Below are 114,125 nucleotides of genomic sequence, written 5' to 3'. Positions count from 1 at the left end.
CGCCACCGTGACGGTGACGGTGGTGGCGCTGCTGCTGGCGGAACGGGACATGAAGGCCGTCATTGGTAACCAGCAGTATGCGCTGTTGTCGGGCGCGGCGGCCCACATCGACGAGCACCTGGCCGGCAAGCTGGCCATGCTGGCCGCGCTGGCCGAGTCCGTGCCCGAGGCGGCCCATCGCGACCGGCGCCTGCTGCACCAGTTCCTGGCCGAGCGGCCCACCAGCCGTGAAGCGTTCAACAGCGTCGAGGTCTACGGCGCCGACGGCGCGCTGCTCGACACCTTCGACACGGACATGCCGCTGCAGCCGTTCAACGCCAGCGGCCGGCCGTATTTCGACCGCACCGTGGCCAGCCGCCACGGCGTGATCTCGGCGCCGTTCTTCAGCCATATCGTGGGCGCGCCCACGGTGCTGGTCACGGCGCCCGTGTACGACCGCAACGGCAAGCTGGCGCTGGTGCTGGCCGGCGGCATCAACCTGCTGCGCTACGCGCCGTTCCAGTCGCTGAGCGCCCTCAAGCCGGGCAGCACGGGCTTCACCTACATCATGACGGCCCAGGGAGTGCTGCTGAGCCATCCGACCAAGGCGCGCATCCTGCAGAACATCAACGCGCGCCCGGGCCGCAACCGGGCCACGGAGATGGCGCTGGCCGGCTTCGAGGGCTGGACCGAGGCCGACAACAAGGACGGGGTGAAGGGCATCTATTCGTACAAGCGCCTGCGCCAGACGGACTGGATCGCGGCGGCCCGCTTCCCCAGCGACGAGGCGCTGGCGCCGCTGCGCCAGTTGCGCTACGAGGCGGCCGGCGCCGCGGCGCTGTTCGCCGTGCTGGCCGGGCTGCTGTCGTGGGTCGGCATCGAGCGCCTGCTGCAGCCGCTCGAGCACCTGCGGCGCAACATCGCGCGCATCAAGCATAGCCGGGCCGGCATCCAGGTGCTGCAGCTGGACCGCAAGGATGAGATCGGCGAACTCAGCGGTGCGTTCTACCGGCTCATGGCCGAGCGCGAAGTGGCCCAGCAGCGCACGCGCGACAGCGAGACCCTGATCCGCAACATCCTGGAGCGGGCGCCGGACGCCTTCGTCAGCTGCAACGGCCAGGGCACCGTCACGGAATGGAACGCCAAGGCCGAGAGCACCTTCGGCTGGACCCGCGAGGAAGCCATCGGCGCCGATATTGCCCAGCTGCTGGTGCCCGAGCGGCTGCGCCAGCACCATACGGCCGGCATGCGCGCCTTCGCCGCCACCGGTTCCGGCCCCATCGTCAACAACCGGGTGCGGGTGCCGGCCCTGCGGCGCGACGGCAGCGAAGTGCCGGTCGAACTGTCGGTGGGCGTGGTGCGCGACGGCGACAGCTACATGGCCACCGCCTTCCTGCACGACGTGTCGGCCCGCATCGCCTACGAGGAGCAGATCGCGGCCAGCGAGAAGCGGGCCCGCATCATCGCCGACAACCTGCCGGTGCTGATCGCCTACCTGGACCGGGACGGGCGCTACCAGTTCACCAACAGCCATTACCAGCGCCAGTGGGGCATCGATCCGCAGTCCATGCTGGGCAAGCGGGTGGACGAGATCTCGATCGGCACGGCCGAGCCGTGGCGCGGCGAGCTGGCGCGGGCCCTGAACGGCGAGCGTATCCACTACGAGCGCGAGATGGCCCACGGCGGGCGCATCCTGCACTTCATGGTGGACCTGGTGCCGGACGTGGCGCCGGACGGCGCGGTGGCCGGCGCCTACCTGATGGCCGCCGACATCACGGCCCGCAAGACCTCCGAGCTGCAGCAGGCCGCCAGCGAGAAGCGGGCGGCGGCGGCCAGCCGCGCCAAGAGCGAGTTCGTGGCCAACATGAGCCACGAGATCCGCACGCCGATGAACGCCGTGCTGGGCGTGGCCTATTTGCTGGGCAACACGGAACTGAGCTCGGTGCAGAAGAAATACCTGGACATGATCCTGGCCTCGGGCAAGGCGCTGCTCGGCATATTGAACGACGTGCTCGATTTCTCCAAGATCGAGGCCGGCCGCATGGAGCTGGCGCCGATGCCGTTCCAGCTCAACGACGTGCTGAACGCCATCGCCACCGTGATGACGCTGAACGCGGGCGAGAAGAACATCGAACTGGCCATCGGCGTCGATCCCGACGTGCCGCCGTCGCTGGTGGGCGACGCCATGCGGCTGCAGCAGATCCTGATCAACCTGGTGGCCAACGCCGTCAAGTTCACGGAGCAGGGCGAAGTGTCGCTGCTGGTGGAGCTGGCCGCGCGCGAGGACGACAGCGCCAGCCTGCGCTTCGTCGTGTGCGACACCGGCATCGGCATGGACGCGGCCCAGCAGAGCCGTTTGTTCTCGGCCTTCAGCCAGGCCGACGCCTCCACCACGCGCCGCTTCGGCGGCACGGGGCTGGGCCTGGCCATCTGCCGGCGCCTGGTCGAACTGATGGGCGGCGCCATCACGGTCGACAGCACGGTCGGCTGCGGCAGCCGGTTCGCCGTCACGGTGCCGCTGCAGCTGGCGCCGGAGCAGGCCGCGCCCGGCGCGACCATCGGGCCGCTCAAGCTGCTGGTGGTGGACGACAACGACACCAGCCGCGACTACCTGTGCAAGACCATCCACGCGTGGAAGTGGGCGGCCGACAGCGCCCGTTCCGGCCCGGAGGCGGTGGCCCTGCTGCGCCAGAGTCTGGACGGCGGCGCGCGGTACGACGCCGTGCTGGTGGACTGGCAGATGCCGGACATGGACGGCCTGGCCACCATGCGGGCGTTGCGCGCCGCCTTGCCCGGCGGCGCATCCGACGGCGGGCTGCCGGTGGTGATCATGGTCAGCGCGTTCGGCCGCGACAAGCTGATGGCCGACCGGCAGGCGCATGACGCCAGCGCGGTGCTGATCAAGCCGGTGACGGCGTCCAGCCTGTTCGACACGCTGCACGAGGCGCTGGCCCACCTGGGCGGCGACGCGGCGCTGGCCAGCGCGCCCGCCGCCACGGCCCAACGGCTGGCCGGCCTGCATCTGCTGCTGGTGGAGGACCATCCGCTGAACCAGATTGTGGCGCGCGGCATGCTGGAATTCGCGGGCGCCCAGGTGAGCGTGGCGGACAACGGCCAGATCGCGCTCGACATGCTGCGCGGCCGGCCCGACGGCTACGACGCGGTGCTGATGGACGTGCAGATGCCGGTGATGGACGGCTTCGAGGCCACGCGCGCGATCCGCGGCGAGCTGCGGCTCGATGTGCCGGTGCTGGCGATGACGGCCGGCGTGATGCAGTCCGAACAGGAGGAATGCATCCGGGCCGGCATGAACGACTTCATCGCCAAGCCGATCGACGTGGAGCAGATGTTCGCCGTGATCCTGCGCCAGTTGCCGCCCGCGCGGGCCGGCCTGCTGGGCGCGTCCGTCGGCGCGGGGCAGGGCGCCTGATGGGAGATCCAGCAATTCCGCACGCCATCGACCGCCCCGTCGCCGTGGCCGTGGCCGAGGCCAAGGCCACGCCGTCGCCCCACCCGCTGGACATGATCCCGTTGTTCCGGCGCTGGCCCTCGTCGCCGCTGCGCAATTTCCTCTACACGGGCGTCTGGAACGCGGGCCTGGCCCTGTGCCTGACCGGCGTGACCCTGATGTTCGGCACCGGCGGCGCCACGTTCGCCGATTACTGGTGGCCGATGCTGCTGATCTCCAACCTGATCGGCTACCTGATCCACCTTGCCACGCTGGCCGGCGACCGCCTGCTCGATGGCTGGCCACGCCGGGCGCGCGGCCTGCCGCGCCTGGCCTACCGGCTCGTGGTGGCGGGCGGCTGCGCCTTGCTCGGTTACGCGCTGGGCTTCACGCTGCTGGGCGGCGGCGATCCGCTGCACCTGCTGGTGAGCCGCCGCGCCCTGACCGAGGCGCTGCCGCTGGCCGTCCTCATCGCCCTGTTCATGCTGGTGGTGCATCTGGCGGGCGAACGGCGCATCGCCGCCGAGACGCGGGCCGCGCGCCAGCGCGAGCAGCTGGAGGCCAGCGCACGCCAGCTGGCCGAGGCCCGGCTGCGCGCCTTGCAGGCCCAGATCGAACCGCACTTCCTGTACAACACGCTGGCCAACGTGGTCAGCCTGATCGGACCGCAACCGGCCAACGCCACGCACATGCTGGAACGCTTCATCGACTATCTGCGCGCCAGCCTGGCGGCCAGCCGCGAGCAGACCGTCACGCTCGGCGCGGACGCGGACCTGATCGCGGCATATCTGGACGTGCTGGCCGTGCGCATGGGCGAACGGCTGCGCTACCGCATCGACGTGCCGGGCGAATTGCGGGCGGCCGTGATCGCGCCCATGCTGCTGCAACCGCTGGTGGAGAACGCCGTCACGCACGGGCTGGAACCGAAGCTGGACGGCGGCGAGATCGTGCTGGCGGCCTGCATGCGGGAAGGGCGCTTGTGTCTGGAAGTGCGCGACACGGGCGTGGGCCTGACCGGGGACGGGCTGGTGTCGGGCAAGCGTGGCGGTGGCGTCGGACTGGGCAATCTGCGCGAGCGTCTGCGCACTTTGTATGGCGTTGGCGCTCAGGTACAATTGTTGGAAAATCAACCTTGCGGCACGACCGTGCGCGTGCTGCTGCCATTGAACGGGAGCCTGCCATTCAACATCCCCGCGCCATAATCGCCGACGATGAAGCGCATCTGCGCGACCATTTGCAAACCCAGTTGGCCAGCGCCTGGCCGGAACTGCGCATCGTGGCCAAGGCGGCCAATGGCCTCGACGCCCTGCGCCTGATCGACGAGGAGGCGCCCGACGTGGTGTTCCTCGACATCCGCATGCCGGGCATGACGGGGCTGGACGTGGCGGCCCGGCTGGCGTCTGGCGAGCGCCCGCCGCGCATCGTGTTCGTCACGGCATACGACCAGCATGCGGTCGATGCGTTTGAGCTGTCGGCTGTCGACTACCTGCTCAAGCCGGCCAGCCAGGAACGCTTGCACAAGACCGTGGCCAAACTGAAGGCGGCGCTTGGCGCGCGGCCTGACGGGGAGGCAGCCGGCGCGGCGCCGCCTGTCTCCGGCGATGCCAGCGCCGCGGCCCTGCAGACGCTGTTGCAGCAGCTGGCCGGACAACTGGGTGCGCGAGGCGCCATCCCGGCCGCGCCGGCAGCGGCGCCCGCCGCCAGCCTGCAATGGATACGGGCCGCGCATGGCGACGAGACGCGCCTGATCCCCATCGAGGACGTGATCTACTTCCAGAGCAACGACAAATACACGAGCGTGTTCCTGGCCGAAGGCGAAAGCCTGATCCGCACGCCGCTGAGCAAGCTGCGCGAGCAACTCGACGAGCAGCAATTCTGGCAGATCCACCGCAGCGTGATCGTGGCGGCGCGCCATGTGGCCGGCACGCGGCAGGATTTTCGCGGCCGCCTGATGGTGCAGTTGAAGGGACGGCCGGAACAGCTGGTGGTCAGCCGCAATTACGTGGACCTGTTCCGGCAGATGTGATGGCGGCGCGCCGCTAATCGGGGGCGAGCAGGCTGTCGTACGGGGGCAGGTTGTCGCTTTGCCCCTGCACGACGGCGTAGTGGCGCTTCAGGTCCATCAGGGCTCGGGAGTAGGCCAGCAAGTCCTCCTCCAGATGCGATACGTCGGCATCGGCGCCCGCTTCGATCCGGGTTTCCAGTTCCCTGGTCCTGGCGGCGATGGCACGGATGGCCATGATCACGGTTTGGTCGCTGATACGCATGACGCTCTCCTGGCGGGACTATTCGGCGGTTCTCACTTCGTCAGCACCGGCTTGACGCGCGACGCCGCTTCCTTGGCCCGCGCGCGCGCCGTTTCCACGTCGTCGGCCGTGGCCAGCGCCACGCCCATGCGGCGGCGCGCGAACGACTCGGGTTTGCCGAACAGGCGGATGTCGCTGCCCGGCACCCGCAGCGCGTCGGCCACGCCTTCGAAGGCGATGGCCCTGGCTTCGTGCTGGCCATAGATCACGGCCGAGGCGCCCGGCGCGCGCAGCGCCACGTTGACGGGCAGGCCGAGGATGGCCTTGGCGTGCAGCTCGAATTCGCTTTGCACCTGGCTGGCCATGGTCACCATGCCCGTGTCGTGCGGACGGGGGCTCACTTCCGAGAACCACACCATGTCGCCCTTCACGAACAGCTCCACGCCGAACACGCCCATGCCGCCCAGGTTGCCCGTCACTTTGCCGGCGATGTCGCGCGCGCGCTCCAGCGCCACCGGGTCCATGCGGCATGGCTGCCACGATTCCACGTAATCGCCATGCACTTGCAGGTGGCCGATCGGTTCACAGAAACTGGTTTCGATCTGGCCGTCGGCGCCCAGCGAACGCACGGTCAGCAAGGTGATCTCGTAGTCGAAGTCGATGAAGCCTTCCACGATCACGCGGCCGGCGTCGACCCGGCTGCCGGCGGCCGCGTACTCCCAGGCCGCCTGCACTTCGGCCGCGCTGTCGATCTTCGACTGGCCTTTGCCGGACGAGGACATGACGGGCTTGATCACGCACGGGAAGCCGATCTGGCCGCAGGCCGCCTCCAGCTCGGCCAGACTGCTGGCGAAGCGGTACGGCGACGTGGCCAGGCCCAGCGTCTCGGCGGCCAGGCAGCGGATCCCTTCGCGGTTCATGGTCAGCTGCGCGGCGCGGGCGGTGGGGATGCACGTGATCTTGCCGGCCTGCTCCAGCGCGGCCAGCGTGTCGGTGGCGATGGCTTCGATCTCGGGCACGATCAGGTCCGGTTGTTCCTGCTCGATCAACTCGATCAGCGCCGCGCCGTCGGCCATGTTGATCACGTGGGCGCGGTGCGCCACCTGGTGGCCCGGCGCGTTCGGATAGCGATCGACGGCGATCACCTCCACGCCCAGGCGCTGCAGCGCGATGATCACTTCCTTGCCCAACTCGCCGGAGCCGAGCAGCATGACCTTGGTGGCCGATGGGGACAAGGGGGTGCCGAAAATGCGGGAAGTGGTCATGACGTGGTCCGGAATGGTTGGGTGCGGAATGATAGCAAATCTCAGAACGAATAGACCAGCGTGACCGAGGTTTGCGTGTCCGTGTTCTTCTTGTCGACCGGGACGTCGGTGTCGTTGCGCACGCTGAAGGCGGCCTTCATCTGCATGGTGCTGTTGATCTTGGTGCGCAGCGCCGATTCGGCTAGCGAGTGGATATTGGAGGTGCCCCGTTCCACGCTCAGGTTCTGGGTGAACACGGCGGCGTCGCTGACCTGCCACTTGAGCGCGGCCGCGCCGCGGATGGTGAAACCCTTTTCTTCCTCACCGCCGGCGCGCCGGCCGCTGAAGTAGCCGGGGCCGATCTCCACGTCCACCGTCTTGTCCTCGTCCGTGTACCAGCGCGAGCCGTGACCGACGCCGAAGGTGGAGAAGCTGGTGTAGGCGCCGAAGCGGTCGCCGACGTGGGAACCCAGCACGAACATCTTCTCGCCTTCTTCCAGCAGCTTGTAGGCCGCCTTGGCCGACAGCGAATAGCGTTCGGCCGACCGTTCGCGCACGGTCAGGCCGTTGGCGTCGCGGTTCTGGTCTTCCTTGAAATAGGCGCTGGCGACGTATTCGTTGCTCCAGTCTTGCAGCTCCTGCCTGGCGTCGATCTTGCTTGTGATGGAGGCGCCGACCGTGTTGCCGGACGTGGCGATGGCGCCCAGTTCGGCGGAGGTGTTCCAGGTGCGTTCGGGCGCGGTGCGGGCAAAGGCGCCGCCGTGGACGATGGCCAGGGCCAGCGCGGAGAGAGGAATAGCTTTCATGGTCGTTTCAGTCGGCCCGCAGGCGCGGCATGGCGCATGCCGCACGCTGGCGGACCTGTTGTTGATGCGGAGGAGGCGGCATTGTAACCGCACACGGTGGCGCGCGGCGCCTCGCAGACGCCATATGCGGTCCGATTAAGGCGACGTTAAGTTTTTCGTCGCATCCGCCAGGTGCGCCCACAATGCGCGCGCCACCGGGCCGTGCGCGGCGTCGCGCCTGCGCGTGGCGTAGTGCACCAGCGAGTTGGCAGGCAGGTGTTCGCTTTCCAGCGATCGCAGGCGGCCGGCCGCCAGGTCGTCGCCGACGAGATGCAGCGGCATGTGGCCCCACGCCATGCCTTGCACGATCAGCTCGCGCTTGATCGCCTGATCCGGCACGCTGCAGGTGGCGGCGCCGTCGAGCAGATGGTAGTTCGCGTCCTGCGGGCGGGAGCTGGAGTCGCGGATGACGCATTGCATTTCCCCGCGCAGCCGGCGGAGGCCCAACGCTTCGCCATCCAGTTTCTCAAGAAAGGACGGCGCCGCCACCGGCACCAGCCTGACCGTGCAGAGCGGCAGCGACTCATGGCGCGGCGAGGGCTGGTCGCGGTGATGCAGTATCAGGTCGCACTCGCCGCGCGCGAGCCGCTCCCATGGTCCGCTGATCGCCTCCGCCAACAGCGTCATGCGCGTGCCGGGACGGGCGGCGAAGAATGGCGCCAGCAGGGCCATGGTGGCCGGCAGCGGGCACAGATCGCCGATGACGATGCGCAGTTCCGGCTCCTCGCCATTGGCCAGTTGGGCCGCGCCGCGCCGCAGTTGCGCGTACTCGCGCAGGAACAGCTGGGCGCGGGGAAGGAAGCTGGCGCCTTCCGCCGTCAGCGTCACGCGGTAGCCGCCGCGATCCAGCAACGCCAGTCCCAACTGCTGCTCCAGCGCCTTCACCGCCGCGTGGACGGTGGGATGCGTGCGGTGCAGCCGTTCGGCGGCCGCCGCAAAGCTGCCTTGTTCGGCCAGCGCGACAAAGCATTGCAGTTGCAGGATGGTGGGTTCGGACATGGCGGCGGGCGGGGCAACCCGATAACAAAGTAGATGAAGTCTACAGTGTATGTCCAAATTATGTGATTTTTATTTCAATATTCTCGTCTTAAGCTGGCGGCTCGTTCAACAACATGAGGAGTGACGGCGATGAAGGCGATGGTACGAAAAGCGTATGGCGGGCCGGAGGTGCTGGTGCTGCGCGAGGTCGATGACCCGGTTGCCGGTCCCGGCGAGGTGCTGATCGAAGTGCGCGCGTTCGGGCTGAACCGGGCCGAGTTGCATATGCGGCGCGGCGAATGGGGCGATGCGGCGGTCATCAGCGGCATCGAGTGCGTGGGCGTCGTGAAGGAGGACCCGGGCGGCGTGCTGGCGCCGGGGCAGACCGTGATGGCCTGCATGGGCGGCATGGGGCGGACTGTCAACGGCAGCTACGCGCAGTATGTCGCGGTCCGCCGCGAGAATGTCGTGCCGCTCGACAGTGTGCTCGACTGGGCAGTCTTGGCCACGTTGCCGGAATCCTATGCGGTCGCCTGGACCTGCCTGCACGGCAACCTTGCGCTGTGCCCGGGTCAACGGCTGCTGGTACGTGGCGGCACATCGAGCCTGGGCGCGGCGGCCATCGACCTGGCGCTGCAATCGGGAGCGCGCGTCTCGGCGACGACGCGCCGGTCGTCCCATGCCGCGCAATTGCGGGACATGGGCGTGGAGCAGGTGATCGTGGCGGAAGGCGCGCTTGCCGGTTCCGCCTGGGATGGCGCGCCGTTCGACTCGGTGCTCGATCTCGTCGGGAACAGCGCCGTGCTCGACTCGATGCGGGCCACGCGGCCCGGCGGCAGGGTGTGTCTGGCCGGATTCCTGGGCGGAATGGCGCCGCTGGAGGGCTTCAATCCGCTCAGTCAGATGCCGAGCGGCGTGCAATTGAGCTTCTTCGGCAGCTTTGAATTCGGCGGTGCCAACTATCCGCTCAATGCGGTACCGATGCAGGCGATCGTGCGGATGGTGGAGGCGGGGCGCTTGCGCCCGCGCGCGGGGCCGGTGTTCGGACTGGAGCAACTGCCGCAGGCGCACGCGCTGATGGAGCGCAACGCGGCCTGCGGCAAGCTGGTCGTGGCGATGTGATCAGGAGCGGATGTAGGCGTAGCCTTCGGCCTGGCGGCGGACGATCTCGCCGACGCCGGCCGGCACATAGCCTATCCGAGTCTGCATGTCCTCCGGCGTCAGATGGGCGCCGCGCATGGTGTTTTGGCACACCAGCACCGACACCTTGGCGTCGATCGCCTCCTGCAGGCGGTTGCCCACTTCCGACTCGATCTTCACCATGCCGATGCCCGGGCCGAAGATGACGATTTCGATCGTCACATTGGCCGCGCCCAGATCCTGCTGCAGGTTCTTGATGTTGTTGAGGGTCTGGTTCCATTTTTTGGGATCGTCGTCGCTGACCTGGAACAGGGCCTTGAAGGCGGTCGATTTGGCTGGGGCCGGGGCTGCCGTCGCCGCGCTGGCCGCGAGCGCGCCCGCCGCAGTGGCCAGCGAGCCTACCAGCATGGTGCGGCGCGAGCTAGTTGTCTTTTTCATAGGTATCTCCGTGAATCTTGGGCCGGTTGCCACTGAGCGTGGAAGTCATGCGAGAGACTACTGCCCTTTGCGCGCCGCCGCAAGGGGAGGTGGCGGTCGCCGATACCAGCCCCGCAGTTTGAAACACCGGTGTCAGGTCTGTCATTCGGACAGTTGTGGCGCACTTTTGAGTTTTCTCAAGCTGGGACCTTTGAATTTTTCGACCAGCGAAACGGTTCTCCGTCTATCACTTGCGATCCCTGCACAGGCTGATTGAGCTCAAAAGTATTCACTCCCTGTCCAAATGACAGACCTGACACCGGTTCCGGGCCCTTTATTCTGTGCCAGGCCTGTCACTTTAGCCAGTAATCAGGCCGCGCATAGACTTCCTTCAGCATGTCGATGAAGAACCGGACCTTGGCCGGCAGGTGCCGCTGCTGGGGGTAGACGGCCATGATGTCGTACTGGGGCAGGGCGTAGTCGTCCAGCACCGTGATCAGTTCGCCCGAGGCCAGTTGCGCCTGGATTTCCCATGACGAGCGCCACGCCAGCCCCAGTCCTTCCGTCGCCCAACGGTGCAGCAGCTCGCCATCGTTGCAGTTGAGGTTACCGTCCGCCCGCACCGTGACCTGTTTGCCTTGGTCCTGGAAGTACCAACCGCGTTGCTGGCCGCCCTGCAGGTTGAAGGCCAGGCAGTTGTGGTTGGCCAGGTCGTCCAATGTGCGGGGGATGCCGTGCCGTTCGAAGTATTCCGGCGTGCCGCATACCACGCGCCGGTTGCTGGCCAGCTTGACGGCGACGAAGCTGGGGTCGATCACGCCGCCGATGCGGATGCCGACGTCATAGCCGTCTCGTACCAGATCCACCACCCGGTCCGTCAGGTTGAACGAAATCTGCACGTCCGGGTGGGCGCGCACGAAACCGGCCGCGTGGGGCGCGACGTGCTTGCGCCCGAACGCGGCGGGCGCCGACACCGTCAGGTGGCCGGTGGCGCGGTGGCGGCCCTCGGACACCATGCGGTCCGCGTGCCCCAGGTCGGCCAGCAGCTTGCGGCAATGATCGAGATACAGCGTGCCTTGCTCGGTCAGCGTCAGGTGCCGCGTGGTGCGGTGCATCAGCTTCACGCCGAGGCGCTTTTCCAGCGCGTCGATGCGGCGGCCCAGCATCACGGGCGTGATGTGCTGGCCCAGCGCGGCGCGCACCAGGCTGCCCTTTTCGGCCACTTCGACGAAGGCTTCGATTTGGGTGAGTTTGTCCATAGCCACATTATTCCACAGTTATTCGATATTTCCAGTATCGAATAAAGCGAGAGTTTGTCTTCTTATCACAGCCGCTTTTTGCCGGTAGCATCCATTCATCAGTCAATCCTTACACAGACAAGGGAGTACAGCATGGCACGCATGACGGCAGCGCAGGCAGCAGCAATCGTTTTGGAAAAAGAAGGCGTGAATCAGGTGTTCGGCGTGCCGGGTGCCGCGATCAACCCATTCTACGCGGCGTTGAAGAAGCAGGGCAGCGCGAAGCACATCCTCGCACGGCACGTGGAAGGCGCCTCGCACATGGCCGAGGGCTACACCCGCGCCAAGGCCGGCAACATCGGCGTGTGCATCGGCACCTCGGGTCCGGCCGGCACGGACATGATCACGGGCCTGTATTCGGCCCAAGCCGATTCCATACCCATCCTCTGCATTACGGGCCAGGCGCCGCGCGCCCGCCTGTACAAGGAGGATTTCCAGGCCGTCGATATCGAATCGATCGCCAAGCCCGTGACAAAGTGGGCCGTGACCGTGCGCGAACCGGCGCTGGTGCCCATGGTGTTCCAGCAGGCCTTCCACATCATGCGTTCCGGCCGCCCCGGCCCCGTGCTGATCGACCTGCCGTTCGATGTGCAGATGGCCGAGATTGAGTTCGATCCGGACACCTACCAGTCGCTGGAAGCCTACAAGCCCAAGGCCACCCGCGCCCAGATCGAGAAGGCGCTGAGCATGCTGAACGAGGCGGACTACCCGCTGATCACGGCCGGCGGCGGTGTGATCAACGCCAACGCATCGGACCTGCTGGTGCAGTTCGCCGAGCTGACCGGCATTCCTGTGATCCCCACCCTGATGGCCTGGGGCGCCATTCCCGACGACCACCGGCTCATGGTTGGCATGGTGGGCCTGCAAACCAGCCACCGCTACGGCAACGCGACCTTGCTCGCATCGGACTTCGTGTTCGGCATCGGCAACCGCTGGGCCAACCGCCACACCGGCTCGATCGAGGTCTACACCAAGGACCGCAAGTTCGTCCACATCGACATCGAACCGACCCAGATCGGCCGCGTGTTCGGCCCGGACTTCGGCATCGTGTCCGACGCCGGCGCCGCGCTCAAGCTGATGATCGAGGTGGCGACGGAGTGGAAGGCGGCCGGCAAGCTGAAGGACCGCTCCGCCTGGGTGGCCCAGTGCCAGGACCGCAAGCGCACCATGCAGCGTAAGACGCACTTTGAACAGGTGCCGGTAAAGCCGCAGCGCGTGTACGAGGAGATGAACAAGGCCTTCGGCCGCGACACCTGCTACGTCAGCACCATCGGCCTGTCGCAGATCGCCGCCGCCCAGTTCCTGCACGTGTACAACGCGCGCCACTGGATCAACTGCGGCCAGGCCGGGCCGCTGGGCTGGACCATTCCCGCCGCGCTGGGCGTGGCGGCTGCCGACCCGCAGCGCAAGGTGGTGGCCATTTCGGGCGACTACGATTTCCAGTTCATGATCGAGGAACTGGCCGTGGGCGCGCAATTCAAGCTGCCGTATCTGCACGTGGTGGTGAACAACTCCTACCTGGGCCTGATCCGCCAGTCGCAGCGCGGCTTCGACATGGATTACTGCGTGCAGCTGGCGTTCGAGAACATCAACTCGCCGGAGTTGAACGGCTACGGCGTCGATCACGTGGCTGTTGTGGAAGGCCTTGGCTGCAAGGCGATCCGCGTCACCAACGCCGACGACCTGCCGGCCGCCTTCACCCAGGCCCGCGCGTGGATGGAGGAGTTCAAGGTGCCGGTCGTGGTGGAGGTGATCCTGGAGCGCGTGACCAACATCGCCATGGGCGTGGACATCAACAACATCAACGAGTTCGAAGAGCTGGCGCTGAAAGCCTCGGATGCGCCGACCGCCATCGCGCTGCTCGACTGAACCGCCCTGTATTCGATACGAAAGGAAGCACAATGACCAAACTGGCCGCCAATCTGACCATGTTGTTTAACGAAGTCCCGTTCCTGGACCGCTTTGAGGCGGCCGCGCGGGCCGGGTTCGAAGGCGTGGAATTCCTGTTCCCGTATGCGTTCGAGGCCAACGACCTGGCCCGGCGTCTGCGGGACAACAAGCTGGAACTGGTGCTGCACAACCTCCCGGCCGGCAACTGGGAAGCCGGTGAGCGCGGCATCGCCTGCCACCCGGACCGGGTGGAGGAATTCCGCGCCGGCGTGCACACCGCCATCAGCTACGCCAAACAGCTCGGCGTGAAGCAGCTTAACTGCCTGGTCGGCATCGTCCCGGCCGGCGTGAGCCAGGAGACGGCACACCGCACGGTGGTGGCCAATCTGACGTTCGCGGCCGCCGCGCTGAAGGCGGAGGGCATCCGTCTGCTGATCGAGCCGATCAACACCTTCGACATTCCCGGCTTCTTCCTGTCGCGCACCAGCCAGGCCGCCGCCATCATCGCGGAAACGGGATCGGACAACCTGTTCATCCAGTACGACATCTACCACATGCAGCGCATGGAGGGCGAGCTGGCGAACACCATCAAGGCCAATCTGGCGCTGATCGGCCATGTGCAGCTGGCTGACAACCCCGGTCGCAATGAGCCGGGAACGGGCGAGATCAACTACCGCTTCCTGTTCGCGCATCTGACGGCGCTCGGCTACGGCGGCTGGATAGGCTGCGAATACAAGCCGCGCACCACCACCACGGAAGGACTGGGCTGGCGCGCCGCCCATGGCCTGTAACGGAACGAACCTCACATCACACTAGCAAAGGAAATCATCATGTCTCGAGTTGGATTCATTGGTCTGGGTATCATGGGCGCACCGATGGCGCAGCATCTGCTGAACGGCGGCCACAAGCTGTTCCTGCACGATATCAAGAACCCGCCGTTCGCCTTGATCGAAGGCGGCGCCACCGTCTGCACCTCGGCCGCCGAAGTGGCCATGCGGTCGGACATCATCATCATCATGGTGCCCGACACGCCGCACGTTGAGGCAGCCCTGTTCGGCGAGAAGGGCGTGGCGGAAGGTCTGCGTCCGCGCACCATCGTGGTCGACATGAGCTCGATCTCGCCCATCGAAACCAAGAAGTTCGCCAAGAAGATCAACGCGCTGGATTGCGAATACCTCGACGCGCCCGTCTCGGGTGGCGAAGTGGGCGCCAAGGCCGCCTCGCTGACCATCATGGTGGGCGGTTCGGAGCAGGCCTTCGAAACCGTCAAGCCGCTGTTTGAACTGATGGGCAAGAACATCACGCTGGTGGGCGGCAATGGCGACGGCCAGACCACCAAGGTGGCCAACCAGATCATCGTTGCGCTCAACATCCAGGCCGTGGCCGAGGCGCTGCTGTTCGCCTCCAAGGCCGGTGCCGATCCGGCCAGGGTGCGCCAGGCGCTGATGGGCGGCTTCGCCAACTCGCGCATCCTCGAAGTGCACGGCGAGCGCATGGTCAAGCGCACCTTCAACCCCGGCTTCCGCATCGAACTGCACCAGAAGGACTTGAACCTGGCGCTGCAGGGCGCGAAGACGATGGGGGTCTCGCTGCCCAATACGGCCATGGCCCAGGAGTTGATGAACGCCTGCGCCGCCAATGGCCTGAGCGGCATGGATCACTCGGCCCTGTGCCGCGCCATCGAGATCATGTCCAATCACCAGATCGCGGAAGCCTGATCGCATCCCTGATCCCGTTATCTTGCCTGCGGCGGGCCGCCACGCGCTGTGCCCGACGGCCGCCGCCCCTTCTTAGAAAGCACACCGGATGACTACCTTGAATCCACGTCAATTCCTTCTGGACCTGTATGGCAGCGCGGTGGACGCTGTGAGCGCGGCCAAATGCCTGCCCGCCTATCTGCCGGAGCCGCCCGTCAACGGTCGCACGCTGGTGATCGGCGCCGGCAAGGGTGCGGCCGCCATGGCGCGCGCCGTCGAGCAGCACTGGAAGGGCGACCTTTCGGGGCTGGTCGTGACGCGCTACGAGCACGGCGTCGATTGCCAGCGCATTGAAGTGATCGAGGCGGCCCATCCGGTGCCCGACGAGGCGGGCCGGCGCGCCGCCGGCCGCATGATGGAGATGGTGCGGGGACTGGGCGAGAACGACCTGGTGCTGTGCCTGATTTCGGGCGGCGGTTCGTCGTTGCTGGCGTTGCCCGCTCCCGGCATCACGCTGGAGCAGAAGCAGGCCGTCAACCGCGCGCTGCTCAGGAGCGGCGCCACCATCTCGGAAATGAACTGCGTACGCAAGCACCTGTCGGCCATCAAGGGCGGGCGGCTGGCGCTGGCCTGCGCGCCCGCGCGCGTGGTCACGCTGCTGATCTCGGACGTGCCGGGCGATGATCCCGGCGTGATCGCCAGCGGCCCCACCTTGCCCGACCCGACCACCTGCGCCGACGCGCTGGCTGTGCTGCGCAAGTACGGCATCGAGATTCCCGGCAGCGTGCGCGAGCACCTGGAAACGGGCGTCGGCGAAACCCCAAAGCCCGACGATCCCCGTTTCGCCCGCAATGAACACCACGTGATCGCCATCGCCCAGGATGCGCTGGAAGCGGCGGCCGATCATGCGCGCGCGGCCGGCATCACGCCCTACATCCTGTCCGACGGCATCGAGGGCGAGGCGCGCGACGTGGCCATCGTCCACGCGGCCATGGCCAAGCAGGTGGCCACGCGGGGCCAGCCATTCCAGCGCCCGTGCGTGATCATCTCCGGCGGCGAGACGACGGTGACGGTGCGCGGCTCGGGGCGCGGCGGGCGCAACGCGGAATTCCTGCTCAGCCTCGCGGTTGCGCTCGACGGCCATCCCGGCATCCACGCCGTCGCCTGCGACACGGACGGCATCGATGGTTCGGAGGACAACGCCGGCGCGCTGTATGCACCGGACTCGCTGGCGCGCGCCGCCGAAAAGGACCTGCGCGCCCGCACCCTGTTGGAGAACAACGACGGCTACGGCTTCTTCAGCGCGTTGGACGATCTGGTGGTGAGCGGCCCCACCCGCACCAACGTCAACGACTTCCGCGCCGTGCTGGTGCTGTAAGCCCGGCCGCGCCACAACGGAAGAAAACAGCTAAAACCCCGTCGTTCCCGCGAAAGCGGGAACCCATAGACCGCATGAATGGTGGCTCAGTATGGATTCCCGCGTGCGCGGGAATGACGGAATCGCAGTGCAAAAATACATAACGGAGACAACATGCGACGTCAACGCCAGGCCAAGATCGTGGCCACGCTCGGCCCAGCCACCAGTACCAAGGAAGCGATCAAGGCCCTGTTCGATGCGGGAGCGGACGTATTCCGCTTCAATTTCAGCCACGGTAGCCATGCCGACCACCAGGCCCGCTGTGACATCGTGCGGCAGATCGAGCGCGAGGCGGGACGCCCGATCGCCATCCTGGCCGACCTGCAGGGCCCCAAACTGCGCGTCGGCCAGTTCGCCACCGGCAAGGTGACGCTGGCCGAAGGCGCCGAATTCACGCTCGACCGCGACCCGGCGCCCGGCGACGGCACGCGCGTCTGCCTGCCGCACCCGGAACTGTTCGAGGTGATCGACGCCGGCCAGTCGCTGCTGCTGGACGACGGCAAGCTGCGGCTGGCGGTGCTCGGCCGCAGCGCCGACAAGCGCGCCATCCGCACCCGCGTGGTGACGGGCGGCGTGCTGTCGGACCGCAAGGGCGTGAACGTGCCCGACGTGGTGCTGCCCATCCCCGCGCTGACGGACAAGGACTTGCGCGACCTTGACTTCGCGCTGGACATGGGCGCGGACTGGGTGGCGCTGTCGTTCGTGCAGCGCCCCGAAGACCTGCACCAGGCCCGCGCCATCATCGGCAACCGCGCCGCCTTGCTGGCCAAGCTGGAAAAGCCGGCCGCGCTGGACGGGTTGGACGCCATCGTTGCCGCGTCCGACGCCGTGATGGTGGCGCGCGGCGACCTCGGGGTGGAGCTGCCGCCGGAGCGGGTGCCGGGCGTCCAGAAGCGCATCCTGCGGGCCTGCCGCCAGCACGGCAAACCGATCGTGATCGCCACGCAGATGCTGGAGTCCATGATCGCGTCGCCCGTGCCCACCCGCGCCGAGGCGTCCGACGTGGCCAGCGCCATCTACGACGGCGCCGACGCCGTGATGCTGTCGGCCGAATCGGCCAGCGGCGCCTATCCCACGGCGGCCGTCAGCATCATGGAGCGCATCATCGGCGAAGTGGAGAAGGACCCGCTGTACCGGCAGATGATCGCCGCCCAGAACCAGGCGCCGCTGCCCAACAGCGGCGACGCGATCTGCTCGGCGCTGCGCGACGTGACCGGCATCCTGGGCGCCGTGGCGACGGTGACTTACACGAGTTCCGGCCACACCAGCCTGCGGGCGGCCCGCGAGCGGCCGGCGGCGCCCATCCTCAGCATCACGCCCAACCTGTCCACGGCGCGTCGGCTGGCGCTGGTCTGGGGCGTGCACAGCACCGTCAGCCCCGACGTGCGCAATGAGGCCCGCATGGTGGCGGCGGCCTGCCAGGCCGCGCTGACCGAAGGTTTCGCCCAGCCGGGCGACCAGATCGCCATCACGGCCGGCGTGCCGTTCGGCCAGCCGGGCAGCACCAACCTGTTGCGCATCGCCCGTATCTGGCCCACCCAGGACGCGGCCGCCGCCTGATGCGGGCACCGCTAGCCGGCATCGGCCAGATCTACTTCCAGGACTCGCCGCTGTTCGGCGCATTGCTGCTCGGCTGCCTGTACCTGACGGCGCCGGTGCTGGCGGCGGGCTGCCTGCTGGGCGTGGGCGCGGCCACCGGCACCGCATGGCTGCTCGATTTTCCGCAGCCCGGGCGGGAGGCCGGCATCTACGGCTTCAATGGCGCCCTGGCCGGGGTGGGGCTGTGCGCCGGCTGGCAATGGAATGCGGCGCTGCTGTGCTGGATCATCGTGGCCGGCAGCGCGACGGCCATGCTGTTCCGCGCCATGTCGCGCCGGGGCATGACGCCGCTGACCTTCCTGTTCGTGCTCGTGATGTGGCTGGCCAGCAGCGCAGGACCGGCGCTCGGGCTGGTGCGGAGAGCGGCGGGGGCGGCGGCGGGGTGCGGCATGGCGCCGTTCGCGTATGTATTCTGCGCGATCGGGCAGGCCAGCTTCGTCGGCGTGGCGGCGCTGGGGTTGGTGATGTGGGCGGCGCTGGCGCGCGGCGGCTGGCGTCCCGGCGCGTGGAGTCTCGTCGGCGCGGCGTTGGCGTGGTGCGCCGTGTCGCTTGCGGCACTGGTGGCGCCCGCGCTGCCGTTGGCCGGCGTGGCCACCGGCGCCGGTGTCAACAGCGCGCTGACCGTGCTGGGATTGTCGGTCCATGGGCGGCACTGGCGCTGGCGTTGCGCCGGCGGCGTCGCCAGCATCGTGTTATGCGCGGCCTGCGCCATGGTGAGATTGGATTTCTACACGCTGCCGTTCGTGCTGTCCGTGTGGCTGGTGCTCGGTTTCACCCGGTTACAATGATGTCGCTTAATTAACGTTGACATGACAATATGTTCATGCCCATCCGGGCCTGAGCTACCTGATCGAAAGGATTGTTATGGGGGCGCATGAATGGCGCACGCGGGTCACCTACAGCACGGAGATCACGGGGCCGGCGGCCGCCGAATTCGGCCCTCTGGTCACGGGCGACTTCCCCGACGTGCTGCTGGCGTTGAAGCGCCGGCTGTAGCGGGGCGGCCAGCACGGCTAATTGATATGGTGCTGTTGCTCTGGCAATTTTTTCATGGCAGCATCACGATATAGTGCCGCGTTTCAGCGGCCGTCATGCCGACCCAGGCCGGAGGAGCGAACACCATGAACGCCACGGGCACCAGGACGCTGCTCGATTACGCCTATGGCCACGAGCAGGCCACGCCGGACAAGGTCTATCTGACCCAACCCACAGGCGGGGGGCAGGTGATCGACTACACATGGGCGCAATGCATGGACCAGGCGCGGCGCATGGCCGCGCATCTGCGTTCGCTGGACCTCCCGCCGGCCAGCCATATCGCCATCCTGTCGAAGAACTGCGCCCACTGCTTCATCGCGGAACTGGCGATCTGGATGGCCGGTTGCGCCACCGTGGAGATTTTCCCGACCGAGGAACCGGGCACGATACGCTTCGTGCTCGAACATAGCGATAGCCGGCTGCTGTTCGTTGGCAAGCTCGATAACTGGGACCACCAGGCGACGGGCGTGCCGGCCGCCATGCCGCGCATCGCCTTGCCGCTGGCGCCGGCCAACGCGGGCACCAGTTGGGATGCGCTGGTGGCGGCCCAGTCGCCGCTGCCCGGCAAGCCGGCGCGCGGCGGGGACGAACTGGCGATGCTGGTGTACACGTCGGGTTCCACCGGCCAGCCCAAGGGCGTGATGCATTGCTTCGCCAATGTGACCCGGGCCGCCGAGATCATGACCAGCACGGTGGCCTGCGGCCCGGAAGACCGCTACCTGTCCTACCTGCCGCTGGCGCACGTGGTCGAACGCTCGTACATCGAGTGCTGCAGCATGGTGGCGGCCTGCCATGTGTATTTCGCGGAGAGCCTGGACACCTTCGTCGAGGACATCAAGCGCGCGCGGCCCACCCTGTTCCTGTCCGTGCCACGGCTGTGGCTCAAGTTCCAGCTTGGCGTCTTCGAAAAGATCCCGCCCAAGCTGCTCGATACGCTGCTGCGCATTCCGCTGGTGGGTAAGCTGATGGGCCGCACGGTGTTGTCCGGCCTCGGTCTGGAGCATGTGCGGCTGGCCGGCAGCGGTTCCGCGCCCACGCCGCCGGAACTGATCGCGTGGTATCGCCGCCTCGGCCTGAACCTGATGGAAGGCTACGGCATGACCGAGGATTTCGCGCTGTCGCACATCTCCACGGCCGAGCATAACGCGCCCGGCTACGTCGGCATCCCGTTCGAGGGGGTGGAGGTGCGCATCAGCGACGACCACGAAGTGCTGATCAAATCACCTGGCCGCATGGTGGGCTACTACAAGCGCCCCGAGCTCGACGCGGAAAGCTTCACGGCCGATGGCTTTTTCCGCACCGGGGACCAGGGCGAGCGGCGCGACGATGGCTTGCTCAAACTGACGGGCAGGCTGAAGGAAGTGTTCAAGACGGCCAAGGGCAAATACGTGGCGCCGGCGCCGATCGAGAACCTGATCAACGCACATCCGTTGGTGGAGCAATCGATGGTCACGGGTGTCGGGCAGCCGGCGGCCTACGCGCTGGTGGTGCTGAGCGAGCAATTGCGTGGCCAGCTGGGCGACCCGGCCGAGCGCATGCGCGTGGAGCAGGAACTGCTGACGATGCTCAAGGACGTCAACGCCCAGTTGCCAAGTTACGAGCGTTTGCAGATGTTGGTGGTGGCGCGCGATCCGTGGTCCATCGAAAACGGCTGCCTCACCCCCACCATGAAGATCAAGCGCCGTCAGATCGAAACGCAGGCCTCGGAGCGCATGGCCGAGTGGTATGGCGAGCAGCGCGCCGTGGTGTGGGGCTGAGCGCCCGTCCGCGGCTGCCGGCGCTTAGGGCAGATTGCGCTTAGAGCTGGCGGCGCTTAGAGCAGGTCGATGCCGAAGCGGCGCATGACGAGTGCAAACGCGCCGAAGCAGGCGATCGTGATCGCTGCGCACGCCAGCAGCGTGGGCCAGAACCCGATGCGCGGCAGCAGGGCGGGGAATAGCAGGAACATTGGCAGCGTGGGGACGACGTACCAGAAGGTGTACCACGCGTGGTTGGCGATCTTTTGTTCCGGCTGATGCTCGACGTGCAGCCAGATCAGGGCGAGGAAGGTCACCAGCGGCAGCGCGGCCACCAGTCCGCCCAGCTTGTCGCTGCGTTTGGCGAACTCGGAAACGGCCACCACCACGGCCGATGTCACCAGATATTTAAAAATCAGCCAGGTCATCACGGTCCTCGTCAAACTTTCTTGAAGCGAGATTATAGACCCGGCTGGATCGCGTGCTGCCGGCTCAGGTCCGGTCCGACCACAGGCGGCCGGCCGTGGCCCAGTCTTCTTTTTTCAGCTCGTGGATGATGATGTCGACCGATTCAGGCGTGGCACCCAGGGTTTGCACGGTCGCCTCCGTGACGGCCTTGACGAACGCGCGCTTTTGTTCAAGCGTGCGGCCTTCGAAGACCTGGACATTAATGGTGGGCATACTCTCTCCTCGTAGATGGTTCAGCCACGGTAGCCGGGGCTGAGTTGATCGAGCTTGCGCAGCAGCGCAGGCCATTCCAGTGTGCCTTCCAGCGCGCCGTCAGCTTCCAGGTCGCGCTGGGCCTGCAGGCAGATGTCGTGCGGCGGCGCATGCAGTTGCGTGCCGCCGGCCTGGGCTTTGAGCTGCAAGCCGCACGCCTTGTCCAGTGTTTCCATCCGCACGAAGGCCTCGGCCACGGTGCGTCCGCACGCGAGCGAGCCGTGGTTACGCAACAGCAGCGCCGGATAGGCGCCCAGCCGTTCGACCAGGCGGAGCGCTTCGGAGGCTGTCAGCACCGGCCCCTCGTAGTCGTGGTAGCCCAGTTGCTGGTAGAAGCGCAGCGCATGCGACGGCAGCGGAAGCAAGCCTTCTCGCTGCGCGCCGACGGCGATGGCGTTGGCGTTATGCAGATGCATGACGCAGCCCAATTCGGGCCGCGCACCATGCACGGCCGCATGCAGCGCGAAGCCGGCGCGGTTGACGGGGTGTCCCGACAGGCCGACGACATTGCCGGCGCGGTCGACCTTGACCAGGTTGGATGCCCGCACCTCATCGAAGCGCAAGCCGAACGGGTTGATCAGGAAGTGGCCCGGCTGGTCCGGCACGGCGGCCGTGATGTGGGTGTAGACCACGTCATCCCAACCATACAGCGCGCACAGGCGGTAGCAGGCGGACAGGTCGACCCGGGTCTGCCATTCCGCCGCGCTGGTCACGCCGGCCGGCGTCAGGGCATCGCGGCCTTCTTTGGATAGTCGTTCCATGATCAGGGCTGGCGCTGGTGAACGACCTTGCCGGCCGCGTAGGTGGCGGCCACGGTGCGGTCGTCGCCCAGCAGCGCGATGGCGAACAGCAGCTCCTCGAGGCTGTCGGTACGTTCCGTGCGCCGCGCCAGCAGTGGCGTCGCCTGCGGGTCGAGCACCACGAAATCGGCTTCCGTGCCCGGCGCGAAATTGCCGATCGTGCCTTCCAGTTGCATGCTGCGCGCGCCGCCCAGCGTGGCCAGATAGAACATGCGCATCGCCTGCAGGTAGGTGCCGCCCATGCGGGCCACCTTGTACGCCTCGTTCATCGTTTGCAGCATGGAGAACGAGGTGCCGCCGCCCACGTCCGTCGCCAGCGACAGCGGTACCTGCGCCGCGTCGGCCCGCTCGAAATCGAACAGGCCGCTGCCCAGGAACAGGTTGGAGGTGGGGCAGATCGAGATGGCCGATTTGGTGTCGGCCATGCGGTTGCGGTCGGCGTCGTCCAGCCAGATGCAGTGCGCGTACATGGAGCGCGGGCGCAGCATGCCGTAGCGGTCGTACACGTCCATGTAGCTGCGGGCGTTGGGGAACAGCGATTTGACCCACGCCACTTCGTCCGTGTTCTCGGCCACGTGGGTTTGCAGGAAGGTGTCCGGATAGGCCTTGGCCAACGCGCCGGCCAGTTCCAGCTGCGCTTCCGTCGAAGTGGGGGCGAAGCGGGGCGTGATGGCGTACAGCTGGCGGCCCTTCTTATGCCAGCGCTGGATCAGTTCTTCGCTCTCGCGCGCGCCGGATTCGGCCGTGTCGCGCAGGAAGTCGGGGCAATGGCGGTCCATCAGTACCTTACCGGCGACCATGCGCAGGTTGCGCTTCTCGCTCTCGCCGAAGAAGGCGTCGACCGATTGCGGGTGCACGGTGCAGTAGACCATGGCGGTGGTGGTGCCGCAGCGGGTCAGTTCATCGAGGAAGAAGCTGGCCACGTTGGCGGCGTGCTCGGGATCGGCGAACTTGCGCTCGGTGGGGAAGGTGTATTTGTCCAGCCATGGCAGCAGGCCGGGCGCGGGCGAGGCGATCATGTCCGTCTGCGGGTAATGGACGTGGGTGTCGATGAAGCCGGGCGTGATCAGCTTGCCCCGGTAGTCGTGCACGGGCGTGCCCTCGGGCAGCAGGTGCACCAGTTGGGCGTAGTCGCCGGCCATGTGCACCTTGCCGTCGTTGACGATCAGCAGACCGTCCTCGTGCCAGTGGTGGGCGTTGGCGTGGTAGGCGGGGTCGTCGTGAAAATGCAGCAGGCTGGCGCGGTAGGCCTGAAAGGTGTGTGTGTTTGCCATGATCGTTCCGAATGTCGTTGGTGCTGTGCGTTACCTTGCCTTGGGCAGATGGTCGCTGACGGGCCTCGCGCGTGCGCGCGGGCCATCTGTCTCTGTTTGTGATGAAGCTAGCGCTGCGGCTAGTGGGATGGACAGCGATGCGGCGCTCCCGCCCCGGCGCTGCCGGAGAGTGAACGCGCCTGCGGAGCGGGCGAAATGGAAAGAATCAGGCGATGCATGTGTGGTCCTGGATTGGCGCTTCTACCGGCGCCGTGTTCGTTTGCGTTGGCGAGGCGAGTGCGGCGGCTTCCCACACCTGCATCAGCTGCGCGGCCACCGAGACGGCGATGACGGCTGGCGCCTTGTCGCGGATGCCGGGCAGGCCGATCGGGCAGGTCATGTCCGCCATGCGTTCGGCCGGGATGCCCCGCTCGCGCAGGCGTCGTTCGAATTGTACACGCTTGGTCGCCGATCCGATCAGGCCGAACCACGTGAAATCGCTGCGGCGCAGGATATGTTCGGACAGGTGCTGGTCCAGCGCGTGGCTGTGGGTCAGCACGAGGAAGCTGGCGCCGGCCGGCGCTTCGGCCACCACGGCTTCCGGCGTGTCGGTCGCCTCGATGCGGACATTGGCCGGCAGCGCGGACGGGAACATATCCTCGCGCTCGTCTATCCACACCACCTGGCACGGCAGATTCGCGAGCGCACGCACGATGGCCGCGCCCACGTGGCCGGCGCCGAACAGGTACAGGCGCGGGCGGTACGGCAGGCAGGAATCGAGCAGCCACTGGCGGCCATCGTCGTCAGGCCGCAACTTGCATTCCACGCCGGGACCGGGCAGCGGCAGCAGGGCGGGGCCGCTGCCGGTCAGGCGCTGGCCGGTCGCGTCGTACATGCTGGCCGCATCCATCGAATCGAGCGGCAGCAAACGCCAGCTATCGTGGCCCTCACCCCTGCGCCGCACCAGGTTGGCGAAATGCGCGTCCGCCTCCGGCATGATGCGCTCGAACGCCAGCTGCACGACGCCGCCGCAGCATTGGCCCAGGCTGGGGCCGAGCGGGAAACGCTCCAGCCGCCGCTGCCCCGCCAGCGCGTCGGCCGGCATCGCCAGCATGGCGCGGGCGATGTCGGTGGCGCGCATCTCCAGGTGGCCGCCGCCGATGGTGTCATAGGCGCCGTCGCGTGTGATGAGCATCTTGGCGCCCGCTTCGCGCGGCGCCGAGCCGGCCACCTGCGCCACCGTCACCAGCACGCGCGGCTCGGTCAGCGCGGCGGCGGCCTGCAGGGCGCTGGTCGGGGAGGACATATCGTGCGCCATGACGGTCAGCCTTGCGCCAGTTCCTGCACGGCGCCGATGGCGTTCAGGATCGCTTCGCTGGTCGCGGGCGCGCGCAACGGCGGGTTGAACTTGTGGTTCGCCACGCTGGAGCAGGCATCGCGGATGGCCAGGAACACCGAGAACGGCAGCAGCAGCGGCGGTTCGCCAACCGCCTTGGAGCGGTGGATGCTGTCGGTCACGTTGCGGTTCTTGAACAGGCGGATATCGAAGTTCTCCGGGCAGTCCGACACGCCGGGGATCTTGTAGGTCGAGGGCGCGTGCGTCATCAGCTTGCCGCTCGCGTTCCACCACAATTCCTCGGTGGTGAGCCAGCCCATGCCCTGCACGAAGGCGCCTTCCACCTGGCCCACGTCGAGGGCGGGGTTCAGGGACTGGCCGGCGTCGTACAGCGCGTTCACCTTCAACAGCTTCCATTCGCCGGTCAGCGTATCGACCACCACTTCCGACACCGAGGCGCCGTAGGCAAAGTACGAGAACGGATTGCCGCTCATGGTCTTCGGGTCCCAGTGCAGGCCGGGCGTGGCGTAGAAGCCGTCCGACCACAGCTGGACGCGCGCCATGTAGGCCTTCTGCACCAGTTCGGGGAAGGGGACGGCGGCGCCGTTCACGTGTATCTGACCGGCTTCGAAGCGCACGTCCTGCACCGCGCCGCCATGCAGCTTGATGGCGAATTCGGCCAGCCGCTGGCGGATCGTGTGCGCGGCATCCTGCGCGGCCTTGCCGTTCAGGTCCGCGCCGGTCGAAGCGGCCGTGGCGGAGGTGTTGGCCACCTTGCTGGTGTTGGTGGCGCTGGCACGCACCAGATCCAGTCCGATGCCCAGTTCATGCGCCACCACCTGGCATACCTTGGTGTTGATGCCCTGGCCCATCTCGGTGCCGCCATGGTTGACCAGCACCGAACCGTCCGTGTACACGTGCACCAGCGCGCCGGCCTGATTGAAATGGGTGACGTTGAACGCGATGCCGAACTTGACCGGCGTGAGCGCGAGGCCACGCTTGAGCACGGGGCTGGTGGCGTTGAAGGCATTGATCTCGTCGCGGCGCTTGCGGTAGTCGCTCTCGCTGACCAGTTGTTCGACCAGCTCGTGGATCACGTTGTCGACGATCTTCTGGCCGTACTGCGTGACGTTGCGGCCTTCCTCGTCGTTGCGGCCGTAGAAGTTGATCTTGCGGACGTCCAGCGCGTCCATGCCCAGGTTGCGCGCGATCTCGTCCACGATGTACTCGATCGCGATCGCACCCTGCGGACCGCCGAAACCACGGAAGGCCGTGTTGGACTGGGTGTTGGTCTTGCCGCACATGGCGCGGATGTCCACATCGCCCAGATAGTAGGTGTTGTCGAAGTGGCAGACGGCGCGCGTGGCCACCGGCGCCGACAGGTCAGCCGAGAAGCCGGCGCGCGACACCATCTGCACCTTGGCGGCCGTGATGCGGCCATCGTCGCCGTAGCCGATCTCGTACTCGTAGTGGAAGCAGTGGCGCTTGCCGGTGACCATCATGTCGTCGTCGCGGTCGGCGCGCAGCTTGACGGGGCGCTTGGTGCGCGCGGCCGAGATGGCGGCGCAGGCGGCCCACAGGGCGGACTGCGACTCCTTGCCGCCGAACGCGCCGCCCATGCGGCGGCATTCGACCACGATGTCATGCGAATGGCGGTGCAGGGCGTGCGCAACCACGTGCTGCATCTCGGTCGGGTGCTGGGTCGAGCAGTAGACGTGCATGCCTTCGCCTTCCTTCGGCACGGCGTAGGCGATCTGGCCCTCCAGGTAGAACTGCTCCTGGCCGCCCACCTGCAGCTCACCCTTGAGGATGTGCGTGGAGCGTTCGAACGCGGCCTGCGCATCGCCGCGCGCCAGATGCATGGGAGGCACGACGAACGATTGCGCATCGCGCGCGGCCTGCGGGGTCAGGATGGCCGGCAGTTCCTCGTATTCGATCACGGCCTTGCGGGCGGCGCGGCGCGCCTGCTCGTGGGTCTTCGCGACGACGATGAAGATCGGCTGGCCGATGTACTGCACCAGTCCCGGCGACAGGATGGGATCGTCGTGGATGATGGGGCCGCAGTCATTGGTGCCCGGGATATCCTTGTGGGTGTAGACGGCCACCACGCCGGGCATGCGGCGCACCGGCTCGAGGTCCATGGACAGAATATTGGCGTGCGCCTTGGACGACAGGCCCAGCGCGGCGTGCAGCGTGCCTTGCGCTTCGGCGATATCGTCGGTGTAAGTGGCTTCGCCCAGCACGTGCAGCACGGCCGATTCATGCTTGTGGGACTTGCCCACTTCGGCCCAGGCCATCGGCACGGGTTGGGTCAGGAAAGCTTCCGTTTTGCTGTTCATGCTGCGGCGCCTCCTTCAGCGTAGTTGAATGCGTTGATCGACTGGATGGGCATGGCGCCATCCGGGCGCGTCTCCAGCCAGAAGCGGCGCAGCAGGTTCTGGGCCGTCTTCATGCGGTAGTCGGCGCTGGCGCGCATGTCCGTCAGCGGCGTGTAGTCGCGGGCCAGGGCGGCCATCGCCAGTTGCAGGTTCTCCTCGTTCCACGGCTTGCCGTTCAGGGCCGCCTCGGCCTGCGGTGCGCGGCGCGAGGTGGCCGCCATGCCGCCGTAGGCGATGTGGGCGTCGCTGACGTTGCCGGCGTCGTCCAGCGTGATGGCGTAGGCGGCGCAGACGGCGGAGATGTCCTGGTCGTAGCGCTTGGCCAGTTTGTAGGTGCGGAACTGGACGCCCTGACGCGGCAGCGGAATGCGCACGGCTTCCACGAATTCGCCCGGTTGCCAGTCCTTCTTCATGTAATCGAGGTAGAACTTCTCCAGCAACAGCGTGCGCTGGCCCTGTGCGCTGCGCAGCACGATCTCCGCGCCGAGCGCGATCATCCACGGCGCCGAGTCGCCGATCGGCGAGCCGTTGGCGACACTGCCGCCCAGGGTGCCCGTGTTGCGGATAGGCTGGGAGGCGAAGCGCTGCCACATTTCGGTCAGCTCGTCCTTGTAGTGTTCGCAGACGGCGCCGTAGGCATCGTTCAGGTTCACCGCCGCGCCGATGTGCAGCATGCCGTCGCGCGTTTCGAGCGCGTGCAGTTCCTTGACCATGCGGACGTAGATGATGTCGCCGAGGTCGCGCATCTGCTTGGTCACCCACAGGCCCACGTCGGTGGAGCCGGCCACGATGGTGGCGTTGGGCTTTTCGGCCCGCAGCGTGGCCAGTTCGGCCAGGGTGCGGGGCGCGTGGAAGGTCTGGCCGTCGTGGCTGTAGCTGAACATGGCGTCGCGTTGGAGGGCTTGCAGCGCCGTCTTGAGCGTGGCGCGGTCGAACTGCACGGCCGGCAGCTCGCCCATGCGGCGCGCGGCGTCGATGATGGGGCGGTAGCCGGTGCAGCGGCACAGGTTACCGGACAGGGTTTCGTCGATGGTCTTGCGGCAGGGCGCTTCCGTCTGGCCTTCCTGCTTCAGGTACAGGCTCCACAGGGACATGGCGAAGCCGGGCGTGCAGAAACCGCACTGCGAGCCGTGGCATTCGACCAGCGCTTCCTGCACCGGATGCAAGGCGCCGTCGGCCTGCTGCAGGTCTTCGACCGTGAACACGGCCTTGCCGTCCAGGGTGGGGACGAACTGGATGCAGGAGTTGACCGACTGCATGGCCACTTCGCCATTGGGCTGAAGCTCGGCCACCACCACGGTGCAGGCGCCGCAATCGCCTTCGGCGCAGCCTTCCTTGGTGCCGGTGCAGTGCAGGTCTTCCCGCAGGTGCTGGAGCAGGGTACGGGTCGGTGCGCCTTGCGCGACGGTGTGGACTTCGCCGCGATAGAAAAATCGGATAGGTTCTGACATGGATGCTCCGCGCTGTTGAACTGATGCTGTTTGCACAGGTTAGCAGCCACCGGCCCCCTCACCAATATCGGGACCGCCATGGCTGCTATGTTCAATTAAGTATAGAAAACTGCGTATGTATCGCTTGATGCTGATAAAACAGTGCTGTTACGTCAGGATTTCGGCTGGAAGTTGCGCAGGAAGTCCAGGAAGATCTGGGCCGACACCTCGGCATCGTCGGCCGTCATGGTTTCCAGCGGGTTGTGGCTGATGCCGCCGTTGCCGCAACGCGTGAACAGCATGGCCACATCGGTCATGCGCGCCAGCGCCATCGCGTCGTGGCCGGCGCCCGAGGGCAGCTCGAACACTTCCACGCCGGCCCGCTCGGTGGCGGCGGCGAACTGGCGCACCAGCCACGGCGCGCACGGCGCGGCCGGCGCGGACATGATCTTGGTGACCTTGATTTCGACCTGGCGGCGGGCGCAGATGGCTTCGGCCTGGTTCAGGATGTCGGCCACGGCCGCATCGCGCGTCGCGTCGTCGGCGGCGCGGATGTCGAGCGACAGCTTGCATGCGCCGGGAATCACGTTGACGGAACCGTCGGGCACCTGCAACTGGCCCACGGTGCCCACCAGCGACGGCGCCTGGCCGGCGCGCTGCTCGACGAACAGCACGATTTCGGCGGCGGCGGCGGCGGCGTCCTTGCGCATGGTCATGGGTGTGGTGCCGGCATGGCTGGCAAGACCGGTCAGCTCGACCTGATAGCGGCAGCTGCCGGCGATGGAACTGACCACGCCCACGGGCAGATCACGGTTCAGCAGCACCGGGCCTTGTTCGATATGGACTTCCACGAAGGCCAGCACGTCCTCCGGCTTACGGCCGATGGCGGGAATCGTGCTCACGTCGTGGCCGGCCTCGGTCAGCGCCTCGCGCATGGAGATGCCCTGGGCGTCCACCTTGTCCAGCAGCGCCATGTCGAACTGGCCGATGATGGCGTTGCTGCCGAGGAAGGTGCTTTGATAGCGCACGCCTTCCTCTTCCGAGAAGCCGATGATCTCGACGTTGAACGGTAGCCGTTCGCCGCGCTCGTGCATGTACTTGACCACGGCGATGGGCAGCAGGATGCCTTCGCGGCCGTCGTACTTGCCGCCGTTGCGCACCGTGTCGTAGTGCGAGCCGGTCATCAGGGTCTTGGCGCCCGGGCGGTCTGCCAGATAGCGGCCCACCACGTTGCCGACCGGGTCGATGTGTACCTGCATGCCCGCTTCCGTCATCCACTCGGCCAGCTGGGCCGCCGTTTTGCGGTGGGCCGGCGTCATGTAGGCGCAGGTCAGGTTGTCGGGATCGTCGCTCCATGCGCCGATGATCTCGGACCAGGCCATGATGGTGGGGCCGAAGTGGAATTGCAGGTCCATCAGGTGGTTCAGGCGCATGGCGGCGATGCGGCCGATCTGGCGCAGGCATTCGGCCAGTTCATCGTCGCGCTGGGCGCGCAGGCGGCGCGTGAAGTGGGCGATGATTTCCTGGCGGGTGAGGCCGTTGCCGGTCGGGCCTTTCACGGCCAGGATGAAGGGGAAGCCGAAGCGCGCGTTGTATTCAGCGTTCAGGCGATGCAGCGTGGCCAGCTCCTCCGGGCTGCACTGGGTCAGGCCGGCCCGGGCTTGTTCGCCCGTCGATTCGGCGGTCAGCGTGCCCGCGAGGGCTGCTTTGCCGGCCAACTCGGGGTGGGCGCGCACCAGGCCCAGTTGTTCCTCGACGCTGGCCTGGCGCACCACTTGCTCCAGCGCCTGCTTGAGGGCGGTGACGGTGGCGTAGGGACGGCCGGCGGCGGCGCGCTCGGGAATCCAGGGCGAATGTTCGTACAGGCCATGCAGCAGGCGCGTGAATTCGTCGGCGCCGCATTGGTTCAGGTGTTCGAGTGTGATCGTCATTGTTGTGCAGGCGGCCCCACCGGCCTGTCTCCTCAGCTATTGGTGATCGGCGCATGGGACCTGGCGCCGTCGTCCTTGGTATATGAGGAATAGTATAGGCACGGGGACGCTCCTATATAAGCAGTTGCACATACGGGAGTTCAGCATGCGCATATGGCAAGTGTTGCCGGTGTGCCACGACGTAGCTTAATTGGGGTACGTCCCCGATTAAGTCATTTGCCGCTCAGGGCGGCGGCCGCCTGCGTGATCTGGTCGCGCAGCCATTTGTGCTCGGGCGCCTGGTGCACGCGCTCGTGCCACAGCTGGTAGAAGCGCATCGGCGGGAAGCGCAGCGGCACCGTGTAGACCTTGATCGGCAGGTTGCGCTCGTAGAAGCGCAGGTACTGGCGCCCCGTCGTCAGCACCAGGTCCGTTTGCGTGAGCATGTGCGGGATCAGGCTGAAATAGGCCGATTCCACCATCACGTTGCGCTCCAGCCCATGTTCGGCCAGGAAGCTGTCGATCACGCCATGGAAGCCGGGCAGGGTGGGCGAGGGCGCCACGTGCGGCAGGTTCAGGTAGTCGTCCACCGTCATCTCGTTGGCGTCGGTGCGCTTGGCGTACGGCGAATCGGCGCGCATGGCGCAGACGATGGGGTCTTCGAACAGGCGTGACAGGTGCAGATGCTCGGGCGGCTCCTGCCAGTTGCCGATGATGAGGTCCAGATCGCCGTCCGACAGCATGCGGATCGAGTCCACTTCCGCCCCCAGGCTCTGGATGATGATGCGGCTTTTGGGCGACTCGCGTCGCAAGCGCGCCACAACTGTCGGCAAAAATTGAATGTCGAGGTAGTCCGGCGCGCCGATGCGGAAGGTGCGGCTTTCCTCCATCGAGGCGAACGGCGTCTTCTGCAAAAACAGCTGCCCCACTTCGTCCAGGATGCGCTTGGCGGGCTTCTTCAAGCTCTCGCCGTGCTGGGTCGGCACCATGCCCCGTCCACCGCGCACCAGCAGCGGATCGCCCGTCAATTCACGCAGTTTGCGCAGCGAGGCGGAGATGGAGGGCTGCGGCTGGTCCAGCTTGAGCGCCACGCGCGAGACGTTCTTTTCGCACAGCAGCAGGTACAGGATGCGGATCAGGTGCAGGTCTAAGTGATCGGGTAATTGGGCCATGACTTTATCTGTGTATAACTTTGTTCCTATTTTTAATATACGTCGATTCCAATGTGAAAGGCCAGAATTAGTTTTATCGTTCAGGCCATACCACGCACCGCAGTGCGTGGTCTTCAAATCGGTCGCAGCGGAGCTCTCAACAGTTCGCGGCCAACAGGGACCAAGTCCCAATCGTCTGGAGCGCCCGCGGTGGCAGACGAGCTTAAATCCAATCAAGAGGAAGACATGGAACTGCTCGCATATGGCGTGGACTGGCTCAATCTATTGGTGCGCTGGCTGCACCTGATCACGGGGATCGCCTGGATAGGCGCCTCCTTCTACTTCGTCTGGCTCGACAACAGCATCCGTCCGCCCAAGCCCGGCTCCGACCTGGCCAAGAAGGGCGTGTCGGGCGAATTGTGGGCCGTGCACGGCGGCGGTTTCTACAACCCGCAGAAATACCTGGTGTCGCCGGCCGAGCTGCCGTCGGACCTGCACTGGTTCAAATGGGAAGCGTATGCCACCTGGCTGTCGGGCTTCTCGCTGCTGTTCATCGTCTACTACTTCAACGCCTCGGCCATGATGATCGACAAGTCGGTGGCCGACCTGAGCCAGGGCCAGGCGATCGCCATCGGCCTGGGCAGCCTGCTGTTCGGCTGGATCGTCTACGACGCCCTGTGCCGCTCGCCGCTGGGCAAGCGCGAAGGCTTGCTGGCCATCGTCATGTACGTGTTCATCGTCGCCATGGCCTACGTGCTGACCCACTTCCTGAGCGGCCGCGCCGCCTACATCCACGTCGGCGCCATGATCGGCACCATGATGGTCGGTAATGTGCTGATGCTGATCATCCCCGGCCAGCGCAAGCTGGTGCAGGCGATGGCGCGCGGCGAGTCGCCCGATCCCATCCACGGCAAGAAGGCCAAGCAGCGCTCCGTGCACAACAACTACTTCACGCTGCCGGTGCTGCTCATCATGATCAGCAACCACTATGCGATGACCTACAGCCACGCCTATAGCTGGGCGCTGCTGGGCGCCATCATCGCGGCCGGTGTGCTGATCCGCCACTTCTTCAACCTGCGCCACCACGGCCGCACGGCCTGGGGCTTCCCTGCCGCCGGCTGCGCCATCCTGCTGGCCGTCGCCATCGTGATCGCCCCGCACCCGGCGGCCCGTGCCGCACAGACCGCCCAAGGTGGCGTGAGCGACGACGAACATGCCGCCGCCGTGGCCGCGCCGGAGTTCGGCCGCGTGCAAGCCATCATCAACCAGCGTTGCGTGAGCTGCCACTCGGCCACGCCGACCCAGCCTGGTTTCGCCACCGCGCCGGCCGGCATCATGCTCAATACTCCGGAGTTGATCCACCAGAACGCGGCCAAGGTCAACCAGCAGGCCGTGGTGCTGAAGGCTATGCCGATCGGGAACATGACCAACATCACGCCGGAGGAACGGGCCGAAATCGGCGCCTGGTTCGCGGCCGGCGCCAACTGAGCGCACCAACACACATTAAGAGAACGAACATGACAACGACAACCATCAACGGTTTCAACCTGACGGCGGCCCAAGTGGTGGCCGTGGCGCGCGACCACAGCATCGAAGTGAACCTGGCCGCGTCCTCGCGCGCGGCCCTGAAGGAAAGCCGCGACTACATCGAATCGACCTGGATGCACGATGAGGCGCCGATGATGTACAGCTTTAACACCGGCGTGGGCATGCTCAAGGACACCCGCGTCAAGGTGCAGGACATCAATCTGTTCCAGACCCAGTTGATCAAGGCCCACGCGGCCGGCATGGGCGAGCCGTTCCCGGAGGAGGTGAGCCGCGCCACCATGCTGCTGCGCGCCAACGCCTTCGCCAGCAACTACTCGGCGCCGCGCGTGGAAGTGGTGGACCGCCTGCTGGCCTTCGTCAACGCCGGCATCCACCCCATCATGCCGCAGAAGGGTTCCGTGGGCGCCTCGGGCGACCTGGCGCCGCTGTCCTACCTGGCGGCCGCCATCTGCGGCTTCGAACAGGCCGAGGTGATGTACCGGGGCCAGCGCATGGCGGCGCCGGAGGCGATCCGCGCCTCTGGCGTGGGCCCGGTGGAATTCGAACTGAAGGCCAAGGACGCCTCGGCCCTGATCAACGGCTGCACCGTGTCGCTGGCCGTGGCCCTGCTGGCTGCCGCGGACGCGCGCAACCTGCTGTCGGACGCCTGCCTGTCACTGGGCCTGACGCTGGAGGCGATGCGGGCCGAGATGTCGGCCTTCGATCCGCGCATCCACACGGCGCGCCCGCACGCGGGCCAGATCAAGACGGCGGCCATCGTGCGCAATCTGCTCGAAGGCTCCACCCGCACCACGCACGCCGCGCGCGCCGTGCAGTTCCCGGAGGAGCAGCGCCGCACCGACATTCCCTATACGGCCCGCATCCAGGACGTGTATTCGCTGCGCTGCGCGCCGCAGGTGTACGGCCCCGTGTTCGACGCGCTCGACTACATCGACACCATCATCGACAAGGAGGTCAATTCGGCCACCGACAACCCGCTGATCTTCAGCAAGGACGAAGGCGGCTTCGAGATCATCTCGGGCGGTAACTTCCACGGCCAGTACCTGGCGCAGGCGATGGACTTGCTGGCCATGGCCGTGGCCGACCTGGGCAGCATCGTCGAGCGCCGCGTGGCGCGATTGATCGACCCCACGCTGTCGTGGGGCCTGCCGCGCAACCTGATGTCGGGCGTGCGTGGCGTGAACACCGGCTACCCCGTCGTGCAGTGCTCACTGAGTTCGCTGGTGATGGAGAACCGCACGCTGTGCATGCCCGGCAGCGTCGACTCGATCCCGGCCAAGGGCAACAGCGAAGACCACGTGTCCAATTCCACCTGGTGCGCGCGTAAGGCCGCCGTTGTGGTGTCGAACACACAGTACATCGTCGGCGTGGAGATGTTGTTGGCGGCCCAGGCGCTCACCATGACCGAGCACCTGCTGCCCGGCTTCACGCTGGGCAAAGGCACGGCGGCCGCCTACGCCTCGGTGCGAAGCCAGATCCCGGCCTGCCTCGATGGCGACCGCTGGTTCCACGACGACATCGACATGGCGCGCTCCTTCGTCACCACCGGCTCGGTGCGCAAGGCCGTCGAGGCACAGATCGGACAATTCGTATAAACCGGCAGGTCATCCAATCAGAGGAGGGCGGGAAGGGGCGGGCGCCGAACACCATGCGGCGCGCCCCCGGCTGTTATGGGAAATAGCAGATAGCAAGTATGCCGTCACCCGTACTTGGCGTGACGGCGGCTGGGATAAGGTCACACCTGACCATCGCCGATTGTTCCCTTGTTTAATCGGCATGGCAAGAGCAGTACTAAAACAGAACATGGAGACAAAAATGTTGTTACTCGAGAAATTCTTCAAACTGAAGGAAAACGGCACGGACGTGCGCACCGAACTGGTCGCCGGCCTCACCACTTTCCTGACCATGGCGTATATCATCTTCGTCAACCCCTCCATCCTCGGCGACGCCGGCATGCCCAAAGGCGCCGTGTTCGTCGCCACCTGTGTCGCCGCCGCACTGGGCTGCCTGGTCATGGGCCTGTACGCGAACTATCCGATCGCGCTGGCGCCGGGCATGGGGCTGAACGCCTACTTCGCCTATGTCGTCGTCAAAGGCATGGGCATGCCGTGGCAAATGGCGCTCGGCGCCGTGTTCATCTCGGGTTGCCTGTTCCTGTTCGTGAGCATATTTAAGCTGCGCGAGATGATCGTCAATGGGATACCGCATTCGATCCGTACCGCCATCACGGTCGGCATCGGCCTGTTCCTCGGTCTGATCTCGCTGAAAAGCGCCGGCATCGTGGTGGCCAATCCCGCCACGCTGGTGGGCGTGGGCAACCTGCATTCGGCGCCCGTGATCCTGGCCATCTTCGGCTTCTTCCTGATCGTGGCGCTCGACAAACTGCAAGTGAAGGGCGCGATCCTGATCGGCATCCTGTCCGTGACGGTGCTGAGCTTCTTCTTCGGCGGCAACCAGTTCAACGGCGTGGTCTCGGCGCCGCCCACCCTGGAACCGACGTTCTTCAAGCTCGATGTGATGGGCGCCGTCTCCGTCGGCCTGCTGAACGTGGTGCTGGTGTTCTTCCTGGTCGAACTGTTCGACGCCACCGGCACCCTGATGGGCGTGGCCAACCGCGCCGGCCTGCTGGTGAACGGCAAAATGGAACGTCTGAACAAGGCGCTGCTGGCCGACAGCTGCGCCATCGTGGCCGGCTCCATGCTGGGCACCTCGAGCACCACGGCCTACATCGAAAGCGCAGCCGGCGTGCAAGCGGGCGGCCGCACGGGCCTGACCGCCGTCGCCGTCGCCGTGCTGTTCCTGGCGGCCCTGTTCATCTCGCCGCTGGCGGGTGTGGTGCCGGCCTACGCCACCGCACCGGCCCTGCTGTATGTGGCTTGCCTGATGCTGCGCGAACTGGTCGACATCGACTGGAGCGACACCACCGAAAGCGTGCCGGCGGCCATCGCGGCGCTGACCATGCCGTTCACCTACTCGATCGCCCTGGGCGTGGCCTTCGGCTTCATCTCCTACGCGATCCTGAAGCTGCTGACGGGCCGGGTGCGCGAAGTGCGTCCCGTGATCTGGGCCATCGCCTGCGTGTTCACCTTCAAATTCGTCTACCTCGGCGCAGGCTGAGGCGGCGTCCTTCCTTTCCCCCTGCGGTGCAGCCGTGCCGGCGCCAGCGATGGCGCCGGCGGGGCGCGCCGCGTCCATCGCAACCGTAACATCATGATAAAAACGACAATGAGACAGCTGCCACAATTCATTTCCATCGCCTGCCTGTGCCTGGCCGGCACCGCCGCCCACGCCGCCACCTGGAGCGACACCTCCATCAGCTGGCGCACCGGCAACGACTACCGCGAACCGTTCAATCCCAAGGACATCAAGAAGAACATCTTCGCGCTCACCAGCGTCAGCGGCTACGCCTACGGCACCAATTTCTTCAACGTGGACCTGCTGCTATCGGACAAGAACGACCCGGCCTCGCTGACCCAGACCTCGGGCGCGCAGGAAGCGTACGTCGTGTACCGTCACACGCTGGACCTGGCCAAGGTCAGCGGCACCAGTATGAAGTTCGGCCCCGTCAGCAGCGTGGGCCTGACGGCCGGCTTCGACGTCAACACCAAGAACGACGTCGGCTACAACTCGCGCAAACGCATGCTGGTGCTGGGCCCCACGCTGATGTGGGACGTGCCGGGCCACCTGAACACCAGCCTGCTGCTGCTCAACGAAAGCAACGCCCCCAGCGGCGCGTTCCCGCCGATCTCCACCGTCACCGGCCGCTACACCTACAAGACGCACGCCATGCTGACGGCCGACTGGGGCATTCCCGTCACATCGCTGGTGTCGTTTGAAGGTTTCGCGAATTTCATCGCCGCCAAGGGCAAGGATGAAGTGGGCAACGACACGGGCGCCGAAACCAACATCGACATGCAATTGATGCTGGACGCCGGCGCCGCCATGGGACACGCCAAAAACGTGTTCAAGGTCGGTATCGAATACCAGTACTGGCGCAACAAGTTCGGCAATACCTCGGCAACCACGGGCGGCCAGGGCTACGTCGCCAGGACGCCGATGCTGCGCGCCGAGTACCACTTCTAACGCCGCAAGAACAAACCGGGGTCAGGTCATGAAATTGCGCAACTTGCGCAATTTTATGACCTGACCCCGGTTTTTTTTGGGCGCGGATTCGTTCAGGCCATCAGGCTCAGTTTGACGAACACGCACAGCAGCGTCCACACCAGGGCGCCGACGGCGTAGGCCTGGGAGCACACTTCCTGGGCTTCCATCTCATTCGAGATCTTGAGGATGGTGGTGCTGCCCTGGAACAGCAGCATCAGCGCGGCCAGCAGACCCAGCACCAGCAGCGACACCGTCAGCAGCAGGCTCGGTATGGCCAGCGCCAGCGCGGACAGCCACATCGGCACGGCGGAGATCGCGGACAGCATCAGCGTGTCGCGGAACTCCACCCGCACCTGGTGCGATTCGGCGATGGTCTTGATGGCCTGGGCCATCAGCGGCACCGTGCACAGCTCGGCCACCAGGAACAGCGCGGCGATCATCTGGAAGCGCTCCGGCGTGGCCGACATCCAATACACTTCCGGATGGTGGACGCCGGCGTATATCAGCATGGCTGGTGGAATCAGCGATAACGGCAATACCAGCGACAACAGCGTCTTCCACACGGCGGGATGCACCGTGCTCAATTTGTCCCATGCGCCGTGCGCCGAAAACGGCATCTTCAAATAGTCTAACGTGCTCATATCGCATCTCCCGGAGTTGATTTGGCTTGTGACCGGCAGGGATGGCGGATGCACCCCCGTTGAGCAAACTATATCACTTTGTGAGGTATTTGAAAGCCCTTTACTATCGTCAGATCAAGATTGGTGTCGATGGACGGCGACCGGATTGGCTGCCAGATCAAGGTTGCCTTTCATGCCAGCCGGCGCAGGGCGCGTGCCGGCACGGGCGCGGACGCGGACGCGGACGCGGCAGCCGTGGCGGCGGGGCGGCGCGCCATTTCGCCGGGCAGCTTGAAGATGCTCACCAGTTCGGCCAGCTGGCTGGCCTGATCCTGCATCGACGCGGCCGCGGCCGCCGCCTGTTCGACCAGCGCCGCGTTCTGCTGGGTGACGCCGTCGATGTCCATGATGGCCGAGTTGACTTGCTCGATGCCGGAGGTCTGCTCCTGGCTGGCGGCCATGATGTCGCCCATGATGTCGGTCACGTGCTTGACGCTGTCGACGATGGCCGTCATCGTCACGCCGGCGTCGGCCACCAGCGCGCTGCCCAATCCGACCTGGGCCACGGAATCGTTGATCAGGGCCTTGATCTCGTGCGCGGCCGACGCGCTGCGCTGCGCGAGGCTGCGCACTTCGGACGCCACCACGGCGAACCCGCGTCCCTGTTCGCCCGCGCGCGCCGCTTCCACCGCCGCGTTCAGGGCCAGGATATTGGTCTGGAACGCGATGCCGTCGATCACGCCGATGATGTCGCTGATCTTGGACGAGGCGGCGTTAATGGCCGTCATGGTCTGCACCACGCGGCCGACGACATTGCCGCCCTCCGTGGCCACCGTCGAGGCCTTGATGGCGAGGTCGTTGGCCGTGTGCGCGTTGTCCGCGTTCTGCTTGACGGTGCTGGTCAGCTCCTCGATCGAGGCGGCCGTCTCCTCCAGCGCGCCGGCCTGTTGTTCGGTGCGTTGCGACAGTTCCTGGTTGCCGCCGGCGATCTCCGCCGAGCTGGTGGCGATCTGCTCGGTGCCGTTGCGCACCTGGCTGACCAGCGCGGCCAGTTTGTCGCGCATGGTCTCGAGCGCGGACAACAAGCTGTCGCCGGCAGCGGTGCGGTGGGCGATCTGCACCGACAAGTCGCCATCGGCGATGCTGGCGGCGATGCGGCTGGCCTCGTGCGGTTCGCAGCCCAGTTCGCGCAACAGGCCGCGCACCAGCAGCCACGCGCCCACGCTGCCGAGGCCCAGCGCCGCCACGCCCATCAACAGCAGTTGCGTGCGCGCGCTGGCGTAGGCCGCGTTGGACTGGGCCGATTCCTGCGCCATGTGCTCCGATTGCAGCTTCACCAGCGTTTGCAGCGCCTGCACGAATTCCTGCTCCGACAGGCGGATGGTGGCGTTGAGCATGCTCTTCGCCTCCGTCAGGCTGCCCGCGTTCAGCAGCTGGAACAGTTCCTTCTGGTTGGCCTGGTCGGCCTGGCTGGCCTTGATGATGTCGTCCAGCGCGCGCTTGTCGGCCGGGGCGTGCAGGGTGGACTGGAAGCCGGCCAGCAGCGCCGCGTTGCGTTCGCGGATGGGGCGGATCTGGCCGGCCACCGCGTTCTCGCCCTGGTATTCGGCGGCGATGATGGCGCTGCGCAGCAGCTGGTGGATCACGGCCACGTTGTATTTGACCTCGTTGGCCTGCGTGACATTGCGGTACTGGTCCTGCAGGATGTTGTCCACCCGCTGCTGCATGCCGGCCATGGCCAGCAGCGCGGTGCCGATCATGGCCACCAGCAGCACCATGGTCAGGCCGAAGCCCAGCGTCAGTCGCAATCCTATGTTGAGCTTACCTATCGCTGCGGCGCAGCGCAGGTAGAAATTCTTGGCCATGCGTGAGTCTCCCGAGTGGAACATGCTGTGATGAAATCTACGTTTCTTGATTTCATTGTGTTCCGGCGCTCACGTTGATGGCTTGTCATTTACTGACAATCCATTATCATTTCGCGACTCTGGTCCGGTAAACTGGCGTGGTGTTGTATGGCCGCAGCGCGGGCTGGCGGGGCTGGAGGTGCCGATGGGGCTCGCATCGGCGGAGGAGGAGGCGCTGGTGCTGTGCCGCCAGCGCTTGCATGACGTGATCGGCATCCAGCCGATCCGGGAGACGCCGGCGCTGGTCGCGGTGGATGGCGCCGACCGGCCCAGGCGGCTGGCCTGAGCCGGACGCAGGCGACCGCTTACGCTTTCAGATAGGCGTACTTGAACAGGAAGACGCCCGCGATCAGCCACACGATGGGCTTGACCTTGCGCGCCTGGCCGGTGGCCAGCTTGAGCGCGGCGTAGGTGATGAAGCCAAACGCGATGCCATGCGCGATCGAGTAGGTGAACGGGATCAGCAAAGCCGTGATGGCGGCCGGCACGCTCTCGGTGCTGTCGCTCCAGTCCACGTCGGTCAGGTCGCGCAGCATCAGGCAGGCCACATACAGCAGGGCCGGCGCGGTCGCGTAGGCCGGCACCACGCCGGCCACGGGCGCGAAGAACAGGCTGGCCAGGAACAGCGCGGCCACCACCAGCGCGGTGAGGCCGGTGCGTCCGCCGGCCTGCACGCCGGCAGCGCTTTCGATGTAGGCCGTGGTGCTGGACGTGCCCAGCATGGAGCCGGCCACGATGGCGCAGCTGTCGGCCAGCAGCGCCTTGTTCAGGCGTTCCATCTTGCCACCGACCAGCAGGCCGGCGCGGCTGGCCACGCCCATCAGGGTGCCGGTGGCGTCGAACAGTTCAACCAGGAAGAACACCAGCACGACGTTGAGCAGGCCGACCGAGAACGCGCCCTGCAGGTCCAGTTTCAGCAGCGTGGGCGCGATGGCCGGCGGCATGGACACCAGGCCGTGGAAGGTGTTCCCGCCGAAGAAGAAGCTCAGCACCGTCACCGCCACGATGCCGATCAGGATGGCGCCCGTCACCTTCAGCCGGTCCAGCGTGACGATCAGCATGAAGCCGCAGATCGCCATGATGGTGGACGGCTGGTGCAGGTCGCCCACGCCCACCAGCGTGGCCGGATTGGCGACCACGATGCCGGCGCTCTTCAACGCGATCAGCGCCAGGAACAGGCCCAGGCCGACCGTGATGGCGGTGCGCAGCGAGTGCGGGATGCCGTTGACGATCTGTTCCCGTATCCCCAGCAGGCTGACCAGCACGAACAGGCAGCCGGAAATGAACACGGCGCCCAGCGCGGCCTGCCACGAGATGCCCATGCCGAGCACCACGGCGTAGGCGAAATAGGCGTTCAGGCCCATGCCCGGCGCCATCGCGATCGGGTAGTTGGCGTACAGGCCCATGATGATGGTGCCCAGCGCGGCGGCCAGGCAGGTGGCCACGAACACGGCCTGCTTGGGCACGCCCGCGTCGCCCAGGATGGACGGGTTGACGAAGATGATGTAGGCCATGGTGAGGAAGGTCGTCGCGCCGGCCACCATTTCGGTGCGCACGCTGGTACCGCTCTCTTTCAGCCTGAAAAAGCTCTGCAGGAAATTCACAATATTCTCCGTGTCTGGATAGTTCGGGGCCACGCCGGGCGGGGCGGGCGAGAGCATAGCACGTTGCGGCGGCGTCAAAAATGGCGTATTGACAAGCATCGGCCGCCATCGCGTCCGCCGCCGGGGCGAATCGCGGGCCGCGCGGCGCCCGCATTTGCTACACTTTCATCCACGCGGACGAGGCATGTGCACCGGCATGCGCCCGCAACACGCAGGCGGATCGATGATGAGGCGACAGCGGTACGAGCGGGCAGGTTGGACCGGAGAAGGGACGTGAAGGCGCGGATCTGGGGCGCGCGCGGTTCCCTGCCCGTGGCCCTGAACCACGCCCAGGTGCGCGCCAAGCTGGTGGCGGCGCTGGAGGGCGCCGTCGGGCGCGGCCTGGACACGCGGGAGAAGATCGCCGCCTACGTGGACCAGGAGTTGCCATTCGACGTGCGCGGCACCTACGGCGGCAATTCAAGCTGCGTGGAAGTGGAAGTGTGGCAGCCGGACAGCAGCCGCCAGCACGTGATACTGGACCTGGGCTCGGGCGCGCGCGCGCTGGCCGGCGCGATGCTGGCCCGTCACGGGCGCGATCATCCGCAGACCTACCACGTGTTCATGTCGCACCTGCACTGGGACCACATCATGGGCTTCCCGTTCTTCACGCCCGCCTACATCCCCGGCAACCGCATCATCATCCACGGCTGCCATGCGCAGCTGGAGCGGGCGTTCCGGCGCCAGCAGGAGCCGATCAGCTTCCCGGTCCGGCTGGAGCAGATGGCGGCCCACATCGAATTTCGTGTGATGACGCCCGGGGTTCCCGTCACCATCGACGGCCTGCGGGTGACGGCCATGCGCCAATTGCATGGCGGCGATTCCTACGGCTACCGGCTCGAACATGGTGGCCAGGCGCTGGTCTACAGCACCGATTCCGAGCACCGGCTCGACGACATGGCCCAGCGCCTGGCCTTCGTCGAATTCTTCCGCGACGCCGACCTGGTGATCTTCGACGCCATGTATTCGCTGGCCGAGGCCATCTCCGTCAAGGCCGACTGGGGCCATTCGAGCAATGTGGTGGGGGTGGAGCTGTGCCAGCTGGCCGGGGTGCATAAACTCTGCCTGTTCCACCACGAGCCGGTGCAGGGCGACACCCAGATCGACCGGGTGCTCGAAGAAACGCGGCGCTACGCCGAGGTGACGGGCGAAGCGCCGCTGGAGGTGGTGTCCGCTTACGACGGCATGGAGATCGAACTGTGATCAGGCCGCGCGGCGGGTCAGCTGGGCGCCCAGGCGGGCATCCAGGCGTGGAAGCGCTGGGCGCGGTGGTGCAGCCGGTGCTCGATGGCCGTTGCCGTCTCGGCATCGTCGGCTCGTTCCCCGACGTGCCGTCCGAATGCGCGACCGAATACCTGCTCGACGTGCCGGCGCTGCTGGTGGCCGAGCCCGGCCATCCGCTGGCGCAGCACGCGGGCGCGGTGCCGGTGGAGGAGGCGGCCCGCCACGTGCAGCTGGTGTTGACCGACCGCTCCAGTCTCACGCAGGGGCGCGACTTCAACGTGATGTCGGGGCAGGTGTGGCGGCTGGCCGACCTGGGCGCCAAGCTGGCCTTCCTGCGCGCGGGCCTGGGCTGGGGCAGCATGCCGCGCCACATGGTGGAGGACGATCTGGCGCTCGGCACGCTGGTGCCGGTGGAAGTGGAGGGCGGACCCGCGTTCGGGGCGGCGTTCTCCATGCGCGCCCTGTACCGCAAGGACGCGCCACCCGGTCCGGCCGGGCGCTGGTTCCTCGAGCGCCTGCGGCAGTAGTGGCCACGCTTGCTCTACAATAGCTTGCATCGGATCAGGCAACCAACTGAAAGGCACGACGCATGAGCGAATTTTCGCAGGATATCTACACCGAACCGTCCAACATCGACATCCGCACGCTGGAGAACCTGGGGCCGCTGCGGCCCATGGCGGGCGTGTGGGAAGGCAAGCGGGGGCTGGACATCAAGCCCAAGGCGGACGGGCCGCGCAAGCAGGCCTTCGTCGAGCGCATCGAGCTGCAGCCGATCGATCCCGTCACCAACGGGCCGCAGTTGTTCTACGGCCTGCGCTACCTGATCCTGATCACCAAGCCCGAACAGGTCAAGACCTACCACGAGCAGGTTGGCTACTGGCTGTGGGAACCGGCCACCGGCACCGTGATCCAGACCCTGGCCATCCCGCGCGGCCAGATCGCCATGGCGTCCGGCCAGGCGGCGCCCGACGCCACCAGCTTCGAACTGGTGGCGCGCCGCGAGCACGATAGCTACGGCATCTGCTCCAATCCCTTCCTCGAATATGGCTTCAAGACGACCGAATACCGCATCAAGGTCACCATCCACGACGACGGCACCTGGGGCTACGAGGAGGACACGGTGATGCTGATCCGCGGCCAGGACGAGCCATTCCACCACATGGACAAGAACCTGCTGGTCAAGGTGGCCGAGCCGACGCCCAATCCGCTGGCGCGCTAACCGGGCTGCGCCACCACGTAACAGTCGCGCCCGCGCCGCTTGGCCGCGTACAGCGCGCCGTCGGCGCGCGCCACCAGTTCGGCCGGCGTCTGCTCGCCGCCGGCGTGCAGCGCCACGCCCACGCTGGTGGTGACGGACAGCGGCCGGCCCGCCACCGTGAAGTCGGGCCGGACCGCCTCCACGATTTTGGCCGCCAGCCTTCCCGCCTCGTCGGGATCGTTGACCTGTTCGAAGATGATGACGAATTCGTCGCCGGCCAGGCGGGCCACGGTGTCGGTGGCGCGCACATTGCCCACCAGCCGGGTGGCGAATTCCTTGAGCACCGTGTCGCCGCCGCCGTGGCCCAGGCTGTCGTTGATGGCCTTGAAGTTGTCCACGTCGAGGTAGGCCAGCGCCATCGGCTGGCGGTTGCGGCGCGCGCGGCCGATGGCCAGTTGCAGCAGCTCCTCGAACATGAGCCGGTTGGGGATGCCCGTCAGGGTGTCGACGCGGGCCAGGTGGATCAGCCTCTCCTCGATCTCCTTCATGCGCGTGGTGTCGTGCGTGAGCGAATACACGCCGGCCACGCCGCCATCGGCCAGCACCTCGGGCACGAAGGTCGTCTCCAGCGTGTGCATGCTGCCCTTGATGCGGGCCTTCAGCTCGTAGGTGACGATGTGGCCCTGGAAGGCACGCTCGAGGTGTTCCTCGGCGTTGCGGTAATGGTCGCGGCCGATGACTTCGGCCAGCGGCCGGCCCATCCTGCTGTCCGGGTCGATGCCGAACCAGTCGCGGAAGGTCGCGTTGAGGAACTGGATGCGGCATTCGCGGTCCGCGTACGAGATCAGCACGGGCAGGTTGTCGGTCAACAGCTTGAGGCGTTTCTCGCTGGCGGCCTGGGTCAGTTCGGCGTTCTTGCGTTCCGTGATGTCGAGCGCCATCAGGTAGAAGCCGGCCACGCTGCCATCGGTGCGCAGGTCGGGGATCATGTCGACCATGAGCTGGATGGCGCGGCCCGTCTCGTGGCCCTCGCGCTCGTAGTGCACGCGCTCGCCCCGCAAGGCCGCCTCGTAATAGGGGCGCAGGCGCTCGCGGAACGCGTCGCCGAAGGTGTCGCCGAAGGTGCGGCCCAGCAGCGCGTTGGGGTCGATGCCCATCAGCTGGCGGAAGTGCTCGTTGGTGAAGCGGTAGCGCAGCTTGTCGTCGACGTAGGCGATCATGGCCGGCATGTTGTCGGCGATCATGCGCGAGCGCTTCTCGCTGGCGGCGATCTGCTGTTCGTACGCCAGACGCTCCGTGATGTCGTGCAGGAAGGCGGTGGCGTAGTAATCGCTGCCGTGGCGCAGCGCCCGCACCGACAGTTCGATCGGCACCTCGTGGCCGCCCCGGTGGCGCGCGGTGACACGCACGCGCGCGTTGAGCACCGGCCCGGTGCCGCCCTGGGCGAAGTGCGCCATGCCGGCGCGGTGCTCGGCGCGCAGGGCCGGCGGAATGATCAGTTCCGCCACGTCCTGCCCCACGGCCTCGGTGCGGCTCCATCCGAAACTCTTCTCCGCCTGGGCGTTCCATTCCGTGATGATGCCGTTGGCGTCGCACGTGATGAAGGCGTCCGGCGCCTGCTCCAGGATGTTGCGGATCAGCGATTCGCTTTCGCGCACGCTCTCCATGGCCGATTCGCGTTCGGCCATCAGCACGTGGAAGGCCGAGCTGAGCTCCCCGATCTCGTCGCGGCGGCGCCGTTGCAGCACCTCGATGCCGGCCTTGCCGCTGCGGATCTCGGCCACGTGGCGGCGCAGCCGGACCAGGGGCCGCAGCAGCACGTGGATGGCGGCCCAGCCGATGGCGCCGGCCAGCGCGGCGAACAGGGTCGACACCAGCACGGCGTGGCGGCGCATCACGATCATGGGCGCGAACGCCTCCTCGGTGGGGAAGCGGGCGCCCAGGATCCAGTCGGCCGCCGGGATCCGCTTGTACGAGTAGATGCCTTCGCTGCCGTCCTTGTTGGCGGCGTTGGTCCAGCCCTCGAAGCCCTGCAGCGCCATCTGGGTGGCGCGGTTGACGCCGGGGCGGGCGTTAATGTGCTGCAGCAGGCGGGCCCGGTTGGGGTGGTTGACCAGGATGCCCTTGCTGGTCATGATGTACATGAAGCCCGTCTTGCCGGGGCGCTGCGCGCTGACCGGCTCCAGGAACGAGGCGTTGGCCAGGTCGATGCTGCCCGCCAGGACCATGGCCACGGCGCCCGACGGGTCCAGCACGGGCTGGGTGATGAGCACCACGGGCAAGTCCGTCACCGAGCTTTTGAAGGGCTCGGAGATGATGCTGCCGCGCGTGGCGAGCGCGCGCTCGAAGAATGGCCTGGAGGCGTCCGTCAGCTCCAGCGTGGCGATGCCGCTGTGCGAGGTGTGGCGCAACACGCCCCTGCGGTCGTAGGTGACGAGGTTGAGGAACGCGGCCCGCACGGTCGGATGCTGCTCGATGAACTGGCGCATGCGCTCCGGGTGGTCGCTCAGGTCGGGCGGCATGGCGTCGGCCAGGCTGGCCAGCAGCGTGCGCTTGGCTTCGAGCTGGGAGTCGATGTTGGCGGCTGCGGCCGACAGCAAGGCGTATTGCTGGTCGCCGAGCACCGCCTCCATGTCGCGTTCGGCCAGCAGCAGCGCCAGCGACGTGACGATCACCGTCGCCGCCAGCACAAGCGCCACCACCACAGCCGTCATGCGGAATTTGAGGCTGCGGATGAGCGGGACGTTGGCGAGCATGGGAGGCCGGTGGTGGTTTACACCGTGAGTATTGCACAGGCGGGCGCGCGCGTCCAAGCGCGGCGCCCGAGCCGCCGGTCAGAACTCCAGCCACTGGTCCTCTTCAGCGCCATTGGCCACCTTGCGGGCCGCCTGCGCCGTTGATTGAGGCGCCACGGGGACGGGCGCGGGGATGCGCTTGGGGCGGCGGCGCGGCAGGGCGCTGACGCTGGCCGCATTGGCCGTACTGGCCGCGCTGGCCGCGCTGGCCGCATTGGACGTCGCGGCCGCGCCGTTGGCGCCGGCCTCCGCGCCGTCGAGGCGGAACTGGTCGACCGCCTGCGCCAGGTGGCCGGCCCGCTCCTGCATGGTGGCCGCCGCCGCCGAGGCCTGCTCCACCAGCGCCGCGTTCTGCTGCGTGCCCTGGTCCATCTGGCTCACGGCCGCGTTGATGTGCTCGATGCCGGCCAGCTGCTCCTGGCTGCCGTTGGCGATGTCGCCCATGATGTCGGTCACGCGGCGCACGCTGGCCACGATCTCGCCCATCGTGTGGCCCGCCGCGTCGACCAGGCGGGCGCCGGCGTCGACCTGCTCGACCGAGTCGCCGATCAGGGTCTTGATCTCGCGCGCCGCGGCCGCCGAGCGCTGCGCCAGGTTGCGCACCTCGTTGGCCACCACGGCGAAGCCGCGCCCCTGCTCGCCGGCGCGGGCCGCTTCCACGGCCGCGTTCAGGGCCAGGATGTTGGTCTGGAAGGCGATGCTGTCGATCACGGCGATGATGTCGACGATCTTGCGGGCCGAGGCGTTGATGGAGGCCATGGTGTCGACCACCTGCGCCACCACGGCGCCGCCGCGCCCGGCCACGTCCGAGGCCGACTGGGCCAGCGTGTTGGCCTGCTGGGCGTGGTCGGCGTTGCGCTTGACGGTGGAGGTCAGCTGCTCCATGGCCGATGCCGTCTCCTCCAGGGCGCCGGCCTGGCGCTCGGTGCGCTCCGCCAGGTCGAGGTTGCCGGCCGCGATCTCGGCCGAGGCGCCGGCGATGGCGTGGGTGCCGCCGCGCACCTCGCGCACGATGCGGATCAGGCTCTGGTTCATGTCCTTGAGGGCGGCCGACAACTGGCCGATCTCGTCGGCGCTGCGGATCTCGATGTGCGAACGCAGGTCGCCGCCGGCCACCGTGCGCGCCACTTTGACGGCGTGGTTGACCGGCCCCACGATGCCGCGCGTGATGATCAGCGCCGTCAACAGGCTCAGCACGCCGCCGGCCGCGCCGAGCACGATCATGATGGTGCCGGCCCGGCGCGCGCTGTGCGCGGCCTCGGCGCCTTCGGCGCGCATGCGTCCGGCGTCGAAGGCGGCCAGCGCGTCGAGCGCGCGGGCCTGGCGCGCGGCATCGCCTTCGGCCCTGGCTTGCTGCAGCAGCGCCAGCTGGCGGTAGCGTTCGCCGGTGGCGTGGTCGATCTCGTTGGCCGACGAGCGCAGCGCCGAGGCGCCCAGGGCGACCACGACCGCCAGCATGACGGTGGTGAGGGAGAAGGCGATCGTCAGCCGATGGCCGATCTTGATGTTTGCGATGTTCATGGGCTTCTTCTTTTTCTTAACCCCGGCGCATGGTGGGATCGCGCGTCCGGGGGCGGTTGATCGAGCCCGGCGTCTCCTCCGGGTGCGGGCAGTGTAGCAGCGTGCGCCTTGCGAATCGAGAAATATTTCTTATTAGAATTACCGCACTAAAAGATAGAAAAACAACATATCTGGCGAGAATGTAATGTTGCTGAATATTTCACTGCCATGTACACTCGACGCGCAATGCACGGCAGTGCGTGCCCAGGATGCGTGCAAAGATGTGTGCAACAACAGAGCGGCGGGTGGCCGGTGGCGTTGCCGGTGCCGGCCTGGCTTTAACCCCGCCGGCCGGCCATCGCGGCCCGCCGGCCATTTGAAGACGCCGAACCGTGTATTCACAATCGCAAATCGATCCTTTGGTCAGTTTCCGCAATGCGCAGGGCGAGGCCGTGCGGGGCACCCTGATCAACGTGCAGCGCATGGCGCTGGTGATGGAAATCTACAATCCAGATTTCATCATGCAAGTAAGTGAGGTGCTGTCCGAGCTCACCGTGCGCATCGGCACCCGGGTCGCCTATAGCGGCCGGGCGCTGGTGGTCAGCGTGGTCAACACGGGCTTGACGGCCGTGGTGTCGCTGACGCTGGTGGACGAGTGGTGCGAACTGGGCGAGCTGACGCTGGTGCCCGGCGCCGTGGGCGCGGAGGCGGCCGGCTTCGTGCGCGAATGGAGCGAGCGCTACCGCATCGGCCGCGACTACCAGGCCGTCGTCAACGAGATGCGCGCCTTCCTGTCGGACGTGTCGCGCTGGGTCGACCAGGTGGACCTGGCCGGCAACCTGCCCAAGGTCGACGGCATGCTGCGCGAAGACCTGTTCTACGAGCTGGCCAGCCCGCTGATGGACAAGACCCGCTCCTACCTGGCGCGGCTGGAGGAGGAGGCCGCCATCATCGCGCCGGAACTGGCGCCGGCCCACCGCGCGTTCTGCCAGTCGGCGCTGCACCCGCTGATCCTGCGCGCGCCGTTCGTGTTCCGCACCTACACCAAGCCGCTCGGCTACGCGGGCGACTACCAGATGGTGAACCAGATCCTGGACGACCCGCGCCAGGGCCCGAACACGTATTTTCAGATCGTCAACACGGCCTTCCTGCAGGCGGCCGTGGCGGCCGCGCACCGCAACCGCATCGACATCCTGGTCGAGTTCCTCAAGGGGCTGGCCGACGAGGCCCGCCAGCGGGGCCGGCCCATGCGCATCCTCAACATCGCCTGCGGCCCGGCCGTGGAGGTGCAGCGCTTCCTCGACACCTACCCGGAGCCGCACTGGCTGCAGTTCGAGCTGCTCGACTTCAGCGCCGAGACGCTGGACTGGACGCGCGGCCAGCTGTCCAGGCGCGCCGCGCGCTGCCCCCGCCCGGTCGAGATCAACTACGTGCAGGATTCCGTGCACCTGTTGCTCAAGCGCCGCGCCGGTCCGGCCGCCGAACGCACGGCCGAATTCGACACCGTCTATTGCGCCGGCCTGTTCGACTACCTGTCCGACAAGGTGTGCGCGCGCCTGATGGCCCATTTCGCCAGCCGCATCCGCCCCGGCGGCAAGCTGCTCGTGACCAATGTGCACTCCGACAATCCCGGCAAGTTCGGCATGGAGCATCTGCTGGAATGGCATCTGATCTACCGTGACGAGGCCGGGCTGGAGAAGCTGCTGCCGCCGCAGTCGCGCGAGCGCAAGATTTACGTCGACGCCACCGGCGTCAACCTGTTCGCCGAAGTGCGCATCGCATGACGACCCGTCTGCCGGACGGTGTGGTGCTGGCGCCCGAGGAGAGCTACGAGACGGCCTTGCGCCATTTTCGCCTGGAATTCAGCCGGGCCGGCCTGCGCACGGGCATCGTGCTGGTGCTGCTGGGGGTGGCGCTGGACCACGCCATGTACCCGGAATGGCAAGCCGCGTTCGCCGGCTGGCGGCTGCTGGCCTCGGCCCTGATGGCCGTCATGCTGTGCGCGATGCGCACCGAGTGGGGCAAGCACAACATCCAGTGGCTGACGTTCGGCTGGCTGCTGCTGCCGCAGATCATGATCGCCGCCATGATCGCCGTCACCGAGGGCGCCGCCTCCATCTACTACGCCGGGCTGACGCTGGCCATCTACTCGTCGGGCATCGTGCTGGCGTTCGGGCTGTGGCAGAACATCGTGTTCGGCGGCGTCAGCTACCTGCTGTACGCGGCCGCCTGCGCGCGCCATCCGGTCAGTTTCGAATTGCACGGGCCGTTCGTCGTCAATTCCATGTTCCTGCTGATGTCGGCCACCATCAGCGCCGTGTTCACGGTCTACAACGAGCGCGCGCGCTACCTGCTGTTCAAGCTCAAGGCCCAGGTGGCGCAGAAGAACCACGAGCTGGAACTGACCAACAGGGACCTGGCCGAGATCAAGGGCCAGATGCTGCAGCAGGAAAAGATGGCGGCGCTGGGCACGCTGGCGGCGGGCCTGATGCACGAGGTGAACAACCCGGTCAACTTCTGCCTGATGGCGATCGACCTGGCGGCCGAGGATCCCGTGTCGCGCGCCAGCCCCCTGCTGACCGAATGCCTGGCCGACGCCAAGCAGGGCATGCAGCGCGTGCAGCACATCGTGTCGGACCTGAAGACCTTCGCCTACCGCAAGAACGGCGACAACCTGCTGAGCGCCCATTTCCTGTTCGAGCGGGCGCTGGGCGCGGCGATCCGCCTGATCGGCCACGAGCTCAAGGACGTCAAGGTGCAGCGCGACCTGCCGGGCGACACCCTGGTGCGCGGCGACGAGGCGGCCATCATCGGCGTGCTGATCAACCTGTTCAGCAACGCCGTGCTGGCCATGCGCAAGGCCGGCAAGCGCCCGTACGAACTGGCCGTCGCGGCCGTGTGGGACGGCCCGCGCCTGCGCGTGACCGTGCGCGACAACGGCCCCGGCATCCCCGACGAGCAACTGGCGCGCGTGTTCGAGCCGTTCTTCACCACGCGCGAGGTGGGGCAGGGCCTGGGGCTGGGCCTGAGCATCAGCTACCGGGTGGTCGAACGCCACGGCGGGGTGCTGCTGGCCGAGAGTGTGGTGGGCGAATGGACCCAGATGATCTTCGACCTGCCGCGCGCGGAAACGGAGAAGCGATGATGCGCCCGGCGACCCATCCCGCCGCCGCCATCCTGTACGTCGATGACGAGGAAATGGCCTGCAAGTACTTCGAGCGCGCCATGGCCGACGATTACGAGGTGGTGACGGCCGGCGGCGTCGACCAGGCCATCGCCATCCTGGACCGGCCCGGCCACGGCATCGGCGTGCTGGTGACCGACTACCGCATGCCGGGCCGGGTCGGCAGCATGCTGCTGCGCCACGTGAACCAGCACTTCCCGCACATGGTGTGCCTGCTGGTGACGGCCTACGCGGACAAGGAGGTGCTGCTCGACAGCATCAACGGCGCCGAGGTGTTCCGCGTGCTGGAGAAGCCGCTCGACCTGCACCAGTTGCGGCTGGCCATGCGCCAGGCCAGCGAGCGCGCGCGCGAACGGCAGTCGCGGCGCGACAACCTGCTGGCCATCGAGGAGACGCTGGCCTTCCTGGCGCACGAACTGAACACGCCGCTGGCCACGATAGGCAATTTCGCGCGCGGCATCGCGCGCCGCGCGTCGGGCAGCGACCCGGCGCGGCAGCTGGAGGAGATCAGCCAGGCCGCCGCGCTGATGCAGGACAACGCCCGTTATTGCCTGTCCGTGCTGAGCAGCTTCGTCGAATCGGTCAAGCTGGCCAACGGCGCGCCGCCGCCGCCGGCGGCGCCGCGCAGCGGACACAGCGCGGCGCAGTTGCTGGCCATGCTGCTCGACGCCTATCCGCTCACGGCCGCGCAGCGGCAGATGATACGTACCGAGGTGCAGCAGGACTTCAGCGTGAAGGCGCTGCCCAATTGCGTGACGCTGGTGCTGTCGTCCATCATGAGCAACGCCCTGCGCGCGCTCGACGGCCAGGCCGGCGCGGCCCTGCGCTTCACCGTGCTGGTCGACGGCGCGCCGCAGATCAGCATCAGCGACAACGGCCCCGGCATTCCGCCCGACATCCTGGCGCGGCTGCTGGTCGATCCCGTCACCACGCATGCCCACAACGGCGGCAACGGCTGGGGTCTGATATTCTGCCAACGCATCATGCAATCGTTCGGCGGCAATATCGTGGTGCAGTCGAAGCCAGGACGCTACACCACCGTCACTTTGAATTTCCCAGCAATCGAAAAGGAACTTGTATGAGCGATCCCGCAGCGCAGGCACCGACCATTCTGTATGTCGACGATGAAGCGACCGCCCTCAAATATTTCCAGCGTGCCTTGGGCGCGCTGGCCAACGTCATCACGGCCGAGTCGGTCGAGGAGGGCAAGCGCCTGCTCGACGCCCACGCCGGCACGCTGGCCGTGCTGGTGTCCGACCAGCGCATGCCCGGCGCCAACGGCAACGAGCTGCTGTTCTACGCGTGGGACAAGCACCCCCACATCGTGCGCATCCTGACCACCGCCTATTCGGAGCTGGAACAGACGGTGGAGGCCGTCAACCAGGGCCAGATCCACCGCTACATCCAGAAGCCGTGGGACATCTCCGCGTTGCGCATGGAGCTCAAGCAGGCGCTCGACATGGCCCAGCTGCGCAAGGACCACCACCAGCTGCTGCGGGAAAAACTGCTGGTGCGGCAACGGCAGACGCTGGCCAACCGGGTCGCCATGCTGTACACGCTGTGCGCCGGCCTGAGCGAGCGCGGCGCGCACGTGCCCGTGGAGGCGAGCCTGGCCGCCGCCGTGTGCGCGGGACTGGAAGGGATGGAGCCGGACTGGCTGATGTTCGACTTCTCCGACCTGAGCGGCTCGGAGGTGATGCGCTGCGCCGCCCTGGGCGACGCCATCCGCACCCAGTTGGCGCGGATCGAACAGCGCTGCCCGGGCAACGAGCCGGAGCAGGTCCTGCTGTTGCTGTCGGAATTCTTCGGCCCCACGTTCGAATCGACCGGCCCGTCGCGCGGCATGTTCGTGCAGCCGGCCACGCTGCTGGAATTCCTGGCGCTGCCGACCCAGGCCGCGCCGTCGGCCACCCACGCCGCCTGGCTGGCCTGTCTGTTGTGGCTGGGCCGGCGCGGCCATGCGTTGCAGCTGTCGGCCGATGGCGCCGTGCTGCGTTGCCAGATCACCGCGGCCGACCCGACGTTCGGCGCGCAGCACCTGGCCGCCTGGATCGACCAGCTGTGACGGCCGGGCCGGCGCGCCCAACGGTGCGCCGGCCGGCGTGATGAAGGCTTAGCATGGTCGCTTCCGGGCACATTGCGAGGGAGGTGCATCATGCCCAAAGGCGCGAACGCCAAGCGGGAACGCGAATACAGTGAGCTGGAGCGCAAGTTCCGGCAGGAAGGCCGCTACGCCGGACGCGAGGAGGAGGTGGCGGCCCGCATCGTCAACAAGCAGCGCGCCGCGGCCGGCGAAACGGAAGCGGAACAGGCCCACCATGCGACGGCGCCCGAGCGCAGCCTGCCCATCGCCAATTACGAGGAACTGACGGCCGACCAGGTGCGGCGGCAGCTGGACGGCCTGTCGCCGTCCGCGCTGCGGCGCGTGCGCACGCACGAGGCGCGGCACAAGAAACGCAAGGGGGTGCTGGAGGCACTCGACGCGCGGCTGCGCTGACGTGGGCGCCCGCCAGTGAGGTCGCCAGGGTCAGACCCTGGGGGCTGACCCTTTTGCCAGACGTTTCGGTTTACACGCCGCAGTAGGTCGTCTTGACGGTGGTGAAGAACTCGGCGGCGTAGGTGCCCTGTTCGCGCGAACCGTAGCTGGACCCTTTGGTGCCGCCGAACGGCACGTGGTAGTCCACGCCCGCCGTCGGCACGTTCAGCATCACCATCCCGGCCTGCGCGTGGCGTTTGAAGTGGGTCGCGTGCTTGAGCGAGGTGGTGCAGATGCCGCTCGACAGGCCGAACTCCGTGTCGTTGGCCAGGGCCAGCGCATGCTCGTAGCTGTCGGCTGGGATCACGCTGGCGACGGGACCGAAGATCTCCTCGCGGCTGATCCGCATGTCGTTGCCGCAATCCGTGAACAGCGCCGGACGCAGGTAGAAGCCGGGCGTGGCGCACGTGACGCGCTCGCCGCCGAAGGCCAGCGTGGCGCCCTCGTCCTGGCCGATGCGGATGTATTCGAGGTCCTGCTCCAACTGGCTGGCGTCCACCACGGGGCCGATGTCGGTGCCGGCGGCCAGCGCGTCGCCGATGGTGAGCGCGGCCAGTTTTTCCTTCACGGCGGCCACGAAGGCCGGGTAGATGCCTTTTTCCACGATCAGGCGGCTCGACGCCGTGCAGCGCTGGCCGGTCGAAAAGAACGAGCCCTGCACGGCGCAGTTGACGGCCGTGGCCAGGTCGGCGTCGTTCAGCACCACGAGCGGGTTCTTGCCGCCCATTTCAATCTGCACCTTGGCCATGCGCGTCATGGCCGCTTGCGCGACCTTGCCGCCGGTGGCCACCGAGCCGGTGAAGCTGATCGCGTTCACGCGGCGGTCGTTCAGGAACGCCTGGCCGACCACGCTGCCACGCCCCATCACGAGGTTGAACACGCCGGGCGGCAAGCCGGCGCGGCTGATGATCTCGGCCAGCGCCCAGGCGCTGCCTGGCACCAGTTCGGCCGGCTTGAGCAGCACGCAGTTGCCGTAGGCCAGGGCCGGCGCTATCTTCCAGGCCGGGATGGCGATCGGGAAATTCCATGGCGCGATGATGCCCACCACGCCCACCGGTTCGCGCGTGATCTCCACGTCGAGGTTGGGGCGCACGGACGGCAGCTTGTCGCCGCGCAGGCGCAGGCATTCCTGGGCGAAGAACTTGAAGATGGCGCCGGCGCGCGCCGCTTCGCCTATGCCTTCCGGTTTGGTCTTGCCTTCCTCGCGCGACAGCAGGGTGCCCAGTTCTTCCTTGCGGGCCAGGATCTCGCTGCCGATCTTGTCGAGCGCATCGGCGCGCATCTGCACGTTGGACAAGGCCCAGCCCGGCGCGGCGGCGGCCGCCGCGGCGATGGCCAGTTGCGCCTGCTGCGCGTCGGCCTGGGCATAGTGGCCGATCACGTCGTCCGTGTTGGAGGGATTGATGTTGGCGGCAGAGCTTGCTCCTTCGACCCATGCGCCGTTGATATAGTTGTGTTTCATGGTAGTCCGCTTCTCGTCAATAAAGTGGGGGTGCCCGCATTATCCTCTTTTCCTGTCGTTACGCCACTGGCAAGATTGCCGATTGTTCCGGGGACGATGCCCGGCGGTCGATGGCCGACTGTTGTTGTTTGGAACAAACCGCGAGATTTCGTGACAGTTTGATGCGAAAGCGCGCTACACTGAGCGCTATTCTCTTGCTATCCAGCCAATAGGACTTACTCAGTTGCAAGCTGGAAAGCACGGCAAGGCATAACAAGAAAAACAAAGGCTGACCCGGTTTTCTTAGCCGGCGTCAACTGTACTCCCAATAATAAAAAATGTGTGGGCCGGTCGCGATTCGCGTCCGGCCCTTTTTTATTGGTGCGTGCCACGTCCGGGCCATGCCTGGCCGCTGCGCCGGGCCGTGTCATCAAATGCGGGCGCGCTGGCGTGAAAGGAAAACCACGAGTGCTTGCTTTGTTAATACAGTTGGTTTGTTTCTGTGTGGAATTGCGCTATGCTTCGCCCCCCGTGCCGCGTGGGTAGTGCCAAATCGCTCTGCTGCTTGCCGCCTTCCTATTGCGGGCAGTCCACCACCGATAAAAGAGATACCATGCGCAAGAATTTTCCGATCACCGGCGTTGAATACGAAATGGCAGATGGCCGGCCTATCGTGTCGAAGACGGACCTGAAGGGGGATATCACTTATGTCAACCCCTATTTCGTCGAAGTGAGCGGATTCACCGAAGAAGAACTGATCGGCGCGCCACACAACCTGGTCCGGCATCCGGAGATGCCGCCCGAGGCGTTCGCCGACATGTGGCAAACACTGAAGGCGGGCTTGCCCTGGACCGGCATGGTGAAGAATCGCCGCAAGAACGGCGACTACTACTGGGTGCTTGCCAACGTCACGCCCGTCGTCGAGGACGGCCGCACCACCGGTTATATGTCGATACGTTCCAAGCCGGGCCGGGAACAGATCGCCGCCGCAGACCGCCTGTATCGCGATATTGTCGCGGGCAACACCGCGCGGGTCGTGCTGAGGCAAGGCCAGGTGCGGCGCGCCGGCCCGGCCGGCTGGCGACGGGCGTGGAAGGAATTACCGATCCAGACCCGCTTCAACCTCGGTTTGACCGTCCAGGCTTCGCTGATCGCGACGACGGGCGGCATCGCCGCCTGTTCGGACGGCGGTTCCGCCACCGGCTGGTCGCTCGGCCTCGCCAGTGCGGGCGTGGTCGTGGCGCTGGCGATGGGAAGGGCGTTGCACGCGACAGTGACCACGCCGTTGCACAAGGCGATCAAGGCGGCTTGCGCGCTCGCGGGCGGCGATCTGACCGGCACGGTGGCGGCCGAGTGGGGCGATGACATGGGGCAGTTGCTGCGCGCCTTGCAGCAGATAAACGTCAACATGATGGCGATCATCGGGGACGTCCGCGTCAACGTCGACGCCATGGGCGCGGCGACCCGCGACATCGCGCAAGGCAATCTGGATCTGTCGTCACGCACGGAGGCGCAGGCATCGACGCTGGAAGAGACGGCGTCGAGCATGGAGGAATTCGCGTCCACGGTGAGCCAGAATGCGGACCATGCCCGCATGGCCAGCGAGCTGGTGGCCGCGACCGCGCAGATCGCGGTCAAGGGCGGCCAGTCGGTGGACGAGGTGCGGGCCACCATGGGCGACATCTCCACCGCCGCGAACAAGATCGTCGATATCATCGCGCTCATCGACGGCCTGGCGTTCCAGACCAATCTGCTGGCGTTGAATGCGGCGGTCGAGGCGGCGCGCGCCGGCGAGCAGGGGCGCGGCTTCGCCGTGGTGGCGTCCGAGGTCCGGGCCCTGGCGCAGCGCTCGGCCGCCGCCGCCAAGGAGATCAAGGGCTTGATCGACGATTCCGTCGACAAGGTCACCTTGGGCAATCGCCAGGCAGGCGACGCCGGCGACACCATGGCCGAAATTATCCAGTCCGTCCAGCGCGTGGCCGACATCATGAACGAGATCGCGACGGCCAGCCGCGAACAGAGCGTCGGCATAGACCAGGTCAACCGCGCCGTTGCCGATATGGACGTGGCAACGCAGCAGAATGCGGCCATGGTCGAACAGGCGGCGGCGGCGGCCGCCAGCCTCGATGAGCAGGCCGGGCAGTTGTCGCAGGCCGTGTCGGTGTTCCATGTCCGCCGTCGGGCGCCGGCGCACTTGTCGCGCGCGCCGGCGGGGCGCGCGAGGATGGCAAGCCGGCCCGCTCCCGCCCGTAAAGCCTCGCTCGCCTACGCGCGCGCGGGGCGCGCATAGCCTCGTTCGCCTCTGGCGGCGCGATGCGTGGTTCTGGCGCTCAAGCCATGCGCCACGCCTGATAGCCGCTGAGGATGGCAGTGGCCAGCAGCAGTATCCCCATCAGGCGCGCCACGACGATGGCCGCGCCCGGATGACGGTCGAACCAGCCGCTGGCCCCGCTGGCGGCGAAGGCGAGGGCGCCATACACGCCCGCCTGCGTCAGCGCCGTGATCGCGCCGAGCACGCCGGATTGCACCCATAGCGGTCCCTGGCCGGGCCGCAGGAACTGGGGGAAGATGGCCAGCATGAACAGGTAGGCCTTGGGATTGAGCAAGCTCGTGACCATGGCGCGGCGGAAGATGATCGCTTCCGATGCGCGTTGCTGCTCGGGCGCCGGCAGCAGGATGCTGTTGGCGCCCAGCAAAGTCCAGCCTATCCAGGCGATGTACAGCGCGCCACCGAGCAGCATGGCGCGGAACAGGCCAGGCCACCATTGCAGGATGGCGGCCACGCCCAGCGCGCCCATGCACAGGTGGCAAAAGCCGCCGGCGATGATGCCGCCCACGGCCGCCATGCCGCTGCGCCGGCCGCCCAGCAGCGAGCTGCCCATCACGAACGCCATGTCCAGGCCCGGCAGCAGCACGACCCCGAACACCACCAGAAAATACAGCCACAACGTATTAGTTTGCGTCATCTCCTCGCTCCAGTTATAAACCGATCGACACGGCGATGAGGCACTGTAACGCTGATATAGGGCAGATTCCGCCCTGATTATCTGCTATCGTTGCATGATGTACCATCCGACCACCCGCGTATTGGCAGTGCTGGAACTGCTGCAGACCCATGGCCGTCTCAGCGGCGCCGAGATGGCGCGCCGCTTGCAGGTCGATGGCCGCACGCTGCGCCGCTATATCGCGATGCTGGAGCAGATCGGCATCCCGATCACGAGCGAACGCGGTCGGCATGGCGGGTATGCGCTGGTGGCCGGCTTCAAGCTGCCGCCCATGATGTTCACGGAGGACGAGGCGCTGGCCCTGTCGCTGGGCTTGCTTGCGGCCCGCCACCTCGGCCTGGCGGAGGCGGCGCCGGCCGTGGCCAGCGCCCAGGCCAAGCTGGCGCGCATCATGCCCGACGGACTCAAACAGCGCGTGGGCGCGCTCGACGAGACGGTGCGTCTGGATCTCGCGGCCGGCAGGACGGCGACCGACAATCAGGCGCTGGTGGTGCTGAGCGCAGCCGCCCAGCAGGGCCGGCGCGTCCACCTGCGCTATCGCGCCGGTGGCGTGGACACGGCGCGCGACGTCGATCCCTACGGCCTGGCTTATTACCTCGGCGGCTGGTACGCCGTCGGCTGGTGCCACCTGCGCGGCGCCATGCGCACCTTCCGGCTCGACCGCATCGCGGACGCGGCGCCGGCGCCGGGCCGGTTCGTGCGGCCCGCCGATTTCGATGCGCTGGCCCATCTGCGGCTGTCGGTGGCCTCGCTGCCGCGCGCGTTTCCGGCCACGGTGTTGTTGCAAACCGACCTGGAGACGGCGCAGCGCGCCCTGCCGGACACGCTAGGCGTATTCGAGCAGTGCGCCGGCGGCGTGCTGCTGCACATCCAGTCCGACGACCTGGCCTGGCTGGCGCGCCAGCTGGCCGCCGTGCCATTCGAACTCGCTATCGTCGACCCGCCGCGGTTGCGTGCCGAACTGGCCGCGCACGCCAGGCGTTTGTTGCAATTGGCCTCAGTCTGATAGAGTGCGGCACTGAACTTTCTCGTCCATGCTCCAAGGAACCATGCAATACCCTAGTCTGATCCAGAAAACCGTGGCCGCCGCCATGTTTGCGTGCGGCACCCTCGTCTCCGGCCTGGCCCTGGCCGGCGCCTGTCCCGCCCACTATGTCGATGGCCGCATGCCGGAAATCCGCAACGAGAAGATGAGCGCCGCCACGCGCGAGTTGTGTTACGGCGTGTTCGGCGTCATGCATTCGGGCCTCACGCGCACGCCGCTGTGGTCGGCCGAGCATTTGACGGCCGACAATATCGCGGCGGCACAGAGCTTGTCGCGCGAGAACTCCTTCCACGCGGAGACGCAACTGCCGTCCAGCCAGCGCGCCGAGCTGTCCGACTACGCGCGCAGCGGCTTCGATCGTGGCCACATGTCGCCCAACGGCGACATGCCGGATCGCGATACCCAGCATGAGAGTTTTACGCTGGCCAACATGGTGCCGCAAAACGGCGACAACAACCGCCACGTGTGGGCCGGCATCGAAGGCGCGGTGCGCAAGATGGCGAAGAAGGAGGGCGATCTGTACGTGATCACGGGCCCGGCCTTCCTCGGTGGTAATCTGCAGAAGATCGGCAACGTGATCGTGCCCAGCCATTTGTATAAGCTGGTCTACAGCCCGCGCCAGCGCGCGGGGGCGGCTTACTTCATCGCCAACGCGCCGACCAGCGACTATGAGATGCTGAGCGTGGCGGAACTCGAAAGCCGGGTGGGCATCAACTTGCTGCCGTCGCTGTCGGCCAGCGAGAAGGAACGGATGCTGCGCTTGCCGAAGGTCAAGCCGCGCAAAGATAAACGTGACGAATGGAGCTTACGATGACGAAATTTGTTCCCTATGCCAACGAGGCCGACGTGCTGCATATCGGCCACCTGTGCATCGAAAACCGCCTCGACCGCATCACCCTCAGTGGCGACGTGGACTTGACGGCCGACCAGGCCGGCCTGCGCGACGCGCGCGCCCTGCTGAAGGTGCTGACCGACGTGGTGGCGCGGCTGGAGGCGCAGGACTTGCCGGCCACGCTGCCGCCACCGGACGTGAAGACGGTCGCCAATCCGTTCGGCTGATCGGGTCGGGGTGCTTCATTAACACTTTTTTATCACCATTTTGTGTTTGAGTCGGAGGAACTGTGCGGGGTTTTTCGTTGGTGGCGGTGGCCATGCTGTGTGCGGGCCTGACGGGCTGCGGCACGCTGCGCACCATGGGCAAGCTGGAGGACGGCGCCGGGGAACAGGCGTCGAAGGTGTGGGACCGCTGGATCGAGGCGGATGGCGATATCGCCGCCGCCACCACCTGGGAGCGCAAGGTGCGGCCCGGCGTGTCGGTGCAGGACGTGGAGGACGCGCTGGCCAGCGTCGCGCTGGAGGACGGCGTCAAGCAAGTCGGGGTGTTGCCGCTGTCGGAGGAATTGCGGGCGCGCACCGGCATGCCGCAGCGCTTCCTCAAGGTCTATTCGTATTGCAGTCCCGAGATCGCGCGCAAGATGGTGGACTTCAGCCCCCACATGGCAGCCTATCTGCCTTGCCGCATCACCATGCTGGAAAAGGAAGACGGGCTGTGGCTGTACACCCTCAACATGGACATGCTGATCCACATGGGGCGCAAGCTGCCGCCGGACCTGCGGGACTCGGCGCTCAAGATGCGGGGCACCATCGTCAAGATGCTCGACCGCGGCGCGCGCGGCGAGTTTTGACGCCGGGGCTGGGCGTTCCCTGGCGCCGCGCCCGCATCGCCACCGCCGGACCTGACGACGATCGCCCATCCGGTCGGCTGATCAGGCCCGTCCCACGGCCGGATCCGGCTCCTGCAAGGGCAGGCTGATGCGGTTGCGGCCCATGTGCTTGGCCCGGTACAGCGCCGAATCGGCCGTCGCCACCAGCTGGCTGGGGTCGGTGTCCACGGAGGGCAGGGCGGTGGCGGCGCCGATGCTGACCGTCACCACGTGCGAATCGCTGCCCAGGTTGGGCAAATCGAGCTGCTCGACCCGGCAGCGGATGCGCTCGGCCACGATGGCGGCGCCCTTCAAGGCCTGGTTGGGCAGGATCACGGCGAATTCCTCGCCGCCATAGCGGGCCACGAGGTCGTTGGCCCGCATTTCGCTGGCCACGGCGTTGGCGATGCGTTGCAGGCATTCGTCGCCGCCGAGGTGGCCGTAGGCGTCGTTGTACTGTTTGAAGTTGTCGACATCGACCATCAGCAGCGACAGCGGCTGTTGCTGGCGCAGCGCCCGCTGCCACTCGGCCGCCAGCGTGTCGTCGAAGCAGCGGCGGTTGGCCAGGCTGGTCAGGCCGTCGCGGGTGGCCAGTTGTTCCAGCGCCACCTGGGCCCGTTTTTCGTCCGTCATGTCGCGCAGCGTCTCGACCACCGCCACCAGCCGGCCTTCGGCGTCGTAGATCGGGCTGGCGTCCACGGCCAGGTAGCGCCGCTTGCCCACGCGCGGCATCTCGCACCAGTTCTCCGCGCACAGATTGTCGGCGCCTTCGCTGCGGTGGCTGTGCTGATCGTACAGCGAGCGCACCTCGCCCGTGCGGCCCTGGATCACCAGGTCGGCCAGCGTGGGGCGGCGCTCGCTGTAGAAGCTGCGCCAGTGGTCGGCGGTGCCCAGCACTTCATAGGCCGGCACGCCCGTCAGCCGTTCGCACGCGCGGTTCCAGATCAGCACCTTGCCGTTGGCATCGATCACGAAGGTGGGAATGACCAGCAATTCCATCAGCTTGAGGGCGAAGCCGTGCTGCTGCTCGGCGGGTGGGAATTCCATGACATGCTGGATTTTTTGGAGGTTGTTCATGGGCGATCCTTGTGCGGGGTGTGCCTGGAGTGTGGTCATGGCGGCCGGCTGATGGAGAAGGGTTGTCATTTTGCTTCCGGAAATGCGTGTTCGGCTTGATGCGGCGCAACGTCGAGCGGGAATGACATGGACAGGGCCGTGCCCTGGCCGGGCCGGCTGGCCACATGGAACTGGCCGCCGGCCCGGGCCACGCGGTCGGCGATGCCGCTCAAGCCGTTGCCGCCCCGGGCCGGTTTGGTCGGCAGGCCGATGCCGTTGTCGCTGACCGTCAGCGTCAGGCTGCTCGACTGGCGGCACAGCGCGATATCGACCTGGGTGGCGTTGGCGTGGCGGGCGATGTTGCTCAACGATTCTTGCAGCACACGGAACAGCGCGGCGTCCACCTTGGCGCTGGGCGCGGCGTTGTAGACGTGCTGGTCGGCGTCCAGCCGGCAGGCGATGCCGCTCAGGCGCGAGAACTGGGTGACCTGGCTTTCGACGGCGCTGCGCAGGCCGTGGTCGAGCGGCTCGGGCCGCAGGTCGTGGATGATGGCGCGCAGCGAACGCAGGCTGGCGCCGATGTGGGCTTCGACCCGGTGCAGTTGCGCCTGCAGCCTCGGCTGGCTGCGGCTGAGCATGGCCAGGTCCATCTTCAGGGCCAGCAGGTTCTGGCCGAGGTCGTCGTGGATATCGCGCGCGATGCGCTGGCGCTCCGTTTCCAGCGCGCTGTCCTGCTGGGCCAGCAACTGGCACACGCGGGTGCGCTGTTCGAGCGCGGCCTGCTCCGCTCTGACCCGCACGCCCTGTTCAACGGCCAGCGCCTGTTGCAGCCGCGCCAGCGTGGCGCGCAGGCGGCGCTGGCGCCACAGCAGGGCCAGTGCGATCACGGTCAGCAGGACCGCTCCGGCCGTGATCAGGTCGACATGCAGCGATTGTGCGTTGTATTTCATGGGGTGCATTGCTCCATACGGATATCACAGCGGGGATTTGGCTGGTGCACTGTGACAACATATCGCGGCTGGGCCAGGCGGGCGTTGTGATTCGTCAAGTTCTTGCGGCGCGGAAAGCGAAAATGGCGGGCGGCGCCGGGAATTTCCTGCGTGGTCCCGGCCTCGCTTATAATGGAAGGTTGTCAACCGGAGTTTGCGCGCCGTACGCAGCCGGTCAGTCGAGGGAACGTTGTGACTTACAGCATCAAAGAAATGTTTTACACCCTGCAGGGCGAAGGCGCCCATGCGGGGCGCCCCGCCGTGTTCTGCCGCTTTTCCGGCTGCAACCTGTGGACGGGGCGCGAAAGCGACCGCGCCAGCGCCATCTGCCAGTTCTGCGACACGGATTTCGTGGGCACGGACGGCGAGGGCGGCGGCAAGTTCGCCGCGGCGGCGGACCTGGCTGCCGCCATCGACGCGCTGTGGCCGGCCAGCTACCCGGCCAGCAAATATGTGGTGTTCACGGGCGGCGAACCGCTGCTGCAACTGGACCAGCCGCTGATCGCGGCCATGCACGCGGCCGGCTTCGAGATCGCCATCGAAACCAACGGCACCATCGCCGTGCCGGCGGGTGTGGACTGGATCTGCGTGAGCCCGAAGATGGGCTCGCAACTGGTGGTTGAGCGCGGCAACGAGATCAAGGTGGTGATCCCGCAGACCGACCAGGACCTGGCCGCCTACGAAGGACTGGCGTTCGACCACTTCTTCGTGCAACCCATGGATGGCCCGCTGGCCGAGTTCAACACCAAACTCGCGATCGACACCTGCAAGCGCCGCCCCCAGTGGAAACTGAGCCTGCAAACCCATAAACTCTTACAAATACCATAACAATGCTGACTATTACCCGCAAGCTCGAATTCGACGCAGGCCACCGCATCCCCGACCACAAAAGCCAGTGCCGCAACCTGCACGGCCACCGCTACACGCTGGAAATCACGCTGACGGGCCAGGTCATCTCCGTGGAAGGCAACTCCGACAACGGCATGATCATGGACTTCTCGGACATCAAGGCGCTGGCCAAGGAACACCTGGTCGACGTCTGGGACCATTCCTTCCTCGTGTACGAGAAGGACACGGCCGTGCGCGAATTCCTCGCCACGCTGCCCAACCACAAGACCGTGGTGATCGACCGCATCCCCACGGTGGAGAACCTGGCCCAGGTGGCGTTCAACATCCTCAAGGCCGCCTACAAGGACCGTTTCGGCACCGGCCTGCACCTGCACAAGCTGGTGCTGCATGAGACGCCGAACTGCTGGGCAGAGATCACCGATGCCTGAGACGACGGCCGACGTGGCCCATGAAGCCACGCCCGAGGAACTGGCGTTCATGCGCCAGGCCCTCGACCAGGCCCAGTTCGCGTGGGACGAGGGCGAGGTGCCGGTGGGCGCCGTGGTGGTCAAGGATGGTGTGGTGATCGCGCGCGGCTACAACCGTCCGATCGGCCGCCACGATCCCACCGCGCATGCGGAGATCGTGGCTTTGCGCGCGGCCGCCGAGGCGCTCGGCAACTACCGCTTGCCCGGCTGCGAACTGTACGTCACGCTGGAACCGTGCGTGATGTGCTCGGGCGCGATGATGCATGCGCGGCTGGCGCGCGTGGTGTATGGCGCGGCCGATCCCAAGACGGGCGCGGGCGGCTCCGTCGTCAACCTGTACGACCAGGTCCAGCTCAACCACCACACGGGCATCGTCGGTGGCGTGCTGGCCGACGAATGCGGCGCCATGCTCAAGCGCTTCTTCGCCGCGCGCCGCGCCGCCGCCGCCGAGGCGCGCAGGGCCACCAACCCGGTCGCGAACCCGGCCGCGAATCCCACCGTCAACGCCGCCGACAATCCCGGCTGACGCCCGTCAAGCCGGCGCGCGCGCGCTTCAACGGCGCGCCGTTTCATGCTCCCAGTAAAAATGGTATGCTCAAACCATATCGCCGGGAGCACCGATGGGACACCGCAAGACCGTAACGCAAGCTTTGGAAAACGACAACGCACCGGGTATGTTGAGGATGGCGCTGGAGATGCGCGCGCCGTGGGAACTGGGCGCCGCGCTGGCCGCCTATCCGTTCATGCGCATGGCGCCCGAAGGCGACGGCCACCCGGTGCTGGTCTTTCCGGGCCTGGCCGCCGGCGATTTCACCACGCTCGTCATCCGTCACTTCCTGGCCGACCGCGGCTACGCCGTCCACGCCTGGGAGCAGGGCCTGAACTTCGGCCCCCGGCCCGGCGTGCTCGAAGCCTGCATCGAGAAAATCCGTCAACTGCGCACCGACACGGGCCGCACCGTCAGCCTGGTGGGCTGGAGCCTGGGCGGCGTGTACGCGCGGGAACTGGCCAAGATGCTGCCCGACGATGTGCGCACCGTCATCACGCTCGGATCGCCATTCACCGGCAGCCACAAGGCCACCAACGCATGGCGCGTGTACCAGCTGGTGTCGGGCGAGAAGGAGATCGACGCCGAACGATTCGCCGCCCTGCGCGAACGTCCCCCCGTGCCTACCACGTCCATCTTCAGCCGCACCGACGGCGTGGTGGCCTGGCATTGCAGCATGGAGGAGGAGACGGCCAGTTCCGAGAACATCGAAGTGCATGCCAGCCATGTGGGCATGGGCGCCAATCCGTCCGCGCTGTACGCCATCGCCGACCGCCTGGCGCAGCCGGAGGGGCAATGGAAGCGCTTCGACCATGAGGGCCACACCGGCCTGAAAAAGCTGTTGTACCTGGATCCGCAACGCACGCCGCTGTTCCAGTCCCTGTTCGGGTTTTATTGAAGGGAGGCGCCGTGGCTACCGCGCTCGCAAATGGCATCACCATCGCTTACGAAACGCACGGCGACCCGCACGATCCGCCCGTGCTGCTTGTGATGGGACTGGGCATGCAGCTCACCAGCTGGCCGCAGGATTTCGTCGACGGACTGGTGGAGCAGGGCTATTACGTGATCCGTTTCGACAACCGCGACAGCGGCCTGTCGAGCAAGCTGCGCCAGCATCGCGCGCCCAGCATGACGCTGACCTGGCTCAAGACGCTGGTGCGTTGGCCGGTCAAATCCGCCTACACGCTGCACGACATGGCCGACGACGCGCGCGGCCTGCTGGACTTCCTCGGCGTGCCGAAGGCGCATGTGGTGGGCGCTTCGATGGGCGGAATGATCGCCCAGATTTTCGCGGCCCGCCACGCCGAGCGCACCCTGAGCCTCACGTCGATCATGTCGAGCAGCGGCCGGCGCGGCCTGCCCGGACCCACGCCGGCGGCGCGCCAGGCCCTGATGCGCATGCCGGCCAATCCACGCGACCGCGCGCAGGTGGTCGAGCGCATGGTGCAGACGATGCGCGCCATCGGCAGCCCCGCCTATCCCACGCCAGAGAAACTGTTGCGCACGAAGATCGCCGAGGCGCTGGAGCGCAACACATGCCCCGACGGCATCGCGCGGCAGATGGTGGCGATCGTCGCTTGCGGCGACCGCACGCCGCTGCTGGCATCCATCGCATGCCCGGCCATGGTGGTCCACGGCGCGGCCGATCCGCTGGTGCCGCTCGCGTGCGGCGAGGACACGGCGCGCGCCATCCCCGACGCGGCGCTGCACGTGATCGAAGGCATGGGCCACGATCTGCCGCCGCAGCTGATCGAACGGCTGATCGCCTTGATCGACGCCCACCTGCACGGTAAGATGGCGCCGAACGACACAGCCCCGTCCATCCGGCGGGCCGGCAGCGACACCCACTACTGATCGGGACGAATTTTTGAGCACAACGAACATCGGCATCGCCATCGCAGCGCCGGGCGGCTACGCGCCCGACGACGCCGCGCTGGAGATGGGCATCGCGCGCCTGCGCGCGCAAGGCATCACGGTCCACAACTATTACGACGCATCGCGCAAGCATCTGCGCTTCGCCGACACCGACGCGGGCCGGCTGGCGCAACTGAACGCCGCCGCCGCCGATCCCGAGGCGCAGATCGTGGTGGCCCTGCGCGGCCAGTACGGCATCAGCCGCATCCTGCCGCGGATCGACTTCCAGGCCATGGCCGACAGCGGCAAGCTGTTCGTCGGCTACAGCGATTTCACGGCCTTCCACATGGGTTTGTGGAAGCACACGGGCCGCGCCAGCTTCGCCGGCCCCATGATGTGCGACGATTTCATCCGCGCCGAGCCGGTCGAATACACGCTCAAGCAGTTCTGGGATTGCCTGCGCGGCCCGTCGCACCGGGTGCGCGGCACGGCGCAGAACAATCCGCGCGTGGACGTGCGTGGACGACTGTGGGGCGGCAATCTGGCCATGCTGGCGCACATGCTGGGCACGCCGTTGTTCGCGCCCATCGAAGGCGGCATCGTGTTCATGGAGGACATCAACGAACATCCGTACCGGGTCGAGCGCATGGTGCTGCAAATGCTGTATGCCGGCGCGTTCGAAGGCCAGCAGGCGCTGGTGCTCGGCGACTTCTCCGGCTACAAGCTCAATCCCGCCGACAACGGCTACGACTTCGACACCATGCTCGCCTTCCTGCGCGAGCGCCTGCCGATCCCCGTGCTGACCGGCCTGCCGTTCGGCCACATCAAGGAACGGTGCACGCTGCCGTATGGCGGCATGGGGCACCTGGTGTCCGATGCGGAGGGCTTCGACCTGACCATCGGCGACTATCCGACCTTGCCCCGTGACTGAGCGGCTTTCCGGCGAAAACTTCTACCGCGCCACGGCCGATACGCCCGTCTGGCCCGCGCTGGCCGGCGGCACTTCGGCCGCCATCTGCGTGATCGGTGGCGGTTTCGCCGGATTGTCCACCGCCTTGTCCCTGCTGGAGCGGGGCGAGAAGAACGTGGTGGTGCTGGAGGCGGAGACCGTGGGCCATGGCGCCTCGGGCCGCAACGGCGGCTTTGTGTTCGGCGGCTACTCGCTCGGTGAGCGCGGCCTGCTCGATGCCGCCGGCGATGACCGGGGCGCTAAACTTTATCGCCTGACGCTGGACGCGGTCGAACATATCCGGCGCCGCATCGAGCGTTACGCCATCGCCTGCGACGCGACCCACGGCGGCATCTACCTTGCCAACTGGTTCGACGATGACCGCATTCTGGACGACCAGCAGCGCTTCATGGCCGGCAAGCTGGGCGTGGAATGGCAGCGCATCAGCCGTTCGGAGTTCGCGCAGCGTGCGCACAGCGAGCGCTATTTCGGCGCCTTGTACGAATCGAACGCCTTCCATTTCCACCCGCTCAAATATGCGCATGGCCTGGCCAGGGCGCTGACGGATGGCGGCGCCCACGTGTACGAGCAAAGCCGGGTGACGCGCATCGTGCGCGAGGGCGAGGGCTGGTCGGTGCGCACGGCGCAGGGCGCGGTGCATGCGCGCGAGGTGGTGGTGTGCTGCGGCGGCTACATCGAACGGCTGTATCCGAAGCTGGCCAGCGCGATCCTGCCGATCGCCACCTACGTGATGGTGACCGAGCCGCTGGGCGAGCGCATGCAGACGGCGCTGGAAACGAAGGCCGCGATCTACGATACGCGCTTCGCGTTCGATTACTACCGGCCGCTGGCCGACAGCCGCCTGCTGTGGGGCGGGCGCATCTCGATCCGCGAGCGCGGCGCGCCGGACGTGGCGCGGCTGCTGTATCAGGACATGCTCAAGGTGTATCCGCAACTGGCGGGCGCGCGGATCGATTACGCGTGGAGCGGCATGATGAGCTACGGGCGCCACAAGATGCCGCAACTGGGGCGCCTGCCGGAAGGGCTGTGGTACGGCATGGGCTTCGGCGGCCATGGCGTGGCGCCGACCACCTTGTCCGGCGAAGTGCTGGCACGCGCCATCCTGGGCGACCGCGCCGACCTTGACCGCTTCGGCCAGTGGGGCTTGCCCGCCACGGGCGGCCACGCGGGCTTGCTGGCCGCGCAGCTCACCTACTGGTACTACGAGCTGCGCGACTGGCTGCGCCAGTGAGGCACGAATGACTGCCGGGCCGGCGGCCCGCGCCCGTTTGAATTGCCTGCCCCGCGATGGCAAGCCGAACCAAGTCCGGTCTTGATATTGCAGCGGTGATAAGCGTGCGTTTGTGGCAAGCCTTGGGCTATACTTGGCGCGAGTGGTTTCGATTGTCGCGCAAGCTGCAAGGAGGGCTATGGATATCGGTGATGGCAACGCCGCCGGGCATGTGCTGGCGGTGCATGGCCCGGTGGTGGACATCCGGTGTCCACGCTTGCCGCCCATCGGACAAGCGCTGCAACTGCGGATCGACGGCGAGGCCGTGACGCTCGAAGTGTTCCAGCATCTGGACGAGACGCGCGTGCGGGCGATCGCCTTGCATCCAACCCTGGGCCTGGCGCGCGGCGACGCCGTGTTCGACACCGGCGGGCCGGTGTCGGTCCCGGTCGGCGACGCTTGCCTGGGGCGGCTGCTCGACGTGCTGGGCCGGCCGCTCGACGGCGGCGCGCCGCTGGACGGTGAACTGTGCAAACCCATCCTTGCGGTGCCGCCGCCGTTGTCCGACACCATCGTGTCGGCGGCCATCCTGCCGACCGGGATCAAGGTGATCGACCTGCTGTGCCCGTTCGTCCGCGGCGGCAAGACCGGCCTGTTCGGCGGCGCCGGCGTGGGCAAGACAGTGCTGATGATGGAGTTCATGCACGCCGTGGGCTCGGTCTACAACGGCGTGTCGGTGTTCGCCGGCGTGGGCGAACGGATCCGCGAAGGGCACGAGTTGTGGCACGAGATGAGCGACGCCGGCGTCATGGAACGGGCCGTGCTCGTGTTCGGGCAGATGGACGAATCGCCGGGCGTGCGCTACCACGCGGGCTTCACCGGCCTGACCTACGCCGAGCACCTGCGCGACAGCGGCCACGGCGAGGTGCTGTTCCTGATGGATAACCTGTTCCGCTTCGTGCAGGCGGGCACCGAGATCTCGGGCCTGCTCGGACGCATGCCGGCCAGCGTGGGCTACCAGCCGACCCTGGCCACCGAGGTGGCCAGCCTGCAGGAGCGCATCCTCTCGACCCGGGCCGGCGCGATCACGGCGGTCCAGGCGGTCTATGTGCCGGCCGACGACATGACCGATCCGGCCGTCGTCGCCATCCTCGGCCACCTCGATTCGACCGTCATCCTGTCGCGCGAGCAGGCCTCGCGCGGCATCTACCCGGCCGTCGATCCGCTGGTGTCGGGCAGCCGCCTGCTCGACCCGCGGGTGGTCGGCGAGCGCCACTACCGGGTGGCGGGGGCCGTGCGCGAACACCTGGCGCGCTACAAGGAACTGGAGGACATCATCGCCATGCTCGGCGTGGATGAATTGTCGGCCGACGACCGCCGCATCGTCAACCGGGCCCGCCGCCTGCAGCGCTATCTGACCCAGCCGTTCCAGGTGGTGGCCAAGCACACGGGCATCGCCGGCGTCACCGTGCCGCTCGAGACGGTGCTCGGCGACTGCGAGCGCTTCCTCGACGGCGCCTACGACCAGTTGGGCGAGGACGCCTGCTACATGCTGGGGGCCATGCCGGCATGAGCGCCTTCACTCTGGAACTGCTCGACGGCAGCACGGCGCGGCGCATCGACGGCGTGACCAGCCTGGTGGCGGAGGATGCGTCGGGCCAGTTCGGCATCCAGCCGCGCCACGAGCCGATGGTGACGGCGCTCGCGCCGGGGCTGGTGCGCTACCGCTGCGACGCGACGACCTGGCAATACCTGGCCAGCGCGGGCGGCGTGCTGGTGTGCCGGGGCGACGCCGTGCAGATCGTCAGCGCCTGCTTCGTGCTGGCGCCGCGCGACGAGCTGCTCGCATCCCGGCTCGCGCTGGCGCGCGCCAGCGAGCACGCCACGCGCGTGGTGGACCGCGAAGCGCGGGCGCGGCTCGAACGCAGCTTCCTGCGGCGCCTGCGCGAACTCTCCAGCGGCGGGCAGTCATGAGCGAACGCGACGACCAATTGCGCGAGCGGCTGGCGCGCCAGGTGGAACGGCGCAAGCGTTTCCGGCCCGCCGGGCCGCTCGGACTGGTGCTCACGGGCGGCACGGTGGGACTGCTGTTCGTGGTGCCGCTGCTGGCCGGCACCTACCTGGGCCGCTGGCTCGATTCGCTGCTGCCCGGCTATTCCGTGCGCTGGACCGTGAGCCTGATGGTGCTGGGCATCGCCGTGGGCGGTTACAACGTCTATCGCTTTCTGAAGGGACTGGACCGATGACGACCTCCGCGGCCACCGACGTGGCCTTCACCATCGCCGGCCTGGCGCTGCGCGAGCCGGTGCTGACCTCGTTCGCGGTGACGGCGCTGCTCGGCGCGGCCGCGTGGTGGCTGGGGCGGCGTTTGAACGCGGCGCCCGGCCGGCTGCAGGTGGCGGCCGAGGCGGTCGTCACCCTGATGACCGAGGCGGTCGCCGAGGTGGTGCCGGCCGCGCAGGTGGCGGCCGTGATGCCGTTCGTGGCCACGCTCTGGATCTTCATCCTGTGCGCCAATCTGCTCGGCCTGGTGCCGGGCCTGTCGGCGCCGACCCGCGACCTGGCCGTGACGGCGGGCCTGGCCGTGACGGTGTTCTTCGCCGTGCACTGGTTCGGCCTGCGCGCGGCCGGCTGGCGCCGCTATCTGCGCCACTACCTGCAACCGAGCCCCATCCTGCTGCCGTTCCACCTGATCAGCGAACTGACGCGCACCCTCGCGCTGGCCGTGCGCCTGTTCGGCAACATGATGAGCCTGGAGATGGCGGCGTTGCTGGTGCTGCTGGTGGCCGGCTTCCTGGTGCCGGTGCCGTTGTTGCTGTTGCACGTGATCGAAGCGTTCGTCCAGGCGTACATATTCGGCATGCTGGCGTTGATCTACATCGCCAGCGCGCTAGAGGCGGCCGAACCGGCCGCCACCACCCCCCATCCTTCCACGGAGTGATCCCTATGACAGACCTGCACTTGTTCAGCCTCGTTTCCACCGTCGTCGCCGGCATCGCCATCGCGCTGGGCGTGTTCTTCCCCGCGCTGGCGATGGGGCGCGCCATCGCCCAGGCGCTCGACGCGCTGGCGCGCCAGCCGGAGGCCGAGAAGGCCATCAGCCGCACGCTGTTCATCGGGCTGGCCATGATCGAGTCGCTGGCCATCTATTGCCTGGTGGTGGTGCTGATCATCCTGTTCCGCAATCCGTTGCTCGAATACGTGCTGCACTGACGGAGGCCATGATGGGGATAGACCTCACCAGCTTCGCGCTCGAAATCGCCAACTTCCTGGTGCTGCTGTGGCTGCTCAAGCGCTTCCTCTACGGTCCGGTGCAGGCGGCGATCGGCAGGCGGCAGCAAGCGCAGTCCCAGGCCCAGGCGGCGCTCGAGGAGGCGCAACGGGCGCTGGCGGCGGAGCGCGCCGGCGTGAGCGCCGAACGCGCGCAGGCGGCGGCCCAGCGTGACCAGGCCCTGGGCGCCGTCGCCGCCGAGGTCGAGGCCGAGCGGGCCCGCCGCCTGCAGGCGCTCGACGCGGACATGGCGGCCGAGCGCCTCAAACTGCAGGCGCGCATGACGGCCCAGGAGGCCCAGCGGCGCGAGGCGCTGGAGCGCGACGCCGGCGCGCGGGCCGAGGCTTTCGTGCGCCAGTACGTTCAGCGGCTGGCGGGGCCGGCCCTGGAAGGCGCGGTGATCGGTCTGTTCCTGGCCGACCTGGAGCAGGTGCCCGAAGCGCGCCGGCGCCAGCTGGCCGATCTGCCGGCCGGCGGCGAGGTGGAGGTGGCGACGGCGTTCGAACCGGACGGACCGACCCGGGGCCGGGTCGAGCAGGCGCTCGGCGCGCTGCTCGGGCATGGCGCCCAGACCCGCTGGTCGATCGACCCGGACGTGGTGGCGGGCATCCGCGTGCGCCTGGACGGGCATCTGCTCGAGGCGAGCCTGGCCCGTTCGCTCGACGCCTTGCGCGCCGCGCCCGGGGCGGCGGCATGAGCGGGTGCGCTGGCGGCATCGGCCTGTGCATCGAGGAGCGCGGCGAGATCGTCGGCATCGCCGACGGCATCGCCTGGGTGGCCGGCCTGCCTTCGGCCCAGCGCGGCGAACTGCTGTACCTGGATGATGGCAGCGCCGCGCTGGCCGAGCAGCTGGACGAGCGCCTGATCGGCGCCATCCTGCTCGACCCGTCGCGCGACGTGGCGGCCGGCACCCGCGTGCGCCGCTCGATGCGCCGGCTGACCATCGGCACCGGCGACGCGCTGCTGGGGCGTGTCGTCGACCCGCTCGGGCGCCCGCTCGACGGCCTGGCCGCGCCGGCCTGCAGCGCCTGGCGCGCGCTCGAATCGCCATCGCCCTCCATCCTCGAACGGGCCGCCGTGAGCCGGCCGCTCTACACGGGCAACACCATCATCGACGTGCTGCTGCCGATCGGGCGCGGACAGCGGCAGTTGATCATCGGCGACGACGGCACCGGCAAGAGCGCCATCGCGCTCGACGCCGTGATCCACCAGCGCAGCCAGGGCGTGCGCTGCGTGTACGTGCTGATCGGCCAGCGGCGCGCCGCCGTGGCCGAGGTGGTGGATGTGCTGGGCAAGGCCGGCGCCATGGCCCACACCGCCGTGGTGGTGGCCGAGGCCAGCGCCTTGCCGGGACTGCGCTATCTGGCGCCGTTCGCCGGTTGCGCGCTGGCCGAAGGCTGGATGCGCGCCGGACACGACGTGCTGATCGTCTATGACGACCTGGGCCAGCATGCGCAGGCCTACCGCGAGTTGTCGTTGCTGATGCGCCGTTCGCCGGGCCGCGAAGCCTACCCCGGCGACATCTTCTACCTGCATTCGCGCCTGCTCGAACGGGCGACGGTGCTGGGGCCGGGGCAGGGCGGCGGCAGCCTGACGGCGCTGCCGATCGCGCCCACCCAGCAGGGCGAGCTGGCCAGCTATATCCCGACCAACCTGATCTCCATCACCGATGGCCAGATCTATCTGAGCCAGCCACTGTTCGCGGCCGGCGTGCGCCCGGCGATCGACATCGGGCGCTCGGTCTCGCGCATCGGCGGCAAGGCGCAGGAGAAGGCGCTGGCGCGCGAGGCCGGCCATATACGGCTCGACTATCTGCAGTTTCTCGAACTGGAGCTGTTCACGCGCTTCGGCACCCGCCTGGAGGCCAGCATGGCCGAACGGGTGGCGCGCGGACGGCTGTTGCGCGAGTTGTTCCGTCAGGAGCGGCTGGCGCCGCGCGACGTGCGCTACCAGATGGCCTGGCTGACGGCCCTCAATCAAGGCTGGCTCAACGACCTCGATGGCGACGCGCTGGCGGCGGCGCTGCGCCATCTGGACCAGCACCTGGCCGGCGCGCCCGCGCTGCACGCGCCGCGCGAGCAATGGGTGGCCGCCGTCGGCGCCTGGCTGGGCCGCACATGAGCAGCCTGGGCCTGCGCGAGCACATGCGGCTGCTGGACGAGTTGCGGCAGATCGTCGGCGCCATGCGCAACCTTGCCTACGCCGAGTTGCAGCGACTGGACAAGGCCATGGCGGCCCAGGCGCAGGCCGAGGCCTGCGTGCTGCGGGCGCTGGCCGACGTCACGGGGCCGGAATCCCCGTCCACACCCGGAGGCGGCGTCCATCTGGTGATCGGCAGCGAGCGTGGATTTTGCGGCGGCTTCGACGAACCGCTGGCAAGCGTCGCGCGCCGGATCGGGGCCGGAGCCGACGGCACCACGTTGATGGTGGCCGGCAGCCGCCTGGCCGGCCGGCTGGCGCCGGACGCGGCGCATTGCGTGCCGGTTCCCGGCAGCGGCTCGGCCGAGGAGTGCGCCGCCACGGTGGACGGCTGGATCGAGGCCATCCAGGCCCGGCTCGCGGCGCAAACGCCGCTCGACGCGCTGGCGCTGCGCGTGACCTACCACGACGCGGCGCAGGTGCGTGAAAGGACCATCCTGCCCACGCCGGCGCTACCCGCGCGCGGGCGCGGTGCCGGACCGGCGCGCACGCTGGGCGACGGGCAATTGCTGCCGGCGCTCAAGCGTGAAGCTCTGCGCGTCCTGCTGCTGGGCGCCTGCTACGCCTCGCTCGCGCAGGAGAATCGCTGGCGCCTGCTGCAGATGCAACGCGCGCAGGATCATCTGGACGATGCCTCCGCGCGGTTGCGCCGCAAGTACTTCCTGGCCCGGCAGACCGATATCACGACGGAACTGGAGACCTTGATGTCGTCGCTGGTGGATGCCGGGCCGGGGCGGCTCGCCTAGAACCAGGCTTCCACTTGCAGGCCAGCCGAGGTGCCGCTGGTGTTGCTGCCGAAGACGGGGCCGGAATTGTTGTTGGCGTTGACGGCGGCGCGCGCGGCGTCGTTCCACTTGCCGTAGGTGATGAAGGCGCGCAGTTCGGGCCTGTCCCAATACCCTTTGCCGGCCGTGATGGTGGGCGCGAACGTCAGCTTGGTCAGGCGCAGCGTGTCGGCGCCGGGCTGCGTGACGCGGTGCGTGCCCAGCTCCAGCTGCAGCTTGAAGTGGTTGTTGAGCGCATAGGCGGGGCGGGCGCCGAGCGTGGTCCAGGTGGTCGAGCCGGTGGCGTCGGAGCGGTCGTGCTGGGCCAGCGCGACGAACTCCATGCTGAATTCCGGCGTCGGCTGCATCACCAGATCGTTGAAGATGCGGCTGCGTTTCACGTCCGAGTTGAGCAGGGTGCTGCCGGCCGCGCCCATGCGGTCGCCACCCACGCCGATGCCGGTGCCGGGGCCCACGCCGTACTGCACGCCGAAGGTGTTGCTGCCGCCGAGGACCTTGTCCTGCTTGTGCAGCGCCGTCAGCTGCCAGCCGCCATGGCGGCCATCGCCCTGCGCCGTGATCAGCGAGGCGGCGATGTCGATGCTGCCGTTGGGGTTGACGGGCAGGCCTTCGTAGATGAAGTTCTGGCGGATGGCCGCGTTGGTGTTGGTCACCAGGCCGGTCTGCGGATCGATGATGTTGCTGTCGTTGTCCTTGAACACGGCGTAGCTGAATTTGCCGGGGCCGGCCTTGATGCCGTCGATGCCGCCGCCGGTCCCGTTCAGGTTGATGTACTGCAGATCCAGCATGTGGATGTCGGGACGGTAGTAGTAGCGCTTGCCGATCCATGCGACGCCGCCGCCCAGGAAGTCCAGGCCCTTGGCTTCCACGTAGGCCTTGGCCAGCCCCAGCTTGGCGTCGCCGAAGTCCGAATTGGCGTTGTATTCCGTGCCCCACAGCGTGGCGACGAAGCTCACGCCATCGGCCGACTTGGCCACTTCCTTGGTGTAGCCGCCTTCGAAGTAGGCGTCGCACTCGTTACCGAGGCGGTACTTCATCGTGTTGCCACCCAGTCCATAGCACGCTTGCGGGCCGTGGCCCGAGCTGGTGCCGGCGCCGGCGCGCAGGTAGCCGTGGAAACCTTCCTCGTCGTGGCCGGCATCGGCGCGGGCGGCGCCGCCCGCCAGCGCCGCCGCGATGGCCAGTGGCAGCAGTTTCAACATCCGTTGGTTCATGCCTTATCTCCCTCTTTTAATATCGTGGTGTGCAGCACCACGCTCTGTGAACCTGGTCGGTTCGAATTCGGGGTCTTGCGATGAAACAGTTAAACCGGGTGCACCTGGGCGATGGCGCGCTCCCAGCTGTGCATGCGTTCCTGGGCCTGCGCGCGGTCCATGGACGGCTCGAACACGCGCTCGACGCGCCATTGCGACGCCAGTTGTTCGCGGTCGTGATACACGCCTGCGGACAGTCCGGCGAGGTAGGCCGCGCCCAGCGCCGTCGTCTCCGTGACTTGCGGACGCAGCACGGGAATGCCCAGCAGGTCGGCCTGGAATTGCAGCAGCAGCGAGTTGGCGCAGGCGCCGCCGTCCACGCGCAGCTCGGTGATCGGCGTGGCCGCGTCGCGCATCATCGCCTGCAGCAGGGCCGCGCTCTGGAACGCGATGCCCTCCAGCGCGGCGCGCGCGATGTGGGCTTGCGTGGTGCCGCGGCTCAGACCGAGGATGGCGCCCTTGGCGGAAGGCACCCAGTACGGCGCCCCCAGCCCGGTGAAGGCCGGCACGAACACGACGCCGCCCGAATCGGGCACGGAGCCGGCCAGCGCCTCCACTTCGGCCGTGCTGCTGATGGCCTTGAGGCCGTCGCGCAGCCATTGCACGACGGCGCCGCCGACGAACACGCTGCCTTCGAGCGCGTATTGGCGCGTCGTGTCCGACTGGCAGGCGGCGGTGCTGATCAGGCCATGCCGCGAATCGGCGCACTGGGCGCCCGTGTTGAGCAGCATGAAGCATCCGGTGCCATAGGTGTTCTTGGCCATGCCCGGTTCGAAGCAGGCCTGGCCGAACAGGGCCGACTGCTGGTCGCCCGCGATGCCGGCGATGGGCACGGCGCCGCCCAGCCATTGCGCGTCGGTGGCGCCGAACGGATGGCTGGAGGGATGGACCGCGGGCAGCACTTCGGGCGGAATGTCCAGCCAGGCCAGCAGCTCCTGATCCCAGCAGCCCTCGTGGATGTTCCACAGCATGGTGCGGGCGGCGTTGCTCACGTCCGTCACGTGCAGGCGGCCGCCCGTGAGGTTCCAGGCCAGCCAGCTGTCGACCGTGCCGAAGGCCAGTTCGCCACGCGCGGCGCGCGCGCGGGCGCCATCGACCTGGTTCAGGATCCAGTTCAGTTTGGTCGCCGAGAAATACGGGTCGAGGATCAGGCCTGTCTTCCGGCGTATCGGCCCGGCCAGGCCATCGGCGCGCAGCCGGTCGCACAGCGCTTCGGTGCGGCGGTCCTGCCAGACGATGGCATTGAAGATGGGACGGCCGGTGGCCCGGTCCCACACGATGGTGGTTTCGCGCTGGTTGGTGATGCCCAGCGCGGCGATGTCGGCGGCCTGGATGCCGGCCCTGGCCAGCGCCTCGCGGGCGGTGGCGAGCTGGCTGCTCCACAGTTCCTGCGCGTCGTGCTCGACCCAGCCCGGTTGCGGGAAGTGTTGGGTGAATTCCCGCTGCGCGGAGGCGACGATTTCGCCGCTGTCGCGGAAGACGATGGTGCGCGAGCTTGAGGTGCCCTGATCCAGTGCCAGCAAATAGGCCATAACGATAGTAGTCCTGCGAATTGTGATCTTGGGGGCGGACCGTGCGGTCCGACCCCGGTTTGCGGATGGGTGAAAAAGCGGGCGCGATTAACGCACGCGGCCTTCCTTCCACGCCTTCAGCAGCGTGTCATAGGCGATGGTCTCGCCCTTCGGCTTCTCGTTGGCCAGCTTGGCCCACGGCGCGCCGTTGTTGCTCAGCCAGGACGCCGGATCCTTCTTGTCGTTCAGCTTGGGCGTGCAGTTCTTCATGCCGGCGCGCTGCAAACGGGACATGATCTGGTCCATCTCCTCGGCCAGGTGGTCCATCGCGCCTTGCGGGGTCTGCTCGGCCGAGATGGCGGTGGAGACGTTCTTCCACCACAGCTGCGCCATCTTCGGATAGTCCGACACGTTGTTGCCGGTCGGGGTCCACGCCACGCGGGCCGGGCTGCGGTAGAACTCGATCAGGCCGCCCAGCTTGGGCGCCATGTCCGTCATGGCCTTGGAGCGGATGTCCGAATCGCGGATGAAGGTCAGGCCCACCAGCGATTTTTTCAGCGACACGGTCTTGGACGTGACGAACTGGCCGTACAGCCAGGCGGCGGCCATCTGGTCCGGCGGGGTGCTCTTCAGGTAGGTCCAGGAGCCGACGTCCTGGTAACCATTCTGCATGCCTTCCTTCCAGTACGGGCCGTGCGGGCCGGGCGCCATGCGCCATTTCGGCGTGCCGTCCTTGTTCACCACCGGCAGGCCGGGCTTGGTCATGCCGGCCGTGAAGGCCGTGTACCAGAAGATCTGCTGCGCCACCTGGCCCTGGGCCGGGACCGGGCCGGCCTCCGAGAAGGTCATGCCCAGCGCCTCGGGCGGTGCGTAGTGCTTCATCCAGTCCAGGTATTTGGTCAGGGCGTAGACGGCCGCCGGCGAGTTGGTCGCGCCGCCGCGCGCCACGGAGGCGCCCACCGGCGTGCATTTGTCGGCGGCCACGCGGATGCCCCATTCGTCGACCGGCAGGCCGTTCGGGATGCCCTTGTCGGCGGTGCCGGCCATCGACAGCCACGCGTCCGTGAAGCGCCAGCCCAGCGACGGATCCTTCTTGCCGTAGTCCATGTGGCCGAACACCTTCTTGCCATCGAGGTCTTTCACGTCGTTGGTGAAGAAGGCGGCGATGTCCTCGTAGGCGGACCAGTTCTGCGGCACGCCCAGATCATAGCCATACTTGGCCTTGAATTTGGCCTGCAGGTCCTTGCGCGCGAACCAGTCGGCGCGGAACCAGTACAGGTTGGCGAACTGCTGGTCGGGCAACTGGTACATCTTGCCGTCCGGCGCCGTGGTGAAGCTGGTGCCGATGAAGTCCTTCAGGTCCAGGCCCGGGTTCGTGTATTCCTTGCCGGGGCCGGCCATGTAGTCGGACAGCACCACGGTCTGGCCGTAGCGGTAGTGGGTGCCGATCAGGTCCGAGTCGTTGACCCAGCCGTCGTAGATCGAACGGCCCGATTGCATGGAGGTCTGCATTTTCTCGACCAGGTCGCCTTCCTGGATCACGTCGTGGATCACCTTGATGCCGGTGATTTCCTCGAACGCCTTGGCCAGCGTCTTCGATTCGTAGACGTGGGTGTCCAGCGTCTCGGACACGACGTGGATTTCCTTCACGCCCTTGGCCTTGAGCTTGGCCGCGGCCTTGATGAACCAGTTCATCTCCTCGATCTGCTGGGCGCGCGACAGGGTGCTGGGCTTGAATTCGGTGTCGACCCATTTCTCGGCCGCTTTGGTGTCGGCCCACGCGTTGCTGGACAGTGCCAGCACGGCCGCTGCCACGAGACTGAGCTTGAACCCTGCTTGAGTGCTTCTCTTCATGTCATCTCCACTTGTAGTATTGCCTTCCCAGGGACTGCCGCAATGGAGACGGAAGGGTGTCTCTTCTTGCTTGTACTTCCAACCAGCCGAATCGCTAAGACTGGCAACTTGCTAACGCTGCGGACAAAAAAACTACGCTTTGGCCATGATCACGACCAGGGCGAGGAAACCCAGGCCGGCCGCGATCCACTGGTTCATCTCGGTCAACGCGACCCAGGCCAGGTTGATGTAGGCCGCCGTCAGCAGGCCGATGAACAGGCGGTCGCCGCGCGTGGTGCGCATCGGCAGGAAGCCCTTGCGCTCCACGGTGGGCGAGCGCAGCTCCCATACCGTCATCCCGGCCAGCATCAGTGCGATGCAGACGAAGAAGATGGCGATCGGCGTGGTCCACGCCATCCAGGCAAATGTCATTTCCATCTCAAACCCTCCCCATGGCGAAACCTTTGGCGATGTGATTGCGCACGAACCAGATCACCAGCATGCCGGGGATCAGGGTCAGCACGCCGGCGGCGGCCAGCACGCCCCAGTCCATGCCGGCGGCCGATACGGTGCGCGTCATGATGGCGCTGATCGGCTTGGCGTTGACGGAGGTGAGCGTGCGCGCCAGCAGCAGTTCCACCCAGCTGAACATGAAGCAGAAGAAGGCCGTCACGCCCACGCCGGCTTTGATCAGCGGCAGGAAGATGCGCAGGAAGAAGCGCGGGAACGAGAAGCCGTCGATATAGGCCGTCTCGTCGATCTCGCGCGAGATGCCGGACATGAAGCCTTCCAGGATCCACACGGCCAGCGGCACGTTGAACAGCATGTGCGCCAGCGCCACGGCGATGTGGGTGTCCATCAGCCCCACGGTGGAGTAGAGCTGGAAGAACGGCAGCAGGAACACGGCCGGCGGCGTCATGCGGTTGGTCAGCAGCCAGAAGAACATGTGCTTGTCGCCCAGGAAGCGGTAGCGTGAAAAGCCATAGGCGGCCGGCAGCGCCACCAGCAGCGACAGCACGGTGTTCAACGCCACGTAGATGATGGAGTTGATGTAGCCGTTGTACCAGGACGGGTCGGTGAAGATGGTCTTGTAGTTGTCCCACGTGAGCTGGTGCGGCCACAGGCTGAACACCGACAGCGTTTCCTCGTTGGTCTTGAGCGAGGTGTTGAGCATCCAGTACAGCGGGATCAGCGTGAAGCCCACGTACAGCATGAGCGTCAGCGCGCGGGGCAGGCGGTTGGCCTTATCCATGGTTGGTCTCCGTCGTTGCGGCGTGGTTGCCGGCGCTTTGCATCCAGTTGTACAGCACGAAACTGAGCAGCAGGATGATGAGGAAGTAAATCAGCGAGAAGGCGGCCGCCGGTCCCAGGTCGAACTGGCCCACGGCCTTCTGGGTCAGGTACTGGCTCAGGAAGGTGGTCGAATTACCGGGTCCGCCGCCGGTCAGCACGAACGGTTCGGTGTAGATCATGAAGCTGTCCATGAAGCGCAGCAGCACGGCGATCATCAGCACGCCGCGCATCTTGGGCAGCTGGATGTGGCGGAAAATGGCCCAACGGCTGGCGCCGTCGATCTGGGCCGCCTGGTAGTAGGCGTCCGGGATCGAGCGCAGGCCGGCGAAGCCGAGCAGCGCCACCAGCGGGGTCCAGTGCCACACATCCATCAGCAACACGGTCAGCCAGGCGTCGCCGTTGTGGGACGCGTAGTTGTAGTCCACGCCCAGCAGGTTGAGCGCGTAGCCGCCGAGGCCGATGTCGGCGCGGCCGAAGATCTGCCAGATGGTGCCCACCACGTTCCAGGGGATCAGCAGCGGCATCGACAACACCACCAGCGCGGCCGACGACTTCCAGCCTTTGGACGGCATCGACAGCGCCAGGCCCACGCCCAGCGGAATCTGCACCAGCAGCACGCACAGCGAGAACACGAGCTGGCGCAGCAGGGCGCTGTGCAGCTCGGGATCGCGCATGATGGAGCGGAACCATTCCAGGCCCACGAACACGCTCTGGGTCGGGCTGATGATGTCCTGCACCGAGTAGTTCACCACCGTCATCAGCGGCAGGATGGCGGAGAAGGCCACGCACAGGAACACCGGCAGGATGAAGAACCACGCCTTGTTGTGATAGGGTTTGTTCATCCCGCGATCCTTTCGTCGTTGCAGAAGAAAATGGTCTCCGGACGGGCCAGGCGCAGCCAGTGGCGGCCCGCCTGCACGTGGACGGCGCTATCGAGTTTGGCCTTGAGCGGATGGCCGGCCACGGTGCCCGTGATCAGCTGGCAGGTGCCCAGTTGCTGCACCTGCCAGATGTCGGCCTCCAGCGCGCCGGCGCTGCCGGGCGCGGCGAGCTGCACGAACTCGGGGCGGATGCCCAGACTGACCTTGCCGTTCGCGCCTTTCAGCGCGGCCACGGTGGCCGGATCCACTGCCAGCCGGTGCTGGCCGATGTGGACGGCGTCCGCCTCGCCGTTCAGGCTGACCGGGTAGAAGTTCATGCCTGGGCTGCCGATGAAGTAGCCGACGAAGGTGTGATCGGGCCGCGCGAACAGCGCGTCCGGCGTGCCTTTCTGGACGATCTTCCCGTTCGTCATCACCACCACCTCGTCGGCGAAGGTCAGTGCTTCCACCTGGTCGTGGGTGACGTAGATCAGCGTCAGCTTGAGCTGCTGGTGGATCTGCTTGAGCTGGCGGCGCAGTTGCCACTTCAGGTGCGGATCGATCACGGTCAACGGTTCGTCGAACAGGATGGCGGCAACGTCCTTGCGCACCAGTCCCCGGCCCAGCGAGATTTTCTGCTTGGCGTCGGCCGACATGCCGGCCGCCCGCACTTTCAGCGCGTCCTTCATGCCCAGGATTTCGGCCACTTCATGCACGCGCTGGTGGACTTCCTTCTCCGGCATCTTGCGGTTGCGCAGCGGGAAGGCTAGGTTGTCGTAGACGCTCATGGTGTCGTACAACACGGGGAACTGGAACACCTGTGCGATGTTGCGCCCGCGCGTGGGGACCTGCGTCATGTCCTTACCGTCGAACAGCACCTGGCCGTGCGATGGCACCAGCAGGCCGGAGATGATGTTGAGCAGGGTCGATTTGCCGCAGCCGGAGGGGCCCAGCAGCGCATAGGCGCCGCCGTCCTCCCACACCATGTTCATCGGTTGCAGGGCGAAGTCCTGCGGACCGCCCGGATTGGCGCCGTAGGCGTGGCCCAGGTTGCGGAATTCAATGCGTGCCATGGGCGGCCTCCTTGGGTGCGCGCAGCAGCGCGCCGTCTGCGTCGAAGATGAACAGGTGGTCGGGGCTGACGCTGGCCTGCACGGCCGCGTCGATGCTGGCCGCGTACACGCCGGGCACCTGCGCCACCAGGCTGGTGGCGCCGTGGTGCAGGTGGACATAGGTTTCCGAACCGCTCAATTCGGCCAGCTCCACCGTGCAATCGATGCGGTTGGCGTGGCTGGCGTCGTCGGTCAACCGCACGTGGTGGCAGCGCACGCCGATCTTGCATGGCTGGGCGGGCGGCAGATCCAGCGCCGGCGCGGCCACGGTCAAGGCGGGGCCGTTGTTCAGGCGAACGCTGTGATCGCCCTCGATGTGGCCATCGAAAATGTTCATCGGCGGATCGTTGAAGATGGCGGCGGCGCGGATCGAGGCGGGACGCTCGTAGACGGCCAGCGTGGGACCGGTTTGCAGGATGCGGCCCGCGTCCATCAGCACCGTGTGGCCGCCGAGCAGCAGCGCTTCCTGTGGTTCCGTGGTGGCGTAGACCACCGTGGTCTGGCCATCGGCGAACAGCGACGACAACTCCATGCGCAGCTCTTCGCGCAGCTTGTAATCTAGGTTGACCAGCGGTTCATCGAGCAGCACCAGCGGCGCGCGTTTGACCAGCGCCCGCGCCAGCGCGCAGCGCTGTTGCTGGCCGCCGGACAAAGCGCCGGGCAGCCGTTGCAGCAGGTGGTCGATATGCAGCTTGGTGGCGATCTCGCGCACGCGCTGGTCGACTTCCGCCGCCGGGCAGCGCTGCAGGCGCAGCGGCGCGGCGATGTTCTCGTACACCGTCATGGCCGGGTAGTTGACGAACTGCTGGTAGACCATGGCCAGGTTGCGGTCCCGGACGCTGACGCCGGTGACGTCCTTGCCATCGACCAGCACGCGGCCTTCGGTGGGGCGGTCCAGGCCGGCGATCACCCGCATCAACGAGGTCTTGCCGGCCTGGGTGGGGCCCAGCAGCACGTTGATGGTGCCGGGCACCAGCTTGAGGTCCATCGGGTACAGGTACGTCTCGGGGCCAACTCTCAGGCTTATATCTTTAAGCTCTAATATCACTGCGCGTCTCCTTGCGTTGATCGTTATGCCGGCTGGCTCGCTCGCTCATGGTCGAGCCATTGCGTCAGCCGCGTATGGTGCTGCGGCTGCGCGTACAGGCCGCATTTGGTCCGGCGCCACAGGATGTCGTCGGCGCGGCGGGCCCACTCGACGTCCACCAGGTAGCGCGCCTCACGTTCGTACAGGCCCGGCGCCAGCTCCTCGCCCAGGTCGGCCAGTTTCGTGGCGTCGCCCAGCATGCGCAGCAACCGGGTGCCGTAGCAGCGTGCGTAACGCTTGGCCAGCTTGGCCGGCAGCCATGGATGCGATTGATTCAGGCGCGCCATGAACTGCTCGAACGCGCCTTTGCGCACGAGCGCGCCCGGTTGCTGCAGGTCGCCGCCGGGCAGCGGCGCCGTGGCCGTCCAGTCCGGGCGGGCGGTGCCGAGGCGCTGCTGCAGCATGTCCATTGCTTCCTCGGCCAGCTTGCGGTAGGTCGTGATCTTGCCGCCCCAGACGTTGAGGAACGGCGGCGCGTGCGGATCGCATTCGAGCAGATAGTCGCGGGTGACGGCGGACGCCGATTGCGATGCGTCGTCGAGCAACGGGCGCACGCCGGAATAGGTGCCCACCACGTCGCTCGCGCTGATTTGTTTGCTGAAGTAGCGGTTGGCCATCTGGCACAGGTAATCGACTTCGCTGGCGTCGATACGCACTTCGCCCGGCTCGCCCGTGTATTCCAGGTCGGTGGTGCCGATCAGCGTGAATTCATCCTGGTAGGGGATGGCGAAGATGATGCGCTTGTCCGGGTTCTGGAAGATGTAGGCGTAGGGATGGCTGAACAGGCGGGGCACGATGATATGGCTGCCCTTGATCAGGCGCAGGCCATGGCCCTTGGCGCCGCCGGCCGCGTTGGCCATCTGGCCGGCCCACGGCCCGGCTGCGTTGACGATGGCGCGCGCCTGCACGTCGATGCGGCCGTGGTCTTCGCTGTCCAGCGTGGCTTGCCAGCCCTCGCCCTGCTGGTGCAGGGACACGCATTTGGTGCGGGTGAGGATGGTGGCGCCACGTTCTTTGGCGTCGAGCGCGTTCAGCACCACGAGGCGAGCATCGTCCACCCAGCCGTCCGAATAGACGAAGCCTTTGCGGTAGCTGCCCTTCAGCGGCGTCCCCGCTTCATGGGTGCGCAGCGAGATGCCGTTCGAGGCGGGAAGGAATTTGCGATGAGCCAGGTGGTCGTACAGGAACAGGCCGGCCCGGATCATCCACGCGGGACGCTGGCTGGCGTCGTGCGGCATCACAAAGCGCAGCGGATGCATGATGTGGGGCGCGGCGCGCAGCAGCACTTCGCGTTCCTGCAGCGCCTTGCGCACCAGTTTGAATTCGTAGTATTCGAGGTAGCGCAGGCCGCCGTGTATCAGTTTGGTGCTGGCCGAGGAAGTGTGCTGGGCCAGATCGTGCTGTTCGCACAGGATCACGCTCAGCCCACGGCCGATGGCGTCGCGGGCGATGCCGGCCCCGTTGATGCCGCCGCCGATGATCAGCAGATCGCAGCTGCGCTGCCCGGCCGGGAGGTCGTTGGTCATTTTCATGGGCGATCCGCCTGGGGATGGCCGACGCTTGCGGGGGAGGGCGGCAGCTGTTGGTATCTGTTCATTTACTCGTTCCTCACGTTCGGTGCGGCGGACGCGGCCGTCGTTTCCATGCTTTCGCTTGATATGGCAACAAGATTTTGTTAGTTTCGTTAGCAACTCTGCATTGCTGGAATGGCCATTGTACGCAAACTCGAAAAAACTACAACAACTATTTGTTCATTTGTTCGTTCGTGAATGTTCATGTGAACATAGCTGATGTTTCGTAGTCTCGCCCAATGAAACCGCATCGCCAAGCTGGGAGGATCGATCGAAGTATGCTTAAGCGACGGTTTTTCCGGCGTAAAATCAACTGGAACGAACAAGAACGAAAAAATCATCGACCAGAAACGTGCCAGCCGGGTATGATGGCGAACGTGTGAAATTCCGTTCATTTTTGTTCATAAGAAAACCATGACGCCACGCCACCGCCGATTGCTGGACCATATCCGGGCCCACGGGGACACCTCCGTCGAGGAGCTCGCGAAACTGTTGGGAGTGACCACGCAGACCATCCGCCGCGATATCCGTGAGCTGGAGGATGCGCGCCTGCTGGCGCGCTATCACGGCGGGGTGGGCATCCCGTCCACGGTGGAGAACATCGATTACGACCGCCGGCGCGCGATGGATACGGACGCCAAGCGCCGCATCGGCCTGATGGCGGCGGCCCAGGTGGAGCCGGGGCGCTCGCTGATCATCAACATCGGCACCACCACCGAGGAGGTGGCCAAGGCCCTGCAGCAGCACAAGGGCATACGGGTGGTGACGAACAATCTGAACGTGGCGTCGCTGCTATCGGGCAGTGGCGAAGTGGAGGTGATCGTCGCCGGTGGACTGGTGCGCAAACGCGACCGGGGTATCGTGGGCGAGGCTACCATCGATTTCATGCGCCAGTTCAAGGTCGATATCGGCATCATCGGCGTGTCCGGCATCGAGAACGATGGCACGCTGCTCGACTACGATTACCGCGAAGTGCGCGTCACGCAAGCCATCATCGAACAATCGCGCGAAGTGTGGCTGGTGGCCGACCATACCAAATTCGGGCGCCACGCGCTGGTCCGCCTCGGTAATATCGCGCAGATCGACAAGTTCATCACCGATCTGCCGGTGCCACCGGAGGCGCTGGCCGCGTTTGACGCGGCCGGGGTCGAGGTGCTGGTGGCGCCGGCCGAGTGAAGCCGGGCGCCCCGCGTTTTACTGCTCGCGGTCGGACTTGTTGCGCAGTTGGCGCAGGTACTGCGGCAGATCGCCGAGGCGCGTCCCTTCCGGAATATGACGCTGGTGCTTGGCCTGGGCCACGCGTTGTGCGCGATAGATGCCCGTGTGGCCGGAAAACAGATAGCTGACGGCGCACGCCAGTCCCGCATACGGCGCGATCTCCGCGCCAAACAATTCGATGGCCATCACGGTCGAGGCGATCGGCGTGTTGGCCGCCCCGGCGAACACGGCGACGAAGCCGATGGCGGCCAGGGTCGCGAACGGCATATGCAGCAACGGCGCCAGCGCGTTACCGAGCGTGGCCCCGATGTAGAACAAGGGCGTCACTTCGCCACCCTTGAAGCCGGTGCCGAGCGAGGCGACGGTGAACGCGAGCTTGCCGATGAAGTCGGTGGCCGGCAACTGGCGGGTGAACGATTCGACGATGGTGGGGATGCCCAGGCCGATGTAGCGCTGCGTGCCGATCGCCCACACGGCCGTGGCGACGACGGCGCCGCCGAGCAGGGGGCGCAGCGGCGCATAGGCGACGCGCTTTTTCATGAAATCCGACAGGCCGTGCGTCGCGTTCGCGAACACCATGCCGGCCACCCCGAACAGCATGCCGGCGACCAGCGTGGCGGCCAGCGTCCACACCGTGATGTGCGGGATTGCGCCGGCCAGGTAGTGGGTATGATGGATCCCCCATGCGAGGCTCACTTGGTCGGCGACGATGGCCGCCAGCATGCACGGCATGATGGCGTCGTAGCGCATGCGGCCGATGGCCAGCACTTCCAGCCCGAAGATGGCGCCGGCCAGCGGCGTGCCGAACACGGAGGCGAAACCGGCGCTGATGCCGGCCATGATCAGCAGGCGCCGGTGCGACGGGTCCATGCGGAACACGTGGGTCAGTTGATCGGCCAGCGCGCCGCCCATTTGCACGGCCGTGCCTTCGCGGCCGATTGAGGCGCCGAACAGGTGGGAGATGATGGTGCCGCCCAGGACCAGCGGCGCCATGCGCAGCGGGATCACCTTCTTCGGATCGTGGATCTCGTCGATCAGCAGGTTGTTGCCCGCCTCGACGGACTTGCCAAGTTTTAAATAGATCCAGCCCACGACCAAGCCGGCCAGCGGCAGCAGCCAGATGATCCAGCCGTGCGCCTCGCGCCAGTCGGTGACGAAATCGAGTGCGAACAGGAAGGCGGCGGACGCGCTGCCCGCCAGGATGGCGACGACGATCGCCAGTGCGGACCATTTGCCCATGTAGGGCAGCAGATCGATGGGTTCGGGGTGTTTTGCGCTTTTCATAAGGCCGGGGCGATCATAGCAAGTTTTACAGTGCCGGACAAATTTATGCGCGGCCGGCGTCGGGCGGCGTTTCCTGCCCGGCAAGGGGCGACTGATGGTAAAATGCCCGGTTATCCAAATTCACCGCTTTAAGGGCATCCCTCGTGTTATCGACAGCAAACATTACCATGCAGTTCGGCGCCAAGCCGTTGTTCGAAAATATCTCCGTCAAATTCGGCGATGGCAACCGCTACGGCCTGATCGGCGCCAACGGCTGCGGCAAGTCCACCTTCATGAAGATCCTGGGCGGCGACCTGGAGCCGTCGGCCGGCAACGTGATGCTCGACGTGAACGAGCGCCTCGGCAAGCTGCGCCAGGACCAGTTCGCGTACGAGGAGATGCGCGTGCTCGACGTGGTCATGATGGGCCACACCGAGATGTGGGCCGCCATGCAGCAGCGCGACGCCATCTACGCCAATCCCGAAGCGACCGACGACGACTACATGCACGCGGCCGAACTGGAAGGCAAAGTGGCCGAGTACGACGGCTACACGGCCGAGGCGCGCGCGGGCGAACTGCTGCTGGGCGCCGGCGTGGCCATCGAGCTGCACCAGGGCCCGATGAGCAATGTGTCGCCCGGCTGGAAGCTGCGCGTGCTGCTGGCCCAGGCCCTGTTCTCGAACCCGGACATCCTGCTGCTGGACGAACCGACCAACAACCTGGACATCAACACCATCCGCTGGCTGGAAGATGTGCTCAACGAGCGCAACTCCACCATGATCATCATTTCCCACGATCGCCACTTCCTGAACCAGGTCTGCACCCACGTGGCCGACATGGACTACGGCACGCTGAAGATCTACCCCGGCAACTACGACGACTACATGCTGGCCTCGACTCAGGCCCGCAACCAGCAACTGGCCAACAACGCCAAGGCCAAGGAGAAGGTCGCCGAGCTGCAGGACTTCGTGCGCCGCTTCGCCGCCAACAAGTCCAAGGCCCGCCAGGCCACCTCGCGCGCCAAGCAGATCGAGAAGATCAAGGTCGACGACATCAAGCCATCGTCGCGCGCCTATCCGTTCGTGCGTTTCGAAGGCGAGAAGAAGCTGCACCGCCTGGCCGTGGAAGTGGACAACATCTCGAAGGCCTACGACCGCCAGCTGTTCAAGAACTTCAGCATCATGGTGGAAGCGGGTGAACGCATCGCCATCATCGGCGCCAACGGCGCGGGTAAGACCACTATGCTGCGCTGCATCGCCGGCGAGATCGCCCACCTGCAGCCGGACACCGGCCGCGTCAAGTGGGCCGAGAACGCCAATGTCGGCTACATGCCGCAGGATCCGACCGAGGACTTCGCCACCGACGCGACCCTGACCGACTGGATGGGTCAGTGGACCAAGGAAGGCGACGACGACCAGGCCGTGCGCTCCATCCTGGGCCGCCTGCTGTTCGGCGGCGACGAGGTCAAGAAGTCCGTGCGCGTGCTGTCGGGCGGCGAGAAGGGCCGCATGATGTACGGCAAGCTGATGCTGGGCCGTCACAACGTGCTGCTGCTGGACGAACCGACCAACCACATGGACATGGAATCGATCGAATCGCTCAACGTGGCGCTTGATAAATACGCCGGCACCCTGATCTTCGTGTCCCACGACCGTGAATTCGTGTCGTCGCTGGCCAACCGCATCATCGAGATCAAGGAAAACGAAGTGGTCGATTTCCAAGGCAACTACGAGGATTACCTGACCAGCCAGGGCATCGCTTAAACCCCGGGGGCGCCCGATCCCGCCGCCGGCGGAGGGGCGCCCTGCACGACGCGCCGCGATGTGCGATAGTGTCGTTTCACGTTTTTCGTCACCGAACACCATGCAAACTTTACCGATCAAGTCAGTCGAGTATGAACATCCCCAGGATGGCGGCAGCTGCACCGCGCGCGCCTGGGCCCGCACCCCGGCCACGCCGACCGCGGCCGAGCGCACCGAACTGCGCGAGCGCATCAAGCGCCTGCTGAAGGAGCGCGAAGCCGTGCTGGTGGCCCACTACTACGTGGACGCCGACCTGCAGGACCTGGCCGAGGAGACCGGCGGCTGCGTCTCCGATTCGCTGGAAATGGCCCGCTTCGGCCGCGACCACCCGGCCAAGACGCTGGTGGTGGCCGGCGTGCGCTTCATGGGCGAGACGGCCAAGATCCTGAGCCCGGAGAAACGCATCCTGATGCCGGACCTGGACGCTACCTGCTCGCTGGACCTGGGCTGCCCGGCCGACGAGTTCACGGCCTTCTGCGACGCCCATCCCGACCGCACCGTCGTCGTCTACGCCAACACCAGCGCGGCCGTGAAGGCGCGCGCCGACTGGATGGTGACGTCCTCGATCGGCCTCGACATCGTGGCCCACCTGCACGCGCAGGGCAAGAAGATCCTGTGGGCGCCGGACAAGCACCTCGGCTCCTACATCCAGAAGAAGACCGGCGCCGACATGCTGCTGTGGCAGGGCTCCTGCCTGGTGCACGACGAGTTCAAGGGCATCGAACTGGACCTGCTGAAGACCGAACACCCGAACGCCATGGTGCTGGTGCACCCCGAGTCGCCCGCCAACGTGGTGGCGCTGGCCGATGTGGTGGGTTCGACCTCGCAGATGATCCAGGCCGCCGTGGAATCGGATTGCGACACCTTCATCGTCGCCACCGACAACGGCATCCTGCACAAGATGCGCGCGGCCGCGCCGGGCAAGACCTTCATCGAGGCGCCCACGGCCGGCAACAGCGCCACCTGCAAGAGCTGCGCCCACTGCCCGTGGATGGCCATGAACGGCCTGCAGAATCTGGCCGATGTGCTGGAGAACATGGGCAATGAAATCCACGTCGACCCGGCCGTGGGCCAGGCCGCCGTCAAGTCGATCAACCGCATGCTCGATTTCGCCGCCGCGAAGAAGGCCAAGGTCCAGCCCAGCGCTGATCTGGCCAAGGAAGCTGCACTGTTTTCCGGAGTCGGTCCAGCATGAGCACCCTGGTCAATCGTTTCGCCCCGTTCGACGCGCCGCTGAAGGCCGCGTTTGAAGCCAACCTGCTGGCCGCCCTGCTGGAGGACGTCGGCAGCGGCGACCTGACGGGCGAGCTGGTGCCCGCCGGCGGTCGCGCCACCGCGCGCGTGATCGTGCGCGAGGACGCCGTGCTGTGCGGCGCGCCTTGGTTCGAAGGCATCATGAACTGCCTGGACGCCGGCATCGAGATCGACTGGCAGTACGCCGAGGGCGATCGGATGAAGGCCGACAGCCTGGTGTGCACCATCCAGGGCCCGGCCCGCGCTTTGCTGACGGCCGAACGCAGCGCGCTCAATTTCCTGCAACTGCTGTCGGGCGTGGCCACCGTCACGCGCCGTTATGTGGATGTGGTGGAGGGCACCTCGGCCGCCATCCTCGACACGCGCAAGACCTTGCCCGGCCTGCGCCTGGCCCAGAAGTACGCGGTGCGCGTGGGCGGTGGCCAGAACCAGCGTATGGCCCTGTACGACGGCATCCTGATCAAGGAGAATCACATCGCGGCGGCTGGCGGCGTCACTGCCGCCGTGGCGGCCGCCATGCGGCTGGAGAAGGGCGTGACGATCCAGGTGGAAGTGGAAAGCCTGGACGAACTGGAGGAAGCGCTGACGGCCGGCGCCACCTCCATCCTGCTCGATAACTTCAGCCTCGACATGATGCGCGAAGGCGTGGCCCGCAACGCGGGGCGCGCGCTGCTGGAGGCATCCGGCGGCATCAACTTCGACACCGTGCGCGCCATCGCCGAAACGGGCGTGGACCGCATCTCCATCGGCAGCCTGACCAAGGACGTGCGCGCCACCGATTATTCGATGCGCATCGTCGGCTGATTCGGCACTGATCGCCGCCGCGTCAGGCGGCGATCTCCTTGCGCATGCGCGCCAGCGGCACCTGCACGCCGCCTGGCAGCGCAAGTTCCATCCTCTCCAGTATCGTAAAACCGGCCGCCTCGTACAAGGGCACGCCAGGCATGGTCGCGGCCAATTCCAGCGCGCGGAAGCCGGCGGCGCCCGCCTGTTCCGTGCAGTGCCGCAGCAGCATGCGGCCCAGGCCCTGGCGGGCCGCGTCCGGCGAGACGAAGAACGCGCGGATGCGGGCTGGCTGACTGGCCGGATCCAGCAGCGGATCGGGGCCGGTCTTGGCGCGGTCGGCGCCGAACAGCGTGCTGCGCTTGCTCCAGCCGCCGCAGGCCAGCGCCACGCCATCTCGCTCGATCAGAAAGTAGGTTTGATCCGCCACCAGTTGCGTGTCCACGCCGAACACGTGGCGGGTGACGGCCTGCGCCTGCTCCGGCGTGTAGAAACCGGCGCTCAGCTCGATGCCGGAACGGGCGATCAATGCTTCCATGCGGGGGATGTCGGCCGGCTGCGCGGCGCGCAGTTGCAGTTGGCTGGCGGAGGTGTCGTTGGCTGAATTCATCGGCTGCTGGCGGTGAGGGTAATGTGGCGTGGCGGCCGCTGTTGACTGGAACGCCACGACGTGGTGCGCTATATTGTACCGTCCAGCGAGGTATATGCAGGCCGGTCATGCCGCGTTTGGGTATGATGTGGTGTCGGTATGGCCAGGGGCGAGAGGCGGATATGCGGTGTGTGGGCTTGAGTGCGGACCAGCGGCGGCGCGGTCGCCCGTGGCGATTCGCGCTGCTGGTATTGCTGCCGTTGCTGCAGGGCGCGGCCGGGCAGGCGCTGGCGCGCGAGTGGCTGGTGGCCGGCGCCCACTTCGAGCGCGTGTTTGAACGCACGGCCGACGGCGAGTTCGACGGGCTGGGGCCGGCCATCATCCGGCGCGTGGCGCAGCAGATGAACGATACGGTGCGGTTCGAGTTGTATCCGTGGCCGCGCGCGCAGGCGCTGGTGGCGCAGGGCAAGATCGACCTGCTGGTGGGACCCTACAAATCTCCGGCCCGCCTGGGGCAGATGGCCTTTTCCCAATTGCCGTTCTACCGCGACCAGATGGTGTTCTACGCGCGGCCGGACGCGCACATCGCGTGGACCGGCGATTACGGCAAGCTGGCCGAGCGCCGCATCGTGATCCTCAATGGCTGGGTTTATGGCGCGGCCTTCGCGCAGGCCAGCGCGGGCCTGCACACGAGCGTGGCAAACACGGTGGACAGCGGCTTGCTAATGGTGGCCCATCAACACGTGGATTTGTTCGCGACCAATGTGCGCAACACGGAACCGGTGCTGGCCCGGCTGCGTCTGGCCGGGACGGTGGTGGCGTTGCCGCAGGCGCTGGATCAGCAGGATGGCTATTTCGCCTTTCCCCATGACGCGGAACACGACGAATTCCGCGCCCGTTTCGACGCGGCCTTCAGGACGCTGGTCGAGCGCGGCGAGTTGAAACGGCTGGGCCACCGCTTCAACGTCGCCGTCCCTTGACGGGTCAGCCCTGCCGGCGCGACGGCGTGAGCACGCTGGGCAGCGCCTTCGGCAGCGTGTCCGGATAGTCGCGGCTGAAGTGCAGGCCACGGCTCTCGCGCCGCTGCAACGCGCTGTTGACGATCAGCGAGGCCACATCGACCAGGTTGCGCAGCTCCAGCAAGTCGTGCGTGATGCGGAAGTTGCGGTAGTACTCGTCGATTTCTTCCTTCAGCAGCGCGATGCGGTGCTGCGCCCGTTCCAGGCGCTTGGTGGTGCGCACGATGCCCACGTAATTCCACATGAAGCGGCGCAGCTCGTCCCAGTTGTGGGCGATCACCACTTCCTCGTCGGCATCCGTGACCCGGCTTTCATCCCAGTCCGGCAGGTAGGGGATTTCATCCTTTTCCTTGGCCGCGATGTCGGTCGCGCAGGCGCGGCCGATCACCAGGCATTCGAGCAGCGAGTTGCTGGCCAGGCGGTTGGCGCCGTGCAGGCCGGTGCAGGCCGTCTCGCCCACCGCGTACAGGCCGGGCAGGTCGGTGCGGCCGGCCAGGTCGGTCACCACGCCGCCGCACGTGTAGTGGGCGGCCGGCACGATGGGGATCGGCTGCTTGGTGATGTCGATGCCCAGTTCCAGGCAGCGCGCGTAAATGGTGGGGAAGTGCTCGATCAGGAATTCTGCCGGTTTGTGGCTGATGTCCAGGTGCACATAGTCGAGGCCGCGCTTCTTGATCTCGAAGTCGATGGCGCGCGCCACCACGTCGCGCGGCGCCAGCTCGGCGCGCTCGTCGTGGGCCAGCATGAAGCGGCTGCCCGCCGCCGCGCCGGCTTCGGGCGGCAGCTTGAGCAAGCCGCCTTCACCCCGGATCGCTTCCGTGATCAGGAACGACTTGGCGTACGGGTGGTACAGGCAGGTCGGGTGGAACTGGATGAATTCCATGTTCGACACGCGGCAGCCGGCGCGCCACGCCATGGCGATGCCGTCGCCGCTGGCCGTGTCCGGATTGGTGGTGTACAGGTAGACCTTGCCGGCGCCGCCCGTGGCCAGCACCGTGTGCTCGGCCGCGAAGGTGTGCACCTGGCCGGTCTGTTCGTCCTGCACGTACAGGCCGTGGCACTTGGGCTGGGCGTGGCCCTTCTTGGCCGGGTGCAGCTTGTCGGAGGTGATCAGGTCGATCGCGCAATGGTGCTCGAACAAGGTGATGTTCGGATGGGCCCGTACTTTTTCCTCCAGCGTGACCTGCACCGCATGGCCGGTGGCGTCGGCCGCGTGGATGATGCGGCGCTGGCTGTGGCCGCCTTCGCGCGTCAGGTGGAAGCCCAGTTCGGCCGATTCGTCGCGCGTGAACGGCACGCCTTGCGCGATCAGCCATTCGATCGCTTCCCGGCCATGCTCGACGATGAAGCGCGTGGCGCCCTCGTCGCACAGGCCGCCGCCGGCGACCAGGGTATCGTTGATATGTTCCGCGTGGCTGTCGCCGGAATCGAGCACGGCGGCGATGCCGCCCTGGGCCCAGTTACTGGCGCCATCCTGCAGCGTGCGTTTGGAAATGATCGCGACCGTGCGCGTTTCGGCCAGGTGCAGGGCGACCGACAAGCCGGCCAATCCGCTGCCGACAATAGCAACATCAAATTTCATGGTGAAGTCTGTATCCGGTGAAGACCTCTACTATAGACCATTTGGCAGCATGGCGTCAGCCGGGTGGGCTGGACCGCATCAATTTACTGCCGCGCTAACCCTGCCTTGTGGCGCCTCAACATGGACCGCATCGGGCTGCGCCATGATGAAAGCTCCCCCGCGTGCCGGGTGGGCAGGAGGGCGCCGTGATCAGGATTTTCCACCATTACGTGTCGAAAATGGGCTTCATGCTGTTGTTGATGGAGCTGCTGATATTGCTGACGGTGGCCGCGGCCCCGACGGCCGCGTGGCTGGGACGGCGCCACCCGGACTCGCCCTACCTGTCGGCGCTGGCCTTCGCCCTGGTGCTGGTGTTCAGCATGAGCACGCTCGGTATGTACCAGAATACTTGTCGCGAGGACATCAAACACACGCTGTTGCGCATCCTGCCCGCGTTCGCGCTGGGGTTCGGCTTGCTGAGCATGCCGATCGGCGCGGCGCCGCTGGTGCAGTTCGGGCCATCGACGATGGTGGTGTTTCTGCTGGGGGCCGGCGGCGTGCTGCTGACGCGGCTGGCCCTGCTGGCGTCGGCGCAGTCGCGCATGCTGGTCGAGAAGGTCATCCTGGTCGGTGATGGCGCCACGGCCAGCGAGTGCGTGGCGCTGGCGGCCGGCGGGGCCGGTCTGCACCGTTTCGAGGTGGTCGGTTGCGTGCCGGTGGCCGGCGAGGCGTCGCGCGTGGCGGCCAAGACGCTGCTGCCGGCGGACCAGTCGCTGCTGGCCCTGGCCCGCCATCACGGCGCGACCGAGATCGTCGTCACGGTCGGTGACCGCCGCAATGGCGCGTTTCCCGTGCGTCAATTGCTGGAATGCGCGCTGGGCGGCCTCCGCATCACGGACGCGGCCACGTTTTTCGAGCGCGAAGCGTGCCAGATCCGCATCGACTCCCTGCAACCGAGTTTCCTGATCTTTGGCGGCGGCTTCGACCAGAGTTTCCTGCGGGCCGCCGTCAAGCGCGCCTTCGACCTGCTGGCCAGCAGCGCCATCTGCCTCGTCACATTGCCATTGATGCTCATGACGGCCGCGTGGATCGTGGCCGAGGATGGCGGGCCGGTGTTCTACCAACAACAACGGGTGGGCAAAGGCGGCCGCAATTTCAATGTGCTCAAGTTCCGCAGCATGCGCATGGACGCGGAACGCGATGGCCAGCCGCGCTGGGCCAGCGCCGACGACCCGCGCGTCACGCGCGTGGGCCACTGGATCCGCAAGCTGCGCATCGACGAGCTGCCGCAAATGCTCAATGTGTTCAAGGGCGAGATGAGCTTCGTGGGGCCACGGCCCGAGCGCGGCTATTTCGTGGATCGGTTGTGCGGCCAGGTCGCGTATTACAACGTGCGGCACAGCATCAAGCCTGGCATCACGGGCCTGGCCCAGGTGCGCTACCGCTATGGCGCTTCGGTCGACGATGCGGTGCAAAAATTACAATATGACTTGTACTACGTCAAGAACAACAGCCTGTTCCTGGACCTGCTGATCCTGATCGACACGGTGCAGGTGGTGTTGTTCGGCAAGGGCAGCCGATGATGCTGGCGCCATGGACCGTGCCCGGCATCGCCGCGTTCAGTTACGGCATCGCCGGCGCGACGTTCGTGTTGTTGACCATGTTGCTGTTGCGGAAGGTGCGGGCGCGCCCCCACGGTGCCGCGCTGGCGTGTGCATGTTTGTTGACAGCCGTCTGGGCCATCGGCATGGCGTTTTCCGGCAAGCAGCCCACGACGACGACGGCCTTGTGGCTCGAATGGTCGCGCACGGGCGCGTGGCTCGCGCTGCTCCAGCAGTTGCAATCCCGGCGACGGCGTTCCTCGGGTGGGCTGCCGGGCCTGTCGGTCGCGCTGGTCGCGCTGGTCATGCCGCTCGTCGCCACCATGGGCGCCCGCGTGTGGCTGGGGCCGGCGCCGGGAAGCGCCACGTGGACCATCGGCGCCGGCGTGCTGTTGGCCGTGCTGGGCATGCTGCTGGTCGAACACCTGTACCGCAACACGCCGCCGGTCAGCCGCTGGGGCATCAAGTTCGCCTGCCTCGGCATAGGCGCCATGTTCGCCTACGACTTCTACCTGTACAGCGACGCGCTGCTGTTCCGGCAACTGAACCCGGACATCTGGGCCGCCCGCGGCATGGTCAATGCGCTGTGCGCGCCGCTGATCGGCATCGCGGCCGCGCGCAACCCGGGCTGGTCGCCCGGCCTGGCGTTCTCGCGCCAGATCCTGTTCCGCTCGGCGGCGCTGCTTGGTTCGGCCATCTACCTGCTGGCCATGGCCTCCAGCGCCTACTACCTGCGCTACGTGGGCGGTGCCTGGGGGCCGTTGATGCAGCTGGCCTGCTTGTTCGGCGCGGCGCTGCTGCTGGCCGGCGTGCTGTTCTCGGGCGCCATGCGCGCCAGCCTGAAGGTGCTGATCAACAAGCACTTCTACCAGGGCAGTTACGATTACCGCCAGGAATGGCTGCGTTTCACCCGCGCCCTGGCCGATGGCGGACCGGCGCTGGGTGAGCGGACCATCGAGGCGGTGGCGGCGCTGGTGGAAAGTCCGGCGGGCACCCTGTGGATGCGGCGCGAACGGCAGCGCTTCGAACCGGCGGCCGGCTGGAACCTGGCCATGCCGCAGGCGGCCGAGCCGGCCGACAGCGCGTTCTCCGAGTTCATGGAACAACGCCAGTGGGTGATCGACGTCGTGCAGTGGCGCCAACTGGTCCATCCCTACGAGCAGCTTTCGCCCCCGTCCTGGCTGATGGCGATGGGACAGGTGTGGCTCGTGGTGCCCTTGATGCTGCACGGACGCCTGTTCGGCTTCGTCACGCTGGACCAGCCCCGGGTCCGCATGGCGCTCAACTGGGAGGTGACGGATCTGCTCAAGATCGCAGGTAGCCAGGCCGCCGCCTGCCTCGCGCATCGGGACTCGGCCGATTCGCTGGCCGTGGCGCGCCAGTTCGAGTCCTTCAACCGCCTGTCGGCCTTCATCGTGCACGACCTGAAGAACCTCGTCTCGCAGCTGTCCCTCTTGCTCGCCAACGCGGAGCGGCACAAGAACAATCCCGCCTTCCAGCAGGATATGCTCGCCACGCTGGCCCATTCCGTCGACAAGATGACGCAACTGCTGCGCAAGCTGCACCGGGGCCAGGACAGGGATCAGTACAAGGACCAGGACGCGCCGCTCGCGCTCGATCAACTGCTGGCGCGCGCGGTGCAAGCGCACGCCGGGGGGAAGCCGGCGCCGGTGCTGGTGTGCTGCGCGCCGGCGCTGATGGTGCGGGCCGACGGTGGCCGGCTGGAACGGGTGCTCGGTCATCTGCTGCAGAACGCGGTGGAGGCCACGCCGCCCACCGGCAGCATCACGGTGCGCTTGCTGCACGTGGGCCAGGCTGCCGTCGTGGAGCTGACCGACACCGGGCACGGAATGAGCACGCAGTTCATCCGCGAGCACTTGTTCCAGCCGTTCGACAGCACCAAGCCGGCGGGCATGGGCATCGGCGTGTTCGAAAGCCGCGAATATATCCGCGACCTGGGCGGCGAGCTGGAAGTGTCGAGCGTCCCGGGGGCGGGATCGACGTTCCGGGTGGTGTTGCCGCTGTGCCCGCAGGCCGTGGCGGCGGCGTAGACGGGGGGCGCGCGATGGGCAAAAGGAAATTGCTGGTCATCGAAGACGATGCGGGCCTGCAAACGCAGCTGCGCTGGAGCCTCGACCGCTACGAAGTGGTGGTGGCGGCCGATCGCGAGACGGCCCTGGCCCAGTTGCGCCGCCACCAGCCGGCCGTGGTGACGATGGACCTGGGGCTGCCGCCCGATCCCGACGGCGCCAGCGAGGGACTGGCGCTGCTGCCGCTGATCCTGGCGGCGGCGCCCGACACCAAGGTCATCATCCTGTCGGGCAATCAGGACCGGGGCAACGCGCTGAAAGCCATCGGCGCCGGCGCCTACGACTTCCACCAGAAGCCGCTCGATGCCGACCTGCTCGCGCTGGTCGTAAGCCGGGCGTATTACCTGCACGAGATCCAGCAGGAGAATCGCCGCATGCTGCAGACCCAGGCCGATTCGCCGCTGGCCGGCATCATCAGCCGCGATCCCGGCATGCTCAAGGTGTGCCGCAGCGTGGAGAAGGTGGCGCCGTCGTCGGCCACCGTGATGCTGCTCGGTGACTCCGGCTGCGGCAAGGAGTTGCTGGCGCGCGGCCTGCATGCGCTGAGCGCGCGCCACGACAAGCGCTTCGTCGCCATCAACTGCGCCGCCATCCCCGAACACCTGCTCGAAAGCGAACTGTTTGGCTACGAGAAGGGCGCGTTCACGGGCGCGCTGCGCCAGACGCTGGGCAAGATCGAACTGGCCCACGGCGGCACCCTGTTCCTGGACGAGATAGGCGACATGGCGATGGCGTTGCAAGCCAAGCTGCTGCGCTTCCTGCAAGAGCGCGTGATCGAACGGGTGGGCGGCCGCGCCGAGATCGGCGTGGACGTGCGCATCGTCTGCGCCACCCATCAGAACCTGCGCGCGCTGGCCCAGGCGGGCCGCTTCCGCGACGACCTGTTCTACCGCCTGAGCGAAATCGTCCTGATGATACCGGCGCTGCGCGAGCGCGTGGGCGATTGCGCGCTGCTGGCCCACCACTTCAAGCACAAATTCAGCGCCGCCGAGGGCCGGCCCGCGATGGCGTTCAGCCAGGAGGCCCTGGCCGCCATCGAGGCCTACACCTGGCCAGGCAATGTGCGCGAGATGGAGAACTGCATCAAGCGCGCCGTGATCATGGCCGAAGGGCCGCACATCATGGCCTCGGACCTGGGCCTGCCGGCGGCGGAAGCGGCCGAGGAGGCGATCAACCTGCGCCAGGCGCGCGAGGCGGCCGAGTATCGCGTGATGGTGCGCGCGCTGGCCCGGGTCGACGGCAATATTGTGAAGGCGGCCGAACTGCTCGGCATCAGCCGGCCCACGCTGTACGACCTGATGGCCCATCATGGGCTGCGCGGGGCTGGCTGATCTGCGCTCAGGGCGCGTCGCGCCACTGCCCGGCGGCGGCCAGCTTGTTCTTCAAGCCTTGCAGCGGGTAGCCCTTGGCATAGGCGGCATGGGCGCAGGCCAGCGCCGCCGCGTAGTCCTGCTTGCGCAGATACACGAGGCCCAGGTTGTATTGGTTAGTGGCGTTGTCGGGCGCGAGCCGCGCGGCCTCGCGCAGCTGGTCCAGTGCCCCGTCCACGTTCCCGAGCGCCAGCAGGTAGCCGCCGAACAGCGCATGCACCTGGGGATCGTCCGCGCGCGTGCGCAGGGCACGGTCGAAATAGCACGCCACCGTGTAGCGCGCGCCCAGCGGCTGGCTGGTCTTGTCCCGCAGCGCCAGGCGCGCCATGGCCGCCAGCGCCCGGTGGTGATTGGGGAAATGCTCGAGCGTGTAGCCGATGTCGTCACCGAGTTTGCCGCTCGCGCCACGGATCAGATGTTCGACGTCCGGAGTGAAATGGAATTGCTCGACCACGGCCAGCGTCCTGCGGTCGTTGGCGTTGGTGTAGTCGCCGCCGATCTCGTTGTGGACGAGCGGCCCGCAATCGACGGCGCTGGCGTGGACGGCGCCCGGCAGCAGCAGGGCGCACAGCAGATGGTGGGGTTTCATTTGGCCTCCCGGAGGGCGATGTCATCAAACAGGGCCGCCAGTTCCCGCGTGCGTGCGGCGCGCGAGTGGCGGGCGATGGTGGCCGGCGTGGCCAGCGGCGCGGCGCCCTGGCGCGCCAGATGCAGGAAGCGCGTCAACGCGTGCGCGATGTCCGCTTCCTCGTCGAGCCTGGCGATGGTGTCGATGCCGGCCAGCCGCAGCGTGGCGGCGGTGTCGCCGGCCGGATCGGTCAGGGCTAGCACCGGGCGGCCCGCGCGCAGGTACTCATAGAGCTTGGCCGGGATCTGGTGATTGCAGTTGCCGGCTTGCAGCAGCAGCAGACCATCGGCCGCCAGCATTTCGGCCAACCCGTCGTGGTACGGCAGGGGCGGCGCCAGCTCGACCAGCGATTCGATCCGGTGGCGGGCGATCAGGGGACGCAGGAAGTCCGCGTGGCCATGGGCCCGCAGCACCAGGCGGAAATTGCCGGCGCCAATCGCGCCGGCGGCCTGCAGCCGTTGCAGCGCGGCGAACAGGGGGCGCGGATCGCGCTCGGATGGGTAGACCAGGCCACTGTGCAGCAGCCGAAACACGCCGGCGCCGGCGCCGGCGCCACCGCGCTCGCCGCGCGCGGACAGTGCCGCGTGCTTGAAGCTGTCCTCGTCGTAGCCGTTTTCGATCACGCGCGCCTGGCCATCGGCCAGCGCCGGATGGCGTTGCTGGCACGCACGCATGGCGCCCGGCGTGGTGCACACCATCGCGGCGCTGCGGCGGACGGCCTGCGCTTCTATCCATTGGTGGATGCGGCGGGTGCGCGGATCGGGGGGGAAGCCCGGTTCGGTGAGCGGGTCGCGCTGGTCGGCGACCCATGGCAGGCCGGTCAGCCGATGCAGCGTCAGCGCCACCAGATGAGCGGTGGCGATCGGGTAGCTGGACCAGATCACGCTGGCCCGGTGGCGCCGGATCAGGCGCAGCCCGGCCGGAACGGCGCTCAGCCACCAGGAGATCCAGCGGTCGGGCTGGGCGATCAATGCGGGATAGCGGCCACCGAGGGCCAGGTGGCGGGCCGCGTCCCAGGCGGCGCTCCGGTGGATGGTCAAACCGGGCGGCACCTCGTCCAGTTGGTCGGCGCTGGTGTCGGGATAGGCGCGCGGGTGGGCCGACAGCACCAGCGGTTGCCAGCCAGCTTGCGGCAGGTACTGCGAGAACTTGAGTGCCCGCTGTATCCCGCTGCTGCCACGCATGGGCGGATAGTGGAAGGCGATCATCAGCACGCGCTTCACCACGATGCGATCCAATCGGCGCACAGTGCCGCCACTTCATCGCGCCACGCGGCGCGCGCGAACGTGTGGTTCGCCTGCGGCAGCGTCACCTGCCGGAAACGCGGCTCGGCCAGCAGGGTGCGCCAGTGGGCATGGTCCGTCTTCAGGCCCGCGAACTCGTGCGCCGTGAGGTCGGCACCGCTCAGGATGATCAGCACCTGGCCTTGGAACGCCTGCAACGCCCGGTACAGCCGCTGTGGCAAGTCCCCGTCCGCGTCGCCGCCTCCACCGCGTGCCAGCCGCATCACCTGGCGCAGCGTGCGCAGCGCATGCGCGACGCCCAGCGCGCCCGTGGCCAGCTTGCGCCAGAATTGGGGCTCCCGCAACCGGGCCAGGTAGTAATAGCGCAGCGTGGCGCGCGCTTCGGTCTGGACGGCGCGCACCCAGGGATTGAGCATGACCAGGCCGCGCACGCGCGCGTCGCCTCCGGCGTGGAACGCGGCGGCGGTGGCGCCATCGCACAGTCCCCACAGCACCAGTTCGCGCAGCGCGGGAACCGCCTGGAAGAAATGCGTGATGGCGGCCCGCACGTCGTCGTCCACCTGTTCGAACGTGCGCGATTCGCCCTCGCTGTCGCCCATGCCACGGAAGTCGAAGCGCAGCACGGGAATGTTGGCGCTGCACAGGCGGCGTGCCAGCAGCACGAACTGCCGATGGCTACCGACGCGGTATTGCGGCCCTCCGGTCACGACCAGCACGCCGCGCGGCAGCGGGGCCGATGGAAGATGGAGGATGCCCACCAGCCAGTCGCCGTTGCACGGGATGCGCAGCAACTGCGGGCGCGCTGTCACGGCAGCTCCAGCGCGCTGGTAGCGTCGAGCAAGGCGGGGCAGGCCACGCTTTCCGTGCTGGCCCAGAAGGACGGGCCGCACACCGCCCGCGCCGTGACCGCGACGCCGGCGGCGCGCCAGCGCGCGATCTGGCGTTCGGAAGCCGGCGCCACGGTCGCGGCCAGACGCGGCGTGGCGCCGGACGCCGATTCCGCCGCGCTGTCCACTTCCAGCCAGTGCACAGGGCAGGGGGGAGTGAGTTGGCCCGCGTCGCGTCCGACGATGGCCTGGAGCAGCTGCGGCGCCAGCGCGTAGCCCGCCACTTCGAGCTGCGGCGCCAGCGCGTAGCCTGCAACTTCGAGCTGCGGTGCCAGCGTGCAGTCCGCCACTTCGAGCGGCGCCACCTGGGCGGTGGTCCGCGCGTCGGAGGGCGCGGGCCCGGGGGCCAGCATGCTTGCCGCGCGCCCGGCCCGCAGGAATTGGTTGATGTGGCGGCGACCGTCGAGGGCGGGCTGCCACATGATCAACGCCGGCGGGGCGGTGGTCGCCGCGCAAGCGAAATCGAGCGCCAGCAGCGCGCCCAGCCGCGCACCCCACAAGCATGGCTGGCCATAGCCTTGGTCGCGCAGCCAGTGGCAAACGTGTTCAATATCGCGCAGCCACAGATGCCAGCGCGCATCGCCAAAGTCGCCGTCACTGTCGCCGCAGCCATACAGATCGGGCTGGACCACGGCATAGCCGGCGTGGGCGAGGCGACGGCTTTGCAGGGCGGCCATGCGGCGGCACTTGTTGAGTTCCTCGGCGAATGGCGGCACGTAGACGATGGCGCCGCGTGGCACCTCCGTTTGCGGCGCGTGGTACAGGCAAAAGCGTGCACCAGGGTCGGCCTCCAGCAGGAACGGCACTGCGCCGCGCACCGTATCGTCCATCATGCCAGCTTGCTCTGCACGAAGTCGCTGAGCGTGCCGAGGGTGGCGAAATGGCGGGCGCTGATTTCATCGTCCAGCACTTCGATGTCGAAGCGCGTTTCCAGCGCCGTGATCACGCTGGCCACCGCCATCGAATCGAGTTCGGGCACGCTGCCCAGCAAGGGCGTGTCGCGTCCCCGGCCAAGCTGGGGCACGCCCAGCGTCTCGCTCAGTATCGTTCTTACCTGGTCTAGTGGCGGCATGGCGGCTCCTGGTTGGGGTTGAGGTCGAGCGCGCCCGTATCGAAGCTCAGCTGGGGGGCGGATGCGGGGCCGCGCGAGAAGTGGAAATGGGGCGCCAGCGTGGCCACCATCCATTGCCACTGTCCGCAGCGCAGGAAGGTGGCGCTGCCCAGTGGCACCGTGCCGATGCGCGCGTGGGCGCTCAGCGAGGCGGCGTTGAAGGCCGAGATGCGACTGCACGACCAGCGCACGGCACGCGCGCGCAGCAGACGGCGGGCCTCGTCCCACAGGCGGCAGAAAGCCCAGCCGAAGCGGTCCTGCGGCCGGACATAGACGTCGAAATCCCAGCATGAGCGGGGCGACACGAGCCGGTAGCGGGCGCGCACCTCGTCTTCCTGGCAGCCGTCGAACAGCAGCCACAGGAAGCCGATCAGCTCATGGCGCCGGTACGCCGCCAGGCTGATCGCGCCCTGCGCGTAGCGCTTGTCCAGCACCGTCGCCGGGCGCGGATAGCGGGGCGGGATCGCCTCCCGGTGCGGCAGCACGCGGATCTCGATGTCGTTGCCACGGCCGGGGCACAGCGGCTGATCGCCCAGCCGTTGCGCGACGAACTGATATTTATGGATCGCGCATCGGCCGCCCGTGAGCCGCGCCAGGACCTGGTCGCACAGGTACAGCATGGCGTTGAGCCATCCCAGTTCGGTGATCGCGCGTGTCAGACGGTTGTGCATGGCGGGGACGGGGACCAGGGTTCTCGTCCGATTAAACACCGGGCGGCGAGCCATCCCTTTGCGGCCGCGCAAACGGTTGCGTCGATTGACAGGCATCAAAGAGCGCCGCGCCATTTGTCTCAATCATAGGCGATACCCAACGCTCAGAGGTGGCCGATGGCCCAGCTTATTCACGAGTTCATCTTCCAGTCGGCCCGCCGCGCGCCGCGCGCGCCGGCGCTGTCCTACCAGGGCGCCAGCCTGTCCTACGAGGCGCTCGCCGCCATGGTCGGGACGGCGGCCGGGACCTGGCTGCGCACCGGACTGGCGCCGGGCGACCGGCTGGCCGTGTATCTGGAAAAGCGCGAGGAGGCGGTCGTCGCCATGTTCGGCGCGGCGGCGGCCGGGGGCGTGTTCGTGCCCGTCAACCCTTTGCTGAAGGGGCCGCAGGTAGCCTATATCCTGGCTGATTGCAACGTGCGCATCCTGGTCACGTCGCGCGAGCGGCTGAGCCGCTTGCTGCCGGTACTGCACGCCTGCCCGGACCTGCGCGCCATCGTGTTGACCGATGGCGGCGAACAGGGCTTGCCGGACATCGCCGGCGTGGCCGTGCTGGACTGGCACGCGTGCATGAGGATGGACGACGCGGCCGGCGCGGCCACCGCGCACCGCCGTATCGACGCGGATGTGGCGGCCATACTGTACACCTCCGGCAGCACCGGCATGCCCAAGGGCGTGGTGCTGTCGCACCGCAACCTGGTGGCGGGCGCGGTCAGTGTCGCCGCCTACCTGGAGAACCGCCCCGAAGACCGCATATTGTGCGTGCTGCCGCTGAGCTTCGACTACGGCCTGAGCCAGCTGACCACGGCCTTCCTCAGCGGTGCCTGCGCCGTCCTGATGAACCATTTGCTGTTGCGCGACATCATCGACACGGTCGAGCGCGAGCACATCACCGGGCTGGCCGCCGTGCCGCCGCTGTGGATACAGCTGTCGGAACTGAGCTGGCACAGCGCCACGCGCCTGCGCTACATCACCAATTCCGGCGGGGCCATGCAGCGCCGCACGCTCGACGCCTTGCGCCGCGCGTTGCCCGACACCCGCATCTACCTGATGTATGGCTTGACGGAGGCATTCCGCTCCACCTACCTCGCGCCGGAACAACTGGACCGCCGGCCCGATTCCATCGGCAAGGCGATCCCGAACGCGGAAGTGCTGGTGCTGCGCGCCGACGGCACGCCGTGCGCCGCCAACGAGCCTGGCGAACTGGTCCATCGTGGCCCGCTGGTGGCGCTTGGCTATTGGAATGACGCGGACCGCACGGCGCAGCGCTTCCGGCCATTGCCGCCGCGCCTGCCCGGCCTGCCGCTGCCGGAGGCGGCCGTGTGGTCGGGCGACACCGTGCGCATGGACGAGGAAGGCTTTCTGTATTTCATTGGCCGCAGCGACGACATGATCAAGACGTCCGGCTACCGGGTCAGTCCGGTCGAAGTGGAGCAGGTGGTGTACGCATCGGGGCTGGTGCGCGAGGCCGCCGCCATCGGCGTGCCGCACACGCAGTTGGGACAGGCCATCGTGCTGGTCGTCGTGCCGGACGAGGCGGCCCCTGCCAGCGCCGAGCAGGTGCTGGTTGCCTGCCGCGCCGCCTTGCCCGCCTACATGGTGCCCGCCTGGGTCGAGCTGCGCGCGACGCCGTTGCCGCGCAATCCAAACGGCAAGATCGACCGGCCGCTGCTGGCCAGCGAGCTGGCCGCGGCCGGCGCACAGGGGCGGCGATGAATGCGCCCCTCCATATGCCCGCCGCGCCGTTTCCAGTGCTGGACGGCGCGCTGCAGGTGGGCGGCGTCGCGCTGCCACGGCTGGCCGAGCGGGTGGGGCGCACGCCATTCTATGCCTACGACAGGCAGCAGATCGGCCAGCGCGTGGACACCCTGCGGCGCGCGCTGCCGGCCGGCATCCGCCTGCATTACGCGATGAAGGCCAACCCCATGCCGGCCGTGGTGCAGATGGTGGCGGCGCTGGTGGACGGGATCGACGTCGCGTCCGGAGGCGAACTGCGGGTGGCGCTCGACACCGGCATGGCCGCGGACCGCATCAGCTTCGCCGGCCCCGGCAAGTCCGACGCGGAATTGGGTTGTGCGGTGGCGGCCGGCATCCTGCTACACGTCGAATCGGAACAGGAGATGGACCGCGTGGCGGCGACCGGGCAGCGACTGGGCCTGGCGCCGCGCGTCGCGATCCGCATCAATCCCGACTTCGAACTCAAGTTGGCCGGCATGAAGATGGGCGGCGGGCCCCGTCCATTCGGCGTGGACGAGCAGCGGGTGCCGGCGATGCTGACGGCGATGCGGCAGCGGGAGCTCGATTTTCAGGGCTTCCATATCTTCTGCGGCGCGCAGAATCTGTCGCCGGCCGCTATCGCCGAAGCCCAGACACGGAGCGTCCAACTGGCGGTGCGCATGGCCGAACACGCGCCCGCTCCCCTGCGGCAGCTCAATATCGGCGCCGGCTTCGGCGTGCCGTATTTCCCCGGGGACCAGCCGTTGGCGCTGGCGCCGGTGGCGGCCGCGTTGCAGCGGTCGCTGGATTTGTTGCGCCGCGCCGCGCCGGAGGCGATGCTGGCATTGGAACTGGGGCGTTACCTGGTGGCCGAGGCCGGCATCTACGTGTGTCGCGTGCTGGAGCGCAAGGTCTCGCACGGGCAGACCTATCTGATCACCGATGGCGGCCTCCATCACCACCTGGCCGCTTCCGGCAACTTCGGCCAGCGTGTGCGTCGCAATTTCCCGGTGGCCATCGGCAACCGGATGACCGATGGGGGGCGCGAAGTGGTGTCCGTGGTCGGCCCGCTGTGCACACCGCTCGACGTGCTGGCCGAGCAGGTCGCGCTGCCGCCTGCGGACGTCGGCGATCTGGTGGTCGTGTTCCAGTCCGGCGCTTACGGACTCACGGCCAGCCCGACCGCCTTCCTCAGCCATCCGCCTGCGCTGGAGGTGCTGGTATGAGTGGCCTGTGCGGTTGGTTCAACCGGGCGCGGGGCGGCGACGATGGGGCGGACGTTGGCGCCGCTGCCGTCCTGGCGCGGCAACGGCTGGCCAGGATGGCGGCGTCGCTGACGCGCTTCGATGGCAGCGCGGTGCAAGCCCTGTCCGGCGACGCGGCGGCGGTGGCCATCGCCGCCCGTGCGGACAGCGCCGAGCTGTTCCGGCACGATGGTTTGCTGATCGCCATCTGGGGTCAACCGACGTTGGAGGGCGGGAGCGGGCAGGTGGCCGCGCGCCTGGCCGCGCTGTGGCCGGTGCGGGGGCCGCGGTGCTGCGACGCGCTGGCCGGCGCGTTCTCGCTGTGCATACTCGACAGCCGCCGAGCCGAAGCCTTGCTTGCCGTGGACCGCAACGGCGCCCGGCCGATGCTGTTCCAGCCCACGCCGCAGGGCCTGCTGTTCGCCAGTTCGGCCGACGCCATCGTGGCCCACCCGTCCGGCGACGCCACGCTCGATCACCAGGCGATCTTTAACTACCTGTATTTCCACATGGTCCCGGCACCGGGCACCATGTACCGCCAGCAGCAGCGGCTGTTGCCGGGCGAGTATCTGCGCTACAGCGCCGGCGCGATGGAGCGCGGCCGCTACTGGACGCCCAGCTACCTCGAACGCGAGCGTACGCCCTGGCCCCAATTGCGGCCACGCTTTCTCGCCTTGATCGGCGACGCGGTGCAGCAAGCGCTGGCAGGCCATGAGGTGGGCGCCTTTCTTAGCGGCGGCACCGACAGTTCGACGGTGGTGGCCATGCTGGCGCGCGGCGATGTCGCGGCCCGCAGCTATTCGATCGGGTTCGACGTGGACGGCTACGACGAGGTCGACTACGCCAACCTGGCCGCGCAGGTGTTCGGCACGCGGCACCGGGTGCTGTATGTCACGGCCGAGGACGTATGCGCGGCCGTCCCCCACCTGAGCGCCGTGTTCGACCAGCCGTTCGGCAACGCCTCGGCCGTTCCCGCCTATTACTGCGCCCGCATGGCCAGGGCCGACGGCATCACCCGCATGCTCGGCGGCGACGGCGGCGATGAGCTGTTTGGCGGCAACGCGCGCTACGCGCACCAGGCCGTGCTGTCGCGCTACGAGCGCTGCCCGGCCCCGCTGCGCCAGTTGGTGCTGGAGCCGCTGCTGTTCGGTTTGCTGGCGGATTGGCAATTGCCGCTGGCGCGCAAGGCGCGCAGCTACGTGCGCCAGGCGCTGGTGCCGCTGCCGGCGCGGCTGGAAACGTACAACCTGCTGCAGAACTACGGCTTCGACGCTGTGCTGGAACCGGCGTTTCTTGCCTCGGTCGACAGTGCGCTGCCGGCGCGCATCCTCGATCTGGCCTACTGGCCCACACGCCACCTGAGCCAGATCAACCGGCTGCTGGCGTTGGACATGCGTTTCACCCTGGCCGACAACGACTTGCCAAAAGTGAACAAAGCGTGCGAGCTGGCGGGTCTGGAAGCGGCCTTCCCGTTCCTGAACGATGAAGTGGTGGCGTTCGCGGCCCGCCTGCATCCGGACGACAAGCTGCGCGGCACGCGTCTGCGCCACTTCTTCCGCGCGGCGCTGCGCGGAACGCTGCCGCGCACCATCCTGAACAAGAAAAAACACGGGTTCGGCCTGCCCGTCGGGCATTGGCTGCACACCCACGCCGGCCTGCGCAGCCTGGCTGGCGACAGCCTGAGCGCTCTGAAGCGGCGCGGCATCGTCCGTCCCGCGTTCATCGACGATGTGCTCGACACCCATCTGGCCGCCCATCCTCCCTATCACGGCACGATGGTGTGGGTGCTCATGATGTTGGAGCAATGGTTACAACTGCGCGTGGATGCGCGACGGTCACATGAGGAGGTGCGCGATGAGCTCCAAATCCGCCAGGGATGAGCCGGACTGGGACACCACCTGTCACGACGACTTCTACCGCCATTACGCCCGCCAGAGTGATGGCGACGCCGACTGGGACAGGTTCCGTCTGATCCAGGCGACGGTGTGGCGGGCGCTCGGGCAGCCCGCCGGGCCGTTGCGGGTGGGTGATATCGGCTGCGGCGCCGGCACGCAATCCCGGCTGTGGGCGGGCCTCGGGCACCGCGTGCAGGGCGTCGATATCAACGAAGCGTTGGTCGGGCTCGCGCGGCAACGGGCGCGGCAGGCGGGACTGGACATCCAGTTCGCCGTCGCCTCGGCCACCGCCTTGCCGTGGGATGATGGCGCGATGGACGTGTGCATCGCGCCGGAACTGCTCGAACATGTGACGGACTGGACGACCTGCCTCAGCGAGATGGTGCGCGTGCTGCGGCCCGGCGGCGCCTTGTTCATCAGCACCAGCAACAAGCTATGCCCGAGCCAGGAGGAATTCAGCCTGCCCCTGTATTCGTGGTATCCCGCCTGGCTCAAGCGCCGCTGCGAGCACCTGGCCCGCACCACCCAACCGTGGCTGGCGGGCCATGCCACCTATCCGGCCGTGAACTGGTTCACCTACTACAGCTTGCGCGACCACCTGGGCCGGCAGGGGCTCCATTGCATGGACCGCTTCGACCTGATGGAGCTGGCAGGGCGCGGATCCGCCGCGATCGCGCTCGTGCGGGCGGTCCGCCGCTGGCCGGCGCTGCGCTTCCTGGCCCATGTGGCCACGCCGTACACGGTGCTGCTCGGCATCAAACCGGCTGGCGCCAGCGGCTCCGAACGAGGCGCAAGCCAAAACGCCACGGCGCCGCGTCCCATGGCGTGAATCGCGGCAGCTGCAGCGGATCGCAACCCGGGGCGGCCGCCGCCGGGCGCGTGGACACGGCCGCGACATAGCCCGCATCGGCCACCATGCGCACATGGCGGCCGTCATAATCCTGGCCGGGCTTGCCGTTCGGGTAGGCGAAGCACTGGACCGGGCTGTCGATCAGGCGCTCCAGGGCCGCCTTGCCCGCTTCGATCTCCTGCCTGGCATCCACGTCCGGCAAGACCGCCAGGATGGGATGGCCTACGGTGTGGGCGCCTATCTCCATGCCGGCGCGGTGAAGATGACGCAGTTGGGCGTTTGTCATCATCAGGCCAGGCGCGCGCGGCGGCGCGAGCTGGTCGGCGATGGCCTGGCGCTCGCTAAACGGCAAGTACTTCAGGCGCAGCAGCAGTAGATCGAGCGTGCGTATCCGCTGCTGCCAGTCTTGGATGGGGTAGCAGGCCAGCCCCAGATGGCGCAGGTCGAGCCGGGGACCTGCTGCGGCCCGCACGTGCTCGATCACGGCGTCGTTCCACATGCGGCCGCCGTCGAGGTAGCCGGTGGCGATGAAGAAACAGGCCGGCAGGCCGTGCTGGCGCAGGACGGGCAGCGCCAGTTCCACGTTGTCCGCATAGCCATCGTCGAACGTGAGGCAGGCCGCGCGCGGCGGCAGCGTCCCGTCGCGCAGGCGCCGCGCCGCCTCGGGCAGGGACAGCACGTGGAACCAGCGGCGCAACCAGCGCATGTGGCGGTCGAACTGGCGCAGGTCCGGAATCGCCGGCTGCAGCGGATCGCGGCGCGCGACGACGCGGTGGTAGATGAGGATGGAGAGGCGGCGTGGCCAGCGCATCATGTCTCCGGGGCCGGCGCCGCCGGCTGGCGCGACGCGGCACGGGCCGGCGGCTGTTTGGGACGGGTGTCCTGGATCAGGGCGCGCATGGCCAGCAGCGCCGCCATCAGATAATAGGGCACGTCGTAATACACGAGACTGAGGAAGGCGCCGCCCACGGCGAAGCCGATCAGGCTGGCCTGGATCATGGTCGCCAGGCTGGCCGCCCAGGCCAGCTCGGGCTGGTCGCCGGCCTGACGGGTGATCCAGGAGGCGCAGCGCCACGTGGAGATGCCCAGCAGCAGGTACAAGCCCAGTCCCACGAAGCCATGTTCGCCCAGCACCTGGAAATAGATGCTGTGCGCGGCGTGCACGTCGGCCGGATGTGGCGCGTAGCGGGCGAACAGCGACGGTTCGGCCACGTCATAGCCGCCGCCGAACAGCCGGTCGCGCGCCAGGTGGTAAGCCATGTACCAGGCATTGATGCGGCCCATGGCCGATTCGTCGGCCTGGTAGTCGCCGATGGTGTCCATGCGGCTGCTCCAGCTTTGCGGCATGAACAGCAACAACAGCGGGGCCAGCAGCACGATCACGGCGCCGCTGCGCCATTTGTTGCGGCTCTTGCACCACATGAAGACGGTCATGGCGGCGATCGCCAGCAGGGCGCCGCGCGAATAAGAGCCGAGCGCCGCCAGCGCCGACAACACCATGGTCGCGCCCATCGCGCGGCGCTGCCATTTGTTGCCGCTCTGTTGCAGCAGATAGTGCATCAGCGGGATGGTCATGATGAGGGCCAGCGCGATGGCGTTGTTGTCCCCGATGAACGTGCCTTCCGGCCCCCACACGCGGTCCTCGCCGCCGGTGCGCAGCGTGAAGATGCCGCCCTTGACGCCATAGAAACCGAGCGAGATCACGAGGATCCAGATCAGCCGGTGCACATCCTCGCGGCTGCGCACCAGCATCATCGTGACCAGCGTCATCAGCATGATCTTCATCACCTTGTTCCACTGTTCATAGGACGCGGCCGGGAACAGGGCGAACAGTGTCGTCACATTCATCCAGACGATGAAGGCGAGCAGGGTCAGTGTGATGCCGTTGACGGGCAGGGCCTTCGGCCCCCGCTGGCCCGCCATGCCCAGCAAGGTGCACACGGCGACGATGTAGGCGAACGGGAAATTCTGCGCGAAGCCCCAGCCCTGCGTGTGCGGATTCATCACGCTGATCCACACCCACAGCAGGACGCCCGCGACGGGCGTCCTGAACACCATCGGCAGGCTGCCGAACACGATCACGGTGACGAGAATGTCGCGCATGGGGATGTGAGGGGTTGACGCGTCTCAACGGCCGGATGAACGGCCATGGCTACACTGGTTGCTCCGATATCGAACCACTATAGGACAGAGGAGCGGCGCCCTTGTTGACCGTACTCATGGCAACCCACAATGGCGCGCCCACCTTGCCCAGGGTGCTGGCCGCGTATGGCGCGCTCGTGCCGCCCGACGGTGGCTGGCGTCTCGTCATCGTCGACAACGGCAGCACCGATGGCAGCCGCGACATCATCGAGGCCCATGCCGGCTGCCTGCCATTGCGTTACCTGTACGAGGCGCGGCGCGGCAAGAATGCCGCCCTCAACCGGGGACTGGCCGAGGTGCTGGCCGACGCGGCGACCGATCTGCTGGTGTTCACGGACGACGACGCCATGCCGGCCCCCAACTGGCTGCGTCGCCTGGCCGCGTGCGCGGCGGCCCATCCCGGTTACGCCGTGTTCGGCGGCGCCATCGTGGCGGACTGGGCGCATCCGCCGCCGGACTGGGTGCTGGCCCACGTCCCGCTGGGCCTGACCTATGGCTTGACGGCGCCCGATCTGGCCGAAGGCCCCGTGTTTCCCGGCCTCGTATGGGGCGCGAACATGGCCGTGCGGCGCGCCGTGCTCGACGCCGGCTTCCGCTTCGACGAGAGCCTGGGCCCCAACGGCGGCGAATATGCGATGGGCGGCGAAACCTCGTTCACGCGGCGCGTGGCCGGGGCCGGCTTCCGCAGCTGGTTCTGCCGCGATGCCGTGGTGGCCCACCATATCCGGGCCCACCAGTTGCAAGCCCCGTTCCTGTTGCAGCGCGCGCGCCGCTTCGGGCGCGGCCAGTACCGCCAAGAGCGGCCGGGCGCTGTCCCGGCGTGGCTGGGCGTGCCGCGCTGGATGTTCAGGCGCTGGCTGGACGAAGCGGCCGGCGCGGCGCTGGCGTGGCTGCGCCGCGACGCAATCGCCGTGTTTCGCCACCGCTGGGAGCTCGCCTACGTGCAAGGCTATTGCCGCGAGGCGTGGCGCGGCGCGCGCCGGCCCGGCGCGAAGGTGCTGATCACCAGTCATTCCGGCGCGCTGGGCGGCATG

General features: G+C 67.2%; 101 protein-coding genes and 1 pseudogene (2 of these 102 running past the window's edge). 58 read left to right on the top strand and 44 right to left on the bottom strand.

Going from position 1 to position 114,125, the window contains the following annotated elements; all coding sequences use genetic code 11:
- The 3 genes in view from AC1RQG_RS19290 to AC1RQG_RS19280 are tightly spaced (at most 32 nt apart) and all read left to right on the top strand, a layout consistent with a single transcriptional unit that may run on beyond the window.
- Positions 1-3,409, top strand: partial view of a response regulator gene (locus AC1RQG_RS19290; RefSeq protein WP_493133638.1) — the 3' portion only. Its footprint begins 44 nt before the window's first position; 3,409 of the gene's 3,453 nt are visible here — the last part of the coding sequence; its start codon lies beyond the left edge, outside the window; it ends in the stop codon at positions 3,407-3,409.
- Positions 3,409-4,629, top strand: a complete 1,221-nt coding sequence (locus AC1RQG_RS19285) for a sensor histidine kinase (protein WP_493133637.1) — start codon at positions 3,409-3,411, stop codon at positions 4,627-4,629. Before AC1RQG_RS19290 ends, AC1RQG_RS19285 begins: the two co-directional genes overlap by 1 nt.
- Positions 4,630-4,661: 32 nt before the next feature.
- Complete coding sequence (locus AC1RQG_RS19280; RefSeq protein WP_493133636.1) at positions 4,662-5,453, top strand: LytR/AlgR family response regulator transcription factor; 792 nt, start codon at positions 4,662-4,664, stop codon at positions 5,451-5,453.
- A gap of 13 nt (positions 5,454-5,466) precedes the next feature.
- Here the strand turns inward: AC1RQG_RS19280 and AC1RQG_RS19275 are convergent, their stop codons facing one another.
- The 4 genes from AC1RQG_RS19275 to AC1RQG_RS19260 all read right to left on the bottom strand — a co-directional run bounded on the left by AC1RQG_RS19275 (position 5,467) and on the right by AC1RQG_RS19260 (position 8,761).
- Positions 5,467-5,694 carry a Tsi2 family anti-toxin gene (locus AC1RQG_RS19275; RefSeq protein WP_493133634.1) on the bottom strand — a complete coding sequence of 76 codons (228 nt, stop codon included), beginning with the start codon at positions 5,692-5,694 and terminating at the stop codon, positions 5,467-5,469.
- A 32-nt stretch (positions 5,695-5,726) separates the two neighbouring features.
- On the bottom strand, positions 5,727-6,938 hold the full coding sequence (purT, locus tag AC1RQG_RS19270) for a formate-dependent phosphoribosylglycinamide formyltransferase (protein ID WP_493133632.1): 1,212 nt from the start codon (positions 6,936-6,938) through the stop codon (positions 5,727-5,729).
- A gap of 41 nt (positions 6,939-6,979) precedes the next feature.
- On the bottom strand, positions 6,980-7,723 hold the full coding sequence (locus tag AC1RQG_RS19265) for a DUF481 domain-containing protein (RefSeq protein WP_493133630.1): 744 nt from the start codon (positions 7,721-7,723) through the stop codon (positions 6,980-6,982).
- Between the two features lie 135 nt (positions 7,724-7,858).
- Complete coding sequence (locus AC1RQG_RS19260; protein ID WP_493133628.1) at positions 7,859-8,761, bottom strand: LysR family transcriptional regulator; 903 nt, start codon at positions 8,759-8,761, stop codon at positions 7,859-7,861.
- A 129-nt stretch (positions 8,762-8,890) separates the two neighbouring features.
- On the opposite strand from AC1RQG_RS19260, the gene AC1RQG_RS19255 reads away from it, so the two are divergent.
- Positions 8,891-9,862: a zinc-binding dehydrogenase gene (locus AC1RQG_RS19255; protein WP_493133626.1), complete on the top strand. Its 972-nt coding sequence runs from the start codon at positions 8,891-8,893 to the stop codon at positions 9,860-9,862.
- Here the strand turns inward: AC1RQG_RS19255 and AC1RQG_RS19250 are convergent, their stop codons facing one another.
- Both AC1RQG_RS19250 and AC1RQG_RS19245 read right to left on the bottom strand, forming a co-directional pair.
- Positions 9,863-10,318, bottom strand: coding sequence for a DsrE family protein (locus AC1RQG_RS19250; protein ID WP_493133624.1), 456 nt, complete (start codon positions 10,316-10,318; stop codon positions 9,863-9,865).
- Between the two features lie 332 nt (positions 10,319-10,650).
- Positions 10,651-11,556, bottom strand: coding sequence for a LysR family transcriptional regulator (locus tag AC1RQG_RS19245; protein WP_182163844.1), 906 nt, complete (start codon positions 11,554-11,556; stop codon positions 10,651-10,653).
- 132 nt (positions 11,557-11,688) lie between these two features.
- On the opposite strand from AC1RQG_RS19245, the gene gcl reads away from it, so the two are divergent.
- The 8 genes from gcl (at position 11,689) to AC1RQG_RS19205 (ending at position 20,990) form a co-directional block, all read left to right on the top strand.
- Positions 11,689-13,464, top strand: a complete 1,776-nt coding sequence (gcl, locus tag AC1RQG_RS19240; RefSeq protein ID WP_493133622.1) for a glyoxylate carboligase — start codon at positions 11,689-11,691, stop codon at positions 13,462-13,464.
- A gap of 32 nt (positions 13,465-13,496) precedes the next feature.
- Positions 13,497-14,276 (top strand): hydroxypyruvate isomerase, encoded by a 780-nt coding sequence (gene hyi / locus AC1RQG_RS19235; protein WP_493133620.1) that lies wholly within the window; start codon positions 13,497-13,499, stop codon positions 14,274-14,276.
- A gap of 33 nt (positions 14,277-14,309) precedes the next feature.
- Positions 14,310-15,203, top strand: coding sequence for a 2-hydroxy-3-oxopropionate reductase (locus AC1RQG_RS19230; RefSeq protein WP_493133666.1), 894 nt, complete (start codon positions 14,310-14,312; stop codon positions 15,201-15,203).
- An 88-nt stretch (positions 15,204-15,291) separates the two neighbouring features.
- On the top strand, positions 15,292-16,560 hold the full coding sequence (locus AC1RQG_RS19225) for a glycerate kinase type-2 family protein (protein ID WP_493133618.1): 1,269 nt from the start codon (positions 15,292-15,294) through the stop codon (positions 16,558-16,560).
- A 153-nt stretch (positions 16,561-16,713) separates the two neighbouring features.
- On the top strand, positions 16,714-18,159 hold the full coding sequence (gene pyk / locus AC1RQG_RS19220) for a pyruvate kinase (protein ID WP_493133616.1): 1,446 nt from the start codon (positions 16,714-16,716) through the stop codon (positions 18,157-18,159).
- A complete protein-coding gene (locus tag AC1RQG_RS19215) occupies positions 18,159-18,986 on the top strand; it encodes an urea transporter (protein ID WP_493133614.1) in 828 nt (275 codons plus the stop codon). The genes pyk and AC1RQG_RS19215 overlap by 1 nt, the downstream gene beginning before the upstream one ends.
- Before the next feature lie 76 nt (positions 18,987-19,062).
- Positions 19,063-19,194 (top strand): hypothetical protein, encoded by a 132-nt coding sequence (locus tag AC1RQG_RS19210; RefSeq protein ID WP_493133612.1) that lies wholly within the window; start codon positions 19,063-19,065, stop codon positions 19,192-19,194.
- A gap of 125 nt (positions 19,195-19,319) precedes the next feature.
- The gene (locus tag AC1RQG_RS19205) at positions 19,320-20,990 is read left to right on the top strand and encodes an AMP-binding protein (protein ID WP_493133610.1); all 1,671 of its coding nucleotides are present in this window, start codon (positions 19,320-19,322) and stop codon (positions 20,988-20,990) included.
- A gap of 56 nt (positions 20,991-21,046) precedes the next feature.
- Here AC1RQG_RS19205 and AC1RQG_RS19200 read toward each other — a convergent pair whose 3' ends face one another.
- The 9 genes from AC1RQG_RS19200 to AC1RQG_RS19160 form a co-directional block, all read right to left on the bottom strand.
- Positions 21,047-21,397: a DUF3147 family protein gene (locus AC1RQG_RS19200; protein ID WP_493133608.1), complete on the bottom strand. Its 351-nt coding sequence runs from the start codon at positions 21,395-21,397 to the stop codon at positions 21,047-21,049.
- 64 nt (positions 21,398-21,461) lie between these two features.
- On the bottom strand, positions 21,462-21,650 hold the full coding sequence (locus AC1RQG_RS19195) for a 4-oxalocrotonate tautomerase (RefSeq protein ID WP_182213814.1): 189 nt from the start codon (positions 21,648-21,650) through the stop codon (positions 21,462-21,464).
- 20 nt (positions 21,651-21,670) lie between these two features.
- On the bottom strand, positions 21,671-22,450 hold the full coding sequence (locus AC1RQG_RS19190; protein WP_493133605.1) for a class II aldolase/adducin family protein: 780 nt from the start codon (positions 22,448-22,450) through the stop codon (positions 21,671-21,673).
- A 2-nt stretch (positions 22,451-22,452) separates the two neighbouring features.
- On the bottom strand, positions 22,453-23,763 hold the full coding sequence (gene guaD, locus AC1RQG_RS19185) for a guanine deaminase (RefSeq protein WP_493133603.1): 1,311 nt from the start codon (positions 23,761-23,763) through the stop codon (positions 22,453-22,455).
- A gap of 205 nt (positions 23,764-23,968) precedes the next feature.
- Positions 23,969-25,048, bottom strand: coding sequence for a xanthine dehydrogenase accessory protein XdhC (gene xdhC, locus AC1RQG_RS19180; protein WP_493133602.1), 1,080 nt, complete (start codon positions 25,046-25,048; stop codon positions 23,969-23,971).
- A 17-nt stretch (positions 25,049-25,065) separates the two neighbouring features.
- A complete protein-coding gene (gene xdhB, locus AC1RQG_RS19175) occupies positions 25,066-27,417 on the bottom strand; it encodes a xanthine dehydrogenase molybdopterin binding subunit (RefSeq protein WP_493133601.1) in 2,352 nt (783 codons plus the stop codon).
- Complete coding sequence (gene xdhA, locus AC1RQG_RS19170; RefSeq protein ID WP_493133599.1) at positions 27,414-28,907, bottom strand: xanthine dehydrogenase small subunit; 1,494 nt, start codon at positions 28,905-28,907, stop codon at positions 27,414-27,416. Before xdhA ends, xdhB begins: the two co-directional genes overlap by 4 nt.
- Before the next feature lie 152 nt (positions 28,908-29,059).
- The gene (locus tag AC1RQG_RS19165) at positions 29,060-30,817 is read right to left on the bottom strand and encodes an allantoate amidohydrolase (RefSeq protein ID WP_493133597.1); all 1,758 of its coding nucleotides are present in this window, start codon (positions 30,815-30,817) and stop codon (positions 29,060-29,062) included.
- Positions 30,818-31,029: 212 nt separating this feature from the next.
- Positions 31,030-31,968 carry a LysR family transcriptional regulator gene (locus AC1RQG_RS19160; protein WP_493133595.1) on the bottom strand — a complete coding sequence of 313 codons (939 nt, stop codon included), beginning with the start codon at positions 31,966-31,968 and terminating at the stop codon, positions 31,030-31,032.
- A gap of 225 nt (positions 31,969-32,193) precedes the next feature.
- Between AC1RQG_RS19160 and AC1RQG_RS19155 the strand changes: the two genes are divergently transcribed.
- From AC1RQG_RS19155 to AC1RQG_RS19140, 4 genes are all read left to right on the top strand, one after another.
- Entirely contained in the window at positions 32,194-33,435 is a 1,242-nt protein-coding gene (locus AC1RQG_RS19155; RefSeq protein WP_493133593.1) for a urate hydroxylase PuuD, read from the top strand.
- A 29-nt stretch (positions 33,436-33,464) separates the two neighbouring features.
- Positions 33,465-35,090 (top strand): HAL/PAL/TAL family ammonia-lyase, encoded by a 1,626-nt coding sequence (locus AC1RQG_RS19150; protein WP_493133591.1) that lies wholly within the window; start codon positions 33,465-33,467, stop codon positions 35,088-35,090.
- Positions 35,091-35,310: 220 nt separating this feature from the next.
- Complete coding sequence (locus AC1RQG_RS19145; protein WP_493133589.1) at positions 35,311-36,612, top strand: NCS2 family permease; 1,302 nt, start codon at positions 35,311-35,313, stop codon at positions 36,610-36,612.
- A 108-nt stretch (positions 36,613-36,720) separates the two neighbouring features.
- Positions 36,721-37,578 (top strand): outer envelope protein, encoded by an 858-nt coding sequence (locus tag AC1RQG_RS19140; protein ID WP_493133587.1) that lies wholly within the window; start codon positions 36,721-36,723, stop codon positions 37,576-37,578.
- Between the two features lie 92 nt (positions 37,579-37,670).
- On the opposite strand, the gene AC1RQG_RS19135 is transcribed toward AC1RQG_RS19140, so the two are convergent.
- Positions 37,671-38,240 carry a YIP1 family protein gene (locus AC1RQG_RS19135; RefSeq protein WP_493133584.1) on the bottom strand — a complete coding sequence of 190 codons (570 nt, stop codon included), beginning with the start codon at positions 38,238-38,240 and terminating at the stop codon, positions 37,671-37,673.
- A 170-nt stretch (positions 38,241-38,410) separates the two neighbouring features.
- A complete protein-coding gene (locus tag AC1RQG_RS19130) occupies positions 38,411-40,084 on the bottom strand; it encodes a methyl-accepting chemotaxis protein (RefSeq protein WP_493133582.1) in 1,674 nt (557 codons plus the stop codon).
- Positions 40,085-40,268: 184 nt separating this feature from the next.
- Here AC1RQG_RS19130 and AC1RQG_RS19125 point away from each other — a divergent pair, with 184 nt between their 5' ends.
- The gene (locus AC1RQG_RS19125; protein ID WP_493133580.1) at positions 40,269-40,409 is read left to right on the top strand and encodes a hypothetical protein; all 141 of its coding nucleotides are present in this window, start codon (positions 40,269-40,271) and stop codon (positions 40,407-40,409) included.
- A 19-nt stretch (positions 40,410-40,428) separates the two neighbouring features.
- Here AC1RQG_RS19125 and AC1RQG_RS19120 read toward each other — a convergent pair whose 3' ends face one another.
- Entirely contained in the window at positions 40,429-41,667 is a 1,239-nt protein-coding gene (locus tag AC1RQG_RS19120) for an NCS2 family permease (protein ID WP_493133664.1), read from the bottom strand.
- Positions 41,668-42,000: 333 nt separating this feature from the next.
- Here AC1RQG_RS19120 and AC1RQG_RS19115 point away from each other — a divergent pair, with 333 nt between their 5' ends.
- The 3 genes from AC1RQG_RS19115 to AC1RQG_RS19105 all read left to right on the top strand — a co-directional run bounded on the left by AC1RQG_RS19115 (position 42,001) and on the right by AC1RQG_RS19105 (position 44,209).
- A complete protein-coding gene (locus AC1RQG_RS19115; RefSeq protein WP_493133578.1) occupies positions 42,001-42,969 on the top strand; it encodes an MBL fold metallo-hydrolase in 969 nt (322 codons plus the stop codon).
- 47 nt (positions 42,970-43,016) lie between these two features.
- Positions 43,017-43,517 carry a LysR substrate-binding domain-containing protein gene (locus AC1RQG_RS19110; RefSeq protein WP_493133576.1) on the top strand — a complete coding sequence of 167 codons (501 nt, stop codon included), beginning with the start codon at positions 43,017-43,019 and terminating at the stop codon, positions 43,515-43,517.
- A 62-nt stretch (positions 43,518-43,579) separates the two neighbouring features.
- Complete coding sequence (locus tag AC1RQG_RS19105; protein WP_493133574.1) at positions 43,580-44,209, top strand: FABP family protein; 630 nt, start codon at positions 43,580-43,582, stop codon at positions 44,207-44,209.
- Here the strand turns inward: AC1RQG_RS19105 and AC1RQG_RS19100 are convergent.
- The gene (locus AC1RQG_RS19100; RefSeq protein WP_493133572.1) at positions 44,206-46,944 is read right to left on the bottom strand and encodes a sensor domain-containing diguanylate cyclase; all 2,739 of its coding nucleotides are present in this window, start codon (positions 46,942-46,944) and stop codon (positions 44,206-44,208) included. The genes AC1RQG_RS19105 and AC1RQG_RS19100 overlap by 4 nt on opposite strands.
- A 78-nt stretch (positions 46,945-47,022) precedes the next feature.
- Positions 47,023-48,504 (bottom strand): methyl-accepting chemotaxis protein, encoded by a 1,482-nt coding sequence (locus tag AC1RQG_RS19095; protein ID WP_493133570.1) that lies wholly within the window; start codon positions 48,502-48,504, stop codon positions 47,023-47,025.
- Between the two features lie 371 nt (positions 48,505-48,875).
- Between AC1RQG_RS19095 and AC1RQG_RS19090 the strand changes: the two genes are divergently transcribed.
- The 5 genes from AC1RQG_RS19090 to AC1RQG_RS19070 all read left to right on the top strand — a co-directional run bounded on the left by AC1RQG_RS19090 (position 48,876) and on the right by AC1RQG_RS19070 (position 54,164).
- Complete coding sequence (locus AC1RQG_RS19090; protein ID WP_493133568.1) at positions 48,876-50,267, top strand: class I SAM-dependent methyltransferase; 1,392 nt, start codon at positions 48,876-48,878, stop codon at positions 50,265-50,267.
- Positions 50,264-51,628 carry a sensor histidine kinase gene (locus tag AC1RQG_RS19085; RefSeq protein WP_493133567.1) on the top strand — a complete coding sequence of 455 codons (1,365 nt, stop codon included), beginning with the start codon at positions 50,264-50,266 and terminating at the stop codon, positions 51,626-51,628. Before AC1RQG_RS19090 ends, AC1RQG_RS19085 begins: the two co-directional genes overlap by 4 nt.
- Entirely contained in the window at positions 51,625-52,749 is a 1,125-nt protein-coding gene (locus AC1RQG_RS19080) for a hybrid sensor histidine kinase/response regulator (protein WP_493133566.1), read from the top strand. Before AC1RQG_RS19085 ends, AC1RQG_RS19080 begins: the two co-directional genes overlap by 4 nt.
- Entirely contained in the window at positions 52,746-53,732 is a 987-nt protein-coding gene (locus tag AC1RQG_RS19075; RefSeq protein ID WP_493133565.1) for a response regulator, read from the top strand. Before AC1RQG_RS19080 ends, AC1RQG_RS19075 begins: the two co-directional genes overlap by 4 nt.
- Positions 53,733-53,822: 90 nt before the next feature.
- A complete protein-coding gene (locus AC1RQG_RS19070) occupies positions 53,823-54,164 on the top strand; it encodes a hypothetical protein (RefSeq protein ID WP_493133563.1) in 342 nt (113 codons plus the stop codon).
- A gap of 70 nt (positions 54,165-54,234) precedes the next feature.
- Here AC1RQG_RS19070 and AC1RQG_RS19065 read toward each other — a convergent pair whose 3' ends face one another.
- Positions 54,235-55,665, bottom strand: a complete 1,431-nt coding sequence (locus AC1RQG_RS19065; protein WP_493133562.1) for an aldehyde dehydrogenase family protein — start codon at positions 55,663-55,665, stop codon at positions 54,235-54,237.
- A 592-nt stretch (positions 55,666-56,257) separates the two neighbouring features.
- On the opposite strand from AC1RQG_RS19065, the gene AC1RQG_RS19060 reads away from it, so the two are divergent.
- The gene (locus tag AC1RQG_RS19060; protein ID WP_493133560.1) at positions 56,258-57,934 is read left to right on the top strand and encodes a methyl-accepting chemotaxis protein; all 1,677 of its coding nucleotides are present in this window, start codon (positions 56,258-56,260) and stop codon (positions 57,932-57,934) included.
- Positions 57,935-57,974: 40 nt separating this feature from the next.
- On the opposite strand, the gene AC1RQG_RS19055 is transcribed toward AC1RQG_RS19060, so the two are convergent.
- Positions 57,975-58,610, bottom strand: coding sequence for a LysE family translocator (locus AC1RQG_RS19055; protein ID WP_493133558.1), 636 nt, complete (start codon positions 58,608-58,610; stop codon positions 57,975-57,977).
- A 94-nt stretch (positions 58,611-58,704) separates the two neighbouring features.
- Between AC1RQG_RS19055 and AC1RQG_RS19050 the strand changes: the two genes are divergently transcribed.
- From AC1RQG_RS19050 to AC1RQG_RS19035, 4 genes are all read left to right on the top strand, one after another.
- Positions 58,705-59,655, top strand: a complete 951-nt coding sequence (locus AC1RQG_RS19050; RefSeq protein ID WP_493133557.1) for a helix-turn-helix transcriptional regulator — start codon at positions 58,705-58,707, stop codon at positions 59,653-59,655.
- A gap of 43 nt (positions 59,656-59,698) precedes the next feature.
- Positions 59,699-60,508, top strand: coding sequence for a DNA/RNA non-specific endonuclease (locus tag AC1RQG_RS19045; protein WP_493133556.1), 810 nt, complete (start codon positions 59,699-59,701; stop codon positions 60,506-60,508).
- Positions 60,505-60,753 carry a hypothetical protein gene (locus AC1RQG_RS19040; protein ID WP_493133555.1) on the top strand — a complete coding sequence of 83 codons (249 nt, stop codon included), beginning with the start codon at positions 60,505-60,507 and terminating at the stop codon, positions 60,751-60,753. The genes AC1RQG_RS19045 and AC1RQG_RS19040 overlap by 4 nt, the downstream gene beginning before the upstream one ends.
- 62 nt (positions 60,754-60,815) lie before the next feature.
- A complete protein-coding gene (locus tag AC1RQG_RS19035; protein ID WP_493133554.1) occupies positions 60,816-61,379 on the top strand; it encodes a DUF302 domain-containing protein in 564 nt (187 codons plus the stop codon).
- Positions 61,380-61,460: 81 nt separating this feature from the next.
- On the opposite strand, the gene AC1RQG_RS19030 is transcribed toward AC1RQG_RS19035, so the two are convergent.
- Positions 61,461-62,474 carry a sensor domain-containing diguanylate cyclase gene (locus AC1RQG_RS19030; protein ID WP_493133553.1) on the bottom strand — a complete coding sequence of 338 codons (1,014 nt, stop codon included), beginning with the start codon at positions 62,472-62,474 and terminating at the stop codon, positions 61,461-61,463.
- A 65-nt stretch (positions 62,475-62,539) separates the two neighbouring features.
- Positions 62,540-63,403, bottom strand: coding sequence for a sensor histidine kinase (locus tag AC1RQG_RS19025; protein WP_493133552.1), 864 nt, complete (start codon positions 63,401-63,403; stop codon positions 62,540-62,542).
- A gap of 231 nt (positions 63,404-63,634) precedes the next feature.
- Between AC1RQG_RS19025 and queE the strand changes: the two genes are divergently transcribed.
- The 15 genes and pseudogenes from queE (at position 63,635) to AC1RQG_RS18950 (ending at position 75,555) form a co-directional block, all read left to right on the top strand.
- On the top strand, positions 63,635-64,270 hold the full coding sequence (gene queE / locus AC1RQG_RS19020) for a 7-carboxy-7-deazaguanine synthase (protein WP_493133551.1): 636 nt from the start codon (positions 63,635-63,637) through the stop codon (positions 64,268-64,270).
- A gap of 2 nt (positions 64,271-64,272) precedes the next feature.
- Positions 64,273-64,719, top strand: a complete 447-nt coding sequence (gene queD, locus AC1RQG_RS19015) for a 6-carboxytetrahydropterin synthase QueD (protein WP_493133550.1) — start codon at positions 64,273-64,275, stop codon at positions 64,717-64,719.
- Complete coding sequence (gene tadA / locus AC1RQG_RS19010) at positions 64,712-65,284, top strand: tRNA adenosine(34) deaminase TadA (protein ID WP_493133549.1); 573 nt, start codon at positions 64,712-64,714, stop codon at positions 65,282-65,284. Before queD ends, tadA begins: the two co-directional genes overlap by 8 nt.
- A gap of 94 nt (positions 65,285-65,378) precedes the next feature.
- Positions 65,379-66,203 carry a PGAP1-like alpha/beta domain-containing protein gene (locus AC1RQG_RS19005; RefSeq protein ID WP_493133548.1) on the top strand — a complete coding sequence of 275 codons (825 nt, stop codon included), beginning with the start codon at positions 65,379-65,381 and terminating at the stop codon, positions 66,201-66,203.
- An 11-nt stretch (positions 66,204-66,214) separates the two neighbouring features.
- Positions 66,215-67,159, top strand: coding sequence for an alpha/beta fold hydrolase (locus tag AC1RQG_RS19000; protein ID WP_493133547.1), 945 nt, complete (start codon positions 66,215-66,217; stop codon positions 67,157-67,159).
- Between the two features lie 13 nt (positions 67,160-67,172).
- Positions 67,173-68,090: a muramoyltetrapeptide carboxypeptidase gene (gene ldcA, locus AC1RQG_RS18995; protein ID WP_493133546.1), complete on the top strand. Its 918-nt coding sequence runs from the start codon at positions 67,173-67,175 to the stop codon at positions 68,088-68,090.
- A complete protein-coding gene (locus AC1RQG_RS18990; RefSeq protein WP_493133545.1) occupies positions 68,083-69,360 on the top strand; it encodes an NAD(P)/FAD-dependent oxidoreductase in 1,278 nt (425 codons plus the stop codon). Before ldcA ends, AC1RQG_RS18990 begins: the two co-directional genes overlap by 8 nt.
- Positions 69,361-69,538: 178 nt before the next feature.
- Positions 69,539-71,054 (top strand): annotated as a pseudogene (gene atpD / locus AC1RQG_RS18985) (F0F1 ATP synthase subunit beta); the annotation flags it as partial.
- The gene (locus tag AC1RQG_RS18980; protein WP_493133662.1) at positions 70,966-71,313 is read left to right on the top strand and encodes a F0F1 ATP synthase subunit delta/epsilon; all 348 of its coding nucleotides are present in this window, start codon (positions 70,966-70,968) and stop codon (positions 71,311-71,313) included. The pseudogene atpD and the gene AC1RQG_RS18980, both read left to right, overlap by 89 nt.
- Positions 71,310-71,585: an AtpZ/AtpI family protein gene (locus AC1RQG_RS18975; protein ID WP_493133660.1), complete on the top strand. Its 276-nt coding sequence runs from the start codon at positions 71,310-71,312 to the stop codon at positions 71,583-71,585. Before AC1RQG_RS18980 ends, AC1RQG_RS18975 begins: the two co-directional genes overlap by 4 nt.
- Positions 71,582-72,280 carry a F0F1 ATP synthase subunit A gene (locus AC1RQG_RS18970; protein ID WP_493133544.1) on the top strand — a complete coding sequence of 233 codons (699 nt, stop codon included), beginning with the start codon at positions 71,582-71,584 and terminating at the stop codon, positions 72,278-72,280. Before AC1RQG_RS18975 ends, AC1RQG_RS18970 begins: the two co-directional genes overlap by 4 nt.
- A gap of 5 nt (positions 72,281-72,285) precedes the next feature.
- Positions 72,286-72,552 (top strand): F0F1 ATP synthase subunit C, encoded by a 267-nt coding sequence (locus AC1RQG_RS18965; RefSeq protein WP_493133543.1) that lies wholly within the window; start codon positions 72,286-72,288, stop codon positions 72,550-72,552.
- A gap of 8 nt (positions 72,553-72,560) precedes the next feature.
- Entirely contained in the window at positions 72,561-73,307 is a 747-nt protein-coding gene (locus AC1RQG_RS18960; protein ID WP_493133542.1) for a F0F1 ATP synthase subunit delta, read from the top strand.
- Positions 73,304-74,731, top strand: a complete 1,428-nt coding sequence (locus tag AC1RQG_RS18955; RefSeq protein WP_493133541.1) for a F0F1 ATP synthase subunit alpha — start codon at positions 73,304-73,306, stop codon at positions 74,729-74,731. Before AC1RQG_RS18960 ends, AC1RQG_RS18955 begins: the two co-directional genes overlap by 4 nt.
- On the top strand, positions 74,728-75,555 hold the full coding sequence (locus AC1RQG_RS18950) for a F0F1 ATP synthase subunit gamma (RefSeq protein ID WP_493133540.1): 828 nt from the start codon (positions 74,728-74,730) through the stop codon (positions 75,553-75,555). Before AC1RQG_RS18955 ends, AC1RQG_RS18950 begins: the two co-directional genes overlap by 4 nt.
- On the opposite strand, the gene AC1RQG_RS18945 is transcribed toward AC1RQG_RS18950, so the two are convergent.
- The 9 genes from AC1RQG_RS18945 to glpD form a co-directional block, all read right to left on the bottom strand.
- Positions 75,552-76,808 (bottom strand): maltoporin, encoded by a 1,257-nt coding sequence (locus AC1RQG_RS18945; RefSeq protein WP_493133539.1) that lies wholly within the window; start codon positions 76,806-76,808, stop codon positions 75,552-75,554. The two genes, AC1RQG_RS18950 and AC1RQG_RS18945, sit on opposite strands and share 4 nt — an antisense overlap.
- 89 nt (positions 76,809-76,897) lie before the next feature.
- Complete coding sequence (gene glpK / locus AC1RQG_RS18940) at positions 76,898-78,379, bottom strand: glycerol kinase GlpK (RefSeq protein WP_493133538.1); 1,482 nt, start codon at positions 78,377-78,379, stop codon at positions 76,898-76,900.
- An 87-nt stretch (positions 78,380-78,466) separates the two neighbouring features.
- On the bottom strand, positions 78,467-80,212 hold the full coding sequence (locus AC1RQG_RS18935; RefSeq protein WP_493133537.1) for an ABC transporter substrate-binding protein: 1,746 nt from the start codon (positions 80,210-80,212) through the stop codon (positions 78,467-78,469).
- 132 nt (positions 80,213-80,344) lie between these two features.
- A complete protein-coding gene (locus AC1RQG_RS18930) occupies positions 80,345-80,629 on the bottom strand; it encodes a DUF2160 domain-containing protein (RefSeq protein WP_493133536.1) in 285 nt (94 codons plus the stop codon).
- 1 nt (position 80,630) lies between these two features.
- Complete coding sequence (locus tag AC1RQG_RS18925; protein ID WP_182153171.1) at positions 80,631-81,443, bottom strand: carbohydrate ABC transporter permease; 813 nt, start codon at positions 81,441-81,443, stop codon at positions 80,631-80,633.
- A complete protein-coding gene (locus AC1RQG_RS18920) occupies positions 81,436-82,326 on the bottom strand; it encodes a carbohydrate ABC transporter permease (RefSeq protein WP_493133535.1) in 891 nt (296 codons plus the stop codon). Before AC1RQG_RS18920 ends, AC1RQG_RS18925 begins: the two co-directional genes overlap by 8 nt.
- Entirely contained in the window at positions 82,323-83,417 is a 1,095-nt protein-coding gene (locus tag AC1RQG_RS18915; RefSeq protein ID WP_493133534.1) for an ABC transporter ATP-binding protein, read from the bottom strand. Before AC1RQG_RS18915 ends, AC1RQG_RS18920 begins: the two co-directional genes overlap by 4 nt.
- Positions 83,404-84,504, bottom strand: a complete 1,101-nt coding sequence (locus AC1RQG_RS18910) for an ABC transporter ATP-binding protein (RefSeq protein WP_493133533.1) — start codon at positions 84,502-84,504, stop codon at positions 83,404-83,406. Before AC1RQG_RS18910 ends, AC1RQG_RS18915 begins: the two co-directional genes overlap by 14 nt.
- Positions 84,505-84,527: 23 nt before the next feature.
- Positions 84,528-86,075, bottom strand: coding sequence for a glycerol-3-phosphate dehydrogenase (gene glpD, locus AC1RQG_RS18905; protein WP_493133532.1), 1,548 nt, complete (start codon positions 86,073-86,075; stop codon positions 84,528-84,530).
- A gap of 453 nt (positions 86,076-86,528) precedes the next feature.
- Between glpD and AC1RQG_RS18900 the strand changes: the two genes are divergently transcribed.
- A complete protein-coding gene (locus AC1RQG_RS18900) occupies positions 86,529-87,290 on the top strand; it encodes a DeoR/GlpR family DNA-binding transcription regulator (protein WP_493133531.1) in 762 nt (253 codons plus the stop codon).
- Between the two features lie 18 nt (positions 87,291-87,308).
- Here the strand turns inward: AC1RQG_RS18900 and AC1RQG_RS18895 are convergent, their stop codons facing one another.
- The gene (locus AC1RQG_RS18895; RefSeq protein ID WP_493133530.1) at positions 87,309-88,616 is read right to left on the bottom strand and encodes a voltage-gated chloride channel family protein; all 1,308 of its coding nucleotides are present in this window, start codon (positions 88,614-88,616) and stop codon (positions 87,309-87,311) included.
- Between the two features lie 143 nt (positions 88,617-88,759).
- Here AC1RQG_RS18895 and AC1RQG_RS18890 point away from each other — a divergent pair, with 143 nt between their 5' ends.
- The 3 genes from AC1RQG_RS18890 (at position 88,760) to nadC (ending at position 92,455) form a co-directional block, all read left to right on the top strand.
- Positions 88,760-90,358, top strand: a complete 1,599-nt coding sequence (locus AC1RQG_RS18890) for an ABC-F family ATPase (RefSeq protein WP_493133529.1) — start codon at positions 88,760-88,762, stop codon at positions 90,356-90,358.
- Between the two features lie 100 nt (positions 90,359-90,458).
- Positions 90,459-91,592, top strand: a complete 1,134-nt coding sequence (nadA, locus tag AC1RQG_RS18885; RefSeq protein ID WP_493133528.1) for a quinolinate synthase NadA — start codon at positions 90,459-90,461, stop codon at positions 91,590-91,592.
- Complete coding sequence (gene nadC, locus AC1RQG_RS18880) at positions 91,589-92,455, top strand: carboxylating nicotinate-nucleotide diphosphorylase (RefSeq protein ID WP_493133527.1); 867 nt, start codon at positions 91,589-91,591, stop codon at positions 92,453-92,455. The genes nadA and nadC overlap by 4 nt, the downstream gene beginning before the upstream one ends.
- 22 nt (positions 92,456-92,477) lie before the next feature.
- On the opposite strand, the gene AC1RQG_RS18875 is transcribed toward nadC, so the two are convergent.
- The gene (locus AC1RQG_RS18875) at positions 92,478-93,044 is read right to left on the bottom strand and encodes a GNAT family N-acetyltransferase (RefSeq protein WP_493133526.1); all 567 of its coding nucleotides are present in this window, start codon (positions 93,042-93,044) and stop codon (positions 92,478-92,480) included.
- Between the two features lie 170 nt (positions 93,045-93,214).
- Between AC1RQG_RS18875 and AC1RQG_RS18870 the strand changes: the two genes are divergently transcribed.
- Positions 93,215-94,003, top strand: coding sequence for a substrate-binding periplasmic protein (locus tag AC1RQG_RS18870; protein ID WP_493133525.1), 789 nt, complete (start codon positions 93,215-93,217; stop codon positions 94,001-94,003).
- Between the two features lie 4 nt (positions 94,004-94,007).
- On the opposite strand, the gene nadB is transcribed toward AC1RQG_RS18870, so the two are convergent.
- Complete coding sequence (gene nadB / locus AC1RQG_RS18865; RefSeq protein WP_493133524.1) at positions 94,008-95,624, bottom strand: L-aspartate oxidase; 1,617 nt, start codon at positions 95,622-95,624, stop codon at positions 94,008-94,010.
- 185 nt (positions 95,625-95,809) lie between these two features.
- Between nadB and AC1RQG_RS18860 the strand changes: the two genes are divergently transcribed.
- From AC1RQG_RS18860 to prsR, 3 genes are read left to right on the top strand one after another with little or no spacing between them, the layout of a single operon-like run.
- On the top strand, positions 95,810-97,186 hold the full coding sequence (locus AC1RQG_RS18860; RefSeq protein ID WP_493133523.1) for a TIGR03013 family XrtA/PEP-CTERM system glycosyltransferase: 1,377 nt from the start codon (positions 95,810-95,812) through the stop codon (positions 97,184-97,186).
- A complete protein-coding gene (gene prsK / locus AC1RQG_RS18855; RefSeq protein WP_493133522.1) occupies positions 97,183-99,255 on the top strand; it encodes an XrtA/PEP-CTERM system histidine kinase PrsK in 2,073 nt (690 codons plus the stop codon). Before AC1RQG_RS18860 ends, prsK begins: the two co-directional genes overlap by 4 nt.
- A 14-nt stretch (positions 99,256-99,269) precedes the next feature.
- On the top strand, positions 99,270-100,625 hold the full coding sequence (prsR, locus tag AC1RQG_RS18850) for a PEP-CTERM-box response regulator transcription factor (RefSeq protein WP_493133521.1): 1,356 nt from the start codon (positions 99,270-99,272) through the stop codon (positions 100,623-100,625).
- A gap of 7 nt (positions 100,626-100,632) precedes the next feature.
- Here the strand turns inward: prsR and AC1RQG_RS18845 are convergent, their stop codons facing one another.
- The 6 genes from AC1RQG_RS18845 to AC1RQG_RS18820 are packed head-to-tail and all read right to left on the bottom strand — an operon-like array spanning position 100,633 to position 105,205.
- Positions 100,633-101,253: a tetratricopeptide repeat protein gene (locus AC1RQG_RS18845; protein ID WP_493133520.1), complete on the bottom strand. Its 621-nt coding sequence runs from the start codon at positions 101,251-101,253 to the stop codon at positions 100,633-100,635.
- Positions 101,250-102,539, bottom strand: a complete 1,290-nt coding sequence (locus AC1RQG_RS18840; protein WP_493133519.1) for a glycosyltransferase family protein — start codon at positions 102,537-102,539, stop codon at positions 101,250-101,252. The genes AC1RQG_RS18845 and AC1RQG_RS18840 overlap by 4 nt, the downstream gene beginning before the upstream one ends.
- On the bottom strand, positions 102,512-103,345 hold the full coding sequence (locus AC1RQG_RS18835) for a hydrolase 1, exosortase A system-associated (RefSeq protein ID WP_493133518.1): 834 nt from the start codon (positions 103,343-103,345) through the stop codon (positions 102,512-102,514). Before AC1RQG_RS18835 ends, AC1RQG_RS18840 begins: the two co-directional genes overlap by 28 nt.
- Positions 103,342-104,256: a hydrolase 2, exosortase A system-associated gene (locus AC1RQG_RS18830; RefSeq protein ID WP_493133517.1), complete on the bottom strand. Its 915-nt coding sequence runs from the start codon at positions 104,254-104,256 to the stop codon at positions 103,342-103,344. The genes AC1RQG_RS18835 and AC1RQG_RS18830 overlap by 4 nt, the downstream gene beginning before the upstream one ends.
- The gene (locus AC1RQG_RS18825) at positions 104,253-104,495 is read right to left on the bottom strand and encodes an acyl carrier protein (RefSeq protein WP_493133516.1); all 243 of its coding nucleotides are present in this window, start codon (positions 104,493-104,495) and stop codon (positions 104,253-104,255) included. The genes AC1RQG_RS18830 and AC1RQG_RS18825 overlap by 4 nt, the downstream gene beginning before the upstream one ends.
- Positions 104,483-105,205 carry a hypothetical protein gene (locus AC1RQG_RS18820; RefSeq protein ID WP_493133515.1) on the bottom strand — a complete coding sequence of 241 codons (723 nt, stop codon included), beginning with the start codon at positions 105,203-105,205 and terminating at the stop codon, positions 104,483-104,485. The genes AC1RQG_RS18825 and AC1RQG_RS18820 overlap by 13 nt, the downstream gene beginning before the upstream one ends.
- A gap of 156 nt (positions 105,206-105,361) precedes the next feature.
- Here AC1RQG_RS18820 and AC1RQG_RS18815 point away from each other — a divergent pair, with 156 nt between their 5' ends.
- The 4 genes from AC1RQG_RS18815 to AC1RQG_RS18800 are packed head-to-tail and all read left to right on the top strand — an operon-like array spanning position 105,362 to position 110,928.
- Positions 105,362-106,960, top strand: coding sequence for an acyl-CoA ligase (AMP-forming), exosortase A system-associated (locus AC1RQG_RS18815; protein ID WP_493133514.1), 1,599 nt, complete (start codon positions 105,362-105,364; stop codon positions 106,958-106,960).
- Positions 106,957-108,186: a pyridoxal-dependent decarboxylase, exosortase A system-associated gene (locus AC1RQG_RS18810; protein ID WP_493133513.1), complete on the top strand. Its 1,230-nt coding sequence runs from the start codon at positions 106,957-106,959 to the stop codon at positions 108,184-108,186. Before AC1RQG_RS18815 ends, AC1RQG_RS18810 begins: the two co-directional genes overlap by 4 nt.
- Entirely contained in the window at positions 108,183-110,084 is a 1,902-nt protein-coding gene (locus AC1RQG_RS18805) for an asparagine synthetase B family protein (protein WP_493133512.1), read from the top strand. Before AC1RQG_RS18810 ends, AC1RQG_RS18805 begins: the two co-directional genes overlap by 4 nt.
- The gene (locus tag AC1RQG_RS18800) at positions 110,059-110,928 is read left to right on the top strand and encodes a class I SAM-dependent methyltransferase (RefSeq protein WP_493133511.1); all 870 of its coding nucleotides are present in this window, start codon (positions 110,059-110,061) and stop codon (positions 110,926-110,928) included. Before AC1RQG_RS18805 ends, AC1RQG_RS18800 begins: the two co-directional genes overlap by 26 nt.
- Here the strand turns inward: AC1RQG_RS18800 and AC1RQG_RS18795 are convergent.
- Together AC1RQG_RS18795 and AC1RQG_RS18790 are read right to left on the bottom strand one after the other, a co-directional pair.
- Positions 110,855-111,763 (bottom strand): polysaccharide deacetylase family protein, encoded by a 909-nt coding sequence (locus tag AC1RQG_RS18795; protein ID WP_493133510.1) that lies wholly within the window; start codon positions 111,761-111,763, stop codon positions 110,855-110,857. The two genes, AC1RQG_RS18800 and AC1RQG_RS18795, sit on opposite strands and share 74 nt — an antisense overlap.
- Positions 111,760-113,052 carry a putative O-glycosylation ligase, exosortase A system-associated gene (locus tag AC1RQG_RS18790; RefSeq protein ID WP_493133509.1) on the bottom strand — a complete coding sequence of 431 codons (1,293 nt, stop codon included), beginning with the start codon at positions 113,050-113,052 and terminating at the stop codon, positions 111,760-111,762. Before AC1RQG_RS18790 ends, AC1RQG_RS18795 begins: the two co-directional genes overlap by 4 nt.
- Before the next feature lie 116 nt (positions 113,053-113,168).
- Here AC1RQG_RS18790 and AC1RQG_RS18785 point away from each other — a divergent pair, with 116 nt between their 5' ends.
- Positions 113,169-114,125, top strand: the 5' portion of a protein-coding gene (locus AC1RQG_RS18785; RefSeq protein ID WP_493133508.1) for a glycosyltransferase. 1,107 nt of this gene lie beyond the right edge of the window; the window shows 957 of its 2,064 coding nt (coding positions 1-957); the start codon lies at positions 113,169-113,171; the stop codon falls past the right edge of the window.

The sequence above is a fragment of the Rugamonas sp. GW822-FHT03B10 genome (assembly GCF_058801745.1).
Note: the sequence above shows the minus strand (reverse complement) of the source record. Positions and strands in the feature narration are given on the sequence as shown.

Coding starts and splice junctions, on each gene's coding strand:
- AC1RQG_RS19285 (WP_493133637.1), top strand. CDS start 3,409: ATGGGAGATCCAGCAATTCCGCACGCCATCGACCGCCCCGTCGCCGTG.
- AC1RQG_RS19275 (WP_493133634.1), bottom strand. CDS start 5,694: ATGCGTATCAGCGACCAAACCGTGATCATGGCCATCCGTGCCATCGCC.
- purT (WP_493133632.1), bottom strand. CDS start 6,938: ATGACCACTTCCCGCATTTTCGGCACCCCCTTGTCCCCATCGGCCACC.
- AC1RQG_RS19265 (WP_493133630.1), bottom strand. CDS start 7,723: ATGAAAGCTATTCCTCTCTCCGCGCTGGCCCTGGCCATCGTCCACGGC.
- AC1RQG_RS19260 (WP_493133628.1), bottom strand. CDS start 8,761: ATGTCCGAACCCACCATCCTGCAACTGCAATGCTTTGTCGCGCTGGCC.
- AC1RQG_RS19255 (WP_493133626.1), top strand. CDS start 8,891: ATGAAGGCGATGGTACGAAAAGCGTATGGCGGGCCGGAGGTGCTGGTG.
- AC1RQG_RS19250 (WP_493133624.1), bottom strand. CDS start 10,318: ATGAAAAAGACAACTAGCTCGCGCCGCACCATGCTGGTAGGCTCGCTG.
- AC1RQG_RS19245 (WP_182163844.1), bottom strand. CDS start 11,556: ATGGACAAACTCACCCAAATCGAAGCCTTCGTCGAAGTGGCCGAAAAG.
- gcl (WP_493133622.1), top strand. CDS start 11,689: ATGGCACGCATGACGGCAGCGCAGGCAGCAGCAATCGTTTTGGAAAAA.
- hyi (WP_493133620.1), top strand. CDS start 13,497: ATGACCAAACTGGCCGCCAATCTGACCATGTTGTTTAACGAAGTCCCG.
- AC1RQG_RS19225 (WP_493133618.1), top strand. CDS start 15,292: ATGACTACCTTGAATCCACGTCAATTCCTTCTGGACCTGTATGGCAGC.
- pyk (WP_493133616.1), top strand. CDS start 16,714: ATGCGACGTCAACGCCAGGCCAAGATCGTGGCCACGCTCGGCCCAGCC.
- AC1RQG_RS19215 (WP_493133614.1), top strand. CDS start 18,159: ATGCGGGCACCGCTAGCCGGCATCGGCCAGATCTACTTCCAGGACTCG.
- AC1RQG_RS19210 (WP_493133612.1), top strand. CDS start 19,063: ATGGGGGCGCATGAATGGCGCACGCGGGTCACCTACAGCACGGAGATC.
- AC1RQG_RS19205 (WP_493133610.1), top strand. CDS start 19,320: ATGAACGCCACGGGCACCAGGACGCTGCTCGATTACGCCTATGGCCAC.
- AC1RQG_RS19200 (WP_493133608.1), bottom strand. CDS start 21,397: ATGACCTGGCTGATTTTTAAATATCTGGTGACATCGGCCGTGGTGGTG.
- AC1RQG_RS19195 (WP_182213814.1), bottom strand. CDS start 21,650: ATGCCCACCATTAATGTCCAGGTCTTCGAAGGCCGCACGCTTGAACAA.
- AC1RQG_RS19190 (WP_493133605.1), bottom strand. CDS start 22,450: ATGGAACGACTATCCAAAGAAGGCCGCGATGCCCTGACGCCGGCCGGC.
- guaD (WP_493133603.1), bottom strand. CDS start 23,763: ATGGCAAACACACACACCTTTCAGGCCTACCGCGCCAGCCTGCTGCAT.
- xdhC (WP_493133602.1), bottom strand. CDS start 25,048: ATGTCCTCCCCGACCAGCGCCCTGCAGGCCGCCGCCGCGCTGACCGAG.
- xdhB (WP_493133601.1), bottom strand. CDS start 27,417: ATGAACAGCAAAACGGAAGCTTTCCTGACCCAACCCGTGCCGATGGCC.
- xdhA (WP_493133599.1), bottom strand. CDS start 28,907: ATGTCAGAACCTATCCGATTTTTCTATCGCGGCGAAGTCCACACCGTC.
- AC1RQG_RS19165 (WP_493133597.1), bottom strand. CDS start 30,817: ATGACGATCACACTCGAACACCTGAACCAATGCGGCGCCGACGAATTC.
- AC1RQG_RS19160 (WP_493133595.1), bottom strand. CDS start 31,968: ATGGCCCAATTACCCGATCACTTAGACCTGCACCTGATCCGCATCCTG.
- AC1RQG_RS19155 (WP_493133593.1), top strand. CDS start 32,194: ATGGAACTGCTCGCATATGGCGTGGACTGGCTCAATCTATTGGTGCGC.
- AC1RQG_RS19150 (WP_493133591.1), top strand. CDS start 33,465: ATGACAACGACAACCATCAACGGTTTCAACCTGACGGCGGCCCAAGTG.
- AC1RQG_RS19145 (WP_493133589.1), top strand. CDS start 35,311: ATGTTGTTACTCGAGAAATTCTTCAAACTGAAGGAAAACGGCACGGAC.
- AC1RQG_RS19140 (WP_493133587.1), top strand. CDS start 36,721: ATGAGACAGCTGCCACAATTCATTTCCATCGCCTGCCTGTGCCTGGCC.
- AC1RQG_RS19135 (WP_493133584.1), bottom strand. CDS start 38,240: ATGAGCACGTTAGACTATTTGAAGATGCCGTTTTCGGCGCACGGCGCA.
- AC1RQG_RS19130 (WP_493133582.1), bottom strand. CDS start 40,084: ATGGCCAAGAATTTCTACCTGCGCTGCGCCGCAGCGATAGGTAAGCTC.
- AC1RQG_RS19125 (WP_493133580.1), top strand. CDS start 40,269: ATGGGGCTCGCATCGGCGGAGGAGGAGGCGCTGGTGCTGTGCCGCCAG.
- AC1RQG_RS19120 (WP_493133664.1), bottom strand. CDS start 41,667: ATGGTGGCCGGCGCGACGACCTTCCTCACCATGGCCTACATCATCTTC.
- AC1RQG_RS19105 (WP_493133574.1), top strand. CDS start 43,580: ATGAGCGAATTTTCGCAGGATATCTACACCGAACCGTCCAACATCGAC.
- AC1RQG_RS19100 (WP_493133572.1), bottom strand. CDS start 46,944: ATGCTCGCCAACGTCCCGCTCATCCGCAGCCTCAAATTCCGCATGACG.
- AC1RQG_RS19095 (WP_493133570.1), bottom strand. CDS start 48,504: ATGAACATCGCAAACATCAAGATCGGCCATCGGCTGACGATCGCCTTC.
- AC1RQG_RS19085 (WP_493133567.1), top strand. CDS start 50,264: ATGACGACCCGTCTGCCGGACGGTGTGGTGCTGGCGCCCGAGGAGAGC.
- AC1RQG_RS19080 (WP_493133566.1), top strand. CDS start 51,625: ATGATGCGCCCGGCGACCCATCCCGCCGCCGCCATCCTGTACGTCGAT.
- AC1RQG_RS19075 (WP_493133565.1), top strand. CDS start 52,746: ATGAGCGATCCCGCAGCGCAGGCACCGACCATTCTGTATGTCGACGAT.
- AC1RQG_RS19070 (WP_493133563.1), top strand. CDS start 53,823: ATGCCCAAAGGCGCGAACGCCAAGCGGGAACGCGAATACAGTGAGCTG.
- AC1RQG_RS19065 (WP_493133562.1), bottom strand. CDS start 55,665: ATGAAACACAACTATATCAACGGCGCATGGGTCGAAGGAGCAAGCTCT.
- AC1RQG_RS19060 (WP_493133560.1), top strand. CDS start 56,258: ATGCGCAAGAATTTTCCGATCACCGGCGTTGAATACGAAATGGCAGAT.
- AC1RQG_RS19055 (WP_493133558.1), bottom strand. CDS start 58,610: ATGACGCAAACTAATACGTTGTGGCTGTATTTTCTGGTGGTGTTCGGG.
- AC1RQG_RS19050 (WP_493133557.1), top strand. CDS start 58,705: ATGATGTACCATCCGACCACCCGCGTATTGGCAGTGCTGGAACTGCTG.
- AC1RQG_RS19045 (WP_493133556.1), top strand. CDS start 59,699: ATGCAATACCCTAGTCTGATCCAGAAAACCGTGGCCGCCGCCATGTTT.
- AC1RQG_RS19040 (WP_493133555.1), top strand. CDS start 60,505: ATGACGAAATTTGTTCCCTATGCCAACGAGGCCGACGTGCTGCATATC.
- AC1RQG_RS19030 (WP_493133553.1), bottom strand. CDS start 62,474: ATGAACAACCTCCAAAAAATCCAGCATGTCATGGAATTCCCACCCGCC.
- AC1RQG_RS19025 (WP_493133552.1), bottom strand. CDS start 63,403: ATGAAATACAACGCACAATCGCTGCATGTCGACCTGATCACGGCCGGA.
- queD (WP_493133550.1), top strand. CDS start 64,273: ATGCTGACTATTACCCGCAAGCTCGAATTCGACGCAGGCCACCGCATC.
- tadA (WP_493133549.1), top strand. CDS start 64,712: ATGCCTGAGACGACGGCCGACGTGGCCCATGAAGCCACGCCCGAGGAA.
- AC1RQG_RS19005 (WP_493133548.1), top strand. CDS start 65,379: ATGGGACACCGCAAGACCGTAACGCAAGCTTTGGAAAACGACAACGCA.
- AC1RQG_RS18975 (WP_493133660.1), top strand. CDS start 71,310: ATGAGCGAACGCGACGACCAATTGCGCGAGCGGCTGGCGCGCCAGGTG.
- AC1RQG_RS18970 (WP_493133544.1), top strand. CDS start 71,582: ATGACGACCTCCGCGGCCACCGACGTGGCCTTCACCATCGCCGGCCTG.
- AC1RQG_RS18965 (WP_493133543.1), top strand. CDS start 72,286: ATGACAGACCTGCACTTGTTCAGCCTCGTTTCCACCGTCGTCGCCGGC.
- AC1RQG_RS18960 (WP_493133542.1), top strand. CDS start 72,561: ATGATGGGGATAGACCTCACCAGCTTCGCGCTCGAAATCGCCAACTTC.
- AC1RQG_RS18955 (WP_493133541.1), top strand. CDS start 73,304: ATGAGCGGGTGCGCTGGCGGCATCGGCCTGTGCATCGAGGAGCGCGGC.
- AC1RQG_RS18950 (WP_493133540.1), top strand. CDS start 74,728: ATGAGCAGCCTGGGCCTGCGCGAGCACATGCGGCTGCTGGACGAGTTG.
- AC1RQG_RS18945 (WP_493133539.1), bottom strand. CDS start 76,808: ATGAACCAACGGATGTTGAAACTGCTGCCACTGGCCATCGCGGCGGCG.
- glpK (WP_493133538.1), bottom strand. CDS start 78,379: ATGGCCTATTTGCTGGCACTGGATCAGGGCACCTCAAGCTCGCGCACC.
- AC1RQG_RS18935 (WP_493133537.1), bottom strand. CDS start 80,212: ATGAAGAGAAGCACTCAAGCAGGGTTCAAGCTCAGTCTCGTGGCAGCG.
- AC1RQG_RS18930 (WP_493133536.1), bottom strand. CDS start 80,629: ATGGAAATGACATTTGCCTGGATGGCGTGGACCACGCCGATCGCCATC.
- AC1RQG_RS18925 (WP_182153171.1), bottom strand. CDS start 81,443: ATGGATAAGGCCAACCGCCTGCCCCGCGCGCTGACGCTCATGCTGTAC.
- AC1RQG_RS18920 (WP_493133535.1), bottom strand. CDS start 82,326: ATGAACAAACCCTATCACAACAAGGCGTGGTTCTTCATCCTGCCGGTG.
- AC1RQG_RS18915 (WP_493133534.1), bottom strand. CDS start 83,417: ATGGCACGCATTGAATTCCGCAACCTGGGCCACGCCTACGGCGCCAAT.
- glpD (WP_493133532.1), bottom strand. CDS start 86,075: ATGAAAATGACCAACGACCTCCCGGCCGGGCAGCGCAGCTGCGATCTG.
- AC1RQG_RS18900 (WP_493133531.1), top strand. CDS start 86,529: ATGACGCCACGCCACCGCCGATTGCTGGACCATATCCGGGCCCACGGG.
- AC1RQG_RS18895 (WP_493133530.1), bottom strand. CDS start 88,616: ATGAAAAGCGCAAAACACCCCGAACCCATCGATCTGCTGCCCTACATG.
- nadA (WP_493133528.1), top strand. CDS start 90,459: ATGCAAACTTTACCGATCAAGTCAGTCGAGTATGAACATCCCCAGGAT.
- nadC (WP_493133527.1), top strand. CDS start 91,589: ATGAGCACCCTGGTCAATCGTTTCGCCCCGTTCGACGCGCCGCTGAAG.
- AC1RQG_RS18875 (WP_493133526.1), bottom strand. CDS start 93,044: ATGAATTCAGCCAACGACACCTCCGCCAGCCAACTGCAACTGCGCGCC.
- nadB (WP_493133524.1), bottom strand. CDS start 95,624: ATGAAATTTGATGTTGCTATTGTCGGCAGCGGATTGGCCGGCTTGTCG.
- prsK (WP_493133522.1), top strand. CDS start 97,183: ATGATGCTGGCGCCATGGACCGTGCCCGGCATCGCCGCGTTCAGTTAC.
- prsR (WP_493133521.1), top strand. CDS start 99,270: ATGGGCAAAAGGAAATTGCTGGTCATCGAAGACGATGCGGGCCTGCAA.
- AC1RQG_RS18845 (WP_493133520.1), bottom strand. CDS start 101,253: ATGAAACCCCACCATCTGCTGTGCGCCCTGCTGCTGCCGGGCGCCGTC.
- AC1RQG_RS18830 (WP_493133517.1), bottom strand. CDS start 104,256: ATGATGGACGATACGGTGCGCGGCGCAGTGCCGTTCCTGCTGGAGGCC.
- AC1RQG_RS18825 (WP_493133516.1), bottom strand. CDS start 104,495: ATGCCGCCACTAGACCAGGTAAGAACGATACTGAGCGAGACGCTGGGC.
- AC1RQG_RS18820 (WP_493133515.1), bottom strand. CDS start 105,205: ATGCACAACCGTCTGACACGCGCGATCACCGAACTGGGATGGCTCAAC.
- AC1RQG_RS18815 (WP_493133514.1), top strand. CDS start 105,362: ATGGCCCAGCTTATTCACGAGTTCATCTTCCAGTCGGCCCGCCGCGCG.
- AC1RQG_RS18810 (WP_493133513.1), top strand. CDS start 106,957: ATGAATGCGCCCCTCCATATGCCCGCCGCGCCGTTTCCAGTGCTGGAC.
- AC1RQG_RS18805 (WP_493133512.1), top strand. CDS start 108,183: ATGAGTGGCCTGTGCGGTTGGTTCAACCGGGCGCGGGGCGGCGACGAT.
- AC1RQG_RS18800 (WP_493133511.1), top strand. CDS start 110,059: ATGAGCTCCAAATCCGCCAGGGATGAGCCGGACTGGGACACCACCTGT.
- AC1RQG_RS18795 (WP_493133510.1), bottom strand. CDS start 111,763: ATGATGCGCTGGCCACGCCGCCTCTCCATCCTCATCTACCACCGCGTC.
- AC1RQG_RS18790 (WP_493133509.1), bottom strand. CDS start 113,052: ATGCGCGACATTCTCGTCACCGTGATCGTGTTCGGCAGCCTGCCGATG.